Annotated in this window: 93 protein-coding genes, 1 tRNA gene and 2 pseudogenes (1 of these 96 cut by a window edge); 43 read left to right on the forward strand and 53 right to left on the reverse strand. The window is 60.0% G+C overall.

The features are described 5' to 3' along the window. Positions 1-487: the 3' portion of a LysR substrate-binding domain-containing protein gene (locus ACM6IO_RS02590; protein WP_414910856.1), read on the forward strand. It extends 401 nt beyond the left edge of the window; the window shows 487 of its 888 coding nt (coding positions 402-888); the start codon falls outside the window, past its left edge; the stop codon is at positions 485-487. A 97-nt stretch (positions 488-584) separates the two neighbouring features. On the opposite strand, the gene ACM6IO_RS02595 is transcribed toward ACM6IO_RS02590, so the two are convergent. The 3 genes from ACM6IO_RS02595 to ACM6IO_RS02605 all read right to left on the reverse strand — a co-directional run bounded on the left by ACM6IO_RS02595 (position 585) and on the right by ACM6IO_RS02605 (position 2,933). Further along, positions 585-1,454, reverse strand: coding sequence for a carboxylate/amino acid/amine transporter (locus ACM6IO_RS02595; RefSeq protein ID WP_223481451.1), 870 nt, complete (start codon positions 1,452-1,454; stop codon positions 585-587). A 335-nt stretch (positions 1,455-1,789) separates the two neighbouring features. Next, positions 1,790-2,389: an FMN-dependent NADH-azoreductase gene (locus ACM6IO_RS02600; protein ID WP_008034287.1), complete on the reverse strand. Its 600-nt coding sequence runs from the start codon at positions 2,387-2,389 to the stop codon at positions 1,790-1,792. 229 nt (positions 2,390-2,618) lie between these two features. Next, entirely contained in the window at positions 2,619-2,933 is a 315-nt protein-coding gene (locus ACM6IO_RS02605; RefSeq protein ID WP_008034289.1) for a hypothetical protein, read from the reverse strand. 49 nt (positions 2,934-2,982) lie between these two features. On the opposite strand from ACM6IO_RS02605, the gene ACM6IO_RS02610 reads away from it, so the two are divergent. The 5 genes and pseudogenes from ACM6IO_RS02610 (at position 2,983) to aqpZ (ending at position 9,124) form a co-directional block, all read left to right on the forward strand. Next, entirely contained in the window at positions 2,983-3,906 is a 924-nt protein-coding gene (locus tag ACM6IO_RS02610) for a LysR family transcriptional regulator (RefSeq protein ID WP_008034291.1), read from the forward strand. A gap of 14 nt (positions 3,907-3,920) precedes the next feature. Beyond that, positions 3,921-4,726, forward strand: a pseudogene (locus ACM6IO_RS02615) (alpha/beta fold hydrolase). Positions 4,727-4,729: 3 nt separating this feature from the next. Beyond that, positions 4,730-5,293, forward strand: a complete 564-nt coding sequence (locus ACM6IO_RS02620) for a peptidylprolyl isomerase A (protein WP_008034295.1) — start codon at positions 4,730-4,732, stop codon at positions 5,291-5,293. 90 nt (positions 5,294-5,383) lie between these two features. Next, complete coding sequence (locus ACM6IO_RS02625; RefSeq protein WP_414910857.1) at positions 5,384-7,216, forward strand: ABC transporter ATP-binding protein; 1,833 nt, start codon at positions 5,384-5,386, stop codon at positions 7,214-7,216. 1,212 nt (positions 7,217-8,428) lie between these two features. Continuing rightward, positions 8,429-9,124 carry an aquaporin Z gene (gene aqpZ, locus ACM6IO_RS02630; protein WP_008029032.1) on the forward strand — a complete coding sequence of 232 codons (696 nt, stop codon included), beginning with the start codon at positions 8,429-8,431 and terminating at the stop codon, positions 9,122-9,124. A gap of 15 nt (positions 9,125-9,139) precedes the next feature. Here aqpZ and ACM6IO_RS02635 read toward each other — a convergent pair whose 3' ends face one another. Then, the gene (locus ACM6IO_RS02635; RefSeq protein WP_192225936.1) at positions 9,140-10,264 is read right to left on the reverse strand and encodes a GNAT family N-acetyltransferase; all 1,125 of its coding nucleotides are present in this window, start codon (positions 10,262-10,264) and stop codon (positions 9,140-9,142) included. A 284-nt stretch (positions 10,265-10,548) separates the two neighbouring features. On the opposite strand from ACM6IO_RS02635, the gene ACM6IO_RS02640 reads away from it, so the two are divergent. After that, complete coding sequence (locus ACM6IO_RS02640; protein ID WP_008029035.1) at positions 10,549-11,865, forward strand: putative porin; 1,317 nt, start codon at positions 10,549-10,551, stop codon at positions 11,863-11,865. A gap of 162 nt (positions 11,866-12,027) precedes the next feature. On the opposite strand, the gene ACM6IO_RS02645 is transcribed toward ACM6IO_RS02640, so the two are convergent. From ACM6IO_RS02645 to aceK, 3 genes are all read right to left on the reverse strand, one after another. Further along, positions 12,028-13,149, reverse strand: coding sequence for a beta-ketoacyl-ACP synthase III (locus tag ACM6IO_RS02645; protein ID WP_008043468.1), 1,122 nt, complete (start codon positions 13,147-13,149; stop codon positions 12,028-12,030). 338 nt (positions 13,150-13,487) lie between these two features. Beyond that, the gene (gene hrpA / locus ACM6IO_RS02650; protein WP_414910858.1) at positions 13,488-17,399 is read right to left on the reverse strand and encodes an ATP-dependent RNA helicase HrpA; all 3,912 of its coding nucleotides are present in this window, start codon (positions 17,397-17,399) and stop codon (positions 13,488-13,490) included. A 187-nt stretch (positions 17,400-17,586) separates the two neighbouring features. Next, the gene (gene aceK / locus ACM6IO_RS02655; RefSeq protein WP_414910859.1) at positions 17,587-19,305 is read right to left on the reverse strand and encodes a bifunctional isocitrate dehydrogenase kinase/phosphatase; all 1,719 of its coding nucleotides are present in this window, start codon (positions 19,303-19,305) and stop codon (positions 17,587-17,589) included. A 426-nt stretch (positions 19,306-19,731) separates the two neighbouring features. On the opposite strand from aceK, the gene ACM6IO_RS02660 reads away from it, so the two are divergent. Further along, entirely contained in the window at positions 19,732-21,342 is a 1,611-nt protein-coding gene (locus ACM6IO_RS02660; protein ID WP_414910878.1) for a methyl-accepting chemotaxis protein, read from the forward strand. A gap of 71 nt (positions 21,343-21,413) precedes the next feature. Further along, positions 21,414-22,322: a DMT family transporter gene (locus ACM6IO_RS02665; RefSeq protein ID WP_008043472.1), complete on the forward strand. Its 909-nt coding sequence runs from the start codon at positions 21,414-21,416 to the stop codon at positions 22,320-22,322. Positions 22,323-22,428: 106 nt separating this feature from the next. Here the strand turns inward: ACM6IO_RS02665 and ACM6IO_RS02670 are convergent, their stop codons facing one another. The 7 genes from ACM6IO_RS02670 to ACM6IO_RS02700 all read right to left on the reverse strand — a co-directional run bounded on the left by ACM6IO_RS02670 (position 22,429) and on the right by ACM6IO_RS02700 (position 31,468). Then, positions 22,429-24,009: an aldehyde dehydrogenase (NADP(+)) gene (locus ACM6IO_RS02670; protein WP_414910860.1), complete on the reverse strand. Its 1,581-nt coding sequence runs from the start codon at positions 24,007-24,009 to the stop codon at positions 22,429-22,431. A 127-nt stretch (positions 24,010-24,136) separates the two neighbouring features. Further along, positions 24,137-25,132: an AraD1 family protein gene (gene araD1 / locus ACM6IO_RS02675; protein WP_414910861.1), complete on the reverse strand. Its 996-nt coding sequence runs from the start codon at positions 25,130-25,132 to the stop codon at positions 24,137-24,139. A gap of 53 nt (positions 25,133-25,185) precedes the next feature. Then, a complete protein-coding gene (locus ACM6IO_RS02680; protein ID WP_008043480.1) occupies positions 25,186-26,361 on the reverse strand; it encodes an L-rhamnonate dehydratase in 1,176 nt (391 codons plus the stop codon). Between the two features lie 33 nt (positions 26,362-26,394). Beyond that, complete coding sequence (locus ACM6IO_RS02685; RefSeq protein ID WP_008043481.1) at positions 26,395-27,720, reverse strand: MFS transporter; 1,326 nt, start codon at positions 27,718-27,720, stop codon at positions 26,395-26,397. A gap of 457 nt (positions 27,721-28,177) precedes the next feature. Then, positions 28,178-29,182, reverse strand: coding sequence for a 4-hydroxythreonine-4-phosphate dehydrogenase PdxA (locus tag ACM6IO_RS02690; RefSeq protein WP_008029054.1), 1,005 nt, complete (start codon positions 29,180-29,182; stop codon positions 28,178-28,180). Continuing rightward, entirely contained in the window at positions 29,179-30,135 is a 957-nt protein-coding gene (locus ACM6IO_RS02695) for an amidohydrolase family protein (RefSeq protein ID WP_223449577.1), read from the reverse strand. The genes ACM6IO_RS02690 and ACM6IO_RS02695 overlap by 4 nt, the downstream gene beginning before the upstream one ends. Then, positions 30,128-31,468, reverse strand: coding sequence for an MFS transporter (locus ACM6IO_RS02700; RefSeq protein ID WP_223556711.1), 1,341 nt, complete (start codon positions 31,466-31,468; stop codon positions 30,128-30,130). The genes ACM6IO_RS02695 and ACM6IO_RS02700 overlap by 8 nt, the downstream gene beginning before the upstream one ends. A 561-nt stretch (positions 31,469-32,029) precedes the next feature. Between ACM6IO_RS02700 and ACM6IO_RS02705 the strand changes: the two genes are divergently transcribed. The 4 genes from ACM6IO_RS02705 to ACM6IO_RS02720 all read left to right on the forward strand — a co-directional run bounded on the left by ACM6IO_RS02705 (position 32,030) and on the right by ACM6IO_RS02720 (position 36,169). Continuing rightward, positions 32,030-33,046, forward strand: coding sequence for a Bug family tripartite tricarboxylate transporter substrate binding protein (locus ACM6IO_RS02705; protein ID WP_192225920.1), 1,017 nt, complete (start codon positions 32,030-32,032; stop codon positions 33,044-33,046). Between the two features lie 52 nt (positions 33,047-33,098). Then, a complete protein-coding gene (locus ACM6IO_RS02710; protein WP_414910862.1) occupies positions 33,099-33,632 on the forward strand; it encodes a tripartite tricarboxylate transporter TctB family protein in 534 nt (177 codons plus the stop codon). Beyond that, the gene (locus tag ACM6IO_RS02715) at positions 33,629-35,158 is read left to right on the forward strand and encodes a tripartite tricarboxylate transporter permease (RefSeq protein WP_192225918.1); all 1,530 of its coding nucleotides are present in this window, start codon (positions 33,629-33,631) and stop codon (positions 35,156-35,158) included. The genes ACM6IO_RS02710 and ACM6IO_RS02715 overlap by 4 nt, the downstream gene beginning before the upstream one ends. Positions 35,159-35,227: 69 nt before the next feature. Further along, a complete protein-coding gene (locus tag ACM6IO_RS02720; RefSeq protein ID WP_008029067.1) occupies positions 35,228-36,169 on the forward strand; it encodes a LysR family transcriptional regulator in 942 nt (313 codons plus the stop codon). A 926-nt stretch (positions 36,170-37,095) separates the two neighbouring features. Here the strand turns inward: ACM6IO_RS02720 and ACM6IO_RS02725 are convergent. Next, positions 37,096-37,959, reverse strand: a complete 864-nt coding sequence (locus ACM6IO_RS02725) for a DMT family transporter (RefSeq protein WP_008044889.1) — start codon at positions 37,957-37,959, stop codon at positions 37,096-37,098. A 457-nt stretch (positions 37,960-38,416) separates the two neighbouring features. Between ACM6IO_RS02725 and ACM6IO_RS02730 the strand changes: the two genes are divergently transcribed. After that, positions 38,417-38,962: a hypothetical protein gene (locus ACM6IO_RS02730; protein ID WP_414910863.1), complete on the forward strand. Its 546-nt coding sequence runs from the start codon at positions 38,417-38,419 to the stop codon at positions 38,960-38,962. Positions 38,963-38,999: 37 nt separating this feature from the next. Further along, on the forward strand, positions 39,000-39,161 hold the full coding sequence (locus tag ACM6IO_RS02735) for a hypothetical protein (protein ID WP_192228715.1): 162 nt from the start codon (positions 39,000-39,002) through the stop codon (positions 39,159-39,161). A 52-nt stretch (positions 39,162-39,213) separates the two neighbouring features. On the opposite strand, the gene ACM6IO_RS02740 is transcribed toward ACM6IO_RS02735, so the two are convergent. Both ACM6IO_RS02740 and cysK read right to left on the reverse strand, forming a co-directional pair. After that, complete coding sequence (locus ACM6IO_RS02740; RefSeq protein WP_223553611.1) at positions 39,214-40,152, reverse strand: aspartyl/asparaginyl beta-hydroxylase domain-containing protein; 939 nt, start codon at positions 40,150-40,152, stop codon at positions 39,214-39,216. A gap of 230 nt (positions 40,153-40,382) precedes the next feature. Continuing rightward, entirely contained in the window at positions 40,383-41,357 is a 975-nt protein-coding gene (gene cysK / locus ACM6IO_RS02745) for a cysteine synthase A (RefSeq protein ID WP_008044885.1), read from the reverse strand. A gap of 126 nt (positions 41,358-41,483) precedes the next feature. Between cysK and ACM6IO_RS02750 the strand changes: the two genes are divergently transcribed. Further along, complete coding sequence (locus ACM6IO_RS02750) at positions 41,484-42,560, forward strand: DUF748 domain-containing protein (protein ID WP_223481893.1); 1,077 nt, start codon at positions 41,484-41,486, stop codon at positions 42,558-42,560. Here the strand turns inward: ACM6IO_RS02750 and ACM6IO_RS02755 are convergent. Continuing rightward, positions 42,557-43,057, reverse strand: a complete 501-nt coding sequence (locus ACM6IO_RS02755; RefSeq protein WP_414910864.1) for a DUF2442 domain-containing protein — start codon at positions 43,055-43,057, stop codon at positions 42,557-42,559. The two genes, ACM6IO_RS02750 and ACM6IO_RS02755, sit on opposite strands and share 4 nt — an antisense overlap. 220 nt (positions 43,058-43,277) lie before the next feature. Here ACM6IO_RS02755 and ACM6IO_RS02760 point away from each other — a divergent pair, with 220 nt between their 5' ends. Continuing rightward, positions 43,278-44,123 (forward strand): AAA family ATPase, encoded by an 846-nt coding sequence (locus ACM6IO_RS02760; protein ID WP_008035065.1) that lies wholly within the window; start codon positions 43,278-43,280, stop codon positions 44,121-44,123. 26 nt (positions 44,124-44,149) lie between these two features. Further along, positions 44,150-45,328, forward strand: coding sequence for a vWA domain-containing protein (locus ACM6IO_RS02765; protein WP_008035063.1), 1,179 nt, complete (start codon positions 44,150-44,152; stop codon positions 45,326-45,328). Positions 45,329-45,427: 99 nt separating this feature from the next. On the opposite strand, the gene ACM6IO_RS02770 is transcribed toward ACM6IO_RS02765, so the two are convergent. From ACM6IO_RS02770 to ACM6IO_RS02785, 4 genes are read right to left on the reverse strand one after another with little or no spacing between them, the layout of a single operon-like run. Next, the gene (locus ACM6IO_RS02770; protein ID WP_414910865.1) at positions 45,428-46,354 is read right to left on the reverse strand and encodes a biotin-dependent carboxyltransferase family protein; all 927 of its coding nucleotides are present in this window, start codon (positions 46,352-46,354) and stop codon (positions 45,428-45,430) included. Next, entirely contained in the window at positions 46,351-47,055 is a 705-nt protein-coding gene (gene pxpB / locus ACM6IO_RS02775) for a 5-oxoprolinase subunit PxpB (RefSeq protein WP_414910866.1), read from the reverse strand. Before pxpB ends, ACM6IO_RS02770 begins: the two co-directional genes overlap by 4 nt. Continuing rightward, positions 47,052-47,804 carry a 5-oxoprolinase subunit PxpA gene (locus ACM6IO_RS02780; RefSeq protein WP_008035059.1) on the reverse strand — a complete coding sequence of 251 codons (753 nt, stop codon included), beginning with the start codon at positions 47,802-47,804 and terminating at the stop codon, positions 47,052-47,054. Before ACM6IO_RS02780 ends, pxpB begins: the two co-directional genes overlap by 4 nt. Positions 47,805-47,848: 44 nt before the next feature. Then, complete coding sequence (locus ACM6IO_RS02785; RefSeq protein ID WP_008035057.1) at positions 47,849-49,135, reverse strand: MFS transporter; 1,287 nt, start codon at positions 49,133-49,135, stop codon at positions 47,849-47,851. A gap of 158 nt (positions 49,136-49,293) precedes the next feature. On the opposite strand from ACM6IO_RS02785, the gene ACM6IO_RS02790 reads away from it, so the two are divergent. Further along, positions 49,294-50,208: a LysR family transcriptional regulator gene (locus ACM6IO_RS02790; protein WP_008035056.1), complete on the forward strand. Its 915-nt coding sequence runs from the start codon at positions 49,294-49,296 to the stop codon at positions 50,206-50,208. 4 nt (positions 50,209-50,212) lie between these two features. On the opposite strand, the gene ACM6IO_RS02795 is transcribed toward ACM6IO_RS02790, so the two are convergent. From ACM6IO_RS02795 to ACM6IO_RS02805, 3 genes are read right to left on the reverse strand one after another with little or no spacing between them, the layout of a single operon-like run. After that, positions 50,213-50,755, reverse strand: coding sequence for a DUF2937 family protein (locus ACM6IO_RS02795; RefSeq protein ID WP_008035055.1), 543 nt, complete (start codon positions 50,753-50,755; stop codon positions 50,213-50,215). A gap of 12 nt (positions 50,756-50,767) precedes the next feature. After that, positions 50,768-51,544 (reverse strand): class II glutamine amidotransferase, encoded by a 777-nt coding sequence (locus ACM6IO_RS02800; RefSeq protein WP_008035054.1) that lies wholly within the window; start codon positions 51,542-51,544, stop codon positions 50,768-50,770. 30 nt (positions 51,545-51,574) lie between these two features. Beyond that, the gene (locus ACM6IO_RS02805; protein ID WP_192228710.1) at positions 51,575-52,072 is read right to left on the reverse strand and encodes an MFS transporter; all 498 of its coding nucleotides are present in this window, start codon (positions 52,070-52,072) and stop codon (positions 51,575-51,577) included. Positions 52,073-52,316: 244 nt separating this feature from the next. Between ACM6IO_RS02805 and ACM6IO_RS02810 the strand changes: the two genes are divergently transcribed. Next, complete coding sequence (locus ACM6IO_RS02810) at positions 52,317-54,371, forward strand: S9 family peptidase (RefSeq protein ID WP_414910867.1); 2,055 nt, start codon at positions 52,317-52,319, stop codon at positions 54,369-54,371. A 192-nt stretch (positions 54,372-54,563) separates the two neighbouring features. Next, on the forward strand, positions 54,564-55,037 hold the full coding sequence (locus ACM6IO_RS02815) for a cyclic nucleotide-binding domain-containing protein (protein WP_008035048.1): 474 nt from the start codon (positions 54,564-54,566) through the stop codon (positions 55,035-55,037). Here the strand turns inward: ACM6IO_RS02815 and ACM6IO_RS02820 are convergent. Further along, positions 55,034-55,324, reverse strand: coding sequence for a hypothetical protein (locus tag ACM6IO_RS02820; RefSeq protein WP_192228708.1), 291 nt, complete (start codon positions 55,322-55,324; stop codon positions 55,034-55,036). The genes ACM6IO_RS02815 and ACM6IO_RS02820 overlap by 4 nt on opposite strands. A 92-nt stretch (positions 55,325-55,416) precedes the next feature. Between ACM6IO_RS02820 and ACM6IO_RS02825 the strand changes: the two genes are divergently transcribed. The 4 genes from ACM6IO_RS02825 (at position 55,417) to ACM6IO_RS02840 (ending at position 57,675) form a co-directional block, all read left to right on the forward strand. Next, positions 55,417-56,103: a spermidine synthase gene (locus ACM6IO_RS02825; RefSeq protein WP_008034788.1), complete on the forward strand. Its 687-nt coding sequence runs from the start codon at positions 55,417-55,419 to the stop codon at positions 56,101-56,103. Positions 56,104-56,151: 48 nt separating this feature from the next. Next, positions 56,152-56,523, forward strand: a complete 372-nt coding sequence (locus tag ACM6IO_RS02830; protein WP_008034789.1) for a YajD family HNH nuclease — start codon at positions 56,152-56,154, stop codon at positions 56,521-56,523. 212 nt (positions 56,524-56,735) lie between these two features. After that, positions 56,736-57,206, forward strand: coding sequence for an RNA methyltransferase (locus ACM6IO_RS02835; RefSeq protein WP_008034973.1), 471 nt, complete (start codon positions 56,736-56,738; stop codon positions 57,204-57,206). Positions 57,207-57,297: 91 nt separating this feature from the next. Beyond that, positions 57,298-57,675: a DUF2892 domain-containing protein gene (locus tag ACM6IO_RS02840; protein WP_414910868.1), complete on the forward strand. Its 378-nt coding sequence runs from the start codon at positions 57,298-57,300 to the stop codon at positions 57,673-57,675. 104 nt (positions 57,676-57,779) lie between these two features. Here ACM6IO_RS02840 and ACM6IO_RS02845 read toward each other — a convergent pair whose 3' ends face one another. Together ACM6IO_RS02845 and ACM6IO_RS02850 are read right to left on the reverse strand one after the other, a co-directional pair. Beyond that, positions 57,780-59,009: a hypothetical protein gene (locus tag ACM6IO_RS02845; RefSeq protein ID WP_223415200.1), complete on the reverse strand. Its 1,230-nt coding sequence runs from the start codon at positions 59,007-59,009 to the stop codon at positions 57,780-57,782. Positions 59,010-59,027: 18 nt separating this feature from the next. Continuing rightward, positions 59,028-59,477 (reverse strand): YcgN family cysteine cluster protein, encoded by a 450-nt coding sequence (locus tag ACM6IO_RS02850; RefSeq protein ID WP_008034970.1) that lies wholly within the window; start codon positions 59,475-59,477, stop codon positions 59,028-59,030. A gap of 165 nt (positions 59,478-59,642) precedes the next feature. Here ACM6IO_RS02850 and ACM6IO_RS02855 point away from each other — a divergent pair, with 165 nt between their 5' ends. Then, the gene (locus ACM6IO_RS02855; protein WP_008034969.1) at positions 59,643-60,236 is read left to right on the forward strand and encodes a nitroreductase family protein; all 594 of its coding nucleotides are present in this window, start codon (positions 59,643-59,645) and stop codon (positions 60,234-60,236) included. Positions 60,237-60,362: 126 nt separating this feature from the next. On the opposite strand, the gene ACM6IO_RS02860 is transcribed toward ACM6IO_RS02855, so the two are convergent. The 6 genes from ACM6IO_RS02860 to ACM6IO_RS02885 form a co-directional block, all read right to left on the reverse strand. Continuing rightward, entirely contained in the window at positions 60,363-61,295 is a 933-nt protein-coding gene (locus ACM6IO_RS02860; RefSeq protein ID WP_414910869.1) for a D-2-hydroxyacid dehydrogenase, read from the reverse strand. Positions 61,296-61,415: 120 nt separating this feature from the next. After that, positions 61,416-61,709 carry a YcgL domain-containing protein gene (locus ACM6IO_RS02865; RefSeq protein ID WP_192419483.1) on the reverse strand — a complete coding sequence of 98 codons (294 nt, stop codon included), beginning with the start codon at positions 61,707-61,709 and terminating at the stop codon, positions 61,416-61,418. Further along, positions 61,706-62,839, reverse strand: coding sequence for a ribonuclease D (gene rnd, locus ACM6IO_RS02870; RefSeq protein WP_008034962.1), 1,134 nt, complete (start codon positions 62,837-62,839; stop codon positions 61,706-61,708). Before rnd ends, ACM6IO_RS02865 begins: the two co-directional genes overlap by 4 nt. A gap of 123 nt (positions 62,840-62,962) precedes the next feature. Continuing rightward, a complete protein-coding gene (locus tag ACM6IO_RS02875; protein ID WP_192228704.1) occupies positions 62,963-63,625 on the reverse strand; it encodes a class I SAM-dependent methyltransferase in 663 nt (220 codons plus the stop codon). Positions 63,626-63,698: 73 nt separating this feature from the next. Beyond that, positions 63,699-65,348, reverse strand: coding sequence for a phosphoethanolamine transferase (locus ACM6IO_RS02880; protein WP_207286120.1), 1,650 nt, complete (start codon positions 65,346-65,348; stop codon positions 63,699-63,701). Positions 65,349-65,516: 168 nt separating this feature from the next. Next, positions 65,517-66,899: a glutamine synthetase family protein gene (locus ACM6IO_RS02885; protein WP_008034959.1), complete on the reverse strand. Its 1,383-nt coding sequence runs from the start codon at positions 66,897-66,899 to the stop codon at positions 65,517-65,519. Positions 66,900-67,438: 539 nt separating this feature from the next. Here ACM6IO_RS02885 and ACM6IO_RS02890 point away from each other — a divergent pair. From ACM6IO_RS02890 to ACM6IO_RS02900, 3 genes are all read left to right on the forward strand, one after another. Then, entirely contained in the window at positions 67,439-68,623 is a 1,185-nt protein-coding gene (locus ACM6IO_RS02890) for a cyanate transporter (RefSeq protein ID WP_414910870.1), read from the forward strand. A gap of 15 nt (positions 68,624-68,638) precedes the next feature. Beyond that, entirely contained in the window at positions 68,639-69,559 is a 921-nt protein-coding gene (locus ACM6IO_RS02895; RefSeq protein ID WP_414910871.1) for a DMT family transporter, read from the forward strand. A gap of 105 nt (positions 69,560-69,664) precedes the next feature. Beyond that, positions 69,665-70,600: a LysR family transcriptional regulator gene (locus ACM6IO_RS02900; RefSeq protein ID WP_192228717.1), complete on the forward strand. Its 936-nt coding sequence runs from the start codon at positions 69,665-69,667 to the stop codon at positions 70,598-70,600. Positions 70,601-70,603: 3 nt separating this feature from the next. Here ACM6IO_RS02900 and ACM6IO_RS02905 read toward each other — a convergent pair whose 3' ends face one another. The 3 genes from ACM6IO_RS02905 to ACM6IO_RS02915 all read right to left on the reverse strand — a co-directional run bounded on the left by ACM6IO_RS02905 (position 70,604) and on the right by ACM6IO_RS02915 (position 72,291). Beyond that, entirely contained in the window at positions 70,604-70,969 is a 366-nt protein-coding gene (locus tag ACM6IO_RS02905; protein ID WP_192228700.1) for a 5-carboxymethyl-2-hydroxymuconate Delta-isomerase, read from the reverse strand. Between the two features lie 57 nt (positions 70,970-71,026). Then, positions 71,027-71,953, reverse strand: coding sequence for a LysR family transcriptional regulator (locus tag ACM6IO_RS02910; RefSeq protein ID WP_008034933.1), 927 nt, complete (start codon positions 71,951-71,953; stop codon positions 71,027-71,029). 146 nt (positions 71,954-72,099) lie between these two features. Beyond that, positions 72,100-72,291, reverse strand: a complete 192-nt coding sequence (locus ACM6IO_RS02915) for a YegP family protein (protein WP_008034931.1) — start codon at positions 72,289-72,291, stop codon at positions 72,100-72,102. Positions 72,292-72,547: 256 nt separating this feature from the next. On the opposite strand from ACM6IO_RS02915, the gene ACM6IO_RS02920 reads away from it, so the two are divergent. The 3 genes and pseudogenes from ACM6IO_RS02920 to ACM6IO_RS02930 all read left to right on the forward strand — a co-directional run. Further along, on the forward strand, positions 72,548-72,958 hold the full coding sequence (locus ACM6IO_RS02920; protein ID WP_192228699.1) for a hypothetical protein: 411 nt from the start codon (positions 72,548-72,550) through the stop codon (positions 72,956-72,958). A 278-nt stretch (positions 72,959-73,236) separates the two neighbouring features. After that, complete coding sequence (locus ACM6IO_RS02925; RefSeq protein ID WP_008036137.1) at positions 73,237-73,443, forward strand: hypothetical protein; 207 nt, start codon at positions 73,237-73,239, stop codon at positions 73,441-73,443. Positions 73,444-73,491: 48 nt separating this feature from the next. Then, a pseudogene (locus tag ACM6IO_RS02930) lies at positions 73,492-73,602 on the forward strand (DUF3077 domain-containing protein); the annotation flags it as partial. A 97-nt stretch (positions 73,603-73,699) separates the two neighbouring features. Here ACM6IO_RS02930 and ACM6IO_RS02935 read toward each other — a convergent pair. From ACM6IO_RS02935 to dapA, 5 genes are all read right to left on the reverse strand, one after another. Then, positions 73,700-73,789 (reverse strand) — tRNA-Ser (locus tag ACM6IO_RS02935). An 84-nt stretch (positions 73,790-73,873) separates the two neighbouring features. Beyond that, positions 73,874-74,587, reverse strand: coding sequence for a phosphoribosylaminoimidazolesuccinocarboxamide synthase (purC, locus tag ACM6IO_RS02940; RefSeq protein ID WP_008034929.1), 714 nt, complete (start codon positions 74,585-74,587; stop codon positions 73,874-73,876). 28 nt (positions 74,588-74,615) lie between these two features. Further along, a complete protein-coding gene (locus ACM6IO_RS02945) occupies positions 74,616-75,374 on the reverse strand; it encodes an MBL fold metallo-hydrolase (protein ID WP_008034928.1) in 759 nt (252 codons plus the stop codon). 4 nt (positions 75,375-75,378) lie between these two features. After that, positions 75,379-76,494 (reverse strand): outer membrane protein assembly factor BamC, encoded by a 1,116-nt coding sequence (gene bamC, locus ACM6IO_RS02950; protein WP_008034927.1) that lies wholly within the window; start codon positions 76,492-76,494, stop codon positions 75,379-75,381. Between the two features lie 17 nt (positions 76,495-76,511). After that, positions 76,512-77,390, reverse strand: a complete 879-nt coding sequence (dapA, locus tag ACM6IO_RS02955) for a 4-hydroxy-tetrahydrodipicolinate synthase (RefSeq protein WP_008034926.1) — start codon at positions 77,388-77,390, stop codon at positions 76,512-76,514. Between the two features lie 328 nt (positions 77,391-77,718). Here dapA and ACM6IO_RS02960 point away from each other — a divergent pair, with 328 nt between their 5' ends. Further along, entirely contained in the window at positions 77,719-78,279 is a 561-nt protein-coding gene (locus ACM6IO_RS02960) for a glycine cleavage system protein R (protein WP_008034925.1), read from the forward strand. A 10-nt stretch (positions 78,280-78,289) separates the two neighbouring features. Continuing rightward, on the forward strand, positions 78,290-78,763 hold the full coding sequence (locus ACM6IO_RS02965; protein WP_414910872.1) for a peroxiredoxin: 474 nt from the start codon (positions 78,290-78,292) through the stop codon (positions 78,761-78,763). 120 nt (positions 78,764-78,883) lie between these two features. Here the strand turns inward: ACM6IO_RS02965 and ACM6IO_RS02970 are convergent, their stop codons facing one another. Both ACM6IO_RS02970 and ACM6IO_RS02975 read right to left on the reverse strand, forming a co-directional pair. Next, complete coding sequence (locus ACM6IO_RS02970) at positions 78,884-79,954, reverse strand: AI-2E family transporter (protein WP_008034923.1); 1,071 nt, start codon at positions 79,952-79,954, stop codon at positions 78,884-78,886. A 31-nt stretch (positions 79,955-79,985) separates the two neighbouring features. Beyond that, on the reverse strand, positions 79,986-80,225 hold the full coding sequence (locus ACM6IO_RS02975) for a sulfurtransferase TusA family protein (protein ID WP_414910873.1): 240 nt from the start codon (positions 80,223-80,225) through the stop codon (positions 79,986-79,988). A 98-nt stretch (positions 80,226-80,323) separates the two neighbouring features. On the opposite strand from ACM6IO_RS02975, the gene ACM6IO_RS02980 reads away from it, so the two are divergent. Then, the gene (locus ACM6IO_RS02980) at positions 80,324-81,757 is read left to right on the forward strand and encodes a M48 family metalloprotease (protein ID WP_008034920.1); all 1,434 of its coding nucleotides are present in this window, start codon (positions 80,324-80,326) and stop codon (positions 81,755-81,757) included. A gap of 66 nt (positions 81,758-81,823) precedes the next feature. Here ACM6IO_RS02980 and ACM6IO_RS02985 read toward each other — a convergent pair whose 3' ends face one another. The 4 genes from ACM6IO_RS02985 to rpoE all read right to left on the reverse strand — a co-directional run bounded on the left by ACM6IO_RS02985 (position 81,824) and on the right by rpoE (position 85,600). Next, positions 81,824-83,254, reverse strand: coding sequence for a DegQ family serine endoprotease (locus ACM6IO_RS02985; protein WP_008034918.1), 1,431 nt, complete (start codon positions 83,252-83,254; stop codon positions 81,824-81,826). A 181-nt stretch (positions 83,255-83,435) separates the two neighbouring features. After that, complete coding sequence (locus ACM6IO_RS02990; RefSeq protein WP_008036016.1) at positions 83,436-84,392, reverse strand: MucB/RseB C-terminal domain-containing protein; 957 nt, start codon at positions 84,390-84,392, stop codon at positions 83,436-83,438. Positions 84,393-84,400: 8 nt separating this feature from the next. After that, positions 84,401-84,988: a sigma-E factor negative regulatory protein gene (locus ACM6IO_RS02995; RefSeq protein ID WP_008034916.1), complete on the reverse strand. Its 588-nt coding sequence runs from the start codon at positions 84,986-84,988 to the stop codon at positions 84,401-84,403. 30 nt (positions 84,989-85,018) lie between these two features. Further along, complete coding sequence (gene rpoE, locus ACM6IO_RS03000; protein WP_007944079.1) at positions 85,019-85,600, reverse strand: RNA polymerase sigma factor RpoE; 582 nt, start codon at positions 85,598-85,600, stop codon at positions 85,019-85,021. A gap of 558 nt (positions 85,601-86,158) precedes the next feature. Here rpoE and nadB point away from each other — a divergent pair. Beyond that, complete coding sequence (gene nadB, locus ACM6IO_RS03005; RefSeq protein WP_280163204.1) at positions 86,159-87,775, forward strand: L-aspartate oxidase; 1,617 nt, start codon at positions 86,159-86,161, stop codon at positions 87,773-87,775. Here nadB and ACM6IO_RS03010 read toward each other — a convergent pair. Further along, positions 87,744-88,196: a protein YgfX gene (locus ACM6IO_RS03010; RefSeq protein ID WP_414910874.1), complete on the reverse strand. Its 453-nt coding sequence runs from the start codon at positions 88,194-88,196 to the stop codon at positions 87,744-87,746. The two genes, nadB and ACM6IO_RS03010, sit on opposite strands and share 32 nt — an antisense overlap. Continuing rightward, positions 88,180-88,434, reverse strand: coding sequence for a succinate dehydrogenase assembly factor 2 (locus ACM6IO_RS03015; protein WP_007944081.1), 255 nt, complete (start codon positions 88,432-88,434; stop codon positions 88,180-88,182). The genes ACM6IO_RS03010 and ACM6IO_RS03015 overlap by 17 nt, the downstream gene beginning before the upstream one ends. Before the next feature lie 150 nt (positions 88,435-88,584). On the opposite strand from ACM6IO_RS03015, the gene ACM6IO_RS03020 reads away from it, so the two are divergent. After that, a complete protein-coding gene (locus tag ACM6IO_RS03020; protein WP_414910875.1) occupies positions 88,585-89,526 on the forward strand; it encodes a YgfZ/GcvT domain-containing protein in 942 nt (313 codons plus the stop codon). 35 nt (positions 89,527-89,561) lie between these two features. After that, positions 89,562-90,383 carry an HDOD domain-containing protein gene (locus ACM6IO_RS03025; RefSeq protein WP_008034910.1) on the forward strand — a complete coding sequence of 274 codons (822 nt, stop codon included), beginning with the start codon at positions 89,562-89,564 and terminating at the stop codon, positions 90,381-90,383. Between the two features lie 79 nt (positions 90,384-90,462). Here ACM6IO_RS03025 and ACM6IO_RS03030 read toward each other — a convergent pair whose 3' ends face one another. Together ACM6IO_RS03030 and ACM6IO_RS03035 are read right to left on the reverse strand one after the other, a co-directional pair. Continuing rightward, the gene (locus tag ACM6IO_RS03030) at positions 90,463-91,851 is read right to left on the reverse strand and encodes a sensor histidine kinase (protein WP_008036011.1); all 1,389 of its coding nucleotides are present in this window, start codon (positions 91,849-91,851) and stop codon (positions 90,463-90,465) included. Further along, entirely contained in the window at positions 91,844-92,515 is a 672-nt protein-coding gene (locus tag ACM6IO_RS03035) for a response regulator (protein ID WP_008034908.1), read from the reverse strand. Before ACM6IO_RS03035 ends, ACM6IO_RS03030 begins: the two co-directional genes overlap by 8 nt. A 390-nt stretch (positions 92,516-92,905) precedes the next feature. On the opposite strand from ACM6IO_RS03035, the gene ACM6IO_RS03040 reads away from it, so the two are divergent. From ACM6IO_RS03040 to ACM6IO_RS03055, 4 genes are read left to right on the forward strand one after another with little or no spacing between them, the layout of a single operon-like run. Next, on the forward strand, positions 92,906-93,883 hold the full coding sequence (locus tag ACM6IO_RS03040; protein ID WP_008036010.1) for a Bug family tripartite tricarboxylate transporter substrate binding protein: 978 nt from the start codon (positions 92,906-92,908) through the stop codon (positions 93,881-93,883). Between the two features lie 58 nt (positions 93,884-93,941). Then, positions 93,942-94,400, forward strand: coding sequence for a tripartite tricarboxylate transporter TctB family protein (locus tag ACM6IO_RS03045; protein WP_008034905.1), 459 nt, complete (start codon positions 93,942-93,944; stop codon positions 94,398-94,400). 1 nt (position 94,401) lies between these two features. Then, positions 94,402-95,916 carry a tripartite tricarboxylate transporter permease gene (locus ACM6IO_RS03050; protein ID WP_008034898.1) on the forward strand — a complete coding sequence of 505 codons (1,515 nt, stop codon included), beginning with the start codon at positions 94,402-94,404 and terminating at the stop codon, positions 95,914-95,916. Beyond that, positions 95,909-96,949 (forward strand): AbrB family transcriptional regulator, encoded by a 1,041-nt coding sequence (locus tag ACM6IO_RS03055; protein ID WP_414910876.1) that lies wholly within the window; start codon positions 95,909-95,911, stop codon positions 96,947-96,949. Before ACM6IO_RS03050 ends, ACM6IO_RS03055 begins: the two co-directional genes overlap by 8 nt. Before the next feature lie 113 nt (positions 96,950-97,062). On the opposite strand, the gene ung is transcribed toward ACM6IO_RS03055, so the two are convergent. Beyond that, positions 97,063-97,755 carry a uracil-DNA glycosylase gene (ung, locus tag ACM6IO_RS03060; protein WP_008025785.1) on the reverse strand — a complete coding sequence of 231 codons (693 nt, stop codon included), beginning with the start codon at positions 97,753-97,755 and terminating at the stop codon, positions 97,063-97,065. A gap of 132 nt (positions 97,756-97,887) precedes the next feature. Here ung and ACM6IO_RS03065 point away from each other — a divergent pair, with 132 nt between their 5' ends. Further along, the gene (locus ACM6IO_RS03065; protein WP_414910877.1) at positions 97,888-98,991 is read left to right on the forward strand and encodes an enoyl-CoA hydratase/isomerase family protein; all 1,104 of its coding nucleotides are present in this window, start codon (positions 97,888-97,890) and stop codon (positions 98,989-98,991) included. The last annotated feature ends 21 nt before the right edge of the window (positions 98,992-99,012 follow it).

Genomic DNA, 99,012 nt, shown 5'->3' on the forward strand with positions numbered 1-99,012 from the left:
GGTGCGCGGTGGTTTCGACGTGACCATCCGTATCGCCAGCATGCCGGACTCGACGATGATTGCCCGGCAACTGGCGCCGGCCCCGCGAATCATGGTCGCTTCACCTGCGTATCTCGAACGCGCAGGCACTCCGCAGACGCCGCAGGATCTGCGCACCCATCAATGTTTGAACTACGGGTATTTGCAAAGTGGCGTGAGTTTGCAGCTGTGCAACGGCAAGGAAACCCAACGGGTCAACGTCACAGGCCCGCTGCACGCCAACAATGGCGACTTGCTTGCCCAGGCAGCCGAGGCCGGCATGGGCATCGCGCTGTTGCCCAATTTCATTGTCGAGGATGCGCTGGCGGCTGGCCGGTTGGTGCCGGTGATGTGTGAATGGCAGGCGCCTGCGATCACGATTAACGCGGTCTATCCATCGGCACGCCGGGTGCCGCAGAAGACCCGGACGTTCATCGAATTTCTGGTGGCGCAACTGGCAGAGAAATAACACAAAACTTTGTAGGAGCGAGGCTTGCCCGCGAAGGCGATGCCTCAGCCGACATCAATGTTGCCTGGCAGGCCCCGTTCGCGGGCAAGCCTCGCTCCTACGAAGAGCGGATTGCGGTGGGTCTGATGCCCAACCGGCTGATCCACACCGCCATCAAAATCACCGACCCGCCAAAGAACAACCGCCCCAGCTCTTCATGCTGATTCCAGATCAGCAGATTGATCAGCAACCCCACCGGCACATGCAGATTGTTCATCACCGCCAGCGTCCCGCCATTCACCAGGCACGCGCCCTTGTTCCACCAGTACAACCCCAGCGCGGTCGAGACCAGGCCGAGGAACACCAGCACGCCCCATTGCAGCGGTGCTTCGGGCAGGAAGTTCTGTTTGCCGAACAACAGAAACGCCGGCAACGCCACCGCCAATGCGCCGAGATAGAAATAACCGAAGCGCCGGTAATGCGGCAGATCGCTTGGATGACGCGCCACCAGATGCTTATAAAGCACCTGCCCGGCGGCGTAGGTGAAGTTGGCCAGTTGCAGCAGCAGGAACCCCATGAAGAAATCCGGGTTGATCCGGTCGTAGCGAATCACCGCCGCGCCGAGCACCGCCACCAGCGCCGCGACCAGGGCCCATGGGTTGAAGCGTCGGTTCAGCGCGTCTTCGATCAGCGTCACATGCAGCGGTGTGAGGATGGTGAACAGCAACACTTCCGGCACCGTCAGCACCCGGAAGCTCAGGTACAGGCAGACGTAAGTCACGCCGAACTGCAACGCACCGATCAGCAGCATGCCGCGCATGAACGCAGGCTCCACCGAGCGCCAGCGCGTCAACGGTATAAACACCAGCCCCGCCAGCAGCACGCGCACCAGCACCGCGAAGTAACTGTCGACATGACCGGCCAGGTATTCGCCGATCAGACTGAAGGAAAACGCCTGGATCAGCGTGACAAAAAGTAGATAGCCCATGCTCGCCTCGTTTTGAATGGCGGCGACGATAGCGGGTTTTGCCGATGATCGCGAGAACACACAGATCCCTGTAGGAGCGAAGCTTGCTCGCGAAGACGGTGTGTCAGCCGCTATCTCTGTTGACTGTGACACCGTCTTCGCGAGCAAGCTTCGCTCCTACAGGTTTGTGGCAAACCACTAAATCGCAGGCAAAAAAAAGCCCGATCTCGCTAAAGCGTTCAATCGGGCTACAGCACTCAGGAGCAACAAGTGCAAAGGGAGGTCGATGCGCGTACAGGCTTGAAGGGTTGCGCCAGGTCACTAGACCATCCAGCGATTATCTGGCGATTAAAGCCTCAGGCCACTTGGGAAAGCTTGGCGTTGGCCTGGTTCAGGCCCTTCTCCTGGAAGTCACCGCCCAGGTTCATGCCTTCTGCGTGGATGAAGGTCACATCGTGGATTCCGATGAAACCCATGACCTGACGCAGGTACGGTTCCTGATGATCCGCGGTGCTACCGGCGTAGATCCCGCCGCGAGCGGTCAGCACGTAAGCGCGTTTGCCGCTGAGCAGGCCTTGCGGGCCGGTGTCGGTGTATTTGAAGGTCACACCGGCTCGCAGCACGTGGTCGAGCCAGGCTTTCAGCGTGCTGGGGATCGCGAAGTTGTACATCGGTGCGGCCATGACCAATACGTCGGCGGCCAGCAATTCATCAGTCAACTGGTTGGAGCGCTCCAGGGAAGCCTGTTCGATGTCGTTGCGCTGCTCGGCGGGTTTCATCCAGCCGCCCAGCAGGTTGATGTCCAGGTGCGGCACCGGATTGACAGCCAGGTCACGGACGGTGATCTGGTCGTTCGGGTGAGCGGTTTTCCACTGGCTGATGAAGGTCTGGGTCAGTTGACGCGAAACCGAGTCTTGCTGACGGGCGCTGCTTTCGATGATCAGAACGCGGGACATGGGATGTAGCCTCCATCTGAGAATGCTGTAAGTCGATGGAGTGAAGGTTAAACAGAGTCATATCGATGAAAAAGCGCAAATAACTGCTATAACCCATCAATAAATTCGTTTATAAGCTGAGCATGACCTGTGGGAGCGGGCTTGCTCGCGAAAGCGGTGTGTCATTCAACCAATATGTCGACTGATACACCGCTTTCGCGAGCAAGCCCGCTCCCACAGGATCTCGGTGTTATTTCGGGGTGCAGGTCAGGTTGATGCGCATCTTGATGATGGTCCGGTTGAACTTGGCAGTGGCATTTTTGTGCTTGCCGGCCGCCACTTCGATATTGCGGGTGCGCGGCGCTTCCGGACCGTTATTGAAAACCACCTTACAGACTGCATCGGTGCTGCCGAAGTTGTTGACCTGTATGGAGGCGATGTCGGTATCCGTGTCATACGCGTTGTAGTCGATGTCCATGCCGTTCAGCTGTTTTTGTACGTCGATCGGGTAGGCAAACGCAGTCAACGGCAACATCGCCAGCACCACACAACAGAATTTTTTCATTCGGCAGTCTCCAATAAGGACCGCCAGCTTAGGACAAGAGGAGCTCAAGATGAAAGCGCCCCGCGTGACCCTTGATCAATGGCGAACGTTACAGGCCGTGGTCGACCACGGCGGTTTCGCCCAGGCCGCCGAAGCGCTGCATCGCTCGCAATCGTCGGTCAGCTACACCGTGGCGCGCATGCAGGATCAACTCGGCGTGCCATTGCTGCGTATCGACGGCCGCAAGGCGGTACTGACCGAGGCCGGCGGCGTCTTGCTGCGTCGCTCGCGGCAACTGGTGAAACAGGCCAGCCAACTGGAAGACCTGGCGCATCACATGGAACAAGGCTGGGAAGCCGAAGTGCGTTTGGTGGTCGACGCCGCCTACCCCAGCGCCCGCCTTGTCCGCGCCTTGACCGCGTTCATGCCACAAAGCCGTGGCTGCCGCGTGCGTCTGCGCGAAGAAGTATTGTCGGGCGTGGAGGAAGTCCTGCTCGAAGGCGTGGCCGATCTGGCGATCACCGGCTTTAGTATTCCCGGCTATCTGGGCGCGGAGTTGAGCGACGTTGAATTCGTCGCCGTCGCCCACCCCGAGCACGCCCTGCATCGATTGAACCGTGAACTGAATTTCCAGGACCTGGAAAGCCAGATGCAGGTGGTGATCCGCGACTCCGGCCGTCAACAGCCACGCGACGTCGGCTGGCTCGGCGCCGAACAGCGCTGGACCGTCGGCAGCCTGGCCACCGCCGCGACGTTTGTCAGCAGCGGCCTGGGATTTGCCTGGTTGCCGCGGCACATGATCGAACGCGAACTGAAGGAAGGTACGCTCAAGCTGCTACCGTTGGATCAGGGCGGTAGCCGGAACCCGAGTTTCTACCTGTATTCAAACAAGGAAAAACCCTTGGGCCCGGCCACGCAAATCCTCATCGAACTGCTGCGCACCTTCGACACCGCGCCGCTGGATGCGCCCTTCGCTGCCCCAGAACAAGCCTGACACGGAGTGATCGCATGGCCTATTTCGAACACGAAGGTTGCAACCTGCACTATGAGGAATATGGCCACGGCACGCCGTTGCTGCTGGTTCACGGGCTCGGTTCCAGCACCCTGGACTGGGAAAAACAGATCCCGGCATTGGCGACCCGCTACCGGGTGATCGTCCCGGATGTGCGCGGCCACGGTCGCTCCGACAAACCCCGAGAGCGCTACAGCATCGCCGGGTTCAGCGCCGACCTGGTTGCCCTGATCGAACATCTGAACCTCGGCCCCGCACATTACGTGGGACTTTCGATGGGCGGCATGATCGGCTTCCAACTGGCGGTGGATCAGCCGCAATTGCTCAAGAGCCTGTGCATCGTCAACAGCGCGCCCGAGGTCAAATTGCGCAGCCGCGACGATTACTGGCAATGGTTCAAGCGCTGGAGCCTGATGCGTGCGCTTAGCCTGGGCACCATCGGCAAGGCCCTTGGTGGCAAACTGTTCCCCAAGCCGGAACAGGCTGAATTGCGTCAAAAGATGGCCGAACGCTGGGCAAAAAACGACAAACATGCTTATCTCGCCAGCTTCGACGCGATTGTTGGTTGGGGGGTTCAGGAACGACTTTCCAGGGTGTCCTGTCCAACCCTCATTGTCAGCGCCGACCGCGACTACACGCCGGTCGCGCTGAAAGAGAACTATGTAAAACTGCTGCCCGATGCGCGGCTGGTGGTGATCGCCGATTCGCGTCACGCCACCCCGCTGGATCAACCCGAACGCTTCAACCAAACCCTGCTCGAGTTTCTCACCGCAGTCGACACCACCACACTCAGGATCACTGACCCATGCTGAAAAAAATCGCCCTCGTCGCTGGCACCGTTCTGTTTGCCGCCAACCTGATGGCCGCTACGCCCGCCAAGGCGCCGCACGTTTTGCTGGAGACCACCAACGGCCAGATCGAAATCGAACTGGACCCGGTCAAGGCGCCGATCAGTACCAAGAACTTTCTTGAGTACGTCGACAGCGGCTTCTACAACAACACGATTTTCCACCGTGTGATCCCGGGCTTCATGGCCCAGGGCGGCGGTTTCACTGCGCAGATGGCGCAAAAAGACACCAAGGCACCGATCAAGAACGAAGCCAGCAACGGCCTGCATAACGTGCGCGGCACCTTGTCGATGGCACGTACGTCGAACCCGGATTCGGCCACCAGCCAGTTCTTCATCAACGTCGCCGACAATGCGTTCCTCGACCCGGGTCGCGACGCCGGTTACGCGGTGTTCGCCAAAGTGGTCAAGGGCATGGACGTGGTGGACATCATCGTCAACTCCCAGACCACCACCAAAAGCGGCATGCAGAACGTGCCTATCGACCCGGTGCTGATCAAGTCGGCCAAGCGCATCGACTAAGATCCACAGGCACAGGGATGTTGAGCGGCCGCCGGCATTCGGCGCCGCTCATAGTGTTTAAAGGAGAGCCCGCACGCGGGCGGAGAACTGATGCTTTATCGCCGTTTTGAACAATTGATTGACGTGTTCCGTGACGCCCCGACGGCGGCTCCGCCCGACCGTGTTTTCCCCTTCTATACCTATTACCTGAAGCAGGTCTGGCCGAGTTTCGCCGCCCTGCTGACCGTCGGCCTGTTCGGTGCATTGATCGAAGTGGCGCTGTTCAGTTACCTGAGCCGCATCATCGACCTTGCCCAAGGCACGCCGAACGCCAATTTCTTCAAGGAACACGGCATCGAACTGGCCTGGATGGCCGTCGTGGCGCTGATCCTGCGCCCGGTGTTCGTGGGCCTGCATGACTTGCTGGTGCACCAGACCCTGAGCCCCAGCATGACCAGCATGATCCGCTGGCAGAACCACAGTTACGTGCTCAAGCAGAGCCTGAATTTCTTCCAGAACGACTTCGCCGGGCGCATCGCCCAACGCATCATGCAGACTGGCAACTCGCTGCGCGATTCCGCCGTGCAAGCGGTGGACGCGCTGTGGCATGTGCTGATTTACGCGATCAGTTCGCTGGTGCTGTTCGCCGAGGCCGACTGGCGCCTGATGATCCCGTTGTTGACCTGGATCGCCGCCTACATCGGCGCCCTCTACTACTTCGTGCCACGGGTGAAAGAGCGCTCCGTGGTGTCTTCGGATGCGCGTTCCAAGCTCATGGGCCGGATCGTCGACGGCTACACCAACATCACCACGCTGAAGCTGTTCGCCCACACCAACTTCGAGCAGCAATACGCCAAGGAAGCCATCGAAGAACAGACGGTCAAAGCCCAACTGGCTGGCCGCGTGGTCACCAGCATGGACGTAGTCATCACCAGCATGAACGGCTTGCTGATCGTCAGCACCACGGGCCTGGCGCTGTGGCTGTGGTCGCAGTCGCTGATCACGGTGGGCGCCATTGCGCTGGCCACCGGCCTGGTGATCCGGATCGTCAACATGTCCGGCTGGATCATGTGGGTGGTTACCGGCATTTTCGAAAACATCGGCATGGTTCAGGACGGTTTGCAGACCATTTCACAACCGGTCAGCGTCACTGATCACGCAGAGGCCAAACCGCTGACCGTCGCCCGGGGCGAAGTGCGTTTCGAGCACGTGGATTTCCACTACGGCAAGAAGAGCGGGATCATTGGCGACCTCAACCTGACGATCAAACCCGGTGAAAAAATCGGCTTGATCGGCCCGTCCGGCGCCGGTAAATCGACTCTGGTCAACCTGCTGCTGCGCCTCTATGACGTGCAGGGTGGGCGGATCCTGATTGACGGCCAGAACATCGCCGAAGTCGGCCAGGAAAGCCTGCGCGAGCGCATCGGCATGATCACCCAGGACACGTCGCTGCTGCACCGCTCGATTCGCGACAATTTGCTCTATGGCAAACCGGACGCCACCGATGCCGAACTCTGGGAAGCGGTGCATAAGGCCCGGGCCGACGAGTTTATCCCGTTGCTCTCGGACGCCGAGGGGCGCACCGGTTTCGATGCGCATGTCGGTGAGCGTGGGGTGAAGCTCTCCGGTGGTCAGCGTCAGCGGATCGCCATCGCTCGCGTGCTGCTCAAGGACGCACCGATTCTGATCATGGACGAAGCGACTTCGGCGCTGGATTCGGAGGTCGAAGCGGCGATTCAGGAAAGCCTGGAAACCCTGATGCAGGGTAAAACCGTGATTGCCATTGCTCACCGGCTCTCGACCATCGCCCGGATGGACCGGCTGGTGGTGCTTGAGAAAGGCAAGATTGCCGAGACGGGGACCCATGCTGAGTTGCTGGCGCATGGCGGGTTGTATGCGCGGTTGTGGCAGCATCAGACTGGGGGGTTTGTTGGGATCGATTGATTGGGGGCATATCCGTTGCTGCGGTAACGGCTTCTATTGGTTTCGCCCTTACGGCGAGTCACTTTGGAAAAGCCCCAAAGTAACCAAAGCGCTCTTGCCCCTTTCGTTCGGTGCCTCGCTGTGGCTCGGCATGCCCTCGCTCCGGTCCTGCTCCGTGGGCCCGCCGCCATCGGCCATCCCTGGCCGGGGGCGGCTAACCCGGCATCCATGCCGGGTTGCCCACTGCGCAGAACCTCCACTCGGCCTCTCGAGGGGGCGTGTACCTCAAGATCAAAAGCGGAAGGCGAGCTAACGCTCGGCCTGATGAGTGGTGAAGATCAAAAGCGTACGTGCCCCCTGTAGGAGCCGGCTTGCCGGCGATAGCGGTGGGTCAGTCGACGTATTTATCGCCTGAAAGGACGCCATCGCCAGCAAGCTGGCTCCTACAAGGGAAATGCATAGGTGTCTGGAGAAATACGATCCCCTGTAGGAGCCGGCTTGCCGGCGATAGCGGTGGGTCAGTCGACGTATTTATCGCCTGAAAGGACGCCATCGCCAGCAAGCTGGCTCCTACAAGGGAAATGCATAGGTGTCTGGAGAAATACGATCCCCTGTAGGAGCCGGCTTGCTGGCGATCGCGGTGGGTCAGTCGACACATCTATCGCCTGAAAGGACGCCATCGCCAGCAAGCCGGCTCCTACACGGGATTGGTGTACATGTCCGGAATGGGTGAGCGCAGCAGAGAAGGACAACGCGTCCCCCCAAAGAGCCAGGTCGGCTTTCAGGCCGCCTCGGCGGCTGTGGCGGTGGTCGCCCCCTCGAGAGGCCGAGCGCAGGTTCTGCGCAGTGGGCAACCCGGCATGGATGCCGGGTTAGCCGCCCCCGGCCATGGATGGCCGATGGCGGCGGGCCCACGGAGCAGGACCGGAGCGAGGGCATGCCGAGCCACAGCGAGGCACCGAACGAAAGGGGCAAGAGCCTTTTGGTTACTTTGGGGCTTTTCCAAAGTGACTCGCTGTAAGAGCGAAACCAATAGCCGCCATTACCGCAGTAACGGATATGCCCCCAACCCACAAACCCCCATCAACCCCAGCCCCCAACAGCTCTAAGCCCACTGGAATTCCAGAAAAACCCTGCTGTACTCAGCCAAGGTTCTGGAGATGAGCCTGTCGTAAATCTGCAGGATGCATAACTCGATACAGTCTCGATAGGAAACCTATCAAGGACACTCTCATGTCTCTGTTCAAACGTTCAGTCACTGAGTTGTTAGGTACGTTCTGGCTGGTGTTGGGGGGTTGCGGCAGTGCGGTTCTGGCCGCGTCTTCTCCGCTTGGAATCGGAGTGCTCGGTGTGGCCATCGCGTTTGGTCTCACCGTACTGACCATGGCCTTCGCCATCGGCCACATCTCCGGTTGTCATCTCAACCCCGCCGTATCGGTCGGTTTGTCAGTCGGTGGCCGATTCCCCGCCAAGGAACTGCCCGCCTACATCATCGCCCAGGTCATCGGCGGGATCATCGCCGCCGCGTTGATCTACTACATCGCCAGCGGCAAGGAAGGCTTCGACCTCTCCGCCGGCCTGGCCTCCAACGGCTACGGCGAACACTCCCCCGGCAAATACTCGATGGCCGCAGGCTTTGTCTGTGAGCTGGTGATGACGGCGATGTTTGTGCTGATCATCCTCGGCGCCACCGACAAACGTGCGCCGGCCGGGCTGGCACCGATCGCCATCGGCCTGGCCCTGACACTGATCCACCTGATCTCCATTCCCATCACCAACACCTCGGTCAACCCGGCCCGCAGTACCGGCCCGGCCCTGATTGTCGGCGGCTGGGCGATCGCGCAACTGTGGATGTTCTGGGTCGCGCCGCTGCTGGGTGCGGTGGTTGGTGGTGTGACGTATCGGTGGCTGGGCAAGGAAGGCACTTGACCCCATGGAGGAGGATCAGTCCTGTCGGTAAGGCAAGGCGGTCCTCGCTTCCTCGGCATAGGCCAGGACGCCGAGACGCTCCTGATGAAGGAAGTCTTTGACGGCGGCTTTCAAGCCGGGATGGCGCAAGTAGTGCCAGGAATGGGTGATCACTGGTTCAAACCCGCGAATCAGTTTGTGCTCACCCTGAGCACCGGCATCGAAACGCTGAAAACCGTTGGCAATTGCGTAGTCCATCCCTTGATAGAAACACGTCTCGAAATGCAGACGATCGAACTCCGCCAGACAGCCCCAGTAACGCCCGTAAAAACTGTCGCCACCCACCAGGCTGAAGGCCATGGCCACCGGCCGTGAGCCCTGTTTGGCCAGGACCACGCGAATCGATTCCGGCATGCGCTCGGCCAACAGACTGAAAAATTCCCGCGTCAGATAGGGCCGTTGCCGGCGCACCGCGTAGGTGTTGGCGTAACAGGCGTAAACGAAATCCCACTGCGCCTGATCCAGTTGCTTGCCTTCCAGCCACTCGAAATCAAACCCCTGCCCCGCCACTTGCTCGCGCTCTTTGCGCATCTGCTTGCGCTTGCGCGAACTGAGGACGTCGAGGAAATCCTGAAAATCCCGATAGCCGCGATTTTGCCAGTGGTACTGACAGCCGATGCGCTGCAGCCAGCCAGGTTGTTCGGCCAGCGCCGCGTCGGTGAACGGATCGGTGAAATTGATGTGCGCACTGGAGAGTTCTTCGATCTCGAGGTAGCCCGGCAAACTCTTCAGCAGTTCGAAACCGTCCTCGACCGAGGCCGCCAGCAAGCGCGGTCCGCTGACCGGGCTGAACGGCACGGCGGTCAACAGTTTGGGGTAATAGTCGATGCCGGCACGCTCGCAGGCATCGGCCCAGGCGTGATCGAACACGTACTCGCCATAGGAATGCCACTTGCGGTAACTGGGCAGCGCGGCGATCAACCGGTCCCCGTCCATGTGCAACAAATGCTCGGGCTGCCAACCGGAATGCGCGCCGACGCTGCCACTGTCTTCCAGTGCACTGAGAAAGGCATGGCGCAGAAACGGCTGGGTTTGCGGCACCAGGGCATCCCAAGTGTGCGGGGCTATTTCGGACAGACGTTCCAGACGTTGCAGCGGCATCACTTCCCTCTCCACTTCTTGGCGTAAAAGCCTCGCGAGTATCGCCTATCGAGGCGCAATCCACACTCGTGATCCGCCGACAGGGCCCGGAATAGAAAGTTCCTTCGCACTTTGTATCGTCATCGAGCCGCCATCACTTTGCCACTGCCTTGTCATAAACCATCGCGATACTGGCGCCAGTTTTTAGAGCGTCGGGTTCTTAGCCCGATCACTGTTTTCCGTCCGACATCGGTCGGTTGTGCCCTGGATGGCTAAGTCATCCCCTCTCATCTTCGGAGATTGATATGCGTCTTGCTTCCACGAAAACTGCGGCGGCCCTGTGTGGCGGTCTGCTGCTGGCCATGAGTGTTCCGGCCAGCGCCGCAGTCGACGCCAAACTGCTCGACATGCTGAAGGCTAACGGTTCGATTACCAACGCGCAGTACAGCGAGTTGCAAGCCGAGCTGGCCAGGGATCAGAAGGATCAGCAAATCGCCCGTCAGGCTCAGCAAGAGACTAACGAGCAGATCGCGGCCACCGCGAAGAAAACCGAAGCACTGAGCACCTTCGACCAGAAACTGGCGTGGGCTGCCAAGACCCAGTTCAAGGGTGACGTGCGTTTCCGCCAGGAAACGGTCAAGAACGACGGTGTTTCCAACACCGGCGACCAGGATCGTCAACGTATTCGCGTCCGCCTGGGTGCCTACACTGCAATCAACCCGCAAGTGGACACCGGCATCCGTATTGCCACTGGCAGCGACAACGACTCTCGTTCCACCAACCAGAGCCTGGATGGCAACTTCACCAAGAAGGATATCTGGCTGGACCAGGGTTACGTCGACTACCACCCTGACGCCATCAAGAATCTGCACTTGATCGGCGGCAAGATGGCGCAACCATGGGTGAGCATGGGCGACATCATCTGGGATAGCGACATCAACCCGGAAGGTCTGGCAGTGACTTACAAATACCCGCTGGGCGGCAGCACCGAGCTGTTCGGTAGCGCCGGCCACTTCACCCTCAAGGACAACGTCGACGGCGAAGGCAAGCAGTTCCGCCACGACCTGCGTCTGTACTCAGGCCAGTTGGGCGCGCGTTTCGCGATCACTGACAACCTGAAAATGACCTTGGGTGGCAGTCTCTACGCTTACGACAACGACAACGACATCAACAATACCTGTGCGGCGAACACCTGCCGACTGGCCATTAACGGCAACACGGCGAACGAACAGTTCAAACTGTACGAAGGCTTTGGTCAACTCGACATCGGCGGCCTGCCAATGCCACTGTCGATCTACGGTCAAGTCGTCAACAACGACGATGCCAGCAACGATCAGGACATGGGCTGGTTGGCCGGTGTCAAGACCAACGTCTTCGGCTTCGGCGTGGACTACAACTATCGTGACGTACAGCGTAACGCCGTGGTCGGCGCCTTCACCGACTCTGACTTCGCCAACGGTTTCACCGGTTCGCGCGGCAGCAAGTTGAAAGTGAGCTACGAGATCGACAAGAACTTCGCCCTCGGCGCGACGTACTTCATGGCTGATTCCGACTACACCAACGCCACCCTGCGCGACTCGAAAATCAACACCCTGCAACTGGATGCCGAAGCCAAGTTCTGATCCCTGCTACACGGTTCGGGCAAGGACGCCCAAACTGCTTTTACAAACTCGCGCTGCTGTATCGGTCCCCATCATCCGTCCGATACCGCAGCGCGAGTTTTTTTATGCAAAAAAAAGATCGCAGCCTTCGCAGGCTGCGATCTTTTCATTTACCGCGACAACTCAACGCTTGCGCAGAATCACGCTACCAATCGAATAACCGGCGCCGAACGAGCTGAGCACCGCCAGCGAACCCGCCGCCAGATCATCCTGGTTCTTGTGAAACGCAATCACCGAGCCCGCAGAGCTGGTGTTGGCGTAGGTGTCGAGAATCACCGGGGCTTCTGCTTCGGTGGCTTCGCGGCCCAGCAGTTTCCTCACGATCAAGTGGTTCATGCTGAGGTTGGCCTGGTGCAGCCAGAAGCGCTTCACGTCGCCGACGTTGAGCTGGTTCTCTTCCAGGTGCGCACCGATCAGCTCGGCAACCATCGGGCAGACTTCCTTGAACACCTTGCGGCCTTCCTGCACGAACAGCTTGTCCTTGGCACCGATGCCCTCTTCCGCCGCGCGGTTGAGGAAGCCGAAGTTGTTGCGGATGTTGTTGGAGAACTTGGTCAGCAGCTTGGTGCTGACCACGTCGAACTGGTACTTGGACGTCGCCAGGTCCGCTCGCTCGATGATCACCGCAGTGGCCGCGTCGCCGAAGATGAAGTGGCTGTCACGGTCACGGAAGTTCAGGTGACCGGTGCAGACTTCCGGGTTGACCATCAGCACTGCCCGGGCCTGGCCCAGTTGCACGCTGTTGGCCGCCGCTTGAATGCCGAAGGTTGCCGAGGAGCAGGCCACGTTCATGTCGAAACCGAAACCCTGGATGCCCAGGGCTTCCTGGACTTCGATGGCGATGGCCGGGTAGGCGCGTTGCAGGTTGGAGCAGGCAACGATCACGCCGTCGATGTCGGCCGCGGTTTTGCCAGCACGCTGCAAGGCTTGCTCGGCGGCGCCGATGGCCATCTGGCAGAGGACCGACCACTCGTCGTTCGAGCGCTCCGGCAGACGTGGCGTCATGCGTTGCGGGTCGAGAATGCCGTCCTTGTCCATGACGAATCGGCTTTTGATACCGGAGGCTTTTTCGATAAACGCGGCGCTGGATTCGGTCAATGCCTCGACTTCGCCACGGGCGATGGCGTCGGCGTTGTCGGCGTTGAACTGCGCGACGTAAGCGTTGAAAGACTGCACCAGCTCTTCGTTGGAAATGCTGTTGGCCGGGGTGTACAGGCCGGTGCCGCTGATGACGACGTTATGCATGGTCGTTTCTCTAATCTGTTCAGGCAGAAAGCATTGGCACCGACGTACCAATACATAAAGGGTCTGTTCCCGTCACAGGAAGCAAACCTGGCATCGCTTTATTCCGAACCGCCCGAACCTGTGGAGGCTCAAAACCGCGGGGCCGGCGTTTATAGGCGCGAAGTTTGCCATAAACGTTGGGTTTTGGCCCCTTTTGCGAGTGCAACGGCACTACAGTTCAAGTAATGACAAACGGCAGATATCCAACCTGTAGGAGCACGGCTTGCCGGCGAAGGCGGCCTTGAACCTTGCATCGCACTCAAAGACGCCTTCGCCGGCAAGCCGTGCTCCTACAGGTTTTAGGGTTCGACCTGGGTCCATTGTTTGTTCAGACGTTTGTCGGAGATCGGCACCTTCGTCCCCAACTGTTGGGCGAACAGCGAAACCCGATACTCCTCCAGCCACCAGCGATACAGCTCAAGCTGCGGATCACGCTTGCCTTCCTGCGCGTGTTTGTTGGCGCGAGTCTGGTATTGAGCCCAGAGGCCGGACAACTCACCGCTCCAGACCCGATCCTTCTGCACCTGCGCAGCCAGCTTCTCGAAGCGCTGCTCGATGGCTTTCAGGTAACGCGGCAGTTCCTTGAGCCACTGCATCGGCGTTTCGCGGACGAAACCCGGATACACCAGATGACTGAGCTGCTGCTTGATGTCATTCAACGCCACGGCCTGCGCCAGATCGATCTTGCCCTTGAAGCGTTTTTGCAGGCCGTGCCAGAGCTTGAGAATTTCCAGGGTCAGCTTCGCCAGACGCTCGGCATGCTCGGTCCAGCCGCCGCGTTTGCGTTCGGCCAGCGCCGCCAATCCGGCGCCATCACGCGGCAACGGGTCTTCGCCGTCGAGGATGCAGCTGTCGAGACTGGCCAGCAGAATGTCTTCCACCAGACTGTCGACGCGGCCCATGTCGCGGTACATCAGGCCCAGCTCGGTCAGGCCCGGCAACTTGCCGCGCAGGAACTTCGCCGGTTCCGCCAGTTGTTGCATCAGCAGGCGCTGCAACGCGCGGCGATGCTGGAACTCGGCTTCGGCCGGCGTCGAGAACCGCCCTTCCTTGACCGTGCCGGCCTCTTCGACCAGCGCCGGATACACCGTCATCGACAACCCGGCGATCTTCTGTTGGGTCTTTTCCGCCACGGCGGCGAAGACTTTCGCCTCCACCGGTTGCTGACTTTTCGCCGTTTGCGGGACGGCCAATGCCGCCTGGCTGGCTTCAGCGAATCGCGCGGTGAGTTCCGCCAGATCTCGTCCTTCGCCGAGGAACTTGCCCTGGCCATCGACGATTTCCAGGTTCATCCGCAGGTGATTTTCGACCTGCTGCGCCGCTTCGGCCCACGCTTCATCGCTGACCCGCGCACCGGTCATGCGCAGCAACTCGCGACCCAATGCCTGAGGCAACGAACTCTCGGCAAAGGTCATGCGCTGCAACGCCGCTTTGACGAAGTCCGGCACCGGCACGAAATTCTTGCGCAACGCCTTGGGCAGGTTGCGCACCAAGGCAATGCACTTGGCCTCGATCACGCCGGGCACCAGCCACTCCAGACGTTCCGGCGGCAGCATCGGCAACAGCGGTGCCGGCACGCGCAGGGTCACGCCGTCACGCGGGTGGTTCGGTTCGAAATGGTAACTGAGTGCCAGTTCCAGATCGCCGATGTGCAAGGTGTCCGGGTAATGCAGCGCGGTGACTTCACTGGCCTCACGGGCCAACACGTCTTCTTCGCGCATGATCAGCAGCTGCGGATCTTTCTGGCTGTTAATCCGGTACCAGCTGTCGAAGGTCGCGGTCTGGTGAATCTCCGCCGGCAGTCGCGCATCGTAGAAGGCGAACAGGGTTTCTTCGTCGGCCAGAATGTCGCGACGGCGAGCCTTGGCTTCCAGCTCGTCGAGCTGTTCCAGCAGTTGCTGGTTGGCGGTCAGGCACTTGGCTTTGGATTGAATCTCGCCGCGCACCAGGCCTTCGCGAATGAAAAACTCACGGGACACCACCGGATCGATCGGCCCGTAATGCACCGGCCGGCGACCGACCACGATCAGCCCGAACAAGGTGATCTGCTCGAACGCCACGACCTGCCCGCGCTTCTTCTCCCAATGGGGTTCGAAGTGGTTTTTCTTGATCAGGTGCCCGGCGAGCGGCTCGATCCAGTCGGCGTCGATCTTGGCGACCATGCGCGCGTAGAGCTTGGTGGTTTCCACCAGTTCGGCGGTCATCAGCCATTGCGGGCGCTTTTTGCCAAGGCCCGATGACGGGTGAATCCAGAAGCGCCGCTGCCGGGCACCGAGGTAATCGCCTTCATCGGTTTTCTGCCCGATCTGGCTGAGCAGGCCCGAGAGCACGGCTTTGTGCAGCTTGGGGTAATCCGCCGGCTCTTTGTTCAGGCTCAACTGCATGTCGCGGCAGATCAAACTCAACTGACGGTGCGAGTCGCGCCACTCGCGCAACCGCAGGTAGTTGAGGAAATTCTTGCGGCACCAGTTACGCAGCGGACTGGCCGTCAGCGCCTGGCGTTGCTCTTCAAAACCACGCCACAGATTGACCAGCCCGGCGAAGTCCGAGTCCACGTCTTTCCATTGCGCATGCGCCTGATCCGCCGCTTGCTGACGTTCCGGCGGACGCTCGCGCGGGTCTTGAATCGACATCGCACTGGCGACGATCAGCACTTCCTGCAAGCTGCCGAGTTTCGCCGCTTCGAGCAGCATGCGGCCCATGCGCGGGTCCACCGGCAGGCGCGCCAATTGGCGCCCCAGCGGGGTCAGCTGGCTGTTGCGGTCCACCGCCGACAGCTCTTGCAGCAGGTTGAAACCGTCGCTGATGGCCTTGCCATCGGGTGGCTCGATAAACGGGAAATCGGTGATCTCGCCGAGGCGCAGATGCAGCATCTGCAAAATCACCGCCGCGAGGTTGGTCCGCAGGATTTCCGGGTCGGTAAATTCCGGGCGACCGATGAAGTCTTCTTCGCTGAACAACCGTACGCAAATGCCTGGCTCAACCCGACCGCATCGACCTTTACGCTGGTTGGCGCTGGCCTGGGAAATCGCTTCGATGGGCAGGCGCTGGACCTTGGCGCGGTAGCTGTAGCGGCTGATGCGCGCGGTGCCGCTGTCGATCACGTAACGAATGCCCGGCACGGTCAGCGACGTTTCGGCGACGTTGGTCGCCAGCACCACGCGACGCCCCGGGTGTGACTGGAAAATCCGCTGCTGTTCGGCCGGCGACAAGCGTGCGTACAACGGCAGGATTTCGGTGTGCTTGAGTTGCGCCTTGCGCAGCATGTCCGCGGCGTCGCGAATCTCGCGCTCGCCGGGCAAGAACACCAGCACATCGCCAGGGCTCTTGCGCTCGCTGCGCTCGAACGCGGCGATTTCATCGAGGGTGGCGAGGATCGCCTGATCCACGGTCAGGTCATCCTCGACGCGGTTGCCCTCTTCATCCTGTTCCAGGGTCAGCGGGCGATACCAGGTTTCCACCGGGAAGGTGCGACCGGAGACCTCAACGATGGGCGCATCGTCAAAGTGCTTGGAGAAACGCTCCAGGTCGATGGTCGCCGAGGTGATGATGACCTTCAGGTCCGGACGACGGGGCAGCAGGGTTTTCAGGTAACCGAGCAGGAAGTCGATGTTGAGGCTGCGTTCGTGGGCTTCGTCAACGATGATCGTGTCGTAGCGTTCGAGGTAGCGGTCGTTCTGGGTTTCCGCCAGCAGGATGCCGTCGGTCATCAGTTTGATCAGCGTATTGGAATCGCTCTGATCCTCGAACCGCACCTGATAGCCGACCAGCGCGCCCAATGGCGTCGCCAGTTCTTCGGCAACCCGGCTCGCCACGCTGCGCGCCGCGATTCGACGCGGCTGGGTGTGGCCGATCAGGCCATGCTGGCCGCGACCGATTTCCAGGCAGATCTTCGGCAACTGGGTGGTTTTGCCCGAGCCGGTTTCACCGGCGATGATCAGCACCTGATGCTTGAGCAGCGCTTCCTTGATTTCATCGCGCTTGGCGGCGATGGGCAGGCTGTCGTCGTAACGAATCACCGGCAGGCTGGCGCGTCGCGCCAACACCTGATCACAGGATGCCTGCATGCGCGCCACCCACTGGGCCAGCTTGGCTTCGTCGGGTTTCTTGCGCAGCTCAAGCAACTGCCGACGCAGCCGGTGGCGGTCGGCGAGCATGGCGTGATCGAGGTTTTTCAGCAGTTTGTCGAGTGAAGGCGATTCGTCAGTCATCAGGTACGCAATAAGTCGTCTAGTGGCGCAGGGGGCGGATTGTCGCAGATTTTACGGCCGCTGCGCGGCCGAATCGCGAGCAGGCTCGCTCCCACACTGGATCTGCAGCGACCACAAAATCGGGGCACCGCGGTCAAATGTGGGAGCGAGCCTGCTCGCGATTCGATTGCGCAGCAATCGCAGAGAACTACTCGGTATCCATACCCTTGCGCCGATACGGGAACACGTCGATCACCTTGCCCGCACGAATCGCCTCTTGCAGGCTTTTCCAGTAATCGGCGTTGTACAACTCGCCGTGCAACTGATCGAACAAGCGCCGCTGCGCGGAATCGGCAAACAGAAACGGCGGGAACTCCTCGGGGAACACATCCAGCGGCCCGATCGAATACCACGGCTCGGACGCCATTTCGTCTTCCGGCGTGCGCGGTTGCGGGATGTGGCGGAAGTTGGCTTCGGTCAGGAAGCAGATCTCGTCGTAGTCATAAAACACCACGCGACCGTGACGGGTGACGCCGAAGTTTTTCAGCAGCATGTCGCCGGGGAAAATGTTCGCCGCCGCCAGTTGCTTGATCGCCAGGCCGTAATCTTCCAGCGCGTCGTGCACCTGCGCCTCGTTGGCGTTTTCCAGGTACAGGTTCAACGGCGTCATCCGCCGCTCGGTCCAGCAGTGGCGGATCAATACGGTGTCGCCTTCCACCGACACGGTAGACGCCGCCACGTCCAGCAATTCTTCCAGACACGCCGGCTCGAACTTGCTCAACGGAAAACGGAAATCGGCGAATTCCTGGGTATCGGCCATGCGCCCAACGCGGTCGACGCTTTTCACCAGCCGGTACTTCTCGATCACCGTCGCACGGTCGACGTTTTTCGACGGCGAGAAACGGTCCTTGATGATTTTGAACACGGTGTTGAAACCCGGCAGCGTGAACACGCTCATCACCATGCCGCGCACGCCGGGGGCCATGATGAACTGGTCGTCGGTTCTGGCCAGGTGGTTGATCAGCGCCCGGTAGAACTCCGACTTGCCGTGTTTGTAGAAACCGATCGAGGTGTACAGCTCGGCGATGTGCTTGCCCGGCAGGATCCGCCGCAGAAAACCGATGAACTCCGCCGGCACCGGCACATCGACCATGAAGTAGGAACGGGTGAACGAGAAGATGATCGACACATCGGCTTCGTCGGTGATCAACGCATCGATCTGGATGCCGCGGCCCTCAAGGTGCAGCAGCGGAATCGCCAGCGGCCATTGCTCATCGGTGGTGTAGATGCGCCCGACCAGGTAAGCGCCCTTGTTACGGTACAGCACCGAGGAAAACAGCTCGACGCTCAGCTCGGGATCCTTGCACACCCAGTCCGGCAGGTTCTCGCGCAGCTGTGCTTCGAGGCGGCGCAGATCGCCCGCGAGGTCGGCGTAATCCTCGCTGAAACGGTAGTCGGCAAAAATGCTCGCCAACATGCCCGACAACTGGCCTTGAGGTTTGTAGGTGCGGGTTTGCGCGGCACGGGCCCGGCGCAGGCTTGGCCGGGTGGTGTGGATGAACATGCAGCCGTCGCTGATCAGGTCGTGGCTGAACAGCCCGCAGAAGATCGAGTTGTACCAGGTCTCGGACAGCTCATCGTCGAAGCGCAGGTCGATCAGGCTGATGTAGGCGCTTTTGACCAGTGGCCAGCAGCTGACATCCAGCGTATCGGCGTCAAACGCGATGCGCAGCCGGTCCACCGTTTCGCTGACTTTATCTTCGTAGAGGTTGATCCGCGCCGCCGAGGCGATTTGCGTTTCCTGCCATTGGGCTTGCTCGAAACGCGCCCGGGCACCGTCGGTGATCTGCCGGAAATGCTCGCGGTAATCGTCAAAGCCATCGAGGATCATTCGGGCGATGTCGGCGGCTGGCCATTGCTGCGGCATGGTGAGACCTCTACGGGAATTCGGAAGGCCTGAGCTTAGCCAGTGAACCGGGTGCAGGAGAAGCCTAATTTCGGTCCGAAAACGAATGAATCGCTCATGGGCGCAGTTTTTTCAGACTTTTTTTAATCGACCGTTCGGTCAGTAAACGACCTCAAAAGTCACTCTCCATCCACTTAATCGATTCATCTACAACCCTCTGATTATCAGGCGTACGGATCCAATCCACGGTCAGGCAAATGTCAGCCGCCAGGTTTTCTGCTTTTTCCTGAAAGCCTGCCCGCCTGAAAAGTGCTCTCGAACTGGTCTTACCAAGATAATGGCACTTTGATATACACCCCGCGTTCACCCGCCTAAAAACAAGATCCTCGGTCCACGAGGACTACCTCTCAAAATGCCCAAGGAGCACATAAGATGCCTATAAGGAACATGCGCATAGGTTTGCGCGCGAGCTTGAGTTTTGCTGTGCTGGCCAGCCTGCTGGTGCTGGTCGGGCTGTTCGGCCTGGGTCAGATGGCGACCCTGCGCGAGAGTGCATCGGTCATCGAGGAATCGTGGATGCCGAGCATCGAGAGCATCCATGACAGCGCGTCCAACATCGCCACCATCCGCCTGGAATCGTTGCGGTTGATCGCCAACAGCCAGAGCGCTGTGCGGGAAAGGAGCAAAGGCATCCTCAACGTGCAACGCCAGGAATTGCAAAAACGCCTCAACGACCACAAGACGCTGCTGTCCAGCGACCAGGAACGGGCCATGCTCGACAGCCTGAATGCCGCCGTCGCGAAGTACCTGGCCATCCTCGACCAGATCCTCGCGCAGATCGATGCCGGCCAGGATGAACAGGCCTACGCCCGCCTCAACAGTGAACTGGCCCCGCAGGGCATCGTGCTGGATAAATCCCTGGAATCGATGATCAGTTTCAATCAGCAAGGCGCCGATACCGCTGCGGACGCCGCCGCGTTGATGTACCAGCGTGCGCAATGGATCGTCGGCACGATCATCGTGATTGCGCTGCTTGCCACGCTGCTGTTGGCCTGGCTGTTGACGCGCAGCATCACCACGCCGATCAATCAGGCGCTGCAGGTCGCACGCCGGATTGCCGCGGGCGACCTCAGCGGACAGATTGCCAGCCACGGCAAGGACGAAGCCGCGCAATTGCTCAACGCCCTCGCCGACATGCAAGGCAACCTGCGCACGACCATTCGCGGCATCAGCGACTCGGCGCGCCAACTGGCATCGGCAGCCGAGGAAATGAGTTCGGTGATGGAGGAAAGCACTCGCGGCCTGCAGCAGCAGAACGACCAGATCGAGATGGCCGCCACCGCCGTCACCGAGATGAGCACTGCGGTGGACGAAGTCGCCGCGAATGCCGTGTCCAGCGCCGAAGCCTCTCAGGCGTCGAACGAGGACAGCAAGCACGGCCACGTGCAGGTCACTGAAACCATCACCGCGATTCAGGGGCTGGTCAGCGAAGTGCTCGGCGCCTCGGAACGGGCCGAGGGCCTGGCGGTTCAGGCGCAGGACATCAGCAAAGTGCTGGAAGTGATTCGCGGCATCGCCGGGCAGACCAACCTGTTGGCGCTCAATGCGGCCATCGAAGCCGCACGCGCCGGTGAGGCCGGGCGCGGGTTTGCCGTAGTGGCCGATGAAGTGCGTTCGCTGGCGCAACGCACCCAGAACTCCACCGAAGAAATCGAGCTGATGATCAACAACATTCAGCACGGCACCGGGGCCACGGTGAGCGCGCTGCAAAGCAGTGCCGAACACGCCAGCCAGACCTTGCGCCGGGCCAACAGTGCCGGCAGCGCCCTGGAGAAAATCACCGCATCGATCTCGCAGATCAACGAACGCAACCTGGTCATCGCCAGCGCCGCCGAACAGCAAGCGCTGGTGGCCCGGGAAGTCGATCAGAACCTGGTGACCATTCGCGATCTCTCGACCCAGACCGCCGCCGGCGCCACCCAGACTTCAGCCGCCAGTCAGGAACTGTCGCGGCTGGCAATCGACCTCAACGGTCTGGTGACACGTTTCATAATTTGATGCCGGTTTTTCGGTTGCCATAGGCAAGGCTCTCGGCAACACTCTCGTCCCCATCAAGGAAGGAGTGCACCGTGAGCCCTGTCGATATCGTTCGTTTACTGTCGCTGGCGGCCATCTGGGGCGCGAGTTTCCTGTTCATGCGCATCATCGCCCCAGTGATTGGCAGCATCCCCACGGCGTTTTTCCGCGTGTCGATTGCGGCAGTCGGGTTGCTGGTGATTGTCGGGTTGATGCGCATCAGCTGGGATTTCAAGGGCAAGCTCAAAACCGTGATGCTGCTCGGGGTGATCAACTCCGGGATTCCGGCGACCCTCTATTCAGTGGCTGCCCAGGTGCTGCCCGCCGGTTACTCGGCAATCTTCAACGCCACCACGCCACTGATGGGCGTGTTGATCGGCGGCCTGTTCTTCAGTGAGCGGCTCACTGCCGCCAAGCTCGGCGGGGTGTTTCTCGGTTTGTTCGGTGTTGGCGTGCTGACCCGTGCCGGCCCGGTGGCCTTCGACCTGCAACTGCTGATGGGCGCCCTCGCCTGCCTGCTCGCCACCACCTGTTACGGTTTTGCCGGGTTCCTCGCCCGCCGCTGGCTCGATCAGGCCGGCGGGCTCGACAGTCGTCTTTCGGCACTGGGCAGCATGCTCGGGGCGACCTTGTTCCTGCTGCCGCTGTTCGGCTACAGCGTGATCAGCCAGCCACCGGCGAGCTGGGGCGGCTGGAGCGTGTGGCTGTCGTTGCTGGGGCTGGGCCTGGGGTGCACGGCGTTTGCGTACATCATTTACTTCCGCCTGCTCAGCTCGATCGGGCCTTTGAAATCGATGACAACGACGTTCCTGATTCCGCCGTTCGGGGTGTTGTGGGGGGCGTTGCTGCTGGATGAGCCGTTGTCGATGGCGCATGTGTATGGCGGGGTGTTGATTGCGGCGGCGTTGTGGTTGGTGTTGAAGCCTTCGGTGATGAAGGTCGCCGAGGTGACCGCCAAATAGAGTTGTGGTGCTGCTGATGACGCCTTCGCGGGCAAGCCTCGCTCCTACGGGTTTTGTGCAGGACCTGTAGGAGCGAGGCTTGCCCGCGAAGGCGATCGCCAGTGCACTACAAGGCTAACTGACTCTCTTCGCCATCCACCAACCGCCGAATCCCCAGCGGATTCGCGTTCTGCAACGCCTCGGGCAACAACGCATCCGGGTAATTCTGGAAGCACACCGGCCGCAGGAATCGATCAATCGCCAGCGTCCCCACCGACGTCCCGCGAGAATCCGACGTCGCCGGATACGGCCCGCCATGCACCATCGCCTCGCAGACTTCGACCCCGGTCGGATAGCCGTTGAGCAAGATCCGCCCGACTTTTTCCTGTAGCAATTGCGCCAGCCAGCGGTATTCCAGCAGCTCTTCGGCCTCGCCGATCAGCGTCGCCGTCAATTGCCCGCGCAGGCCATGCAGCGCCGCCGCGAGCTGCGCCCGATCTTCGACTTCGATGACGATGGTAGTCGGCCCGAACACTTCTTCCTGAAGCAACTCATCGCCCTTGAGCAGCAGGCTGACATCGGCCTTGAACACCTGCGGTTGCGCCTGATTGCCCTGCTGCGGTTTGCCCGCCAGGTGCGTCAGCCCCGGATGTTCGTGCAATTCCCCAAGGCCTTGGCTGTAGCTGACCAGTGCGCCGGCGTTGAGCATGGTTTGTGCCGGCTGCTCGTTCATGTTGGCGCAGAACTGTTGAAGGAAAGCGCTGAACTGTGGCGAACGCAAACCGATGACCAAACCCGGATTGGTGCAGAACTGCCCGCAACCCAAGGTCACCGAACCGGCCAGTTGCGCCGCGATCTGCTCGCCCCGCACGGCGAGGGCTTCGGGCAACAGGAACACTGGGTTGATGCTCGACATTTCGGCGAACACCGGGATCGGTTGCGGCCGGGTCGCGGCCATGTGGCTCAGGGCATTGCCACCCTTGAGCGAACCGGTGAAGCCCACGGCCTGAATGGCCGGGTGCTTGACCAGCCACTCACCAACGCCACCGCCATAAATCATGTTGAACACACCGGCCGGCATGCCCGTGCGTTCGGCGGCGCGGATGATTGCATCTGCAACCCGTTCGGCGGTCGCCATGTGTCCGCTGTGCGCCTTGAATACCACCGGGCAACCGGCGGCCAGTGCCGAAGCGGTATCGCCACCCGCAGTGGAAAAAGCGAGCGGAAAGTTGCTGGCGCCAAACACCGCCACCGGACCGATGGCGATGCGGTACTGGCGCAGATCCGGGCGTGGCAACGGCTGACGATCCGGCAAGGCCCGATCGATCCGCGCACCGTAGAAATCACCGCGCCGCAGGACCTTGGCGAACAGACGCATCTGGCCGCTGGTGCGCCCACGCTCGCCCTGGATACGCCCGGCCGGCAGTGCCGTTTCCCGGCAGACCGTGGCGACGAAGTCATCGCCCAGCGCATCGATTTCATCGGCGATGGCGTCGAGGAACGCCGCGCGTTTTTCCGCGCTCAGGTTGCGGTAGATCGGGTACGCCGCAGCGGCGGCTTTGGCGGCGGCATCCACTTCGGCTTCAGTCGCCTGGAAGAAGGTGCCGGGCAGCGGCTCGCCGGTTGTGGCGTCGAGGCTTTGCAGTTGCAACGTGCCGTTGGCGCTGCGCTGTCCGCCGATGTAGTTGTGTCCAAGTAACGTGGTCATGAGGTAATTCCTGATCAATTAGCACGGACCTGTAGGAGCCGGCTTGCTGGCGATAGCGTCTGTCCGGCCAAAACATACGTTGAATGACACACCGCCATCGCCAGCAAGCCGGCTCCTACACTGGCTTTTAGAGCGCGCGAATCTGGCCGATGGCCAACGGCTGGGCGCTTTCGCCGATGCCGTTTTCCAACGGTGCGCCAAACGCGTCGAGGCTGATCTGGAAGCGATCCCCCGGCCGGGTTTTCACGCCGTCGGCAAACGACAGCGTCGCAGTGCCGAAGTAATGCACGTGGACATCGCCCGGACGCAAAAACTGCGCGTATTTGAAGTGATGGAATTCGAGGTTGGCGAGGCTGTGGCACATGTTGTCTTCGCCGCTGAGAAACTCTTTTTCCCAGAGGGTTTCGCCGTTGCGGATGATGCGGCTGGTGCCCGCCAGGTGTTTAGGCAATTCACCGACGCGCAGCTCCGGACCATAGGCGCAGAAACGCAGTTTCGAGTGCGCGAGGTACAGGTAATTGCGGCGTTCCATGACATGGTCGGAGAACTCGTTACCCAGCGCATAACCGACGCGATACGGCAGGCCGTCATCGCCAATCACATACAGACCGGTCAGCTCCGGCTCTTCACCGGCATCTTCGGCAAACGGCGGCACCGGGAAATCCGCGCCGGGGCGCACAACGATGCTGCCGTCGCCCTTGTAGAACCATTCCGGCTGCGCGCCAACCTGTCCGGCGGCGGGTTTGCCACCTTCCAGGCCCCACTTGAAAATGCGCATGGTGTCGGTCATGCCGGCTTCAACGGCGCCATCCTGCTGGTGCATTTTGTCCCGCGCCGAGGCGCTGCCGAGGTGAGTCAGGCCGGTGCCGCTGATCAGGCAGTGCGCCGGGTCTTCGTGATCCAGCGGCGGCAGGACGTTGCCCTGCTGCAACAGTTGCGCGTAATCCGGGCCCGCCTCGGTGCCGCGTTGGGCCACTTCTTCTTGCAGGCTGCGTTGGGCGCGGATCGCCGCGAGAGCCAGTTCACGGGTGCTGCGGGTGCCTTTGAGCACCTGGACCTGCGAACCTTCGACGACGCCGACCTGACGCTCACCGGCAGTGTTTTCAAATTGAATCAGGCGCATGTCGGCCCTCCAGAAAGTCGTGAATGGCGCCGCTCACGAGCGGCGCCTCAAGGTCACTCGATGATGTTGAAGTCGCTCAGGTACTCATCGGAGATTTCCAGGCCCAGGCCCGGCTTGTTGTCGTCGAGCTGGATGTAGCCGTTGACCGGTTGCGGCTCGCCCTTGAACACGTAGTAGAAGAGTTCGTTGCCGACCTCGACATCGAAGACCGGGAAGAACTCGGCCATCGGTGAGGCGGTGGTGGACATGGTCAGGTGATAGTTGTGCATCTGCCCCGCGTGCGGAATCACCGGCACCGACCAGGCTTCGGCCATGGCGTTGATCTTGCGCGCGGCGGTGATGCCGCCCACACGGTTGGTGTCGTACTGGATCACGTCGACGGCGCGGCGTTCCAGCAGGTCTTTGAAGCCGTAGGAGGTGAATTCGTGCTCGCCGCCGGAGATCGGCATGATCCCCATTTTTTTCAGCTCGATGTAGCCTTCGATGTCGTCGGCGATCACCGGCTCTTCGAGCCAGCGCGGTTCGAATTCGGCGAGTTTCGGCAACATGCGGCGTGCGTATTCCAGGGTCCAGCCCATGTAGCATTCGAGCATGATGTCGATGTCCGGGCCGGCCAGTTCACGCAGTGCGCGCACTTGTTCGATGTTTTTGCGCATGCCCGCCGGGCCATCTTTCGGGCCGTAGCCGAAACGCATTTTCAGCGCGGTGAACCCCTGGTTCAGATAGCCCTGGGCCTCTTCGAGGAACAGGTCGAGGTTGTCGTTGGCGTAGAGCTTGGAGGCGTAGGTCCAGATCTTTTCCTTGGTGCGGCCACCGAGCAACTTGAACACCGGTTTGTTGACCGCTTTGCCCATGATGTCCCAGATCGCGATGTCGATTGCCGAGATCGCCGCCATGCCGATGCCTTTACGGCCCCAGGCGTGGCTCTGGCGGTACATCTTCTGCCAGATGTATTCGTTGTCGAACGGGTCTTCACCAATCGCAATCGGCGCCAGGTAGGTGTCGATGATTTCCTTGGCAACGCGTGGCGCCAGGGCGCAGTTACCGATGCCGACGAGACCGGTGTCGGTCTCGACTTCCACCACCAGCCAGCCGTGGAAACGGAACGAACCCATGGCGTCGCCACGTTCGAACAGGATGTCGCTGGCGTTGGTGCAGAAGTGCGCTTGTGGTGGGACGACTTTGCCTTTCCACTCGAAAACGCGGGTACGGATTGCTTTGATTTTCATGAATTCAATTCCTTGCTAACGCTTGGGTAGTGATCAGCCAACCTGAGCCGGTGTGAGCTGCGAGGGGGATTTAGGGGTGTGGGTGCTGCGAAGTCGGGACAACAGGACGGCGCCGACAATGCCGACCAGGGCCAGGGCGAACATGCCGGCGCGGGGGTCGGCGAAGCTGGTTTCCATCACGGTTTTCAGGTTCGGTGCGACGAAGCCGCCGAGGTTGCCGATGGAGTTGATCAGGGCAATCCCGCCGGCTGCGGCGGCACCGCTGAGGTAGCTGGTGGGAATGGTCCAGAACAGTGGCTGCACCGAGACGAAACCGGCAGCGGCGAAACAGAAGGCGATGACCACCGGTACCATGCTGGTGCCCAGCGCCGAGGCGGCGATGCCGAGCGCGGCCATGGTCAGCATGCACACAGCGAGGCGACGATGTTGCCCGGTGCGGTCGGCGTAGCGAGTGACGAGACGGGTCACGACCAGGGCGCAGATCCACGGTATCGCGGTGATCAGGCCGACGTTGAGGCCGACGTGGCCGTCGAGCAGCCCGGCGATGCGCGTCGGCAGGTAAAACACCACGCCGTACACGCTCATCTGAATGGTGAAATACGCCAGGCAGAATTGCAGCACCCGAGGGTTGCGCAGCGCACTGAGAAAACCATGGGGGCTGCTGTCTTTTTTCTTCGCGTCTTCTTCGCTGAGCGCGGTTTGCAGCGCCTGCTTTTCATCGACGCTCAACCACGTGGCATCGGCCGGACGGTTGACCAGATAGAAGTACGCAGCGATGCCAACCACCGACGCCATCAGCCCTTCGACGACGAACAACCATTGCCAGTTGGTCAGGCCGAACACGCCGTGGAAGTCCAGCAACCAGCCCGACAGCGGGCTGCCCAGCACCAGCGCCAGGGGCAAGCCGAAATAGAACAGACCGAGCGCCTGGCCACGGCTTTGTGCCGGGAACCAGTAGGTGAGGTAAAGGATGATCCCAGGGAAGAAGCCGGCTTCGGCGACACCCAGCAGGAAGCGCAGGACGTAAAAGGTTTCGGCGTTGTGGGCGAACATCATTGCCGCCGACACCAGGCCCCAGGTGACCATGATCCGGCACAGCCAGACCTTCGCGCCGAGGCGGTGCAGCATGTAGTTGCTCGGCACTTCGAAGAACGCGTAGCCGATGAAGAAGATGCTCGCGCCGAACGCGAACGCGGCATCGCCCAAACCGGTGTCGGCCTGCAGCGCGGCCTTGGCGAAGCCGACGTTGGAGCGATCTATGAAGGCGAGGATGTACATCAGGATCAGAAACGGCAGCAGACGCAGCCGGCTTTTGGAGATGGCACTGGACAGAGCCAGGGCGAAATCTGGACGAGTCATGTGAAGGTTCCTTTGCTGCCGGTATGTGCCTTGCGGAAGTGACAAGGCGGGCTTTTTGTAGTTGTTGAATCGTGCGATCGAGGCGGCTCGGGTGGCCGGCTCTGGTCATTCGATGGAGCGACTTTAGCCAGCGCACAGGGCGGCGGATAATCACTTATGCACATCCATCGATAACCTGGGGTGATAGGTAAGTGCGGTTATTGCCTAGATCGAGTTATCAGGCGCCCCCCCAAAAACAACTGTGGGAGCGAGCCTGCTCGCGAAGGCGATCTGGCAGGCACATTGCGGTGACTGATAGAGCGCTATCGCGAGCAGGCTCGCTCCCACATGGGTTTTGAATGGATCACAACATCGCGCAACACCACCGGGCTTGCCCGCGATAGCGGTCTCACAGTCACTGCCAGCGTGTCTGTACTCCCGTCATCGCGGGGAATCCCCCACAGGAAAATGCGGCGGGTCAGTAGTGGTTGGTGCCCATGCGGCAGGCGATTTCGAACGCCTGGCGGATCGCGCCGGGGTTGGCTTTGCCTTGACCGGCGATATCAAACGCGGTGCCATGGGCCGGTGTGGTGATGGGGATCGGCAAGCCGCCCTGCACCGTCACCCCACGGGAGAAGCCCATCAACTTGATCGCGATCTGTCCCTGGTCGTGGTACATCGTCACCACCGCGTCAAAGGCGCTCGCATCGCCCTGCACCTTGAGGAAAATCGTGTCGCCCGGGTACGGACCTTCGGCCGCAATCCCCAACGCCTGCGCCGAACGTACGGCCGGGCCGATGATGTCCAGTTCTTCGCGACCGAACGAGCCGTTGTCGCCGTTGTGCGGGTTCAGACCGCACACGCCGATGCGCGGTTTCGCCAGGCCGTTGCGCTTGAGCGCGGTGTCGATCAGCTGGATCGCTTCCACCACCCGCGCTTGCGTCAGCATGCCCGGCACCTCGGCCAAGGCCACATGCGAGGTCACCCGCGACGTCCAGAGGTTGTCGAGCACGTTGAATTCGCAGAACGGCCCGTGGAAATCCAGCAGCTCGGCGAACCAGTGCAACTCGTCGTTGTGGGCCATGCCGGCCATGTGCAGCGAGGTCTTGTTCAGCGGCCCGAACAGCACCGCACCCGTGGTGCCGGCCTCGGTGAGGCGCAGGGCTTTTTCCAGAGTGTCGAGGCTGTAGCGGCCACCAATGACGCTGGCTTCACTGCGCGGGAATTCGCCGATGGTGTCGCCGCGAAAGTCATAGAACAACGGCGTGTCATCGACAAATGACAGCTGATCCAGCGACTCGACGCGACGGTACGGAAATTCCACCCCGGCGATGCGCATGCCGCGCCGCATTTCCGCCTCGTCGGCAATCAGGATCACGTTGGCCTGGCTGCGAACCTGAGGCTCCGCGAGCAGGCGTGCGATCAGTTCCGGGCCGATGCCCGCCGGGTCGCCCAGGACCATGGCGATGGTTGTCTTGCTCATGCTTCACTCCTCAATGGTTCGGGCCATGTACGGTCAATGGCGCTAGGCTCGCAGCGATAAACCCGCTGCGCGTTGCTGTAGAACAGGCGCTCCTGATCCGCCCATGGCAGGTCAGCAACGATGGATTTGAAACCGCTGTAGATGTCGTCGAACGAGCCGCACAGGCTGTCCACCGGAAAGTTGCTGGCGAACATCACGCGGTCGGTGCCGAACATGGCGATCACTTCGCGCACGATCCAGGCATTGTCTTTGGCGCGCCACGCCTGCCCTTTCAGGCCCAGGCCGGAAACCTTCACCTGTACGTTCGGCCATTCGGCCAGTCGTGCCATCGCCAGACGCCACCCCGCCAGGCCTTCGGCGCTGCGGTCATTGGGCAACCCGGCGTGGTTGAGAATCAGCGTGGTGCCGGGAAAGTCCCGGGCCAGCCGTTCGGCTTCGTAGAGGTTCCACCAGGGTGTCTGCAAATCGAAATGCAGCCCCAGCCCTTGCAGCGCGGCGTAACTGCGACGCCAGTGTTCATCGCTCATCAGGCTGCGCAGATGGCCCACCTGCGCCGTCGAAGTCGGGCCACCGGGTTTGTGGCGCACGCTGCGTACGCACTTGAAACTCGCCTGCTCGGTGAGCACCGCGATGGCGTCCGGATGATCGAGCCAGGCCTGCGCGACGATTGCATTCGGTACGCCGTAACGCGCCGCCAAACCTTCAATGAATCGGGTTTCGCCAATCGGATCTTGCGGGTCCCATTCGGTCTCGATGTACACCGTTTGCACGACGTTATGCGGCCCGGCATCGGCGAAGTAATCGTCGGGAAAATAGCGCCGCTTGATCGCGCTGTAGTCGCCGTAGCGAAACGGGATCCTGGCTTCAGGCGCGAGCCACGGATGGTGATTGATCGTCGGGTCCCAGAAGTGGTGATGGGCGTCGATGATCGGCCCCGTATACAACTCAGTCATGGCGCACCTCGTCGAGGCTGATGAACAGCGTGGCAAAAACGAAGACCGCCGAACACGCCGCAAAGAACCCCAGCACCGGCGCGAATCCACCGGCCATTTGCAGGATCACGCCGACCAGGATCGGCACCGCAATCCCGCCCGTGCTGCCGGCCATGTTCATCACGCCGCCGATCAGGCCGACCCGCGCCGGCGCCGCCAGCAATGCCGGGAAGCTCCAGTAGAGGCTGCCCCACATCAGGAAAAACGCAGTCATGGCCAACAACGCCACGGCGGCAAAAGGGTTAGTCAGGGTCGGCAACAACAGAAACGCGCCGAGGGCCACCAGACCGGAAAACGCCAGCAGGCTCTTGACCGCCACACCGCGACTGACGCCTTTGCGGATCAGCCCGTCGCAGAGGAAACCACCGGTCAACGAGCCAAGCGCACCGCAGACGAAAATCACGAACGTCGCCGCGCCAATGCCCTTGATATCGAAACCGCGAGCCTGCGCCAGATAACTCGGGCCCCAGGTCAGCAAGCCGAAATACACCATCGCCCAACTGGCGCGACCGATCAGCAAACCGCTCAGGGAACGCGCCGCGATGCCCAGGCCCTTGACCGGCACTCGCGCCGCTTCGGCTGCTGGCGTGGCGCGTCCGGCGTTGATCTTCTCGAGCTCTTCGGCATTCACTTGCGGGTGGCTGGCCGGGTCATCACGCAGATACCGCCGCGCCAGCCACGCCAGTACCAGCGTCGCGATACCGGCGATCACGAACGCCAGGCGCCATGAGTCCAGCGACGCGATCAGATAAGCAATGATTAGCCCGCCCAACGCCACGCCCAACGGACTGCCGCTGTCCATCAGCACCGCGCCGCGACTGCGCTCGCTTGGCGCCAGCCACAACGAAATCAGCTTGCCACCCGACGGGAACAACGGCGCCTCGGCGGCACCGAGTGCAACGCGGGCGAACAACAATGACAAGCCGCCCGTGGCAAATGCCGCCAACACTTGAAACGTCCCCCACAACCCGGTGGACCAACTGATGACCCGGTGCGGGCCGAAGCGGTCGATCATCCAGCCGCCGGGTATCTGCAACAGCGCATAGGCCCAGAAGAAGCTGCTGAGGATCAGGCCTTGCATGCTCGGCGACAGGGAAAACTCATGGGCGATGGTCGGCATCGCAATGGACAGCGACACCCGGTCGATGAGGTTGACCATGGTCAACGCGAAGATGATCGCGAAGATCCGCCAGCGCACATTGCTGGCCTTGGTGGTGCCGGTCAGCGGTGTGGCCGCTGCGGCGGGTTGGGCAACTGCGCCGGGCAATTGCAGGGAAGCACTGGGACGAGCCATGGTGCGTACCTCGAATTTATTATTTTTGTGAAGTTGCAAACACCGACCTTGTAGGAGCCGGCTTGCTGGCGATTGCGGTGTATCAGTCAACATTGATAGCGCCTGACCCACCGCAATCGCCAGCAAGCCGGCTCCTACAGTGATGGAGGTGCATCAATCGATATTGATGGCGCCTGACATTCCGCTATCGCCGGCAAGCCGGCTCCTACAGGGTTCGCGTTTTGCCGCGTTTTCACGGCATTGGTGAGCACTATCGAAGGCTCACTGATAACCGTCTAATCAAAACTTGAAATAAGGCGATAGCCTCGGGTTATGTCATGCCCTGCTTTCAGGGGGCTTTCAATGAATAAGGCCTGCACACACTTTCCACTCAAACTGCTCTGGCGCAAGGCCTGCGGCGATCATCACGATTTTTCCCCTCCCGAGCTATAACCCCAGGCTATCGGTGTATGTATTGTTTTGACTAGACGCGACGCCTGCGGCTTCCCACACTCGGGCCAGGCTTGCAGCTTTACCGCTCAGACAAGTCACTCATAACAACTACAAAAACGAGGCCCTTCCATGCGAAATGCATTCGTCCGTCGCACATCCCGTCTGTTTCTTGGCTGCACGCTGGTCGCCACCGGCGCCCTTCCCGCTCTCGCTCATGCAGCCTGGCAACCAGACAAGAACGTCGAAATCGTCGTCGCTGGCGGTCCCGGTGGCGGCACTGACCAGCTCGGCCGTTTGATCCAGTCGATCATCACCACCCACAAGCTGCTCGACGTGAATACCATCGTCCTCAACAAGGGCGGCGGCAATGGCGCCGAAGCTTTCCTCGACCTGAAAATGAACAAGGGCGATCCAGAAAAACTGGTGATCGGCACCAACAACATCTACCTCTTGCCGCTGGTGTCCAAGCTCGGCTACCAATGGCAGGAACTGACCCCCATCGCCGCCGTGGCCGAGGACGACTTCATTCTCTGGAGCTACAAAGACGCACCGTGGAAGGACGCCAAGGGCTTCTACGAAGCGGTCAAGGCTGACCCGTCGAACCTGCGCATGGGCGGCAGCCAATCCAAGGACGTGGACCAGACCCTCACCCTGCTGTTGAACCAGACCACAAACAGCAAACTGGTGTACATCCCGTTCAAGAGCGGCAGCGAAGCCGCGACCCAACTGGCCGGCAAACACATCGCCGCCAACGTCAACAACCCCAGCGAAAGCATCAGCCAATGGCGCGGTGATCAGGTCGAGCCGCTGTGCGTGTTCAGTAAAGAACGCATGAGCTACACCGAGAAAGTCGCCGGCGACAAATCCTGGGCCGACGTGCCGACCTGTCACGAGCAGGGCTTGGGCATCGATCAGTACCGCTTCCCGCGCACCGTGTTCATGCCCGGCGAAGTCACCGCCGAGCAACGGGCGTTCTATGTCGAGCTGATGCGCAAAGTCACCGAAACCCCGGAGTTCAAGGCCTACGTCAAACAGAACGCACTGGTGCCCACCTTCCTCGAAGGCGAGCCGCTGACCGCCTACATTGAGAAAGACACCGCCCGCGTCACCCCGGTGTTCAAAGAAGCCGGCTGGCTGAAAAACTGAGTTGCCGACGGCCGTCCGCCTGCGCACGGCCGTCACCTCTGGAGGTGTCTTCATGTCCCATTCTTCGGATTCACCGGCACTGGTCGGTACCCGCTGGGTCGAACTCGGCCTGACCGTCTTCACCGCGCTGATCGGCGTGGTGGTGATGTTCGGCAGTGTCGAACAAGGTATCGGCTGGGGCGATTCCGGCCCCGAGCCGGGTTACTTCCCCTTCTACATCGGCCTGATGCTCAGCGCCGCCAGTGTGGCCAACGGCGTGTTGACCCTGGTGCGCTGGCACGCCCTGAGCATTGCATTCGTCAGCCGCAGTGCGTTCAGGCAAGTGTTGTCGGTGTTCATCCCGATTGCGCTGTTCGTGGGCGCCATGCCGTTCACCGGCATCTACGTGGCGTCGGCCTGCTTCATCGCCTGGTTCATGTGGCGTGACAAGGTCCGCGCCAAGCCTTACGGCAAACTGATGATCGGCAGCGTGTCCCTTGGCGCGGTGCTGGCCAGCTACCTGATTTTCGCGCTGTGGTTCAAGGTCCCGCTGGATGCCGGCCCGATGGGCGACTGGATTGCCCTGGCCGGGAGAAATTTCAAATGAGCGAGTTCGATTCCCTGCTGCAAGGCATGAACCTGATCCTGACCCCGGGCCACATCGGCCTGATGGTGATCGGCGTGCTGCTGGGCATTCTGGTCGGCGTACTGCCCGGCCTCGGTGCCCCCAACGGCGTGGCATTGTTGCTGCCGCTGACGTTCACCATGTCGCCGGTGTCGGCGATCATTCTGCTGTCGTGCATGTATTGGGGTGCGCTGTTCGGCGGCTCGATCACCTCGATCCTGTTCAACATCCCCGGCGAGCCCTCATCGGTGGCGACGACCTTCGACGGCTACCCGATGGCCCGCGAAGGTCGCGCCGCCGAAGCCCTCACCGCCGCCTTCAGTTCGGCACTGATCGGTGCACTGGCCGGCGTGTTGTTGCTGACCTTCCTGTCGACCAAGATCGCTGCCTTCGCCATGTCGTTCAGTTCACCGGAGTTCTTCGCGGTGTACCTGTTGGCGTTCTGCACCTTCATCGGCATGAGCAAGAACCCGCCGCTGAAAACCGTGGTGGCGATGATGATCGGTTTCGCCATGGCGGCGGTCGGCATGGACACCGTATCCGGCAACCTGCGCCTGACCTTCGACCAGCCGATCCTGATGACGGGCATCAGCTTCGAAGTGGCGGTGATCGGCCTGTTCGGCATCGGTGAAATCCTTTGCACGGTCGAGGAAGGCCTGGTGTTTCGCGGCGAGCATGCGCGCATTACACCGATGGTGATTCTGCGTACCTGGGCCAAGTTGCCGCGTTACTGGTGGACGATTGTGCGCAGCACGCTGGTTGGTTGCTGGATGGGCATCACGCCCGGCGGCCCTACGGCGGCTTCGTTCATGAGCTACAGCCTGGCGCGGCGCTTCTCGAAGAATCGCGAGAACTTCGGCAAGGGTGAACTCGAAGGCGTGATCGCTCCGGAAACCGCTGACCACGCCGCCGGCACCAGCGCCCTGCTGCCGATGCTGACCTTGGGCATTCCCGGTTCCGCTACGGCAGCGGTGATGCTCGGTGGCTTGATGATCTGGGGCTTGCACCCTGGCCCGACGTTGTTCGTCGAGCAGCACGATTTTGTCTGGGGGCTTATCGCGAGCATGTACCTGGGCAACGTGGTGAGCCTGATCGTGGTGCTGGCTACCGTGCCGCTGTTCGCTTCGATCCTGCGCATTCCGTTCTCGATCATTGCGCCGATCATCATCATGGTCTGCGCCATCGGTGCCTACTCGGTGCACAACTCGTTCTTCGACGTGGTGCTGATGCTGGGCTTCGGCGCGCTGGGTTACTTGTTCAAGAAACTCGGTTACCCGATTGCGCCGCTGGTGTTGGCGGCAGTGCTGGGCGACAAGGCTGAGGACGCGTTCCGTCAATCGATGCTGTTTTCTGACGGCCACTTGGGGATTTTCTGGTCCAACCCGCTGGTGGGCAGCCTGACCACGGCGGCGCTGCTGATGCTGTTCTGGCCGCTGATTTCCAAAGGGTTGAGCAGCCTGATGGGCCTGCGCAAACCCCACGTCGCCAAGACCAAATCGGTGCTGTGACACAGCAATGCTGGCAACGCCTGACATTTGTTGTCAGGCTTGCCGCAGTCTTTTTCGCGAGCGCGGCCCATGACCCGAATTCCTGATGCCAATGTGATCCACAGTCGACTGCGTCTGCGCCAATTGCGGTTGATGCTGGCGTTGCAGGAACTCGGCTCGCTACGCCGCGCCGCCGACCACATCGGCATGACCCAACCGGCGGCGACCAAGATGTTGCACGAGGCTGAGGACTTGCTCGGCGTAGAACTCTTCGAACGTCTGCCTCGGGGCATGCGTTCCACCCCGTTCGGGGAGACCGTCATCTACTACGCGCGCATGGTGTTTGCCGAACTCAGCGGCATGCGTGAAGAACTGGTTGCGCTTGAATCCGGCAACCTCGGGCGAGTCGCCGTCGGGGCGATTCCGGCGTTGGCCTCGGGGTTGCTGACCCGCACCATCGCCACCTTGAAGAAAAGCCATCCTCGGTTGTCGATGAGCATTCAGGTCGACACCAGTGATGTACTGGTGCAGGCACTGTTGCAGGATCAGCTCGACATTGTGCTGGGGCGGATTCCGGCGGGTGCGCGGGCCGAAGAATTGCTGTTCGATAGTTTGGGTGAAGAGGAGCTGTGCGTGATTGCCGGTGCGCAGAATCCATTGGCTCGGGAGAAGAACCTGAGCTGGGCGGAATTGCAGAACATGACGTGGGTGTTGCAACAGCAACCGAGCCCGATGCGCGCGATCATCAATCAGGTGTTTCACAATGCGCGGGTCGACATTCCCAGCAGCATCGTCGAGACCACGTCGATCATGACCTTGCTGTCGTTGATCCAGCAGACCGACATGCTCGGCGTCACGCCGGTGTCGGTGGTCGAGGATTATCCGGGGCGTGATTTGCTGGCGGTGTTGCCGATCAAGTTTGAAGCGCGGTTGCCGCCGTATGGGTTGATTACCCGGCGTCATCGTATTCAGTCTTCGGCGATGCAGGCGTTTATGAATTCGGTGCGGGCTGAGCATGCGTTGAGTAAGTAGGCCTTTGGGTATGCGTATATATCCGTTGCTTCGGTAACGGCGGCTATTGGTTTCGCCCTTACGGCGAGTCACTTGGAAGAGCCCCAAGTAACCAAGGGCTCTTGCCCCTTTCGTTCGGTGCCTCGCCTAGGCTCGGCATGCCCTCGCTCCGGTCCTGCTCCGTGGGCCCGCCGCCATCGGCCATCCCTGGCCGGGGGCGGCTAACCCGGCATCCATGCCGGGTTGCCCACTGCGCAGAACCTCCACTCGGCCTCTCGAGGGGGCGACTACCGCCACAGCCGCCGAGGCGGCCTGAAAGCCGGCCTGGCTCTTTTGATGTCCGCGTTGTCCTTCTCTGATGCGTTCACTCATTCCGGACATTGGCACCGCTCCCCTGTAGGAGCCGGCTTGCTAGCGATAGCGTCTGTCCAGCCAATACATACGTGACTGATCCACCGCTATCGCCGGCAAGCCAGCTCCTACAGTTGATCGTATTTATCCAAACACATACGCATTTCCCTTGTAGGAGCCAGCTTGCTGGCGATAGCGTCCGTCCAGCCAATAAATAGGTTGACCGACCCACCGCCATCGCCAGCAAGCCGGCTCCTACAGGGAATCCCGTACGCTTTTGATTTCCACCACTCATCAGGCCGAGCGTTAGCTCGCCTTCCGCTTTTGATCTGAACGCCCCCTCGAGAGGCCGAGCGCAGGTTCTGCGCAGTGGGCAACCCGGCATGGATGCCGGGTTAGCCGCCCCCGGCCATGGATGGCCGATGGCGGCGGGCCCACGGAGCAGGACCGGAGCGAGGGCATGCCGAGCCTAGGCGAGGCACCGAACGAAAGGGGCAAGAGCCCTTGGTTACTTGGGGCTCTTCCAAGTGACTCGCTGTAAAAGCGAAACCGCCAGCCGCCATCACAAAAAAAACGGATATGCCCCCCCAACCGCTCTACCGCGCCTGACGAAACACCACCCCCAGACCAACAATAATCAGCACCATCCCCACCATGCTCAACACCGCAAGTTGGTTGCCGAAAAACAGATAATCCATCACCGCCGTCACCGCCGGCACCAGATAGAACAGACTGGTGACATTCACCAGATTGCCCCGGGCGATCAGCCGATACAGCAACAACGTCGCCAACACCGACACCACCAGCCCCATCCACAACACCGGCACGATAAAACCGCTGCTGCGTTCAAAGTGAAAGGGCTGGAACGGCACGAAAATCCCGCACAACAACAGCCCCGCCAGATACTGCACCGGCAGCGTACCGAGGGGATTATCGGTAATGCGTTTCTGCATGATCGAACCGAACGTCATACTCGCCAACGCCAGCAAACCGAAAAACATCCCGGCCAGCGACATGCCGGCCAGACCAATGCCCTGATACACCACCATGATCAATCCGGCCAAACCCAGCATCAAACCGAACACCCGGTTCGCTGAGCGCTGGCGCTCCATGATCACCACCGTGAGGATGGGCTGCACACCCATGATCGTGGCCATCACGCCCGGCGTGACCTTCAGGTCCAGGGCCAGCAGATAGAAAATCTGATAAGCGCCCAGCAACACCACGCCGGTGGCCATCGCATACAGCATCGGCTTGCCACCCTTGGGCAGTTTCAGCTTGAGCAATGGCACCAGCAGCACCAATCCACAAAGCGCGATGGCGAAACGAATCAGCAAAAAAGCGAAGGGCGACGCGTGGGCCAGGCCCCATTTGGAGAAGATCGCCCCGCTGCTCCACAGCAAAACGAACAGGCTCGTGGACGCCGCCGCGAGCGCGGATTTTTTCGAAAGGACAAACATGAATACCACCTGTAGTCAGGCATAAAAAGCCAACTCAGCCGAAGCTGAAATCCAGTAGTTTTTCAGGCGAACGCTTTTAGAAGGGCAAGGGAACAGCAGGGAAAGCTGATCAGCCCGAAACGCCAACGCCCGGCGGTGATACGACTGCGTACACCGGCGTGCTACGGACAGGTGGGGGGTAATGACTGATCTGCGCAGGCTGCTGATCCCCGCACGGCACGACGCCAGCGTGGACCGCTGAATCGACTACCGCGTTGATGAGGGATGCAGGCATGGGCTGATCTTTTTTGATGGGATGGACGGTGAACGGAAATCACCGAGCGCCGACTATAACCAGCGCTCGACATGGATTGCAATGACTTGGACAAAGGGCCAGTAGATACAGCGTTAGACCTGCTGCTTACTCTGAGGGAAAGGAAATCGCCCACTGAGGGGGACAGGGAATGCAAGAGATCAAATGCCAAGGGAACGGACGCATCTTCGGTATCAATTGTATAAATCGAGAGCTAGAAAACTGGCCACCGCCAGCACCGCCGAGCTGCAAGAGAACAAGGAACGGTTTGGCCCTACCGTACTTGATTTATCGAAGGTGCGATTTGAACCTATCGACGCACAAGCATTGAGTGCCTGGGAGCGCTGGGATGATTTTCATTTTTCATGGCATGACGTTGTTGGATGGAAAGCGAAGGAGCCTTTGGCGCTGGATTTATCCATCTGGTTCGATAAACAACTGTGTGGACTCTGCTTCGCAAATCCAAACAAAAGTCGGCAACGAATTCGCATCGTCCGACTGGAGGGACGGCCAAGAGAGGCTCATCCCCTTAAAAAACGCATTGCTACATTGTCCATAATGGTCATTCAGCACTACGCCACAATTATAGGAAGCAGGTTCATCGAAGTTCAGGAGCCCATGAAAGGGGCGATTCCTATTTATCAACAACATGGCTTCTATTTCGATACTGAACGGCGGCTTGTCAAAGCGGTGGAAAGCCAAGTATCGTAAAAAACTGCTTAATAAATGATCAATAGTGGAGGACAAAATGGGTAAATCCAGTAAGAAATCCCCTACAAAAAATCGCTTACCCGCACTGGAAAGGAAAAAGATTGCTCTAGTGCTCACGGATAGTCAGCGACGCCTTCTGGAAATACTTGCGACAGGCATCGAAGGCGAAGAACCTGACGTGCTCGCCGGGCGCCGGTGAAATCCTGGGCAAAAAAAACCGCTCTAAGCGAGCGGTCTTTCTGTAATCGACATCAACCAAACAACCAATACCCCAACAACGTCAACACCACCACCGCGAGCACCGGTCGCAGCACACGGTAGGCTTTAGGATTGCGCCGCTTCCACTGCTTGACCACTCCGCTGACTTTGTCGCTGGAGTTCTTGCTCCAGGCGTAGGCCCGGTTTATCCCGCCGACACGCTCGTCATCGAGGTTCTGCGGCGCAGTGGCGCGACCGAGCAGGCTGCTGATCCAGCGGTTGATGCGGGTCATGATACGGTTGCTCAACGGACGTTCGATGTCGCAGAACAGAATGACCCGGGTCTTCTCGGTTTCGTTCTTGACCCAGTGCACATAGGTTTCGTCGAACATCACGTCTTCGCCATCACGCCAGGCGTAAACCTGACCGTCGACGAAGATGCGGCAATCATCGGAATTCGGCGTCGACAACCCCAGGTGATAACGCAGGGAACCGGCAAACGGATCGCGGTGCGGGTTGAGATGGCTGCCACCCGGCAGCAAGGCGAACATGGCGCCTTTGACGTTGGGAATGCTGCTGACCAGGGCCACTGTTTTCGGGCACAGTGTTTCGGCCGATGGCAGGGGTTTGTCGTACCACTTGAGGTAGAAACGCTTCCAGCCTTTCTTGAAGAACGAGCCAAAACCGGCGTCGTTGTTTTTCTCGGCGGCGCGAATGTAACCCTCATCGAACAGGTGCATGGCTTCGTCGCGGATCACTTCCCAATTGTCCTTGAGCACATCAAGTTCCGGGAACTTGCTGCGATCCAGATAGGGTTTGGATGGCACGCTGGAGAACAGGTACATCAAGGCGTTGTAAGGTGCGAACAAAGCGGAGTGGTTGACGAACTGACGCAAGACCGGCAATCGCGCCTTGCCGCGCAAGTGCACATAGAGGGTGCTGCCGAGGAACAGCAGCAACAGCGATGCCTTCGCGGCAATGGTAAAGGTCATCTACAACTCCTTGAGAATTAGCAACTCTGCACTACGCCATTTACCCGACGTGGCAGTCGGCCATGATAAACACTACCGGCCTCGGGAAAAACCCGCTTTCCTCAACATTCACTGTTAAAGATTGTGCAACAACGCACTTCTTAACATATGTCTCCTGAACGGGGGCTGACCTGGATCAGCCCACTTGTCGGGATCAAAATCGAAACATCACTGCTTTGATTTGTTCACGATTACTGCTGATTCTCCTGCTCGGTAAACAGATCGCTGAACAGCATGCTCGACAGGTAACGCTCACCGGAGTCCGGCAGAATCACCACGATGGTCTTGCCCTGCATTTCCGGCGTTTCAGCCAAGCGCACGGCCACTGCCATGGCCGCACCGCAAGAGATGCCGCACAAAATCCCCTCCTCCTGCATCAAGCGCAAAGCCATCGCCTTGGATTCGTCATCGGTGACCAACTCGACCCGGTCCACCATCGACAGATCGAGGTTCTTCGGCACAAAGCCGGCACCGATGCCCTGGATCTTGTGAGGGCTAGGCTTGATCTCTTCACCGGCCAGCGCTTGCGTGATCACCGGAGACACCACGGGCTCCACCGCCACCGAGAGAATCGGTTTGCCCTGGGTATTCTTGATATACCGCGAAACCCCCGTAATGGTTCCGCCCGTTCCGACGCCGGCCACCAGCACATCAACGGCACCGTCGGTGTCGTTCCAGATTTCCGGACCAGTGGTTTTCTCGTGAATGGCCGGGTTGGCCGGGTTTTCGAATTGCGCCGGCATGAAGTAGAGGGACGGGTCGCTGGCAACCATTTCAGTGGCCTTTTCGATCGCACCTTTCATGCCTTTGGCCGGCTCGGTCAGCACCAGTTCGGCGCCCAACGCCTTGAGCACTTTGCGCCGTTCGATGCTCATGGACGCCGGCATGGTCAGCACCAACTTGTAGCCCCGTGCGGCGGCGACAAACGCCAGGCCAATGCCGGTGTTGCCGGAGGTCGGTTCGACGATGGTCATGCCAGGCTTTAGTTTGCCGGTGCTTTCGGCGTCCCAGATCATGTTCGCGCCAATCCGGCACTTCACCGAGTAACCAGGGTTGCGCCCCTCGATCTTGGCCAGGATGGTCACGCCACGCGGCGCAATGCGGTTGATCTGCACCAGCGGCGTATTGCCGATGGAATGGGCGTTGTCAGCAAAGATACGGCTCATGGCTGGGTCCTTATGCAGCGTTGAATTAGCCCTCCACGGTATGCCTGTTGCCCGTGGTCGTCCAGTCAGTCGAACGTCCGGCCCGCACAGCAGTCAATCGCATTACACCGCCAGAGATTTGCCGCCATGAAGCGTCGATACAGTTGGCCTCTGTGGACCCTCGCCGGCCTCCTCATGTTGCTGTTTGCCCTGCACATCGCCCTGCCCTATCTGGTGCGTGACTACCTGAACGAACGATTGGCGAATATGGGTGACTATCGCGGGCAGATCACCGACGTGGACCTGGCCCTGTGGCGCGGCGCCTACAAAATCAACGGGCTGAAAGTCGTCAAGATCGAAGGCAAGGTCCCGGTGCCTTTCGTCAATGCGCCGCTGATCGATCTTTCCGTCAGTTGGCACTCGCTCTGGTACGACCACGCGGTCGTGGCCAAGGCGCAGTTCGTCAAACCCGAAGTGAACTTCGTCGACGGCGGCGCCAACAAGAAAAACTCCCAGACCGGTGAAGGCACCGATTGGCGGGCACAATTGGAGAAATTGCTACCGATCACCCTGAACGAAGTGCGGATCAGCGACGGCAAGATCAGCTTCCGGAACTTCAATTCCAGGCCCCCCGTGAACATGAACGCCACCCAGGTCAACGCCAGCATTTACAACCTGACCAACGTCGTCGACAAGGAAGGCAAGCGCGACGCACGGTTCGATGGCAAAGCGCTGCTGCTGGGGCACGCGCCACTGGAAACCAGCGCGACCTTCGATCCGCTGAGCGACTTCGAGGATTTCCAGTTCCGCCTACGCGCCACGGGCATCGAACTCAAACGCATGAACGACTTCGCCTCGGCCTACGGCAAGTTCGATTTCAATGCCGGGCATGGTGATGTAGTGATTGAAGCGCAAGCGAAAAAAGCCCAATTGACTGGCTACATCAAGCCACTGCTCAAAGACGTCGATGTGTTCAACTGGCAACAGGACGTCGAGAACAAGGACAAAGGGCTGTTCCGCTCCATTTGGGAGGCCATTGTCGGTGGCTCCGAAACCGTGCTGAAAAATCAGGGCAAGAACCAGTTTGCAACGCGCGTTGAATTGAGTGGCAGCGTTCACCGGCAAGATATCAGCGCGTTCCACGCGTTTTTGCAGATTTTACGTAACGGTTTTGTCCAGGCCTTCAATGCCCAGTATGAACGGCCGAAGCCGGAGGCCGGTTAGGGTTTGCGTGTAACGGTGTAACGGCCGGTTTCTTCAGCCGCCCGCGCCGGATCTCGCAGCTGCAGAAAATCCCACCCCAGACAGGCCAGCGCCAATGACCGGGACACGGCTTCACGGCCACTGCTGTAGCGCGTGATGCTGCGGGCACTCACCCCCAAAGCCTCGGCGGCCTGATTGAGCGGCAACCCGGTACGCGCACGCCAGTCGATGAAGATCCGGGTGTTTTCATCCGCTGCGTTTTGCGCGAGTGCATCCAGATAAACAGTGTCTGCGCCGATCTGGATATCCTGCTCAGGCCATTCGACGCACCAGCCATCATCGCCCAGGGTTGCACTGGCGAAAGCTCCCGCCTCCAGCAACGGTTGCAACCCAGGATAGGTACGCAGGTCACGGCTCAAATCGAGCGTCAATTGCTGACCATCGATAAATGTCAGCGCCAAACGGTAATCCGGCAACGCCTGCACGGCAGACAACCGTGGTCGTTTCATGGGTAACATCGTTTCAACTCTTGAAAAACCTCCGCAAGCTATCGCCAAAATGGCGATAGCTCAATACTGGCCAGCCGCCGAGACTGAGTCAAGATGTGACGCCCCATTCAGAGACTGAATAAGCCGTCTGCGTTCACAGTCGACCGGGCAGCGCGTTATAGTCGGGCACTACAATTATTGCGCCCCGCCCTGCCCTGTCAGGTCGGCGTTACCGTTCGAGGATTAGCAGATGAAGTTCGAAGGCACCCAGGCCTACGTCGCCACCGATGACTTGAAGCTGGCGGTCAACGCCGCCATCACCCTGGAGCGTCCGCTGCTGGTCAAGGGCGAGCCGGGCACCGGCAAGACCATGCTGGCCGAGCAACTGGCCGAGTCTTTCGGCGCCAAGCTGATCACCTGGCACATCAAATCCACGACCAAGGCGCATCAGGGCCTGTACGAGTACGACGCGGTCAGCCGCCTGCGCGATTCGCAGCTGGGCACGGAAAAGGTCCACGACGTTCGCAACTACCTGAAAAAGGGCAAGCTCTGGGAGGCTTTCGAGTCCGAAGAGCGGGTGATTCTGCTGATCGACGAAATCGACAAGGCCGACATCGAGTTCCCGAACGACCTGCTGCAAGAACTCGACAAGATGGAGTTCTACGTTTACGAGATCGACGAGACCATCAAGGCCAAGAAGCGTCCGATCATCATCATTACCTCCAACAACGAGAAAGAGCTGCCGGACGCGTTCCTGCGCCGCTGCTTCTTCCACTACATCGCGTTCCCGGATCGCGTCACGCTGCAGAAAATCGTCGACGTGCACTACCCGGACATCAAGAAGGATCTGGTCAGCGAAGCGCTGGACGTGTTCTTCGACGTGCGCAAGGTGCCGGGCCTGAAGAAGAAGCCATCGACCTCCGAACTGGTGGACTGGCTGAAGCTGCTGATGGCCGACAACATCGGCGAAGCGGTGCTGCGCGAACGCGATCCGACCAAGGCCATTCCGCCGCTGGCCGGTGCCTTGGTGAAGAACGAACAGGACGTGCAATTGCTTGAGCGCCTGGCGTTCATGAGTCGTCGCGGTACTCGCTAAGCTCTGATTAAGTAGGGGCAAACGCCATGCTGCTCAACCTGTTCAATGAAATGCGCGCAGCCAAGGTGCCCGTCTCGGTGCGCGAGCTGCTGGACCTGATCAACGCGCTGAAACAGCGCGTGACCTTCGCCGACATGGACGAGTTCTACTACTTGTCCCGGGCGATTCTGGTGAAGGACGAAAAGCATTTCGACAAGTTCGACCGAGCGTTCGGTGCTTACTTCAATGGCCTGGAAAAACTCGACGATCACCTTCAGGCCCTGATTCCTGAAGACTGGTTGCGCAAGGAATTCGAGCGTTCGCTGACCGACGAAGAGCGGGCGGCGATCCAGTCCCTTGGTGGCCTGGACAAGCTGATCGAAGAATTCAAGAAACGCCTGGAAGAACAGAAAGAACGCCACGCCGGTGGCAACAAGTGGATCGGCACCGGTGGCACCAGCCCGTTCGGTTCCGGCGGCTTCAACCCGGAAGGCATTCGGGTCGGCGATGCCGGCAAGCGCCAGGGCAAGGCGGTCAAGGTCTGGGATCAGCGCGAGTACAAGAACCTCGACGATTCGGTGGAACTGGGCACGCGCAACATCAAGGTCGCCCTGCGCCGGCTGCGCAAATTCGCCCGTCAGGGTGCGGCCGAAGAACTGGACATCGATGGCACCATCGACCACACCGCCAAAGATGCCGGGCTGCTGAGTATCCAGATGCGGCCGGAGCGGCGTAACACCGTCAAGCTGTTGCTGCTGTTCGACATCGGCGGTTCGATGGATGCGCACGTGAAGATCTGCGAGGAGTTGTTTTCGGCCTGCAAGACCGAGTTCAAACACCTGGAGTACTTCTACTTCCACAACTTCATTTATGAATCGGTGTGGAAGAACAACATGCGCCGCACCTCCGAGCGCACGTCGACCCAGGACCTGCTGCACAAGTACGGCGCCGACTACAAAGTGATCTTCATCGGTGACGCGGCGATGGCGCCTTATGAGATCACCCAGGCCGGCGGCAGCGTCGAGCACTGGAACGAAGAAGCCGGTTACGTGTGGATGCAGCGGTTCAAGGAGAAGTACAAGAAGCTCATCTGGATCAACCCGTATCCGAAAGATACGTGGGGCTATACGTCGTCGACCAATATCGTTCGGGATTTGATTGATGACCAGATGTACCCGCTGACGTTGCGGGGGCTTGAGGAAGGGATGCGGTTTCTTTCCAAGTAGAAATTCATCGCTTGTAAGGGCCTCTTCGCGGGCAAGCCTCGCTCCTACAGGATTGGTGCATGCCGAAACCTGTAGGAGCGAGGCTTGCCCGCGAAGCTTTTAGCTGTTCAAAAACCGCCGCAAATACTCAACCTGCTCCCGATGCGCGACATCCTGCACCACCGGCCGCAACCGTACCGTCGCCCCCGGCAGACACTGCGCCAGCCGCGCCAGGGCCAACGGCGTCAACGCCCCCAGTCGCGGATAACCACCAATGGTCTGCCGATCATTGAGCAGCACAATCGGCTGCCCGTCCGGCGGCACCTGTACCGCGCCGAGCGGAATACCTTCGGAGATCATCGGTTTGCCCTGGTACTGCAACGCTGTTCCCAGCAAGCGAATACCCATGCGGTCGGCACGACTGTCGAGGGTCCAGGTGCTGTTGAACGCATCGAACAAGCTCTGGCCGCTGAACTCGCCGATCTGCGCGCCGAGTACCACGTCCAGTGGCAAATCGGATTTGAAGTCCGGTACTTGTTCGCGAGGTAACTCGCGCATCAGCAATGGCGCTTCAGCCGAATAGCTCAGCGACGCACCTTTGGCCAACGCCCGCCCCATGCCGTCCAGCCCACCCAGCTCCTCACGCACCACCGTCGCGCTGCTGCCCAACACCTTCGGCGCATCAAAACCACCCGGCGCCGCGAGATAAGCCCGCGCCCCCAGGAATGGCTGAGTGAACTGCAAACGCTGACCTTTGCGCAGCTTGAAACTGCGCCACGGCGCCAGCGCCTGACCGTCCAGCTGTGCGCCAAGGTCCGCCCCGGCCAGCGCGAGCAAGCAATCCTCTTCAGCAACAACGCTGAACCCGCCGAGGGTGATTTCGATCACCGGTGCATCCAGCGCATTGCCCAGCAGCCAGTTGGCCCAGGACATCGAGCGCCAATCCAGCCCGCCGCCCTGGGTCACGCCCAGATGCCGCACGCCAAAACGGCCGGCGTCCTGCAACAGGCACAACGGTGTGCTCGCTTCAATCGATAGCCGGCTCATGCCTGCGCCTCCAGTGGCGTGTCGTCACCGCCCAGGTTGATGAACTCGGCGTGGCTGACCGCTTGAAAACGCACGGTGTCGCCCGGTTGCATCAGGCTGTAGCCATCGCGTTCGCGGTCGAACAGTTTGGCCGGGGTGCGGCCGATCAGGTTCCAGCCGCCGGGGGACACCACCGGGTAGGCAGCGGTTTGCCGTTCGGCGATCCCGACACTGCCGGCCGCGACTTTTTTGCGCGGCGTATTCAGGCGCGGTGCGGCGAGGACCTCTTCCACCAACCCCATAAAGGCAAAACCCGGCGCGAAGCCCAAGGCGAACACCTGGTACTCACGGTCACTGTGGCGGCGGATCACCTCCTCCACGGCCAGCCCGCTGCGCTGAGACAACAGACGCAATTCCGGACCGACGCTCACGTCATACCAGACCGGCAGCACATGACATTTGCCCCCGGTGCGGGTGTTGGGCGACAAATCGATCAGTGCTTCGGCGATCAATTCCCGCGCCTGCGCCGGACTCAATTCGGTCAGATCGTAATGCACCATCAACGTCGTATACGACGGCACCAGATCGATCAGATGCGCACCAAACGCCGCACGCAGGTTTTCGCTGGCAGCGAGCATCCACGGCATGTTGGCTTCGGCGATCTCATCGAACAGCCGCACCATCAGGCAATCCAGCGCTACCACTTCCACCCGAAGTTTCATGGCGCACTCTGCTGATCGAGGGCTTCGCGAATGCGCCGCACGGCCGCCACGGAACTGGCATTGTCACCGTGTACGCACAGGGTGTTGGCCTGCAAATGCAAGGCACTGCCGTCGCTGGCGGTCAGGTTGTCGCCACGGGCGATGGTCAGTGCCTGTTCGATGATTTTTTCCGGATCGTGATGCACCGCACCCGGCAGTTGCCGCGAAACCAGCATGCCGGCGCTGTCGTAGGCACGATCGGCGAACGCTTCGAACCACAGCGTCACGCCGTACTCATCACCCAATCGCTGTGCGGCGCTGTTGTCGCGGGTGGCCATCAGCATCAGCGGCAACGTCTTGTCATAAGACGCCACGGCCTGCAGGACTGCGCGCAATTGCGCCGGGTTGGCCATCATGTCGTTGTACATCGCGCCGTGGGGTTTGACGTAGCTGACGCGCCCGCCCTGCGCCCGGCAGAGGCCGTCGAGGGCGCCGATCTGGTAGTGCAGAATGTCCTGAAGTTCCTGGGCGGTATACGCCATGGAGCGACGGCCGAACCCGACCAGATCCTGATAGGCCGGATGGGCGCCGATCTGCACGCCGTTGCTCAGGGCCAGGCTGACGGTCTTGCGCATGATGCTCGGGTCGCCGGCATGGAAACCGCAGGCGATGTTGGCGCAATCAATGAAGGGCATGACCTCGGCGTCCAGACCCATGGTCCAGTTGCCGAAGCTCTCGCCGATGTCGCAGTTCAATAGCAGGCGGCTCACGGTGAACACTCCTGTAGGTTTTGTTCTTTTCAGATGAGGGCAGATTACTGCGCATCCAGTTGTTTGCCACGGGTTTCCGGCAGGCTCAACGCCGCAAGGATCACCACCCCGTAGGAAACCGCCGCGAACGCCCCGATGCCTACGCTCAATGGCACCTTCTGGCTGAGCAAGCCGATCAACAGCGGAAACAACGCCGCCAGCGCCCGGCCTATGTTGTAGCAAAAGCCCTGGCCCGAACCGCGAATCCGCGTCGGAAACAACTCGGTCAGGAAGGCACCCATGCCGCTGAAAATCCCGGAGGCAAAGAAGCCCAACGGAAAGCCCAGCCACAGCATCACGCCGTTACTGACCGGCAATTGGGTGTAAAGCAACACGATGGTGAACGAGCCCACCGCGAACAGAATGAAGTTTTTCTTACGGCCAAGGATGTCAGTCAAATACGCGCTGATGACGTAACCGACGTAGGAACCGACGATCACCATCGCCAGATAACCGCCCGTGCCGAGTACGCTCAAACCACGTTCGTTCTTCAGGAACGTCGGCAGCCAGGAAGTGATTGCGTAGTAACCGCCCAGTGCGCCGGTGGTCAGTATCGAAGCGCGAAGCGTGGTGAAGAGGATGCCGGGGGCGAAAATCTCGTAGAACTTCGCCGGGTTGCTCGGTTCCTGTTTGGCCTTGGCTTCGCGGTAGATTTCCGGGTCCTTGACCAGGCGGCGGACGAAGATCACGAAAACCGCCGGGACGATGCCGAGGATAAACAGTGCGCGCCACGCGTCTTCCGGTGGCAACACCGAGAACAGCAGCGCATACAGGATCGCCGTCAGCCCCCAACCCAGCGCCCAGCCCGATTGCACCATGCCCACCGCTTTGCCACGGTCCTTGGCGCGAATCACTTCACCCATCAGCACCGCGCCGGCGGTCCACTCGCCGCCAAAACCGAAGCCCATCAAGGTGCGGCTGATCAGCAGTTGTTCGTAGTTTTGCGCGAAGCCGCAGAGGAAGGTGAAGAAGGCGAACCACAGCACCGTCAGTTGCAAGGTGCGCACGCGGCCGATGCGGTCGGAGAGAATCCCCGCCACCCAGCCGCCGATGGCCGAGGCAATCAGCGTACTGGTGTGAATCAGCCCGGCCTCGCCGGTGGTGATGCCCCACATCGCGATGAGGGTCGGCACCACGAAGCTGAGCATCTGGGTGTCCATGCCGTCCAGGCCGTAGCCGATCTTGCAGCTCCAGAATGTGCGGCGTTCTTGCTGATTGATGTTGCGGTACCAGTCGAAAGGTCCCGGGCGAGCCGTGGCTTTCGGGATGACGGTGGTGTCGGGCGCACTCATGGCAACTCTCCGTGCAAATTTTATTGGTATTGTTCTGAGCCCCGACGACGCCTATCGTGGGAACCGGATGGCCTGATTTTTGGGCGCTGGGCCCTGTTGCGTCCAACTAATAAAAACCCGCCTTAGACATAAGAAAACTTTATCCACGAGCTGACCCCATGAACCTGAAGTTTCTCGAGACCTTCGTCTGGGTCGCCCGACTCAAAAGTTTTCGCCTGACCGCCGACAAGCTCTTCACCACCCAGGCGTCGATTTCCAGCCGCATCGCCGTGCTCGAAGGCGAACTCGGGGTGAAGCTGTTCCTGCGCGATTCACGCGGCGTGAGCCTGACGCCCGAAGGCTTGAAAGTGCTCGAACATGCCGAGCAGATGATGGACACCATGCAAGCGCTCAAGCAGTCGATCGAGACCCGCTCCAGCAAGGTCGGACGGGTGCGCATCGGCGTGATGGACACGGTGATTCATACCTGGCTGAGCCCGTTGGTGGCACAGATGACGGATCACTATCCGCTGGTGGAAATCGAGCTGGTGGCCGATACCTCGCTCAACCTCTGCGATCAGCTGCAAAAAGGCTTCCTCGACTTGATCCTGCAAACCGATCTGCTGCGTCAGGAAAGCGTGCGCAGCCTGGAGCTGGCCAGTCACCCGATGGGCTGGATCGCTGCCAGCAACTCCATCTACAACCGCGAGTATTCCAGCGTGGCCGATCTGGCGCGGGAGCGGATCATTACCTACTCGAAAAACTCACACCCGCATCAAGAGGTGCTCGCGTTGATGCAGGCCAATGGCGTCATGACGCCACGGCTGAACTGCGTGAATTCGGTGTCGGCGATTACCCGGCTGCTGCGGGACGGTTTCGGCATTGGCGCGTTGCCACCGGTGCTGGTGGCCGAGGAGCTGGCGCGCGGCGAATTGACCTTGCTGGCCATCGATCAACGGCCACCGGATTTACAAGTGGTGGTGTCCTGGCGGACCGGGGCGGAATGGGTCGAGGAGATTGTCGCGTTGTGTCAGCAGGTGCTGGCGGGGTATGCGCGCAAGGTCGGCGAAAACTACATCGTCCTTGCGCGCTGATCACTTACAACCCGCGTAAATCCCGCTCTTCAATCGGCCGGCTCTGGCGCAGGCGCTTGCCGCCCAGCACCACCCAGTCGATCAGCCGGAACAGGCATTCAATCCCGAACGACAGCAGCAACGCGCCGCTCATGCCCCAGATCATCGCTTCCGGCGTCAGCAGGATCTGGTAGCTGTAGCCGTTCCAGGTTTCCTTGCGGATATCCGGGTCGGCGGCCAGTACAACCTGCAGGAAGCGGATGTACCACGGGCCTTGCATGGCCTGGAATTGTTTATCGAGGGCCAGTTGACGGGTCAGCAGGTTGCTCAGGCTGTCGGCATCGCTGCGGAAAACCGGGTCTTCGCTGGCGCGGTAGTGGGCGACCAGGGCCTGCATGTCACCCTTGAAAAATTGAATGGCGGTGCCCTGAAAACCGCTCAAGCCGGTCTGCGCCTCAATCAGGTGCGCTTCGACCCGCTTGGCGTAGTCGTTGATGAACCCCGGCACCTGGACGCCGATCAACAGGCCCGCCGCGAACAACACCAGCCGTAGATAACTGAGCAACATGGGGGAGAATCCTTATTCGGTCTTGCCCTGGCTGACGCATTCACCGCGTCGCCAGAGGCTCCATTGGCCCGGTTCGTAGCGGGTCCAGGTTTCGTTTTCGGTCAGGGGTTCGGTGGCGATGACCGTGACCACGTCGTTGGGCGTGGTTTCGGCCTGGAAATCGACGATCACGTCGACATCCTTCAAGCGCGCCGGGCCGAACGGTGCACGGCGGGTAATCTGCGCCAATTTGGTCGAGCAATAGCAGAACAGCCAGTCGCCGTCGCTGAGCAGGCAGTTGAACACGCCTTTGCTACGGTATTCGGCGCACGCGGCTACCAAATCCGGCAGCAGTGTTTCGATCTCTACCGGTTCCGGGAACGCCGCGCGTACGCGGTTGAGCAGATCGCAGAACGCCGCTTCACTGTCGGTATCGCCGACCGGGCGATAAAAGCTGGTGATCGGCTGAAAGTCCGCCAGTTGGCCGTTGTGGGCGAAACACCAGTTGCGCCCCCACAGTTCGCGCACGAACGGATGGGTGTTGGACAGGCAGACTTTGCCGACGTTGGCCTGGCGGATATGGCCGATGACCACTTCGCTCTTGATCGGATAACGTTGCACCAGGTTGGCGACTTCAGACTCGCTGCTCGCCGCCGGGTCCTGGAACAGGCGCAGGCCGCGGCCTTCATAAAAGGCGATGCCCCAACCGTCACGGTGCGGGCCGGTGCGGCCGCCGCGCTGCATCAGCCCGGTAAAGCTGAACACGATATCGGTCGGCACATTGGCGCTCATGCCCAATAACTCACACATGCTCGGACTCTCTGTAAGGCAGGGGCAAGGTTACAAACGCGGTTCGACGCGCATACGCTGAGGGTTGCTCGGGACCGGCGGACGACCGTAACGGTCATCACCGGCACCGCCGAAAGGATGATCGTCGTCAGGGTCGTCGGCCCGGGCCGCAGCCTTGGCGGCTGCCGTGCGTTCCTTGCGAGCATTGGAAGCGCGTTCGATCGGGAAACGGATCGCCACGAACACCAGGTAAATGCCGAAGGCGATCATGCCGTACATGAACAGGTCGGAGACCGCTCGCCAGGCATTGTTGCCAACCTTGAACGCGAGATCGAGGGCGGTAATGGCGATGGCCGGTGCGACTTTTTCCTTCACCGGATCGATGATCGTCGGGCTGAACAGCAACACAGCGACCAGCAGTCGCAGAGGCTCGCGCAACCAGCGCCACATCCAGCGGGTCATGCGCATCCACACCAACAGGCAGCCTAAAGCGGCGAAGGCGTAAAGGCCCCAAGCGATCAGATAGTCGTTCTCGGTCATGGTGTCCATGGCAAGGCAGGCAAAGAGGCGCTTATAGTAACGACTTTTCGCACATCAGGCTTGCCCCAATGCCGGCCGGCTATGCACAAACACTGTGGGAGCGAGACCGGCTTGCCGGCGAAGGCGTCCTGTCAGCAACATTGATGGCGACTGACACACCGCTTTCGCGAGCAGGCTCGCTCCCACAGGGATTTGCGTCATTTGCCTATAGCCTGCGAACCCCTCTATTCCGTACATCGCCCGAGAGCCCTTCATGCCCCAATCCGCCAACATCACCAGCGCCCCGATTGCCCACAAGGCTGAAGGTTCTGACCCGTATGCCTGGCTGCAGGAACGCGACACCGAGGTGGTGCTCGATTACCTCAAGGCTGAAAACCGCTATCTAGAGGCGCAAACCGCCGATCAGGCCGGCCTGCGCGAAACCCTCTTCGAAGAGATCAAGGGCCGGATTCTCGAAACCGACCTGTCGCTGCCCTCCCCGTGGGGCCCGTATCTGTATTACACGCGCACCACCGCCGGCGACGAATACGCCCGTCACTACCGCTGCCCGCGCCCGGCAGATGACAGCCTGCAACTCGACGAAAGCCAGGAACAGCTGCTGCTGGACCCGAACGAACTGGCCAACGGCGGCTTCTTTTCCCTCGGCGCGTTCAGCATCAGCCCGGACCACCAGCGCCTGGCCTACAGCCTCGACACCACGGGCGATGAGATTTACACGCTGTTCGTGAAGGAATTATCCAGTGGCCGCGTCAGCGAACTGGAATTCGCCGACTGCGACGGCAGTATGACCTGGGCCAACGACAGCCTGACGCTGTTCTTCGGCGAACTGGACGACACCCATCGCCCACACAAACTGTTCCGCTATCGACTGGACGGCACGGCGGCCGAAGAAGTGTTCCATGAGCCGGACGGCCGCTTCTTCATGCATTGCTACCGCTCAAGCTCGGAGCAGCAATTGCTGCTGGCGCTGGGCAGCAAGACCACCAGCGAAGTCTGGGTGCTCGACGCGTTCCAGCCGCAACAGGCGTTTACCTGCGTGGCGCCACGGGTCGAAGACCATGAGTACGACGTCGATCACGGCGCTCTCGATGGCCAGTGGACCTGGTTCATTCGCACCAACCGCGACGGCATCAACTTTGCCCTGTACACGGCCGTCGATACCGGCGTCGCGCCGACCGAAGCCGACTGGCAGAACCTGATCCCCCACAGCGACACCACGATGATCGACGGCATGAGCCTCAACGCCGGCGCCCTGACGCTGAGCCTGCGGGTCGGCGGCTTGCCGATCATCGAGGTTCACCCGCAAGACCTGCCGAGCTACCGCGTGCAATTGCCGGATGCGGCCTACAGCCTGCACGTGCAAAACAGCCTGGAGTTCGTCAGCGAGCGGATCCGCTTGCGCTACGAAGCATTGAACCGTCCGGCGCAAATCCGCCAACTGGACCTGGTCAGCGGCGAACAGAAAGTGCTCAAGGAAACCCCGGTGCTCGGCCCGTTCGACGCCGACGCCTATGTCAGCCAGCGTCTTTGGGCGACTGCGCCGGACGGTACGCAAGTGCCGATCAGCCTGGTGGTCAAGCGCGAAGCCCTCGGCAAGCCGACACCCCTTTATCTGTACGGCTACGGCGCCTACGGCGAAAGCCTCGACCCGTGGTTCTCCCACGCGCGCCTGAGCCTGCTGGACCGCGGCGTGGCGTTTGCCATTGCGCACGTGCGCGGCGGAGGCGAGTTGGGTGAAGCCTGGTATCGCGCCGGCAAACAGGAACACAAGCACAACACCTTCAGCGACTTCATCGCCTGCGCCGAGCACCTGATCGCCAACGGCTTCACCACCTCACAGCAATTGGCGATCAGCGGTGGCAGTGCCGGCGGGTTGTTGATCGGTGCGGTGCTTAACATGCGGCCGGAGCTGTTCGGCGCGGCGATTGCCGAAGTGCCGTTCGTCGATGTGTTGAACACGATGCTCGACCCGGATCTGCCGCTGACCGTCACGGAATACGACGAGTGGGGCAATCCTGAAGAGCCGGACGTTTATGATCGGATCAAGGCCTACGCCCCGTACGAAAACGTCACCGCGCAGGCGTATCCGGCGACGCTGGTGATCGCCGGCTACAACGACAGTCGCGTGCAGTACTGGGAAGCGGCGAAGTGGGTAGCGAAATTGCGCGCGACCAAAACCGATACCCATCAACTGCTGCTCAAGACCGAATTGGGCGCCGGGCATGGCGGAATGAGTGGCCGTTATCAGGGATTGCGTGACGTAGCACTCGAATACGCATTTGTTTTCGGGGTTTTGGGCATTGCCTGAGGAACTTGGCTCGGTGATTCGGTCTTAACACCAGAACGCCGAGCCTGCCCTTGTAGGAGCGAGGCTTGCCCGCGAAGGCGGCGTGTCAGCCAAGAGGGATGTTGAATGATAAGGCCTCTTCGCGGGCAAGCCTCGCTCCTACAGAGAGCGCTCCATAATCCCGTAAAGACACAAGAAAAAGACCGTGACGACATGTCAGAACCGACCTTACTGAACAACGAAATCCGCGACTGGCTGATGGACTGTGGCCTGTTCGATCAACTGCTGCCCGCCGACTTCGCAGCCGCCTCGGGCTACTTCAGCATCAGCACGGTGGCCGAGGGCGAAGAGATCTTCCGCGAAGGCGATGCCGGCAGTTTCATGTGCATCATCCATACCGGCCAGGTCGCGGTACAAAAAACCAACAGCGACGGACAACGGGTGACCATGGCCACGCTGCGCAGCGGTCGGGCGTTCGGCGAAATGGCCGTGCTCGATGGCGAACGGCGCTCCGCCAGTTGCGTAGCCGCGAGCAATTGCCAGCTGCTGAACCTGGGCAAGGATTCCCTGGAAAAGATGCTCAACGACGCGCCGAAAATCGCCGCGAAGATCATCCGCGCCCTCGCCGTCTCCCTGTCAAAACGCCTGCGCATGGCCGACGGCCAGCTACTCTCGCAGCAGGTTTAACCACCGGGCGACTTGATCTTCGTGCGGTTCTGCTCAAGCCCCGGCAAGGGCTGATCCTTGGGCGGGCTGGGCACGATGATCGGCGGCAACAGCGGCGGCCCGCCACTGCCAGGCCCGACTTTGGGCACACTGTTGGGGGTGATCTGCGGGTACGGCGTCGGCGTTGCCGTGCCGGGCGAACCGGGCAGCGGCGACGGGCTGGTCGGAATGGTTTGCAGCTCTTGGGCCTGCACTGCAGTTATCGAGAGCGCGGCCAAGGCAATGACCGTTAGAATGGTGCGCTTCATCAATGGCTCCGTTAGCCTTGTTGTCTGTTTGCAGGCTACTCCCAACTGCGTTCGTTTGCCTCCCCCATGCCCTTCCTCCTCAAGAGAACCCCATGAAACGTTTCGTTCTGCTCGACACCGCGCCTATCCCTGAAAACGGCGGTGCCCTGTGCCTGTTCGAATACGGTGAGGATTTCGTCATCAAGATCCAGGGCGGCGACGGCGGACAATTGATGAATACGCGCATGCACGGTTCCGAAGATGCCCTGGCCGAGATCCCCTGCCGCAAGGTTGCCGGACGGCCGAATTCACGGGTATTGATCGGTGGCCTGGGCATGGGCTTTACCCTCGCCTCGGCCCTCAAGCATCTGGGCAAGAGCGCTGAAGTGGTGGTCGCCGAACTGGTGCCGGGCGTGGTCGAGTGGAATCGCGGGCCGCTGGGCGAGAAAGCCGGCAACCCGCTGCTGGATAAACGCACGGTGATTCGCATGGAAGACGTGGCGAACGTGCTGCAGGCCGAACCGCAAGGTTTCGATGCGATCATGCTCGACGTCGACAACGGTCCCGAAGGCCTGACCCAGCGGGCCAACAGCTGGCTCTATTCCGCGGGCGGCCTGAGCGCCTGCGCCAAAGCCCTGCGCCCAAAAGGGGTGCTGGCCGTCTGGTCGGCCAGCGCCGACAAGCAGTTTTCCGACAAACTGAAGAAGGCGGGCTTCAAGGCCGAGGAAGTCCAGGTCTTCGCCCACGGCAACAAGGGCACCCGCCACACCATCTGGATTGCCGAGAAGCTCAAGGGCTAGGCTAAACTTACGTCATAACCGTCATTAGTCTTTTACAAAGGTGAACCCATGAGTTCGTCAACACCGACCAACACCTCGAAGCTGGACCGCATCCTCGCCGACAACCAGCGCGACAAGGAAATGGGTTACCGCGACAAAGCCCTGAAGATGTACCCGCACGTGTGCGGCCGCTGCGCCCGTGAGTTTTCCGGCAAGCGCCTGAGCGAACTGACCGTGCACCACCGCGACCACAACCACGACAACAACCCGCAGGATGGTTCGAACTGGGAATTGTTGTGCCTGTATTGCCACGACAACGAACACTCGCGGTATACCGACCAGCAATATTTCGGTGAGGGCTCGTTGAGCACGCCGAAGATTGCCAAGGCGACGCATAACCCGTTTGCGGCGTTGGCCGGGTTGATGAAGAAAGACGACTGAATATCTTCATTGCCTGACCCGGCCCCATCGCTAGCAGGCTAGCTCCCACAGGGGATCTTCTGTGCACATAAGTGTTTGTGAACACCCAAGATCCAATGTGGGAGCTAGCCTGCTAGCGATAGCAATTGTTCAGGCACCACCAATCTCAAACCAGACACCCCCTCCCCCAATCCCCGTATAATCGCCGTTTTTTCCCCGAAGGCACCCCGCTCGTGGCAGACAAACGGTACAGCTGCATTGGTTTGTTCAACCCAAAATCACCGGAAAACGTCGGCTCGGTCATGCGCGCCGCCGGCTGCTACAACGTGGCGTCCGTGTTCTACACCGGCAAGCGCTATGACCGCGCCGCCGACTTCGTCACCGACACCAAACGCGTTCACTACGACATTCCGCTGATCGGCATCGACGACCTGAAAAAAATCCTGCCCCTGGGCTGCGTGCCGGTGGCCGTGGAACTGGTCGACGGCGCCCGTTCGCTGCCGGAATACACCCACCCGGATCGCGCGCTGTACATCTTCGGCCCGGAAGACGGCTCGCTGGATAAAGAGATTCGCGACTGGTGCGAAGACGTGGTCTACATCCCGACCACCGGTTGCATGAATCTTGCGGCCACCGTCAACGTCGTGCTGTACGACCGCATGGCCAAGGGCCTCAACACTCGCTCCGGGCCGAAATTCCGCTGAACCGACGCACATCCGATGGAACAAGCCGCCCGCCTCGGCAGTCAGCTTAATTATGTATTCTTGAAGCAGTCCTTCCAGCAGGAGACAGATCATGAGCGAACTCAAACGCGTGGAGCGCATCGAATCCACCCCGTTCCAGAGTCCTTCCGAGCATAACGTCCACGGTTGGGAACGCGCAGGCTCCGTCGCCGGCGGCCTGGTGATGGTGGGCAAAGGCCTGCGTCGCGGCGGTATTTTCGGATTGATCCAGGTGGCGATCGGTGGCGTGGCGCTGGCCCGTGGCATCACTGGCCACAGTTCGGCCAAGAGCCTGTTGGAGAAGAGCCGTCAGGACATGAACAACGTGCGGGCGAAGATCGAGCGTGCCGGGGAAGACCTGGCTCGGTTGAAGGCGAATGCCGAGGCGGCGACCAAAACTGCCAGCGTGCCCGGGAATGATTCGTTGAAGTCGCCGAAAGCCGGGGTTTGATCCGGGATTTTGTGTCGCGGTTAAGGGCCTCTTCGCGGGCAAGCCTCGCTCCTACAAGGGATCACGCGGTCCTGTAGGAGCGAGGCTTGCCCGCGAAGGCGGTGTTACTGAAGCAACCCGGTATCAAGCACCTTGGAAGACTCGCCAATCACGCTCTCGGCCAGTTGAACGAATTCCTTGGTATCCACACTCTCCAGGTGCATCGCCCCGCGCAACACATCATCAAGCGAGCGTTTGTTGCGGGTTTTAATGCGAATTTCCTGATCCAGTTCACTCAGCAATAGAACCGCTTTGCCAATCTGTGCCGGGCTGATCTGCTCGCCCCGCAACGTCGTGACCTTCTGGCTATCCTTGGCCAACTTCTTGTGCAAACTCTCATACCGCTCATCACTCATGCCACCGGCGCGGCGCACCAGTTCGATGGCGTAATACTCGGCAAAGCCTTCGCTGATCCAGTCGCTGCGCTGCTTGTCGTTGATGCGCCCGAACACCTGGGCCAGCTCACGCACCAGCGCGCTGCTGCCACTTTCGCTGACCAGTGGCAGACGCGAATTCAGATAGATCGATTCTCGCGCCGCCAGACTGCCGCGCCACATCGGGTCGTTGGCGCCGACGATCAGCAATTTGGCGGGATGACGCGGAAACACGGCCTGCACTTGCGGCCAGACGAACGTCAGCAGCGTCAGCACGTCCATGCGGCGCATGCCCTGGCCCTGAGGCGAGGCGACGGTGACTTCGGTTTCCCCAAGCCGGGTGCGACGGCTGCCGAGGTGACCGGCGAGCATCCAGCCGGTTGGCCGGTCGAACAAGCGCGAGACGTTGTCGATGCGGAATTTGTTCTTGCCGATCCGCGGCCAGGCGGTTTCGACGCTTTTCCATCCGGTGGGCAATTCGAATTCAAGGCGTGACACCAATTCGATGCCGTCCTGCTGATCGAGTCTGGCGGCCGGTACCAGGTCGTCGCCGCGCATCAGCGCCCAGGTCGGGGTCATGCGCGTGTCGAAGCTGCCGCTCTTGCGACCGTGGCTGATGCGCACGCGGTAGGTCAGGCTGGCCTTGTCGGCCGCCGGGCGCCAGACACCCCGGGCCTCTTTGCCCGGCGTGAGTTGCCATTGGCCGTCGGCCTTGAAGTCGCTGTAATGGCTGCCGTCGCCAAGGTCGAAATCCAGACTGCGCACCGCAGAACCCTGGGCCAGCGTCAGGCGCACTTCAGCCTGATCGCTTTGCGGCAACAGGCGCACGTGGTAATCCAGATCGACTTTTTTCGCCGCCCACACCGACGAACTCAGGGCCAGCAGCCCAACGGCCAACGCCAGCCGCAATCCCACAGCCATACACACTCCCTTGTAAAACTAACCTGCGCGGAAAATCAGATGGTCTTCCCAATCGTCCTCGGGCACGCTGCCTTCGGCGAGCATGCGCCCGGACTGGGAAATACGTTCGTGATGCACGGCATCGCGATCACCGCACACCAGATGGTGCCAGAGTGGCAAATCCTTGCCCTCGCTGACCAGGCGATAACCGCAGGTCGGCGGCAGCCATTTGAACTCATCGGCCTTGCCCGGTGTGAGCTGAATGCAGTCCGGCACGAACTCACGACGGTTGGGGTAATCGCTGCACTGGCAGGTTTTCAGGTCCAGCAGTTTGCAGGCGATGCGCGTGTAATAAACGCTGTTGTCGTCTTCATCCTCAAGCTTTTGCAGGCAGCACAGGCCACAACCGTCGCACAGCGATTCCCATTCCTCTTGATCGAGTTGATCGAGGGTTTTGCGTATCCAGAACGGTTCGACTTTGGCGGCCATGGCTCAAGCATCAACATCAGGTGGTGAAAAGGCCGCCAGTCTAGTGCCAAGGCCGTTGCGGGCCAAGCATTGGCGACTGCCGGTAGAACGCGCTTGTCAGTTTTTGCGCTGCCCAGTAGGGTTTCGCGTCGCCCCTCACTTTCAAACGTAGCAAGGAATCTATTGATGAGTGCCAATCCACGCGTTGCCGATTATGCCATCCACCCTCAATTCACCGATCGCTGGTCGCCCCGCGCCTTCACCGGCGAGGCTATCTCCGAGGAAACCCTGCTGAGCTTCTTTGAAGCCGCACGCTGGGCGCCATCGGCCTACAACTCGCAGCCTTGGCGGTTTCTCTACGCGCGCCGCGATACGCCGAACTGGGAGCGTTACCTGGGCCTGCTGAACGAGTTCAACCGCAGCTGGGCGCAACACGCCTCGGCGCTGGTGATCGTGATCTCGAAAACCACCTTCACAGCGCCCGGCGCCACCGAAGAAACCCCGGCGCTATGGCACACCTTCGACACCGGTTCTGCCTGGGGCCACCTGGCGCTGCAAGCGAGCATCAGCGGCTGGCACACTCACGGCATGGCCGGTTTCGATCAGGAACTGACCCGCAAGGAGCTGAACATTCCTGAAGGTTACGCACTGCACGCGGCAGTGGCGGTGGGCAAGCTGGGGGACAAGGCGACGCTGGCGGATTACCTGCAAGCCCGCGAAGAGCCAAGCCCGCGTCGTCCGTTGAGCGAGTTGGCGGCTGAAGGCGACTTCACCCTCTAAGCCACACCGCAAAACCAATGTGGGAGCGGGCTTGCTCGCGAAAGCGGTGTACCTGACAGAGTTAATGTCGACTGACACACCGCTCTCGCGAGCAAGCCCGCTCCCACATTTTTTATTGCAGTGGGCTCAATACCCGCGATTGAAATCCACTTCGCCGCGCAACGCTTTGCCCGCCTGATACGCCCGCAAATTCTCGACAAACAACTTCACCATCATCGACGGCGAAGTTGGTGCGGAGCTGTGGCCGGTCAGCAGCAGGCCCCAGGCCGTCCAGAACGGATGACGTTGCGGCAGCGGCTCCTGACGGCAGACGTCGATCACCGCGCCCGCCAGATGCCCTTCCTTCAAGGCTTCCACCAGATCCGCATCGACCACCGCCACGCCGCGCCCGACATTGATGAACAACCCGGTCGGCTTGAATTGCTTGAACAGCGCCGCGTTGTACAGGTCGTGAGTGCTCGGGGTGTTCGGCAGCAGATTGATCACGTAATCCACTTCACCGACCAGGCGCGGCAAGTCCGCCAGCGCCCCCACTTCGACAAACGGAGCCTGCTCGCGGGCTTCGCTGGCGATGCCATACAACTCGACGCCAAACGGCAGCAGGAACTGCGCGACGGTCTGGCCGATATCGCCGGTGCCGACGATCAAGACCTTGCGCCCCGCCAGGCTTTGGCCCTGACGGCTGTCCCATTTGCGCTCGACCTGACTGACCAGCCGCGGCAGCACTTCGCGTTCGTGGCCGAGCATGTAGGTCAGCACGTATTCAGCCATGACCTGACCGAAAATCCCGACAGCGCGAGTCAGGCGATAGTGGCGCGGCAAACCGTCGGCCAGCAGCGGCGTGATCCCGGCCCACGTCGACTGCAACCATTGTGGCTGGTGGCCCTGACGCAACAGAGTGGCCAGGAGGTCCGGCTGACCCAGCCAGATCGGGCAATCGGCAGCCTGACTGGCCAGTTCGGCGGAGTCACCGCTGGTCAGCACTTCCAGATCAGGTGCTGCCTGACGCAACAGTTGGGCATACACAGGGTGGTCGTGTTCAGCAATCAGAACGCGCATGGTTCAAACCTTTCAAAAGCAGTGCAGACGGCCGCCGAGGGAGTATCGCTCCCTCGTTGCGGCCATCGCCAAAATCATTCCAGTTTTTCATAAAGGCTCTGAACAGAGCCTGTCTGCCGACTACATCGGGTCGTTGCGTCGCAACAACTCTTCCGGCAAGTGTTCGATGTATTCGTCTTCGGCCGGTGGCATTTGCAGGTGATAGCCCTGCTTGTCGAGGTTTTCCAGGACCACGGCGATGTCCTCGCGCGACAGCTTGCGCTCGGGGGTCAGCACCAGATCGAAGGCGTGGATGGCTTTGCCGAAGGCCGCCATCAGTGTTTCGGGCACGCGCTCCAGTGCATCGCTCTTGAGCACATAGAGGTACATTTCGTTTCTTTTCGAGCTGCGGTAGATGGAGCAAATACGTTTCAAGGCTGTTCTCCGGCGGTGGCCAGGCTGTCGAGCAGCGCCTGGCCCATCAATTCGCGGCGCCAGCCACGCAGCGAATCAGGCAATTGGTAAGGACCATTGGGGAAGCCGCTCTTGAGCAGCGCTTCCAGGGTTTTCTTGCGCAGCATCAGTTCCGGCGCAACGTTCAGTCGCTCGGCTTCGGCCTGGCCGAGCGCACGCAACTGTTTGATCAGTGCGGCAGCATCCACCGGCAACGGTTCCGGCACGGCAGGCGGCCATTGATCTGGCGACACACTGCCAGAGCGCTTGATCAGATCAAGCAGAAATTCGCCGTCCTGACGCACGGTACGCGGGTGCATGTCTTCGATTTTCGCCAACGCCCCGAGGTTGTCCGGTTGCGTGCGCGCCAGCGGCCACAGGGAATGTTCACGGATGATGCGATTGCGCGGCAGATCACGGGCGCGGGCCTCGCGCTCACGCCAGGCACAGAGTTCACGCAAAACGGCGAGCTGAGCGCGAGACAACTTCCAGGCCAGTTTCGCTTCGCGGTAAACCTCGTACGGGTCGACTTCACGACGCAGGTTGGCCACCAGCTCGGCGCCGTCTTCCAGGACCCAGGCGTATTTGTCGTCAGACAGCTTCGGACGAAGCTGTACGAAAACTTCTGCCAGGTGCAAGGCGTCTTCGGCGGCGTAGCTGATCTGGGTGTCGGACAGCGGGCGTTGCAGCCAATCGGAACGGGTCTCGCCCTTGGGCAGGTCGATGCCGAGCACTTCCTGCACCAACCGCGAATACCCCATGGAGAAACCGAGGTTCAGGTAGGCGGCGGCCAATTGCGTGTCGAACAGCGGCGCCGGCAGGCTGCCGGTCAGGCGCAGCAACACTTCGAGGTCTTCGCTGCACGCGTGGACGACTTTGACCACGGCCGGGTTTTCCAGCAACGCGGCCAGGGGTTGCCAGTTGTCGATGGTCAACGGGTCAATCAGGTAAGCGCGTACGCCATCGCCGATCTGCAGCAAACCCGCGATCGGATAAAAGGTGTCGACCCGCATGAATTCGGTGTCGAGGGCAACGTAGGGCAGCTGCTGCCACTCGGCGCAAAACCGGCCGAGGCTATCGTTGTCGCGAATCCAGTGAATATCGATGGCCACACGGCTCTCCCTTGAAGAATGGCGCGCAGTATATATCGCCCCCGGCGATTTCCGCGCCTCCACTGAACAAGAGCTTTAGCGAAAACACCTGCTTGTTAGCAAGAATAGTCTGACGGAGGGAGGTTATCTGGCCTTACGCAGCACGTAGACGCGCATCCGCGTGCAACCGGGCAGGAAATCCTGATGGCTGAGTAAACGGAACCCGGCCTGTTTGAACTCGGCTTCCACCTCGGCCTTACTGGCCAGATGCCGGGCATGAGTGCCTTGTGCATCGGGTTGCCGGCGTTTGAAATGAGCTTCGACCCGCACCGCGACAATCACGGTGTCGCGGCTGACCCGGTGGAACTCACCGAGCATGGCTGACCGATGCTCGGCGCAGGCGATGTGCTGAAACAGTTGCATGCAAAAAATGCAGTCCACCGCATTCGCCGACAAGCCGATGGCGAACGCCGAACTCTGAAAGGTCTTGACCCGTTTCAGCAGCTCTTGCGGATGATGGATCGGGGCGTGATCGAGCATGTCCTGCGACGGATCGGACGCCAGGATCACCCGGTTAGCATGTTCGGCCAGCACCGGCCAGAAACGTCCGGCCCCGCAAGCAACGTCAAGAATCAACCCCGGCTCGCCGGCCACCTTGAGCGCGTTGCGCACCAACTGCTCGTCCCGCCAGAACGCCAGGCGCCCGGCCAGGCCACGCGGACGCGGCTGCATGCAGACGCGGGCGTGTTCCTGGTCATAGCGCCGGGCGAACTCAAGCTCGAAGGCGGATGGGGGTTGAGGGGACATGTGTGATTGCTCTTGTAGGAAAATCTACCGGCCGCAGGTTAGCGGCCGATACGTGAAAAAAAGGTCGTTACCCTCACTCTTTGGCCAAGACGCCGTCGATCACCGCACCACGGCAGCCGGCAAACAGGTCCAGATCCTGGTTGTAGACCTTACTGTTGACCTCCAGCAGACCGAGCATCGAATGGAACAGGTTGTCCTGGCTCAGCGGCTTCTCACGGCTCAATTGCAGGCAGTGTGTGTCCACCGAGAACGACTTTTGATAGCTGTCAGAGAACCAGGCCAGCATCGCAACATGCTTCTGTTGCTCCGGTGCCAGCATGTAAGGCGTACCGTGGAGGAACAGATTGTATTCGCCCAGGGATTCGCCGTGGTCCGACAGGTAGAGCATCGCGGTATCAACTTTGTCCTGGTTGCTGCGCAACAGATCAATCAGGGTCGACAGCACGTGGTCGGTGTAAACGAGGGTGTTGTCGTAACCATTGACGATACTTTCGCGACTGCAATTATTCAGGGCATTACTTTCACACACCGGCGTAAAGCGTTCGTACTCTTTCGGGTAGCGCTTGAAATACTCCGGGCCATGACTGCCCATCTGGTGCAACACCAATACCGTGTCTTTATCCAGGGTGTCGATGAAGTGCTGCAAACCTTGCAGGAGAATTTCATCGCGGCATTCACTATTGGCGCAGAGCACCGGGTCTTTCAGGTTACTGACATCGTCGAGGGTGACGCGGTCGCACGTGCCTTTGCAGCCTGACTGGTTATCGCGCCATATCACCTCCAGGCCTGCACGCTTGAGCACATCCAGCAGGCCTTCTTCATTCTTGGCCTTGCTCGCGTTGTAGTCCTTGCGGCCCATGTTGGAAAACATGCAGGGCACCGACACGGCCGTTTCAGTACCGCAGGAATGCACATCGGTGAACGCAATCAGGCCGGCTTCTTTATCCAGTTTTGGCGTGGTGTCACGGTTATAACCCAGCACACCGAAGTTCTCGGCCCGGGCACTTTCACCGACCACCAGCACGGTCAGGGATTTGCGGCTGTGCGCTTGCCAGGTCGGATTTCTCTCGGCGTCCTCACCGATTTTAACGAAAGGCTGATGGGCCGAAGCGACTTGCTCACGCAGGTAGCTGAACGAGGCGCCGATGTAGTTACTCGGGACCACCATCAAACGCAATTCATGGTGATTGCGAAACAGTGAGGACAGGCCCTGATAGTTGACCAGTGCGACGCCACCGATCACCGCCACCGACGCCACACTTACCAGTACTTTACTGAGCAACTCACGGTGCCAGCGGCGGTAATTAATTGGCGTCTTCCACAACAACCACGAAGGTAAAACCCCGAGCAGAACAATATAAACAAGTAACTTTATAGAGAGTAAGTCACGCACTTCCGTGGCATTGGTTTGCGCAAAGTTACGCAACATGCCGGTGTCGATAAGTGCACCGTATTGCCCCATGAAATACGCCACCCCGGCGCTGATCATGAAGAGTAGGGTCAAGACCGGTTTTAACAGCGGGCGGAACGCCAACAGGGTCAATACGATGTTGAAAGCAGCCAGAATCATCAAGCCAAAAGCCACACGCATGACGATGCCTTGACCGTCGAACGCGGTGATTTCAAACAAATGTTGCCAGAGCACCAAATTAAAGCCTGTCAATAAAAAGGCACTGGCAATCAACGTCACCCACTCGGGGCGAACGGCTTTGAGTTTCCACATGATAATCGGCTGTTCCTGAAAAGAAGTGCCGTCGGCCAATGTGAAAATTTCATTGACCGCGACAGCACTAATGTTAAGTAGCCAACCATCAATTTTTTGTGAAAAAGAAGCCAACGATTAGTTGGCTTAAGGCGTTTAACTAAATCTTCAGTTGTATTTGAGAATGGTTCAGGCCTGGTTCAGGTACCAACGCCAATCCTGCTCACCGACCTCGCCCATGAATTGACGATACTCGGCACGCTTCACCGCGAGGTAAACACCCAGAAATTCTCTGCCAAAGGCCTCTCGCGCCCAGCCCGAACCTTCCAGTGCGCGCAAGGTGGTCAGCCAGTCGGTGGGCAGCAGTTCCGTGGCCTGGGCGTAACCATTGCCTTCCACGGGCGCACCTGGGTCCAGTTGTTCGCGAATGCCGCGATGGATACCCGCCAGAATCGCCGCAGCCGCCAGGTACGGGTTGGCGTCGGCGCCGCAAATGCGATGTTCGATGTGCCGCGAGAATGCCGGCCCGCCTGGCACGCGTAGACTCACGGTGCGATTGTCCACGCCCCAGGTGGCCGCCAGCGGCGCGTAGCTGTTGGTCTGGAAGCGACGGTAGGAGTTGGCGTTCGGACAGAACAGCAACAACGAATCGAGCAAGGTACTGAGCATCCCGCCAACCGCCTGTTTAAGCAGCGGCGTACCGTCTGCGGCTTCGCTGGCGAACAGGTTGTTGCCGTCCTTGTCCGCGAGGCTGACGTGCATATGCATGCCCGTGCCGGCCAGGTCATCGAACGGTTTGGCCATGAAGCACGCGGTCATCCCGTGCTTGTGCGCCACGCCCTTGACCAGGCGCTTGTAGCGCACGGCTTCGTCCATCGCCTGCAAGGCGTCGGTGCGATGCTCAAGGGTGATTTCCACTTGCCCCGGCGCGTATTCGGAAATCGCCGTGCGCGCCGGGATGCCCTGGAGTTTGCAGGCGTTGTAGAGATCCGCCAGAAACGGCTCGATCTGCTCCAGTTCACGCAAACCATAGACTTGAGTTGCGCGCGGGCGCCCGCCATCGACATCCCGCGCCGGTTGCGGCCGACCGTTGCTGTCGCGCTGCTGATCCAGCAGATAAAACTCCAGCTCCGCGGCCATCACCGGGTAATAACCGTCCGCCTGCAAGCCTTCGATCACCTTCGCCAACAGGTGCCGCGGGTCGGCGATGGTCGCCGGCATGCCCTCCTTCGGGTGCATGCTGACCTGCACCGCCGCCGTCGGAATCAATCGCCATGGCATGCGCGTCAAGCTGCCGCTGATCGGGTAGGCCCGGCAATCGATATCCCCCACGTCCCAGACCAGACCCGAGTTTTCCACGTCATCGCCGTTGATGGTCAGGCCCAGGATAGTGCTTGGCAGGGGGCGACCGCTTTCGTAGACCGCCAGCAGTTCATCGCGATGCAACAACTTGCCCCGTGGCACACCGTTGTTGTCGAGGATGAACAACTCGAACATCTCGATATCCGGATTCTGTTCCAGAAAAGTCAGGGCTTCTTGTTTCGTGGCGAAGGAGGTCGTGGCACAACTCATAAGAATTCTCTTGTTTCCGCGTCAGGCAAACGCGCAGGCGCTGCCGGTTTGATCCCGGCGCACAGCGCAGGACCTGTAGGAACAATCAACGGGAAAGGCAGGAATCCGGTGGGCGCGCGTGACGGCAATGCCACAACGCCCAGAAGGCGAGTTCGGAAGGAAGTGCGACTGGACAATCGTCCATAAAGAAGACCGCAGTAGACAGATGAGCAGCAGCGTCACATGGCTGGTTAAGTCGTTAAATCGGGATTTGAAGAACTTTGGTTGTGGGTTGGCTAAACAATCAACCAGCCACCCTATACCCAATGTGGCTGCCGCCACACAAACCATTGTAGGAGTGAGCCTGCTCGCGATGACGGAGAGTCAGGCAACATAAATATTGAATGAAAAATTGCTATCACCGGCAAGCCGGTCTCGCTCCTACAGGGTTCTGTGTTGCGCCAGAGGTATTTGATTTTTAAATACTGCGACGGACTTTCTGATTTGCGGCTTCCAGGCCTCTCGCGCCTAATCGGGCCCTGTCATTCAAGGTCCAATCGATGGAAAACGTCCGCGCCACTTCTCGCCTTGCCTTCTGGTTGATGGTCAGCATCATGCTCGTCGCCCTGAACCTGCGCCCGTCCATGGCCGCGGTCGGCCCTTTGCTCTCGGCGATTCGCGGCGACATCCCGCTGAGTTTCAGCCTGGCGTCGCTGCTGACCATGCTGCCGGTGATGGCCATGGGATTGGCGATGTTCTTCGGCCTCAGCGTCAGCCAATGGCTTGGCGAACAGCGCACGGTGGTGGTGTCGTTGCTGATCATCAGCCTGGCGACGGTGTCGCGCCTGTTCCTCGACTCCGCGGCCGAACTGATCCTCAGCGCCGTTCTCGCAGGTGTCGGTATCGCGCTGATTCAGGCGTTGATGCCGACGCTGATCAAGTCGCGTTTCAGCGACAACGTTTCCGTGTGCATGGGCCTCTACGTCACATCGATCATGGGTGGCGCCGCCCTCGCCGCGTCCTTCGCGCCGCTGGTGATGATGCGCACCGACAGTTGGCGGGGAGGCCTGGCGATCTGGTCGATCCTGGCATTGGTGGCGCTACTCTTCTGGCTTGGCCAACGTGCGGCGATGCCGGCACTACCCGCTCAAACGCAACGAAACAGGTCGTTCTTCGCCAATTCCCGCGCCTGGTTACTCGCCATCTTCTTTGGTCTGGGCACAGCGTCCTACACCTGCGTGCTGGCCTGGCTGGCGCCGTACTACATGGAAAAAGGCTGGAGCGAACAAAACGCCGGTTTGTTGTTAGGTTTCCTCACGGCCATGGAAGTACTGTCCGGCCTGGTGACGCCTGCGATCGCCAACCGCAGCCGCGACCGTCGCCTGGTGCTGGTGGTGTTGCTGGCGCTGATCATGGCCGGTTTCTGTGGGCTGATAGTGTGCCCGCAACACCTGAGTCTGTTGTGGCCGTGCCTGCTGGGGCTGGGCATCGGCGGACTGTTCCCGATGAGCCTGATCGTGTCGCTGGATCATCTGGACAACCCGCAACGTGCGGGCGGGCTGACGGCTTTCGTCCAAGGCATCGGCTACCTGATCGCCGGCCTCTCGCCGCTGATTGCCGGGATCATCCGCGATCAACTCGGCAGTTTCGAATGGGCCTGGTGGTCGCTCACCGGCGTCATGGCGCTGATGATGTTGATGGTCCTGCGCTTCAACCCGCGGCACTACGCCCGCCACATTCACTGACTCGGAAGCGCCCTCATGAAACACACCGGTTTCGCCGCCGCCCACTTCGGCATGCTGCTCTGGGCACTGTTGATCGCTGCTTCGTTTTCCGCAGCGGCGCAGGTCAGTCAGGCCATTGATCCGGTCCTGCTGACCGGCTTGCGCCTGCTGTTTTGCGCCCTGGTGTTTTTGCCGCTGTTGCTGATCAAGGGCGACACCGCCATGACCCGACGCGGGCTATTCGGCCATGCCGTCCTCGGCCTGCTGCTGGCGGTTTATTTTGGCTCGTTGTTCGAAGCGTTGCGCTACACCAGCGCGGTCAACACCGGCACGATGTTCACGCTGGTGCCATTGCTGACCCTGCTTTTCGAAGCCGTATTGATGCCGGACAGCAGCCTGAAACAAAGGGTATTGCCGATGTTGATCGCGGCCGCCGGGGCCGTGATGCTGGTGCTGAAAGGCGCGGGGCCGGGGGAGTTGCCGTCGCTCTATGCGATGTCGGTGTATGGGCTCGGGTGCCTGGCGATGGCGCTCTATTCGCCCCTGAGTCAGCGGCTGAAAACCAGCAGCCTCAAGGGTCGTGGCCCGGTGGGCATGACCTTCTGGAACATGCTGTTCGGTGCGTTGTTCCTGCTGGTGTTTTGTGGGGTCAGTGGAGGCTGGCGATCGGCATCGTTGCTGACCCTGAACGATTTTTACTGGCTGATTTACCTGGCGTTGTTCGCCACCCTGGCGACCTTCTGGTTGCTGCACCGGGCCATCGGTGTCATCGCCCCCTCCTCGGTCATTTCGTACATTTACCTGAGCACGTTGTTCATCACGCTGTTTCATTGGTTCTGGTGGCGTCAATCGCCGATGCCGCTGGAAATCGTCGGTGCGGTACTCGTAGGCATCGGCATGCTGGCGTTATTGATGTCCAGTCGTCGCACCGTGCATTTGGCACTGCCTCACAACTAAAAGGGAAACTTCCCACAAGGCATTCTCCTGGGACCATCGTTCCGCTAGGATCATTCGCACGAGTTTGCGCTCAGTCAGCGCAAGGATCACAGCGAGATGGAATGGATGCTGAACAGTAACTTGCTTAGAAAACTCGACATGCAGGACCTCATGGTGTTTATCGCCGTGTATGAACAAAGCAGCGTCACCGGAGTGTCCGAAACACTCTGCGTCAGCCAGTCCACCGTCAGTTACTGCCTGAAAAAGCTACGCAGCGGATTCGAAGACGAATTGTTCATCAACACCCGCGCGGGGATGCGCCCTACTTACAAAGCCAGCACCATGTACACCCACGTGCTGAAAATCCTCGACAGCATCAACCTTTGTCACGCCGGGGCACAGGCGTTCGACCCTACCCTGCAACCGGTCACCTTCAACATCTGCGCACCGGAATACTTCGAGCAGTTAATCCTTCCGCGTTTATTGAAAAGCTTTGATTTCGCCGACTTACCGGTGATGGTCAACATGCACAAGTTCGAAACCGACATCCCCGCCGAAGAACTGCGCGACGGCAGTCTCGACCTGGTGATTTGCTTCGGCCCGAATTTTCATCGCAGTCATACCGACTTCAAATCCCGCATGCTGCTGGAGGACGATCTGGTCTGCGTCTTCGATAAACGCGCCACGCCGCTGGAGCCGCGTTTAAGTCTACAAGCCTTCACCGAACGCCGACACGTGTTTCCTACACCCTGGACATCGACCACCAACATGGTCGACGGCTGGCTGGCGCAGCAAGCGCAAAAACGGCAAATCGTCGCACGCTCCAACAGCTACAGCGCAGCGCTGAAAATGATCACAGGCACCGACTTCATCGTTACCCTGCCCCGACGCATCCAGCACTTACTGGCCAGCGAGGCGATTTTCAATCACTGCGAAGCGCCCAACGGCTTGCCGGGTTTCACCCTCGACATGCAATGGAGTCAAGGCGCCGATCAGGACAGCGCCAATACCTGGCTGCGTGAACAAGTGGTCAAGGCCTGCACTGAACAGGCCACTGCCTGAGACTCAGTTGTTGATGGCGACTTTGCTGTAGGACTCCCGATCGATGTCGAGGATTTCTACAGCCAACTGCACTTCAACCCCCGCCGGCCATTCACACAAGTCCTGCACCACCGCCAGCAGGCTTTCGGATAACTGCTTTTTGATCTGCGGCGAGCGGCCACTCAACAACGCCAGTTTCACGTGCACAAATGCTCGCTCAGCCAATGCAGTACCGACCTTGAAGGTTTCGACCTTCACGGCTCGGCTTTTGATGTCGTATTCGGCAGCAAACTGACCGGAAGCCACCAGCGTATTGTTGAGCCGGATCAACGCCACGTCGGCGTTCAAATCAGGCAGGTTGGCGGTGTATTCCATGTGCAGGTGGGGCATGACGTGGCTCCTGAAAGTAGGCGGAAAGGTCGTACATATAACACAGAGTGGTCCTGCTCACCGGGACGGCGGCGACGCTAAGCGCTCACTCATGAACGCCTCCAGTCGCGAGCGCAACCAGCGCTCGGCGGGGTCGGTGTCGACGTGGCTGAGCCAGACCATCGACAGGTCAAGCGTCGGTGTCTTGAACGGAAAAGGCTCCATGAACAACTGACCGGATGCCGCCATCGCCTCGGCGGTGTAATCCGGCAGGCTGGCGATCAGATCGGTTCCGGCGAGCAAGGCTGGCAAGGAACTGTATTGCGGCACGGATAACACTACGTGGCGTGTACGCCCGATCTCCGCCAGCCACTCGTCAGCGTAACCACTGATGTTGGCGGTGTGAGACACCAGCACGTGCGGGCGCGAGCAATATTCATCGAGGGTCAGTGGCGTGTCGGACGCATCGGCGCGCAGGATCCTGGGCTGGATGTGTCGCAACAATTTGCGCTTGGCATTGGCCGGCAGACCCCGGGTCTGGCTGATACCCACGGTGATGTCGCCGGATGCCAGCAAATCGGGAATTCGCCAGTAATCGACATGCTGCACCACAAACACCACCTTCGGCGCTTCCTGACGCAAGGCACGCAGCAACGGCGGCAACAGGCCGAACTCGACATCGTCCGACAGCCCGATACGAAACGTCATGGTGCTGACGGTCGGGTCGAAATCATGGGTCAGGCTTAACGCCACCGACAACGAGTCCAGCGCCGGCGACAAATACTGAATCAGCTCCTCAGCCCGGGCGGTCGGCTCCATTCGATGGCCAACCCGAATGAACAGCGGGTCGTTGAACATCGTGCGCAGGCGGTTGAGCGCCGAACTGATGGTTGGCTGCCCGAGAAACAACTTCTCCGCCACACGGGTAACGTTGCGTTCGAGCATCAAGGTTTCGAACACCACCATCAGGTTGATATCCGCCTTGCGTAGTTCGTTGCGATTCATCCACTGCCCCCAATCCCCAAATCTGCTGACAGTTTAGGTAGCTGTCGCAACGGGCGTCTATGCGACTCAAGCAGTTTGCATTTGATCGGGCTGCAAGGCTGCTTGAAACGAAGCTGCCCTGATTGAGCAGCTTCACCGCTCGAGGCCTAGATTTCCTTCACCGGAGTCTGATCCTGAGTGCCCTTGATCAGGCTGATGGCATGCACGCAATCCGCCTTGTTGACGTAAGCCTCCCCGCTGGCAATCGTTTCATTATTCCCCGCCCGTAAACGCCACCGCCATTGACCTTTGCCGGTGTGCGGGGTGCCACGGGTTTGCCTGTAAATCTCAAAGTACATTGATCGCTCCTTGCGATGACTGATAACGGCAGGTCAGTGACCTGCGAAACCAGAGTAGATGAGGATTTTGGGCGGCGAGGTTTTGCAATGTCAGGGGATATTTCGGGGAAGAAGCCTTGGTTCACGGGGCAACCAATGGATAGGGCGCAGGTTAAATAGACTGACTCGGGGGAGTCACTTTTCTCAAGAAGGGGTTTATCTTTCTTACGCCGATTGGCTGCTGGATCCTACACAAACACATCAAATGGAGTTGTACATGCAACGGGGCATCACTTTTTCTCTAATCCTTCTGACCACAGCGCTAAGTGCTTGTACGTCGAAGAGTCCAGCCACTGACCAATCCCTCGTCGGCTCATGGCAAGGAATGCGCGAAGAAAGCGGGAAATGTCAGTTCCTGTCGTGGAATACCCATTTCGAACCCAATGGTCGCTTCTCGATTACGTTCTTCAAAGATGCGCAACAAACCAGGCCCATTCAAACCGAGCGCGGGTCATGGTCTGCGGCCAATGGCAAGAATGAGCTTAAAACAGACGGCGTTCGTACTCCGGAAATCTATAACTACAAAATGCTGGACGGAAACACTGTTCACTACGTGAACACCGTCAAAGATCCTACTGCCGACTGCCAAGAGGACTACGAGTTCACGGAGCATCGGGTTCGGGGCTAGACCTTGAGCCTTTCAATTCCCCGAAAACGAAAAAGCCCCGTAGCTGAATAAGCTACGGGGCTGAATGAGATGGCCAGTCGGACCAAGAAGCCCTGCAGGTTTACGCCTGCAGGGCTTTTTTGTTTAACGTAAAGGCAGACTCCGGCATCGTCTGACAGCCCCTTCCTGATTTGTCCAAACCCCTGGCGACATCAGGCTTGGCCCCTAAGCTCTGCGACGTGCGGGGCGAAAAGGCCCTGACCACCGACAATCATGCGAACTCAAAAGGAGCCTCTGCAATGGCTAGAGATAAAGCAAAAGACGACAAGCACTTCAACTGTACCCAAGCCCATGAAGCCGACTACGTCGCAGGCCTTTACCCTCATGCGAAGGAAGAGGTCAAAACATTACTGGCATCCGCCTGCAAGGACAAAACCTTGCACAACTCCACACACAGGGATGTCTACGAGCTGATCAAGAGGAAACTGGGTTACTCGCAGCCGTAAGATTGGCGGGCTAATACGAGCTTGGCGCACGTCTCCAGATAATCCGTGACGGCCTCTCATGCCTGGGTAACGCATTACTTGACTGCCATGAGCAAGGCAGTTGTGGATGATGTACACAAGGTGTTGACGAGGTGGCCACCGGTGAAGACCGACGCCTAGTACTTGCTTGTTGGTGCCTCTAAAAATGCCCTGAAAAAAATCTACAGAAACAAAAAAGCCCCGTAGCTTATTCAGCTACGGGGCTTTTTCTATGTAATGGCGGAGAGATAGGGATTCGAACCCTAGGTACCGGTGAAGGTACAACGGATTTCGAATCCGTCCCATTCGGCCACTCTGGCATCTCTCCAACGGCGCGCATCATAACAACACTTTTGCCGGAAGCGAACCCCCAAAGCGAAATTTTTTCCGTGCTATCAGATGCTTGCGTCGATTAAAGCGGTACGCCCAGACGATTGGCGACTTCTTCGTAGGCTTCGATGACGTCACCGAGGCCCTGACGGAAGCGGTCCTTGTCCATTTTCTTGCCGGTGGCCTTGTCCCACAGACGGCAGCCGTCCGGGCTGAATTCGTCGCCCAGGACGATGGAGCCGTCGGAGAACACACCGAATTCAAGTTTGAAGTCGACCAGCAGCAGGCCGGCGTCGTCGAACAGTTTGCTCAGGACTTCGTTGACCTTGAGCGACAGTTCTTTCATGCGAACCAGTTGCTCGGCGGTGCCCCAACCGAACGCCACGACGTGGGATTCGTTGATGAACGGGTCGCCCTTGGCGTCGTCCTTCAGGAACAGTTCGAAGGTGTAAGGGTTGAGCTTCATGCCCTCTTCGACACCCAGGCGCTTGACCAGGCTGCCGGCGGCGTAGTTACGCACGACGCACTCGACCGGGATCATGTCGAGTTTTTTCACCAGGCATTCGTTGTCGCCCAGCAGTTTGTCGAATTGAGTCGGCACGCCGGCTGCTTCGAGTTTCTGCATGATGAAGGCGTTGAACTTGTTGTTCACCATGCCTTTGCGGTCGAGCTGCTCGATGCGCTTGCCGTCGAACGCCGAGGTGTCGTTGCGAAACAGCAGGATCAAGCGGTCAGCGTCATCGGTCTTGAAAACCGATTTGGCTTTGCCGCGGTAGAGTTCTTCACGTTTTTCCATGATGGGCTCCGCTTGCTAAGTAGGTGGGCTAGGCGATGTGTCGCCAGTCGAGCCCTGAATCTTGATCGGCCAGTTGCAGCCAGTCCGGGTCGCACCCGAGGGTGTCGACAAAACATTGCCGGGCCAGCTGCGGCAGGTTGTTCTTGCTGCTCAGATGGGCCAGGACCAGGTGTTGCAGGCCTTGCCAGCCCAACTCGGACACCAGGAATGCCGCCTGGTGGTTGTTCAAATGTCCCAGTTCACCACCCACCCGCTGCTTGAGAAAGTACGGGTAGTGACCGCGAGCCAGCATGTCACGGCAATGGTTGGCCTCGATCATCAACGCATCGAGGTCACGATAGCCGTCCAGCACCTTGTTGCAGTACGAGCCCAGGTCGGTCAACAGGCCGAAGCGCCGCTCACCGTCACTGAACACATATTGCGTCGGCTCCTGTGCATCGTGGGCCACGGCAATGACGCCGATGCTCAGTGCGCCGATCTGCAGTTGCTCGCCGCCAGCCAGAAGGCCAGCCGGTTCAATCGGTTTGCGCATCCCGCGCAGGGTGCCGCGACTGAGGTAGACAGGCAGATTGTAGCGCCGAGACAGCAAACCCACGCCATGCACGTGGTCGGCATGTTCGTGGGTTACGAGTATCGCGCTCAACTGCGCCGGGTTCACACCCAGGCGCAGCAAGCGTTTTTCGGTTTCCCGCAAGGAGAAACCACAATCCACCAGCACATACGTATCAGCGCTGGCTATCAGCGTGCCGTTCCCTTGGCTACCGCTGCCGAGAACGGCAAAACGCATGTGATCAGCCCAGGTTGTCCTGAATCACGCTCAACACTTTGCGCGCCACGTCAGCCGGCGCCACGGTGTTGATGTTTTTCTCGACGGTGACCTGAACGGTATCGCCTACCTTGCTCAGGCGAACCTGATAACGCTCGGCACGGGCTTCAACCTCTTCCTTGTCCGGCTTGCTGCCGAACAAACCGCTGAGGAAACCAGGCTTCTCGTCTTTCTTCTCGGCTTTTTCGGCCAGGTTGATGTAGTACAGGCCCAGGCTGCGGTTGATGTCTTCAACGCGCCATTCGCCCTGCTCCAGCGCACGACCGACGCTCGACCAGGCACGATCCAGGTCGGTGCCGACGTTCAGAACCGGGTTGCCGCTGCCGTCTTCGCTCAGGCTGACACGGCTTGGCGCATCAAAATCACGCGAGGCCAGCATGGAGACCGAACCGCCCTTCTCCGACGTGCGGCTCATGCTTGCCAGCATGTCGTCGACCAGCGCTGCGTCCAGGCCAGTGTTGACCGAACGGTTGGTGAAGGCCACATCGGCGGTGCTGCCGGCAGGACGCTCGGCGCTGACCACATAAACTTCACTGGTGTTGCGCTGCACGCCTGGCTCGATACGGACCCGCACGCGGGTTTCGCTGTCGGCGCCGACACCGGCTGCGCTCAGGCGCTTGGCCATCGCTGCGGACAGTTCGTCGGAATGCTGCCAGGTGGTGGTGAATTCGCCGGTTTGCGGGCGCTGTTCATCCAGACGGAAACCGTTGTCCTGGAAGAACTGCACAGCCACTGGCCAGACTTCGGCTGGCGGGTTTTGGGCCAGGATCGATCTCGAATCACCGCTCTTCTGCAGCGAGTAGGCACTGGCATCGGCAGCAGCGGACAGCGGCTGCGGACGCGGCACGATGTATTCGCCCTTGACGGTGTCATCGGCCACGTTGCGCGGGATCGGCAGCAGCGGATCCAGACGCTTGGCGGTGCTGACGTCCGTTGGCAATTGCATAGGTGCAGTCTGTTGCGCTTCCAGGTAATCGCTACCACGGTCACGGAAATAACCTTCCGGGCCCCAGACCCATCCACAGCCACTGGTGCTGGAGATAATCAAGGCAAGTGCGGAAAGTCCGGCCAATCGCTTCATGCGTAGTGCTTCCTCAATTAAACCAGTACGCCGGACTGGCGCATGGCCTGCCGCAGCGGTTCGTGACAGGCAGCGCTGAGCCAGGTGAGCGGCAGACGGATACCGTCCGGCATCAAGCCCATTTCATGCAGCGCCCATTTCACGGGGATAGGGTTGGATTCGATAAACAGGGTTTTATTGAGCGGCATCAGCTTTTCGTGAATCGCGCGGGCCGTGACGGCATCGCCTTTCAGAGCAGCGTTGCACAGGTCGGCCATGTCGCGCGGGGCAACGTTGGCGGTCACCGAAATGTTGCCTTTACCGCCGAGCAGGATCAGCTCGACCGCTGTCGCGTCGTCGCCGGAAAGCACCACGAAGTCTTCGCTGACGCCGTCGATGATCGCTTTGGCACGGGCCAGGTCGCCGGTGGCTTCCTTGATACCGATGATGTTTTTCACGGTCGACAGGCGGATCACGGTTTCGGTCAGCATGTCACACGCCGTACGGCCCGGTACGTTGTACAGGATTTGCGGAATGTCGACGGCTTCGGCGATGGCCTTGAAGTGCTGGTACAAACCTTCCTGGGTCGGCTTGTTGTAGTACGGCGTCACCAGCAGGCAAGCATCGGCGCCGGCGGTCTTTGCATTGGTGGTCAGCTCGATGGCTTCGCGGGTCGAGTTGGCGCCGGTACCGGCGATCACCGGAATGCGCCCTGCAACCTGCTTGACCACGTAACGAATCACTTCGATGTGTTCGTTCACGTCTAGCGTGGCCGATTCACCTGTCGTGCCGACCGCCACGATGGCGTGGGTGCCGTTTTGCAGGTGAAAGTCCACCAGTTTGCTCAGGCTGTCCCAGTCGAGACGACCCTGTGCATCCATGGGTGTGACCAGTGCCACCATACTGCCCGCAATCATGCAACCGCTCCTGCCGGAAAAAGAGAGCCGTAATGGTACTGGCGCCAAGATGCTTGTACAAGCGAAGTACTGCGCTGCTGCCATTCCCCTTGGCGCTGCTTTTCGCTACCCTTCAGACTTTGATCGGTACTGACAAGCTCGTACGCCGGGTTTCAGCCTCCATTTTCGGCATCACAAGCCCCGATCCAGCGTTGCCACCCTTCGCTCTTGCCTTAATGGAGCACGTTGCAACCTCCGGCTCGGGTTTTCTGAATTCGCATCCGCAGGCTCGCCCCCGGCAATAAAAGCCCGTAGAAGTATCGACCGCTCATCGCTTTAGGAATGCTGCATGTCCACCCCCACAGTTCGCGAACAATTCCTTGTCATCAGTGCCCTCGGCGCCAACCCCATGGAGCTGACTAACGTCCTGTGCCGCGCCAGCCATGAAAATCGCTGCGCCGTGGTCACCTCTCGCCTGACCCGTCATGGCGAGTGCAGTGCGTTGATCCTCGAGATCTCCGGCAGCTGGGACGCCCTGGCGCGCCTGGAAGGCAGCCTGCCGAGCCTCGCCAAGAAGCACGCCTTCACGGTCAACGTGGTGCGCAGCGCGGCACTGGAGAACCGTCCCCAGGCCCTGCCGTACGTTGCCTATGTCAGCTCGGCTTACCGCTCGGACATCATCAACGAACTGTGCCAGTTCTTCATGGACCACAACGTCGAGCTGGAAAACCTGACCTGCGACACCTATCAGGCACCGCAAACCGGCGGGACCATGCTCAACGCCACGTTCACCGTGACCTTGCCGGCTGGCGTACAGATCAGCTGGTTGCGCGACCAGTTCCTGGATTTCGCCGACGCGCTGAACCTGGATGCCCTGATCGAACCGTGGCGCCCACAAAACCCAATGTAAGGAAGCTTTCATGGCCGTTGCCATCGACCAACCGGTTGCCGACTTCGAAGCACCCGCCACCAGCGGACAGACCGTCAGCCTCGCGAGCCTTAAAGGCAAGCAAGTGGTGATCTACTTCTATCCGAAGGACAGCACGCCGGGCTGCACGACCCAGGGCCAGGGCTTTCGCGATCAGCTCGACGCCTTTAAAGCGGCGAACACCGAAGTCTTCGGCGCGTCCCGCGACAGCCTGAAATCTCACGAGAACTTCAAGGCCAAGCAAGCGTTCACCTTCGAGCTGATCAGCGACAAGGAAGAGGCGCTGTGCCAGCTGTTTGATGTGATCAAGCTGAAGAAGCTTTATGGCAAGGAATACATGGGTGTTGATCGCAGCACGTTTTTGATCGACAAGAACGGTGTACTGCGTCAGGAATGGCGCGGCGTGAAAGTGCCGGGACATGTGGATGCTGTTTTGGCTGCTGCGCAGGCATTGAACAAAGCCTGATTTTGATGGCGCCTTTTCTGACGCCTTCGCGGGCAAGCCTCGCTCCTACAGGTTTTGAGTCGCACCCAAGAACCCTGTAGGAGCGAGGCTTGCCCGCGAAGGGGCCATTAAGCCTGAACGTTAAAGCAGAGGTGCCACAACAGGCTCTTTGCGTGGCCAAGCGTCGAGCACCGCCTTGAACAGCGTCGCCAGCGGAATCGCAAAAAACACCCCCCAGAATCCCCATAACCCGCCAAACAACAACACCGCGCAGATGATCGCCACCGGATGCAGGTTGACCGCTTCCGAGAACAGCAGCGGCACCAGCACATTGCCATCCAGCGTCTGAATAATTCCGTAGACCGCCATCAAATAGATGAACTGATCGCTCCAGCCCCACTGGAACAACGCAATCAGCAGCACCGGCACGGTCACCACCACGGCCCCGACATAGGGCACCACCACCGACACGCCTACCAGCAACGCCAACAGTGCCGCGTAGTTGAGCCCCAGCACGACAAACGCGATGTAGGTCACGCCACCGCAGATGAAAATCTCAATGACCTTGCCGCGAATGTAGTTGGCGATCTGCCGGTTCATTTCGTGGGCAACACGGGTGATCAGCGCGCGCTCACGAGGCAGATAACCGCGAACCCACTGGCCGATCATTTCCCGGTCCTTGAGAAAGAAGAACACCAGGATTGGCACCAACACCAGGTAAATCATGATGTTGACCAACAGCGGCAGGCTGGACAGCGAGAACGTCAGCGCCCATTGGCCGAACTTGCCGATCTCACCGCGTGCCGCCTCGATGGCCTGCAACACCTGCTCGTCGGACACCAGATGCGGATATCGCTCGGGCAGCAGCAACAACAGTGATTGCCACTTGGCGAGCATGCCGGGCAACTCGTTGAACAAGGTGATCAACTGGTGCCAGAGCAACGGCACCACGACAATAATGAACACCAGCAAAACGCCCATGAACAAGGCAAAGACCGCTCCGACGGCCACCCCGCCCGGCACCCGCAGGCGCTCAAGTGTCACCACCAATCCTTGCATCAGATACGCCAGCACCATCCCGGCGAGCACCGGCGCAAGCATGCCGCCCAAGGTGAGCACGGCGGTAAACGCCAGAAACAGCAGGACCGCCAGCACCACCGCTTCTTCATCGGAGAAATAGCGCTGAATCCAGTCGCGTAACACTTTGAACATCAATAATCCTTAGAAACGAACGCAGCAATTTTCAGGCTTTTTTCAGCCAATAGCGGTAAACACCCGCTTCATCTTCTTCGCGAAGCAGCGTATGACCGGCCAAACGGGCAAAGGTGCGGAAGTCGCGCTGCGAACCCGCATCGGTGGCGATCACCTTGAGTACCTCGCCGCTGGCCATCTTGTTGAGTTCCATCTTGGCCTTGAGCAGCGGCAACGGACAATTCAGGCCGCTGGCGTCCAGTTCGGCGTCATGGGCTACAGCGTCGGTCATTGCGTTACTCCGGTTCAGGTGGTCGAGCGGCTTAGAATATCTGGTCCGAAGCGTACTGTCCGGCTACAGTAAGGTCTTTGTCGACTAAGGCTTTGTGCATGACTTTTTTGCGCCCTACCCTGCTGACGCTCGCTTGCCTGCTCGCCTCACCGGGCTTCGCCGACGACCTGCCGTCACTCGGTGACGCCAGTTCTGCAATCGTCTCGCCACAACAGGAGTATCAGCTGGGCCGCGCCTGGCTGGCGCTGCTGCGCAGTCAGGTTGACCAGCTCAATGACCCGCAGCTCAAGGACTATGTCGAGTCCAGCGTCTACCGGTTGGTTGAGACCAGCCAGGTCAATGACCGGCGTCTGGAGTTCATCCTGATCAACAGCCCGCAGCTCAACGCCTTTGCGGCGCCGGGCGGGATTGTCGGGGTCAACGGTGGTTTGTTCCTTAATGCCCAGACCGAAGGCGAATATGCCTCGGTACTCGCTCACGAATTGGCTCACTTGTCGCAGCGCCACTTTGCCCGTGGCGTCGAAGCGCAACAACGCATGCAGGTGCCGATGATGGCCGCACTGCTGGCCGGGATCGTGATTGCCGCTGCCGGTGCCGGCGATGCCGGGATCGCGGCCATTGCGGGCACGCAGGCGGCAGCGATTCAGGAACAACGACGCTTCTCGCGCCAGAACGAGCAAGAGGCCGACCGCATCGGCATCCTCAACCTGGAAAAAGCCGGTTACGACCCACGCTCGATGCCAACCATGTTCGAGCGGTTGGCGCGCCAATACCGCTTCGACGCCAAGCCACCGGAGTTCTTGCTGACTCACCCGGTGACCGAATCGCGTATCGCCGACACCCGCAACCGCGCCGAGCAGGCAAAACCCGGCGGCATTGAAGACAGCATGCGTTATCAACTGATTCGTGCGCGAGTCCAGCTGATCTACGAAGAAACCCCAGGCCTGGGCGCCAAGCGCTTCCGCGCACAACTGGATGAAAACCCGAAAAACGATGTTGCGCGTTATGGCCTGGCGATCGCCCAGATAAAGGGCGGCCAACTGAACGAAGCACGGGAAAATCTCAAGTTGCTGCTGGCCAAGTCGCCGAACGAGATCATCTACAACCTGGCGCAGATCGATCTGGACATCACCAACAATCGCCTGCCGGACGCCCAAACCCGGGTGGACCGGATGCTGACTCAGTATCCGGGCAACTATCCACTGAACCAGGTGCGTGTCGATTTGCTGCTCAAGCAAAACCGGGCGCCCGAAGCGGAAAAAGCGCTGGAGAACCTGCTCAAAAGCCGTCCCGATGATCCGGATGTCTGGTACATGGTGGCGGAAACCCGTGGCCTTTCAGGCAACATCATCGGCTTGCATCAGGCGCGCGCCGAGTACTTTGCGCTGGTTGGCGACTACCGCCAGGCCATTCAGCAACTGGACTTCGCCAAGCGCAAGGCCGGGACCAACTTCCCGCTGTCATCGCGTATCGACGCCCGCCAACGGGAACTGATGGAGCAGGAGCGCATGATCAAGGACATGATGGGCTGACACTTTTCACCAGGCATAAAAAAACCGCCTCTTTCGAGGCGGTTTTTTATTCAGCCGACAACCGGTTTATTCAGCCAGTTTGAAGGTGATGAAGCTGGCGCGATTCTGACGCAGAACCCGCATCGACACCGAGCGGTTCTTCGGCAGCGCCTTGGCGATATCGGTGAACTCCTTGGCGGAACCAATCGCCTGATTGTTCAGGTGAGTGATGACGTCGCCTGGCTGCAAGCCGATCAGGGATGCAGGACCGTCCTGAACTTCCTTGATCACCACGCCACCTTTGAGGTCGTAGGTTTTCTTCTGTTCGTCGGTCAGCTCGACCACGGAAACACCCAGGCGATTGCTGCTGCGCTCGGTGGCCGATTTCGGCAAGGCATCCAGCTCTTTGCCCTCTTCAGGGATAGCGCCGACGGTCAGCTCGACATTCTGGCGCTTACCTTCACGAATCACTTCAAGGTTTGCCTTGGCGCCAGCCTTCAGCGCGCCGACCAGATGCGGCAGATCGGCAGACATGACGATCGGTTGACCGTTCATGCTCAGGATCACGTCACCCACTTGCAGGCCACCCTTGGCCGCCGGACCGTCATCCTGGATCTGCGCCACCAGTGCACCGGCCGGTTTATCAAGACCGAACGACTCGGCCAGATCCTTGCTCACTTCCTGAATCACGACGCCCAACCATCCACGGCTGACCTTGCCGCCGCTTTTCAGCTGGTTGGAAACGTCCATGGCCACATCGATCGGGATTGCGAACGACACGCCCATGAAACCACCGGAACGGGTGTAGATCTGAGAGTTGATCCCCACCACTTCGCCCGCCAGGTTGAACAGCGGACCACCAGAGTTACCCGGGTTGATCGGCACGTCGGTCTGGATGAACGGCACATAGTTTTCGTTCGGCAGGCTGCGACCGATGGCACTGACGATGCCTTGGGTCACAGTGTGGTCGAAACCGAATGGCGAGCCGATGGCCACGACCCACTGGCCAGCCTTCAGATCCTGGGATTTACCCAGTTTCAGGACCGGCAGATCCTTGCCTTCGATTTTCAGCAGCGCCACGTCGGAGCGTGGATCGGTGCCGACCAGTTTGGCTTTCAACTCACTACGGTCAGCGAGACGGACGAGAATTTCGTCGGCATCGGCGATCACGTGGTTGTTGGTCAGGATGTAGCCGTCAGACGAGATGATGAAACCCGACCCCAACGACTGGGCTTCGCGCTGACGATCACCGCGCGGCGTACGCGGTTGTGGCGGCATGCCGCGCTCGAAGAACTCGCGCAACATCGGCGGCAAGCCTTCAAGGTCTGGCATCTGCTGGCTCGACACTTTGCGGTCCGGCAGTTTCTGCGTGGTACTGATGTTTACCACCGCGGGCGAGGCCTGCTCGACCAGCTGCGTGAAGTCAGGCAACTCGGCCGCTTGTACAGCGACCGCCTGACCGAGCACCAGCACGGTGGCAAATATGGAGAGGTAAGACTTCAAGCGTGGTATCGACATACGGCTCCCGTTACGACGAGCATGGTTAAGCGATATGGAGCAAGGAACACCGGGAACGATACGCCGGTATTTTTGTTCCGGGAACAACAAACAAGGCCAGAGCCGAGGGGCTCTGACCTATAAAAAATTTCGGGGATATTTGCAAATTGAAATGCTCACCAAACATTTCGGTTTCAGCTCACTACTGGGTTGCAGTGGCATCGGAGCGCATGGACAGCGCAATCCGTTCAGCGGTGCCTACCGGGATTTCACCGACGACGGTGACCATCATCTCGCCTTGAGGGGTGGTCAAGCGCCGGGATACAGCGACGGTCGGGCCCAACTGAGTGCGGGTATCGGTGACGGGGGCACCATTGAGCGGTTCAAGGAACACCGAAAAACGTGCGAGACCATCGTCATACATCAGGCTGCTGACCTGGGTTTTGGTCGCGGGATCCTTGCGTGAAGTGCTGCTGGTCAGCTCAAAGCCGGCAGGCAACCAGTCCGAATGCCAGGTCTGGGCAGCCTTGACGGCTGAAGCCTTGTCGCTGTCGAGGGTGATGGCTTTGCAATCCGGGCCTGCCTGCAAATCGTCGTCGGAGGGCAAATCGGAGGTATCCAGCTGCGTGAACTGGAACCGCTCCAGCAACTGCCCTTTTTCATTCAGAAGCAATGATTTGAGCGGCAGGCCGGTTTCTTTATCCAGATGCAATTCAAAACCGTAGCGATGTTGATCGCGAGGCGTCAGGGTAACGATGACTGCCGCACGTCCGGCCACACGCGACTTGCCGATGACGGCAAGGTCGTACCAATTCTTGAGCTTCTGTGGATCGAGTGTACGAGCAGCGGAGTTGGGGGAGTCCCCAAGCCCTGCAATCAGAAGACCGCTGACGCATTGAGTATGCCCATCAATGCGTACAACTTCCTGAGCCTGGCCGTCGAGCTGGAGTAAACGCTCATGGACCTTGCCATCCTGGACGCGGTGCCAGATGTTGTGGGTAGAAAAACTACCGTTTCGCTCGTAGACAAAAGTACCGTGAAAGCTTTGCTGCTGCTCGGCCTGGCCAAGACGGGTCAACCAGTCTTGTGCCTCATCGGCATGGGCTGGAACAATGAACCAGCCACTAAGCAGAAGCGAAAGTAGAGGTATGGCGCGCATGATCCTCCTTAACGGTTTTCCAGGCTCGCTGCACGAGCGTAAGGCAGAGCGCTCTCAGTACCTTTCAGTGCAGCCTGTTGAGCATGTTGGCGCAAGTAGCCTGGCAAACGCTGATCGTGCCAGCCCGGCTGAGCCTGCAATACGCCGTTGGCCATAGGACCAGTGGCTTCCGAGCTCTCATTATAGCCTGCCAAAACAGCTGGACCCTTGACCTGAGGAACGGCCAGACCCGGTTGAGTGGAGTGCTGAGCCAACTCGACACCCGCGATCTCGTCCTGATTGTACAGACGAACACCTGCCAACACGGCGACGGTAACCGAAGCGGCTACAGCGAGGCGACCCAGGCTGCGCCATGGACCACGGGAGACTTTCGCCGGTACGGCTTCATCAGCCAGCGCAGCAGAAACGGCCGCTGCAATGTCCAGACGTGGAAGCAGCAGATCCTTGTGCATCACTGCCCGAGCGATTTGATAACGAGCCCATGTTTCACGGGTTTCAACATCGTCAAAGGCATTCAATACCCGACGCAATTCCAGTTCGTCCGCTTCGTTATCCATCACTGCGGACAGCGATTCCTGCAGGGCTTCACGACTCATGGCGTTCCTCTCTTGGCTGTCGCCGCTGTCTCAGTTTTCCTGCAACAACGGCTGCAGGGCTTTATCGATGGCCTCCCGAGCGCGGAAAATCCGGGAGCGCACGGTACCCACCGGACACTGCATGACTGCCGCAATGTCCTCGTAACTCAGACCATCAAACTCACGTAAAGTTAAAGCCGTACGCAAATCTTCCGGCAGTTGCTGAATGGTTCGATGGACGGTGCCTTCGATCTCATCCCGCAGCAATGCGCGCTCAGGCGACTCGAGATCCTTGAGGCCATGATCGCCATCGTAGAACTCTGCATCTTCGGAACTGACATCGCTATCCGGCGGCCGACGGCCGCGTGAAACCAGATAGTTTTTCGCCGTGTTGATGGCGATGCGGTAAAGCCACGTGTAAAACGCGCTGTCCCCGCGAAAATTTCCAAGCGCACGGTACGCCTTGATAAAGGCTTCTTGTGCCACATCCTGGGCTTCATGGGTGTCGTGCACGAAACGCACGATCAACCCGAGAATTTTGTGCTGATATTTCAGCACTAGCAGATCGAAAGCTCGCTTGTCGCCGCGCTGAACGCGTTCGACCAGCTGCTGATCCTCTTCCTGGGTTAGCATGAACTCTCCTCGATAAGCTCGGAGGAAGCTTGCATAACTAAACGACCAGACTTGCAAACATAGACTCGGGCTTTTCGCAAAAGTTCTCCCCCTCCAAGCAAGTTTCCTGCGGGCTCTGATTTGGCACGCACGAAAAGCGCAGCTCGGCATAACCCGGCTGCGCGAATAATCTTGTCATCGGATTCGCCGGCAAGGATCAAACCGCAATCCTGCATTGAAGCCGACACTGTCCCTTGATTCAGGCAACGGTCTATTGATCTTGGGCCTTTGGCAAAAGTTCCAAATATTTATAGCTGCGCAAGACCGACATTGTGCAACCGTGAATGGAAAAAGACTGTTAAATCGACGATACAGTCTTCTTGTCGCCGAACCGGCCGAAAAATCATCCGACGAAGCGTCAAGTCTTTTCCGTCACAGTAGTTTCACAATGCCATGTGACCTCGGCTATTGTGCCGCTCCCCCCCTCTATATACTAGTGCGCTGTGTGGCCGTCTTGACTCGTCGTTCCGGGAGTCATGCGCCAACCCCGACCCGGGTCGCTTTGAGCGGAATCCTGAAATGAGCCAACAGTTTCAACACGATGTTCTGGTGATTGGCAGCGGTGCTGCCGGTTTGAGCCTTGCGCTGACCTTGCCCGATCATTTGCGCATTGCCGTACTGAGCAAAGGCGACCTCGCCAATGGCTCGACCTTCTGGGCCCAGGGCGGTGTCGCTGCCGTGCTGGATGACACCGATACCGTTGAATCCCACGTCGATGACACCCTGAATGCCGGCGGTGGCCTGTGCCACGAAGACGCCGTGCGCTTCACCGTCGAGCACAGCAAAGAGGCCATTCAATGGCTGATCGATCAAGGCGTGCCGTTCACCCGCGATGAACAATCCGGCACCGAAGATGGCGGTTTCGAGTTTCACCTGACCCGCGAAGGCGGTCACAGCCATCGGCGCATCATTCACGCCGCCGATGCCACCGGCGCAGCGATTTTCAGAACCCTGCTCGACAAAGCCAGACAGCGGCCCAACATCGAGTTGCTGGAACAGCGGGTCGCCGTCGATCTGATCACCGAGAAGCGCCTGGGCCTTGAAGGCGACCGCTGCCTCGGCGCCTACGTGCTCAACCGCGGCACCGGGGAAGTCGACACCTACGGCGCACGCTTCGTGATCCTCGCGTCCGGCGGCGCCGCCAAGGTCTACCTCTATACCAGCAACCCCGACGGCGCCTGCGGTGATGGCATCGCCATGGCCTGGCGTTCGGGCTGCCGGGTGGCGAACCTGGAGTTCAACCAGTTTCACCCGACGTGCCTGTATCACCCGCAAGCCAAGAGCTTCCTGATCACCGAAGCCCTGCGCGGCGAAGGTGCGCACCTGAAGCTGCCCAATGGCGAACGCTTCATGCAGCGTTTCGACCCGCGCGCCGAACTGGCGCCACGGGACATCGTCGCCCGGGCCATCGACCATGAGATGAAGCGCCTGGGTGTCGATTGCGTTTATCTGGACATCAGTCACAAGCCGGAAGCGTTCATCAAGACGCACTTCCCGACGGTGTACGAGCGCTGCCTGGAGTTTTCCATCGACATCACCAAGCAACCGATTCCGGTGGTTCCCGCAGCGCACTACACCTGCGGCGGCGTGATGGTCGACCAGCAGGGCCGCACCGACGTGCCGGGGCTGTATGCAATTGGCGAAACCAGTTTCACCGGCCTGCACGGCGCCAACCGCATGGCCAGCAACTCGCTGCTGGAATGTTTCGTTTACGCACGCTCGGCAGCGCAAGACATTCTCGAGCAACTGCCGCAGGTTTCGATTCCGGTCGCCCTGCCCGTCTGGGATGCCAGCCAGGTCACCGACTCGGATGAAGACGTGATCATTGCGCACAACTGGGATGAACTGCGGCGATTCATGTGGGACTACGTCGGCATCGTGCGCACCAACAAGCGCCTGCAACGTGCGCAGCACCGCGTGCGGCTGTTGCTGGACGAAATCGACGAGTTCTACAGTAACTACAAGGTCAGCCGGGATTTGATCGAGCTGCGTAACCTGGCCCAAGTGGCGGAACTGATGATTCAGTCAGCCATGGAGCGCAAGGAAAGTCGCGGCCTGCATTACACCCTCGACTACCCGAACCTGCTGCCGGAGGCGCTGGACACTATTCTGGTGCCGCCCACCTACGCCGACTGAACGTGAGCCGAACCCGCAGGCGTCGGTGCACATCCGCCGCCTGCGAATCCCTGGGCACACAGATCGCCCGGACCCGCCGCTCGCCCTGCAGGCGAAAACGCAGGACGACGACCAGCGGCAGCGCGAGGCTGTCCGGCCGTAGCTGAACCGCCTGCCAACCGGCCGCCTGATTCCACAACTGCCAGCCATCCGCATCGCGACGCAAGCCGCGAAACGCCTGTGGGTGTGTCAGTAAAATCTGGCGTGGCAATGCCCAAACGCCATGAGCCAGGCAGCAAGCAGCGCCGAGCAGACTGGCCCAGACCGGCATGGCAAGCAGAAACAACGCACCCAGCGCGAACAGCTGGGCCAACAGATACGCCGCCAGCAACTGCCGTGAGGCATGCCAGCGGCATTCGAACGCATTACTTGGGCTGGACACGATCCAGGATCATGCGAACCATGCGCTGCAGCTCCGGATCTTCCGACTCGGCGCGTTCCATGAACCAGCCGAACATGTCCTGATCTTCGCATTCGAGCAGCTTGCGGTAGCAATCGCGGTCGACATCATTGAGGTGCGGGTAGACCTCTTTCACGAACGGCACCAGCAACACGTCAAGTTCAAGCATGCCGCGGCGGCTGTGCCAGTAGAGGCGATTCAGTTCAACATCTTCGACCATGGAGCGCTCCTCAAATAGGCGGCAAGTATACAGCCCCGGACACCATCGAACAGTCGGCTTTGGTCGGGCACTGTCGACCTTTTGTGAACTACCCATTTCATGGGCGCCCCCTTATGATGTCCCCCAGACTCTTTTACCCTGCGATCTCCCATGGCCGATTCTGCTTTTTTCTGCACCCTGTCTCACGAAGGCGTTCTCGCGGTCCGCGGCGCGGATGCCAGCAAATTTCTGCAAGGCCAACTGACCTGCAACCTCAATTACCTGAGCGACACCCAGGCCAGCCTCGGCGCGCGTTGCACCCAGAAAGGCCGGATGCAATCGAGCTTCCGCATTCTGCTGCAAGGTGATGGCGTGCTCATGGCCATGGCCACCGAGCTGCTGGAGCCGCAACTGGCGGACCTGAAGAAGTACGCGGTGTTCTCCAAATCGAAATTGACCGATGAAAGCGCTGCCTGGGTCCGCTTCGGCGTTGACCATGGCGATGCCGCCCTGATCGCCCTGGGCCTCGAACTGCCGGCGGACACCGACAGCGTGGCGCGCAATGACGGATTGATCGCCATCCGCGTTTCACCGGACCGCGCCGAACTCTGGGCTGCCGCCGATCAGGCCGACGTCATCAAGGGCCGGTTATCTGCTGTGCTGACCGAGGGCGATCTCAATCAATGGCTGCTGGGCCAGGTCCGCGCTGGGATCGGCCAGGTCATGCCGGGCACACGCGAATTGTTCATTCCGCAGATGCTCAATCTGCAGGCCGTCGGCGGCGTGAGCTTCAAGAAAGGTTGCTACACCGGCCAGGAAATCGTTGCGCGGATGCAGTACCTGGGCAAACTCAAGCGCCGCTTGTATCGTCTGAAGCTGGACGCCAGTGCATTGCCTGAACCCGGCACCCCCTTGTTTTCCCCGACACACGGCAGTTCCATCGGCGAAGTGGTGATTGCCGCGCACGCCGGACAAAACATTGAACTCCTGGCCGTCTTGCAAGCCGAAGCGGCGGAAGGTGGCGACGTCCATCTCGGCGCGATCGAAGGGCCGGCCCTGCATCTGCTTGACTTGCCTTATGAACTGGATCGCGATCGCGAGATCCAGCGTTAACAGCAGTATTTGTTGCAACACCCTAGAGAAAAGAAATGAGCGATTTGGCGGATAAGGTCCAACAGGATTTGGTTGAGGCCATCGATAACGATGACCTGGTTCTGCCAACGTTGCCGGAAGTGGCCCTGCAGATTCGCAAGGCCGCTGAAGACCCGGAAATAAGTGTCAGCACCCTGAGTAAAGTGATTGGCCGTGATACGGCGCTGTCGGCGCGCCTGATCAAAGTGGTCAATAGCCCGCTGCTGCGCGCGACCCAGGAAGTCACTGACTTGCACACGGCAATCACGCGCCTGGGCGTCAATTACAGCAGCAACCTGGCCATCGGTCTGGTCATGGAGCAGATTTTCCATGCGCGCTCTGACGTGGTGGAGAAAAAGATGCGCGATGTCTGGCGCAAAAGCCTGGAAATCGCCGGGGTCAGCTACGCGCTGTGCCGCAGTTACACGCAGCTCAAGCCCGATCAGGCGGCGCTGGGCGGACTGGTGCATCAGATTGGTGTACTGCCGATCCTGACCTACGCCGAAGACCACTACGAGCTGCTGTCGGACCCGGTCAGCCTGAACCATGTGATCGACCACATTCACCCGCTGCTCGGCGACAAACTGCTCAGGGTCTGGGAGTTTCCGGAAATGCTGGTACAGGTGCCGGGGCTGTATCTGGACTTCAAGCGCGAGTCCGAGCGCGTCGACTATGTGGATCTGGTGCAAGTGGCCAGTTTGTATTGCCACAAGGACACCGACCACCCCATCGCCCGTATCGACCCGCTCGGCGTGCCGGCCTTCAAGAAGCTGGGAATCGACCCGGAGAATGAGTCGATGTGCAGGGATCTGGAAGAATCGCGGTCGATGTTCTATTAAAAGCTTCGCGGGCAAGCCTCGCTCCTACAAGTTCGATGACGACCTGTAGGAGCGAGGCTTGCCCGCGAAGATGCCACCATTATTCTCCCGCGATAAAACTCACCCGCACCTTCAACCCCGCCTGCTCGCCATCGTGCAGGCTGATCTGTGCCAGATGCGCGCGGCAGATCTCGCCGACAATCGCCAACCCCAACCCCGACCCGGCCACCTGCTGGTTGCGCCGATAGAAGCGCTCGAACACCCGATCACGCTCTTCCAGCGGAATCCCCGGCCCATCGTCCTCGACCTCCAGCACCGCCGGCGCCGAGACCCGCAGGATCACATTGCCGCCAGGCGGCGTATGGGCCAGCGCGTTGTCCACCAGATTGCTCAACAGCTCGTTCAGCAGCGTCGGCTCACCGCGCAGCCACACCGGTTCGTCTGCCTCCAGCGCCAGCGCCACGCCGCGGGCATGGGCCAGCGGCGCCATCGCCATGCCCAGCTCCCGGGCCAGCTGACTCAGATCGAGTAATTGTGCACCGCCCTCGGCAATCGCCCGGGCACCGTTTTCGACACGCGCCAGCGACAGCAATTGGTTGGCCAGATGGGTCAAACGATCCGTGCCTTGCGCTGCCGTTTCCAGCGTATTGCGCCAGGTTTCGGGTTCGCCCGAACGCAGGCCGAGTTCAAGTCGCGCCTTGAGCGCCGCCAGCGGCGTGCGCAGTTCATGCGCAGCATCGGCAATGAACTGCGCCTGACGTTCGAACTGCCCGCGCAGGCGCTCGGTAAAGTGATTGAGCGCACGCACCAACGGCCACAACTCTCGCTGCACCTCCACCAGCGGCAGCGGCCGCAAGTCATCGGACTGGCGCTCTTCCACCGCCGTGCGCAAGCGTTCCAATGGGCGCAACGCCGCACTCACCGCAAACCACACCATCAGCAACGCGCCGACCGCCAGCATGCCCAGCCGCAACAACGTGTCTGCCGCCAGGCTACGGGCCATGCTGACGCGTGCCTCGTCGGTTTCCGCCACGCGAATTTCCGCCATGCCGTTCATGTTCGGTTCGCTCACGGGCTTGAGCAGGCTGACCACCCGCACGTTCTGCCCCCGATACGTCGCGTTGTAGAAACGGGCAAGCGCCGGATAGTCATCGGTGCGCGGCGTTCCCGGTGGTGGAGCGGGAAGGTTTTCGTAGCCGGAAATCAGGTTCTGGTGAATGTCGTTGACCAGGTAAAAAATTCGCCCGGCACTGTCGTAGGCAAACGTATCCAGCGCCACGTAAGGCACATCGGCACTGAGCGTTCCGTCACGCTGGGATACCCCGGCGGCGATGGTTCGCGCCGAGGCCAGCAAGGTCCGGTCATACGCGGTGTCGGCAGCTTCGCGACCATTCCAGTACGCGCTCAATCCACTGGCCAGCATCAACACCACCAGCAACAGCGCGAGGTTCCACAGCAACCGCCAGCGCAGGCTGCTGGGCTTATGCATCACGGCTTTCCAGCAAATAGCCAAGACCGCGGAACGTCACGATGGCGACCGGTTGGCCGTCGAGTTTCTTGCGCAAACGGTGGACGTAGATTTCGATGGCGTCGGGGCTGGCTTCTTCGTCGAGACCAAACACCTGGGCGGCCAGTTGTTCCTTGCTCATCACCCGACCGGGACGCGCAATCAGCGCTTCGAGCACCGCTTGTTCGCGGGAGGTCAGGGTCAGCAATTCGTCGCCGAGGGTGAAGCGTCGGGTGTCCAGATCGTAAGCCAGCACGCCGCAGGTCTGCTGCCGTTCGCCGCCGAGCACACTGCGACGCAGCAAGGCTTTGACCCGGGCTTCGAGCTCGGTCAGTTCGAACGGCTTGGCCAGGTAATCGTCAGCGCCGAGGTTCAAGCCATGCACGCGATCCTTGACGTCGCTGCGGGCGGTCAGCATCAGCACCGGCAGATTCTTGCCCCGGGCCCGCAAGCGCGCCAGCACCTCGAAGCCATCCATGCGCGGCAGGCCGACATCGAGGATCGCCATGGCGTATTCCTCGCTGCTCAGCGCCAGGTCGGCGGCCACGCCGTCGTGCAGCACATCCACGGTCAACCCGGTGCTCTTGAGCGCCTGGGCGACACTGTCGGCGAGTTGCAGATGGTCTTCGACGAGCAGAACACGCATGGATCTTTACCTCATTCAGGGATGTTCGACGCCATTCTTTGGCGCGGAGTTTACAGCCGCATCCGCCGCTGTGAAGCCCGAAAACCGTGAAAGTCCGCTGAAAGGTTAGTGAAAGGTTCGACCGTTAGAGTCGGCCCACGGATGGTTTCGACTGAAAGCCATCGATCGTGCTTTGAAATGTAGCTCCCGAAAAACGCCTCGATGCGTTTTCGCCAATAAGAACAATAACGAGGTACTTCGCCATGCTGTCCACACAGCTCCAGGTTTGCCCGCCTCATCTCTTTTTTCAATTCCCGTCGTTTACGTTTGTCAGCGCCATCACCGGCTGCGCGACGCGAAACTGCCGCACCTGAAACATCCCCAAAAACAACAACTCCCGTGGAGACAACAATGAATCGATCACTGCGCCGTTTCGCCCTCGCCGCCAGCTGCATGCTGTTTGCCGGCCAACTGATGGCCGAGCCCAAGCGCCCGGAATGCATCGCCCCGGCCTCGCCCGGCGGCGGTTTCGACCTGACCTGCAAACTGGCGCAAAGCGCGCTGATGAACGAGAAACTGCTGAGCAAACCGATGCGCGTGACCTACATGCCCGGCGGTGTCGGCGCAGTGGCGTACAACGCGGTGGTCGCTCAACGTCCGGCCGACGCCGGCACGCTCGTGGCGTGGTCCAGCGGTTCGTTGCTGAACCTGGCCCAGGGCAAGTTCGGTCGCTTCGATGAAACCAACGTGCGCTGGCTGGCAGCGGTCGGCACCAGCTACGGCGCCATCGCGGTGAAAAGCGATTCGCCTTACAAGACCCTCGACGATCTCGTTCAGGCGCTGAAGAAAGATCCAAGCAAAGTGGTGATCGGTTCCGGCGGCACCGTCGGCAGCCAGGACTGGATGCAAACCGCGCTGATCGCCAAGGCCGCCGGGATCAACCCGCGCGATCTGCGTTACGTCGCCCTCGAAGGTGGCGGCGAAATCGCCACCGCCCTGCTAGGCGGCCACATCCAGGTCGGCAGCACCGACATCTCCGACTCCATGCCGCACATCCAGAGCGGTGACATGCGCCTGCTGGCGGTGTTCTCCGATAAGCGCCTGGACGAGCCGGAAATGAAAGACATTCCGACCGCCAAAGAGCAAGGCTACGACATCGTCTGGCCAGTGGTTCGCGGTTTCTACCTCGGGCCAAAAGTCAGCGATGAAGACTACGCCTGGTGGAAAGACTCCTTCGACAAACTGCTGGCTTCCGATGATTTCGCCAAGCTGCGCGATCAGCGTGAACTCTTTCCGTTCGCCATGACCGGCCCGGAACTGGACACCTACGTGAAGAAGCAGGTCGCGGACTACAAAGTGCTGGCCAAAGAGTTCGGCCTGATTCAGTGATCGCCTCTGTCTAGCGGCTGCGGCCCCGCACTGCGGGGTCGCGGCACAGGAGTTCCCCATGCTCGTACAACGCATTTTCGCATCGGTGCTGCTGCTGGCCTGCGCCAGCCTGGTGCTGATGGCCTGGCCCTACCAGGCGCCTTTTTCCTACGAACCGATCGGCCCTCGCGCCTTCCCCTTGCTGATGCTGGGGCTGATGGGAATGGGCTTGATCTACATGGTGTTTCGCCCGTCCCCGATCAAACACTCCGAAGAAGACCCGCCGCTGGATCGTGAAACCCTCCACAAGATCGGCCGCTGCGTGGTGCTGCTGCTGGTGTTCGCCGGCCTGTTCGAGCCGTTGGGCTTCATCCTCAGCAGCATTTTGATCGGCATTCCGATGGCGCGCCTGTACGGCGGACGCTGGTTGCCAAGCGCAGTGATCATCAGCCTGATGAGCATCGGTCTGTACCTGCTGTTCGACAAAGTGATGGACGTGCCGCTGCCTCTGGGTCTGCTCGACGTTCTGGAGAACTGAAATGGATACGCTTGGTTATTTGAGTCACGGCTTCGGCGTCGCACTGACCCCTTACAACCTGGTCACCGCACTCAGCGGCACGCTGATCGGCACCGTCGTCGGCCTGCTGCCCGGCCTCGGTCCGATCAACGGCGTGGCGTTGCTGATCCCGATTGCATTCGCCCTCGGGCTGCCACCAGAGTCGGCGCTGATCCTGCTGGCTGCGGTTTACCTGGGTTGCGAGTACGGCGGCCGGATCAGTTCGATCCTGCTGAACATTCCGGGCGAAGCGTCCACCGTCATGACCACCCTCGACGGTTACCCGATGGCCCGCCAAGGCATGGCCGGTGTCGCGCTGTCGCTGTCGGCGTGGAGTTCGTTCATCGGCGCCTTTATTGCCACGTGCGGGATGGTGGTGTTCGCACCGATCCTGGCGAAATGGGCGATTGCCTTCGGTCCGGCGGAATATTTCGTCCTGATGGTGTTCGCGATTGTCTGCCTCGGCGGCATGGCCGGTGATCGACCGCTGAAGACTTTTATTGCGGCGCTGATCGGCCTGTTCCTGTCGACCGTCGGCATCGACGCCAACAGCGGTGTCTACCGTTTCACCGGCGACAACATCCACCTCACCGACGGCATTCAGTTCGTGGTGTTGGTGCTGGGCCTGTTCTCCATCAGCGAGATTCTGTTGCTGCTGGAAAAAACCCATCGCGGCCAGGAAGCGTTCAAAGCCACCGGCCGCATGATGTTCAACTTCAAGGAAGCTGCGTCGGTGTTCTGGGTGAACATGCGGTGCGGTGTGCTGGGTTTCATCATGGGCGTTTTGCCTGGCGCCGGTGCAACACTTGCCAGCGCCGTGGCCTACATGACCGAGAAACGTATCGCTGGCCCAAGCGGCAAATTCGGACAGGGCGACAAGCGCGGTCTGGCCGCTCCGGAAACCGCCATCGGTGCTGAAGCCTGCGGCGCGCTGGTGCCGATGCTGACCCTGGGCGTTCCCGGTTCGGGCACGACGGCGGTGATGATCGGTGCGTTGTCGCTGTACAACATCACGCCGGGCCCACTGTTGTTCCAACAGCAACCGGACATCGTCTGGGGCCTGATCGCGTCGTTGTTCATTGCCAACATCATGCTGGTGATCCTCAACATTCCAATGATCCGCATCTTCACCCGCATCCTCGCCGTACCGAACTGGGCGCTGGTGCCGATGATCGCAATCATCACCGCCATCGGCGTGTTCGCGGTGCATGCCACCACCTTCGACCTGTTCCTGATGATCGGCATCGGCATCTTCGGCTACATTCTGCGCAAGCTGGATTTCCCGTTGTCGCCGGTTTTGCTGGGCTTCATTCTCGGAGGTTTGATGGAACAGAATCTGCGCCGCGCACTGTCGATTTCCAACGGTTCGCTGGAGATTCTCTGGTCGAGCGGGATCACGCTGGGTGTCTGGGCGCTGATCGTGGTGATGTTGCTGGTGCCGATCCTGCGGATCTGGCGCAAACGTTCGGTCGCTCGTCGCGCGGTCGCCGATGTCTGATCGAACACCCTTCAAGGCCTGGTGGGGTACGCCGCTGGTCGGCGCGCTGGGCGGTTACCTGGCCAGCCAGATCGGCTGGCCACTGCCGTGGATGGTCGGCTCGTTGCTGGCGATCATCCTTGTACGTTGCCTGACACCCTGGCAATTGGCCGAAATCCCTGGCGGCCGCAAGGTCGGCCAGTGGGTCGTCGGCATCGGCATCGGCCTGCACTTCACCCCGGTGGTGATGGAGCAGGTGTTGAGCCACTTTGGCCTGATCTTCTTCGGTGCGTTGATCACCAGCCTGTCCGCCGTGGTCGGGGTCTGGTTGATGCGCCGTACCGGTGAGGATCGCGCCACCGCATTCTTTTCCAGCATGCCCGGCGGCTCCGGGGAGATGGTCAACCTCGGCGCACGCAATGGCGCGGTGCTCAGTCGCGTAGCGGCCGGGCAAAGCCTGCGGGTGCTGGTGGTGGTGCTTTGTGTACCGGCGGCGTTCAAGTATTTGCTGGGCGACGGTGTGCCGGTCTTTCATCCGACGGCCGTCAACTGGTGGTGGCTAGCCCTTCTATTTCCGGCGGGCGCCTTGGCGGCGTGGATTTGGGAACGTTTGCGTCAACCCAACCCTTGGCTGTTCGGGCCGTTGCTGGTGAGTGCGGCGGTGAGCATTGGTTGGGATCTGCACATTGGTTTGCCCAACGGCGCTAGCCAGATTGGCCAATGGCTGATCGGCAGTGGCTTGGGCTGCCACTTCAATCGGCAGTTTTTCCGGCGTGCGCCCTCGTTTATGGGGCGGACGTTGATTGGCACGGTGTTGACCATGTTGATCGCCACGGCGGCAGCCTTGGGATTGAGTGCGCTGACACATCTGGATTTGCGTTCGCTGACCCTGGGCATGATGCCCGGCGGGATTGCGGAGATGAGCCTGACGGCGGAGACCCTGCAATTGTCGGTGCCGCTGGTGACGGCGATGCAGGTGATGCGGTTGTTGTTTGTGTTGTTTTTGGCGGAGCCGTTGTTCAAGTATTGGAATCGGAATCCGGATTCGGTCTGAGAGACCGAGTCGCTCCCTTCGCGGGCAAGCCTCGCTCCTACAGGGTTTGTGTCGTATGTGAATTATATGCTCGACACAAATCCTGTAGGAGCGAGGCTTGCCCGCGAAGCTTTTTAGACTGGCGGCAACCGCCAATCAATCGGCGTCTCGCCATTCTGCTCAAGAAACTTGTTGGTCCGGCTGAAGTGCCCGCACCCGAGAAACCCGCGATAAGCGGACAGCGGTGACGGGTGCACCGACGTCAGCACCAGATGCTTGGTCGCGTCGATCAGCTTCTGTTTGCTCTGGGCATGGGCGCCCCACAGCATGAACACCAGATGCGGTTGCTGTTGGCTGACCACTTCAATAATCCGGTCGGTAAAAAACTGCCAGCCCTTGTCCTTGTGCGCATTGGCGTTGGCCCGCTCAACGGTCATGGTGGTATTGAGCATCAACACGCCCTGATCGGCCCAGCTCTGCAGATAACCGTGATTGGGAATGTCGATGTTCAGGTCGCGTTTCAACTCTTTATAGATGTTCACCAGCGACGGCGGCGCCGGCACGCCCGGTTGCACCGAGAAGCACAAGCCATGGGCCTGGCCTGGCCCGTGATACGGATCCTGACCGAGAATGACGACCTTGACCTTGTCCAGCGGCGTCGAATTGAGCGCGTTGAAAATCATCGGGCCCGGTGGATAAATCTCCTTGCCGGCCGCACGCTCCTGTTGCAGGAAATCGCGCAACTCTGCCATGTAGGGCTGGTCGAATTCGGCACGCAGTGCCTCCTTCCAGCTCGGTTCGAGTTTGATACGGTCGTCAGCAGTCATGGTTACATCCGGCAAAAACAATGGGGCGAACCCTAGGAAAGCCCATCACGCTTGTCAATTGATCTGACGCAGATCCGGCACTTTCCTGCATTGCGATCATACTGAACGCTCAAATTCCCGATCGAGGTCACGATGAATCTGCACTTCGAAGAACTCACCGGCACCGACGGCGCCCGCATCGGCGTTGCCAGCCTGGATGCCGAAAAATCCCTGAACGCCCTGTCCTTGCCGATGATCAACGCCCTGCGCGATCAACTGGACGCTTGGGCCAAGGATCCGCAAATCGTCTGCGTGCTATTGCGCGGTCATGGCGCCAAGGCCTTTTGCGCCGGTGGCGAAGTGCGCAGCCTGGTGGAAGCCTGTCGCGCGCACCCCGGCGTAGTGCCCCCGCTGGCCGCAACTTTCTTCGCGGCGGAATACCGGCTGGACTTCAGCCTGCACACCTACCCGAAACCGCTGATCTGCTGGGGTCACGGTTATGTCCTCGGCGGCGGCATGGGCCTGCTGCAGGGCGCGAACATCCGTATTGTCACGCCGAGCAGCCGTTTGGCGATGCCGGAAATCAGCATTGGTTTGTATCCGGATGTCGGTGCCAGTTGGTTTCTGTCGCGCCTGCCCGGCAAGCTCGGTTTGTTCCTCGGCCTGACTGGCGCGCACATGAACGGTCGCGATGCGATCGATCTGGGCCTGGCCGACCGCTTCCTGCTCGATGAACAGCAAGAAGAGCTGATCGAAGGCCTGCTGCAATTGAACTGGCAGGAACAGACGCCGATGCAGCTCAACAGCCTGCTCAAGGCCTTGCAGCAGGAAGCGCTGGCGCGAATGCCCGAAGCCCAGTGGCTGCCGCGCCGCCAGCAGATCGACGAATTGCTGGATGTCAGTGATGTACGTTGCGCCTGGAAAGCAATCAGCCAACAGCGTGATAGCACGGACTTGGTACTTAGCCGCGCGGCGCGGACCCTGAGTGAAGGTTCGCCGCTGACTGCTCATCTGATCTGGCAACAGATCGCCCGCGCCCGGCATATGTCGCTGGCTCAGGTTTTCCAGATGGAATACACCTTGAGCCTCAACTGCTGCCGGCATCCGGAGTTCAGCGAAGGCGTGCGTGCGCGGTTGATCGACAAAGACCAGAAACCGCACTGGCATTGGCCTGATATCAATCACGTGCCGGATACGGTGGTGGAGGCGCATTTTCGCAAGGTCTGGGAAGGCCGGCATCCGCTGGCGGATTTGTAAGGTCACAAAACGAAATGTGGG

It is taken from the genome of Pseudomonas sp. IT-P44 (assembly GCF_949768225.1).
Lineage (GTDB): Bacteria > Pseudomonadota > Gammaproteobacteria > Pseudomonadales > Pseudomonadaceae > Aquipseudomonas > Aquipseudomonas migulae.

Bases quoted from the DNA above. Each gene is read 5' to 3' on its own strand.
- rpoE (WP_007944079.1), bottom strand. From the start codon at position 85,600: ATGCTAACCCAGGAAGAGGATCAGCAGCTGGTCGAACGCGTTCAGCGC.
- ACM6IO_RS02790 (WP_008035056.1), top strand. From the start codon at position 49,294: ATGAACCTGAAGTTTCTCGAGACCTTCGTCTGGGTCGCCCGACTCAAA.
- ACM6IO_RS02725 (WP_008044889.1), bottom strand. From the start codon at position 37,959: ATGTTTGTCCTTTCGAAAAAATCCGCGCTCGCGGCGGCGTCCACGAGC.
- ACM6IO_RS02645 (WP_008043468.1), bottom strand. From the start codon at position 13,149: ATGCATAACGTCGTCATCAGCGGCACCGGCCTGTACACCCCGGCCAAC.
- hrpA (WP_414910858.1), bottom strand. From the start codon at position 17,399: ATGACTGACGAATCGCCTTCACTCGACAAACTGCTGAAAAACCTCGAT.
- purC (WP_008034929.1), bottom strand. From the start codon at position 74,587: ATGGAAAAACGTGAAGAACTCTACCGCGGCAAAGCCAAATCGGTTTTC.
- ACM6IO_RS02610 (WP_008034291.1), top strand. From the start codon at position 2,983: ATGAAAGCGCCCCGCGTGACCCTTGATCAATGGCGAACGTTACAGGCC.
- aqpZ (WP_008029032.1), top strand. From the start codon at position 8,429: ATGTCTCTGTTCAAACGTTCAGTCACTGAGTTGTTAGGTACGTTCTGG.
- ACM6IO_RS02905 (WP_192228700.1), bottom strand. From the start codon at position 70,969: ATGCCCCACCTGCACATGGAATACACCGCCAACCTGCCTGATTTGAAC.
- ACM6IO_RS02860 (WP_414910869.1), bottom strand. From the start codon at position 61,295: ATGCGCGTTCTGATTGCTGAACACGACCACCCTGTGTATGCCCAACTG.
- ACM6IO_RS02715 (WP_192225918.1), top strand. From the start codon at position 33,629: ATGAGCGAGTTCGATTCCCTGCTGCAAGGCATGAACCTGATCCTGACC.
- ACM6IO_RS03050 (WP_008034898.1), top strand. From the start codon at position 94,402: ATGGATACGCTTGGTTATTTGAGTCACGGCTTCGGCGTCGCACTGACC.
- ACM6IO_RS03015 (WP_007944081.1), bottom strand. From the start codon at position 88,434: ATGGTCGAAGATGTTGAACTGAATCGCCTCTACTGGCACAGCCGCCGC.
- ACM6IO_RS02765 (WP_008035063.1), top strand. From the start codon at position 44,150: ATGCTGCTCAACCTGTTCAATGAAATGCGCGCAGCCAAGGTGCCCGTC.
- ACM6IO_RS03055 (WP_414910876.1), top strand. From the start codon at position 95,909: ATGTCTGATCGAACACCCTTCAAGGCCTGGTGGGGTACGCCGCTGGTC.
- ACM6IO_RS02970 (WP_008034923.1), bottom strand. From the start codon at position 79,954: ATGTTCAAAGTGTTACGCGACTGGATTCAGCGCTATTTCTCCGATGAA.
- ACM6IO_RS02990 (WP_008036016.1), bottom strand. From the start codon at position 84,392: ATGCGCGCCATACCTCTACTTTCGCTTCTGCTTAGTGGCTGGTTCATT.
- ACM6IO_RS02755 (WP_414910864.1), bottom strand. From the start codon at position 43,057: ATGTTACCCATGAAACGACCACGGTTGTCTGCCGTGCAGGCGTTGCCG.
- ACM6IO_RS02980 (WP_008034920.1), top strand. From the start codon at position 80,324: ATGACTTTTTTGCGCCCTACCCTGCTGACGCTCGCTTGCCTGCTCGCC.
- ACM6IO_RS02625 (WP_414910857.1), top strand. From the start codon at position 5,384: ATGCTTTATCGCCGTTTTGAACAATTGATTGACGTGTTCCGTGACGCC.
- ACM6IO_RS02920 (WP_192228699.1), top strand. From the start codon at position 72,548: ATGCAACGGGGCATCACTTTTTCTCTAATCCTTCTGACCACAGCGCTA.
- ACM6IO_RS02945 (WP_008034928.1), bottom strand. From the start codon at position 75,374: ATGCGTTTTGCCGTTCTCGGCAGCGGTAGCCAAGGGAACGGCACGCTG.
- ACM6IO_RS03030 (WP_008036011.1), bottom strand. From the start codon at position 91,851: ATGCATAAGCCCAGCAGCCTGCGCTGGCGGTTGCTGTGGAACCTCGCG.
- ACM6IO_RS02660 (WP_414910878.1), top strand. From the start codon at position 19,732: ATGCGCATAGGTTTGCGCGCGAGCTTGAGTTTTGCTGTGCTGGCCAGC.
- ACM6IO_RS03025 (WP_008034910.1), top strand. From the start codon at position 89,562: ATGAGCGATTTGGCGGATAAGGTCCAACAGGATTTGGTTGAGGCCATC.
- ACM6IO_RS02985 (WP_008034918.1), bottom strand. From the start codon at position 83,254: ATGTCGATACCACGCTTGAAGTCTTACCTCTCCATATTTGCCACCGTG.
- cysK (WP_008044885.1), bottom strand. From the start codon at position 41,357: ATGAGCCGTATCTTTGCTGACAACGCCCATTCCATCGGCAATACGCCG.
- ACM6IO_RS02995 (WP_008034916.1), bottom strand. From the start codon at position 84,988: ATGAGTCGTGAAGCCCTGCAGGAATCGCTGTCCGCAGTGATGGATAAC.
- ACM6IO_RS02740 (WP_223553611.1), bottom strand. From the start codon at position 40,152: ATGACCTTTACCATTGCCGCGAAGGCATCGCTGTTGCTGCTGTTCCTC.
- ACM6IO_RS02600 (WP_008034287.1), bottom strand. From the start codon at position 2,389: ATGTCCCGCGTTCTGATCATCGAAAGCAGCGCCCGTCAGCAAGACTCG.
- ACM6IO_RS02910 (WP_008034933.1), bottom strand. From the start codon at position 71,953: ATGAATCGCAACGAACTACGCAAGGCGGATATCAACCTGATGGTGGTG.
- ACM6IO_RS02640 (WP_008029035.1), top strand. From the start codon at position 10,549: ATGCGTCTTGCTTCCACGAAAACTGCGGCGGCCCTGTGTGGCGGTCTG.
- ACM6IO_RS02850 (WP_008034970.1), bottom strand. From the start codon at position 59,477: ATGGCCGCCAAAGTCGAACCGTTCTGGATACGCAAAACCCTCGATCAA.
- ACM6IO_RS02820 (WP_192228708.1), bottom strand. From the start codon at position 55,324: ATGAAGCGCACCATTCTAACGGTCATTGCCTTGGCCGCGCTCTCGATA.
- ACM6IO_RS03035 (WP_008034908.1), bottom strand. From the start codon at position 92,515: ATGCGTGTTCTGCTCGTCGAAGACCATCTGCAACTCGCCGACAGTGTC.
- ACM6IO_RS02925 (WP_008036137.1), top strand. From the start codon at position 73,237: ATGGCTAGAGATAAAGCAAAAGACGACAAGCACTTCAACTGTACCCAA.
- ACM6IO_RS02885 (WP_008034959.1), bottom strand. From the start codon at position 66,899: ATGAGTTGTGCCACGACCTCCTTCGCCACGAAACAAGAAGCCCTGACT.
- ACM6IO_RS02785 (WP_008035057.1), bottom strand. From the start codon at position 49,135: ATGAGTGCGCCCGACACCACCGTCATCCCGAAAGCCACGGCTCGCCCG.
- ACM6IO_RS02895 (WP_414910871.1), top strand. From the start codon at position 68,639: ATGAAACACACCGGTTTCGCCGCCGCCCACTTCGGCATGCTGCTCTGG.
- ACM6IO_RS03040 (WP_008036010.1), top strand. From the start codon at position 92,906: ATGAATCGATCACTGCGCCGTTTCGCCCTCGCCGCCAGCTGCATGCTG.
- ACM6IO_RS02805 (WP_192228710.1), bottom strand. From the start codon at position 52,072: ATGGACACCATGACCGAGAACGACTATCTGATCGCTTGGGGCCTTTAC.
- ACM6IO_RS02690 (WP_008029054.1), bottom strand. From the start codon at position 29,182: ATGAGCAAGACAACCATCGCCATGGTCCTGGGCGACCCGGCGGGCATC.
- ACM6IO_RS02795 (WP_008035055.1), bottom strand. From the start codon at position 50,755: ATGTTGCTCAGTTATCTACGGCTGGTGTTGTTCGCGGCGGGCCTGTTG.
- ACM6IO_RS02735 (WP_192228715.1), top strand. From the start codon at position 39,000: ATGGGTAAATCCAGTAAGAAATCCCCTACAAAAAATCGCTTACCCGCA.
- bamC (WP_008034927.1), bottom strand. From the start codon at position 76,494: ATGAAGCGATTGGCCGGACTTTCCGCACTTGCCTTGATTATCTCCAGC.
- ACM6IO_RS02620 (WP_008034295.1), top strand. From the start codon at position 4,730: ATGCTGAAAAAAATCGCCCTCGTCGCTGGCACCGTTCTGTTTGCCGCC.
- ACM6IO_RS02730 (WP_414910863.1), top strand. From the start codon at position 38,417: ATGCCAAGGGAACGGACGCATCTTCGGTATCAATTGTATAAATCGAGA.
- ACM6IO_RS03020 (WP_414910875.1), top strand. From the start codon at position 88,585: ATGGCCGATTCTGCTTTTTTCTGCACCCTGTCTCACGAAGGCGTTCTC.
- ACM6IO_RS02965 (WP_414910872.1), top strand. From the start codon at position 78,290: ATGGCCGTTGCCATCGACCAACCGGTTGCCGACTTCGAAGCACCCGCC.
- ACM6IO_RS02815 (WP_008035048.1), top strand. From the start codon at position 54,564: ATGTCAGAACCGACCTTACTGAACAACGAAATCCGCGACTGGCTGATG.
- ACM6IO_RS02800 (WP_008035054.1), bottom strand. From the start codon at position 51,544: ATGTGTGAGTTATTGGGCATGAGCGCCAATGTGCCGACCGATATCGTG.
- ACM6IO_RS02670 (WP_414910860.1), bottom strand. From the start codon at position 24,009: ATGACCACGTTACTTGGACACAACTACATCGGCGGACAGCGCAGCGCC.
- ACM6IO_RS02840 (WP_414910868.1), top strand. From the start codon at position 57,298: ATGAGCGAACTCAAACGCGTGGAGCGCATCGAATCCACCCCGTTCCAG.
- ACM6IO_RS02750 (WP_223481893.1), top strand. From the start codon at position 41,484: ATGAAGCGTCGATACAGTTGGCCTCTGTGGACCCTCGCCGGCCTCCTC.
- ACM6IO_RS03065 (WP_414910877.1), top strand. From the start codon at position 97,888: ATGAATCTGCACTTCGAAGAACTCACCGGCACCGACGGCGCCCGCATC.
- ACM6IO_RS02845 (WP_223415200.1), bottom strand. From the start codon at position 59,009: ATGGCTGTGGGATTGCGGCTGGCGTTGGCCGTTGGGCTGCTGGCCCTG.
- ACM6IO_RS02975 (WP_414910873.1), bottom strand. From the start codon at position 80,225: ATGACCGACGCTGTAGCCCATGACGCCGAACTGGACGCCAGCGGCCTG.
- nadB (WP_280163204.1), top strand. From the start codon at position 86,159: ATGAGCCAACAGTTTCAACACGATGTTCTGGTGATTGGCAGCGGTGCT.
- ung (WP_008025785.1), bottom strand. From the start codon at position 97,755: ATGACTGCTGACGACCGTATCAAACTCGAACCGAGCTGGAAGGAGGCA.
- ACM6IO_RS02720 (WP_008029067.1), top strand. From the start codon at position 35,228: ATGACCCGAATTCCTGATGCCAATGTGATCCACAGTCGACTGCGTCTG.
- ACM6IO_RS03045 (WP_008034905.1), top strand. From the start codon at position 93,942: ATGCTCGTACAACGCATTTTCGCATCGGTGCTGCTGCTGGCCTGCGCC.
- ACM6IO_RS02700 (WP_223556711.1), bottom strand. From the start codon at position 31,468: ATGGCTCGTCCCAGTGCTTCCCTGCAATTGCCCGGCGCAGTTGCCCAA.
- ACM6IO_RS02915 (WP_008034931.1), bottom strand. From the start codon at position 72,291: ATGTACTTTGAGATTTACAGGCAAACCCGTGGCACCCCGCACACCGGC.
- ACM6IO_RS02705 (WP_192225920.1), top strand. From the start codon at position 32,030: ATGCGAAATGCATTCGTCCGTCGCACATCCCGTCTGTTTCTTGGCTGC.
- ACM6IO_RS02830 (WP_008034789.1), top strand. From the start codon at position 56,152: ATGAGTTCGTCAACACCGACCAACACCTCGAAGCTGGACCGCATCCTC.
- ACM6IO_RS02685 (WP_008043481.1), bottom strand. From the start codon at position 27,720: ATGACTCGTCCAGATTTCGCCCTGGCTCTGTCCAGTGCCATCTCCAAA.
- ACM6IO_RS02695 (WP_223449577.1), bottom strand. From the start codon at position 30,135: ATGACTGAGTTGTATACGGGGCCGATCATCGACGCCCATCACCACTTC.
- ACM6IO_RS02900 (WP_192228717.1), top strand. From the start codon at position 69,665: ATGCTGAACAGTAACTTGCTTAGAAAACTCGACATGCAGGACCTCATG.
- aceK (WP_414910859.1), bottom strand. From the start codon at position 19,305: ATGCCGCAGCAATGGCCAGCCGCCGACATCGCCCGAATGATCCTCGAT.
- ACM6IO_RS02960 (WP_008034925.1), top strand. From the start codon at position 77,719: ATGTCCACCCCCACAGTTCGCGAACAATTCCTTGTCATCAGTGCCCTC.
- ACM6IO_RS02770 (WP_414910865.1), bottom strand. From the start codon at position 46,354: ATGAGCCGGCTATCGATTGAAGCGAGCACACCGTTGTGCCTGTTGCAG.
- ACM6IO_RS02890 (WP_414910870.1), top strand. From the start codon at position 67,439: ATGGAAAACGTCCGCGCCACTTCTCGCCTTGCCTTCTGGTTGATGGTC.
- ACM6IO_RS02605 (WP_008034289.1), bottom strand. From the start codon at position 2,933: ATGAAAAAATTCTGTTGTGTGGTGCTGGCGATGTTGCCGTTGACTGCG.
- ACM6IO_RS02825 (WP_008034788.1), top strand. From the start codon at position 55,417: ATGAAACGTTTCGTTCTGCTCGACACCGCGCCTATCCCTGAAAACGGC.
- dapA (WP_008034926.1), bottom strand. From the start codon at position 77,390: ATGATTGCGGGCAGTATGGTGGCACTGGTCACACCCATGGATGCACAG.
- ACM6IO_RS02760 (WP_008035065.1), top strand. From the start codon at position 43,278: ATGAAGTTCGAAGGCACCCAGGCCTACGTCGCCACCGATGACTTGAAG.
- ACM6IO_RS02875 (WP_192228704.1), bottom strand. From the start codon at position 63,625: ATGTCCCCTCAACCCCCATCCGCCTTCGAGCTTGAGTTCGCCCGGCGC.
- ACM6IO_RS02680 (WP_008043480.1), bottom strand. From the start codon at position 26,361: ATGAAAATCAAAGCAATCCGTACCCGCGTTTTCGAGTGGAAAGGCAAA.
- ACM6IO_RS02710 (WP_414910862.1), top strand. From the start codon at position 33,099: ATGTCCCATTCTTCGGATTCACCGGCACTGGTCGGTACCCGCTGGGTC.
- pxpB (WP_414910866.1), bottom strand. From the start codon at position 47,055: ATGAAACTTCGGGTGGAAGTGGTAGCGCTGGATTGCCTGATGGTGCGG.
- ACM6IO_RS02595 (WP_223481451.1), bottom strand. From the start codon at position 1,454: ATGGGCTATCTACTTTTTGTCACGCTGATCCAGGCGTTTTCCTTCAGT.
- araD1 (WP_414910861.1), bottom strand. From the start codon at position 25,132: ATGCGCCTGATTCAATTTGAAAACACTGCCGGTGAGCGTCAGGTCGGC.
- ACM6IO_RS02810 (WP_414910867.1), top strand. From the start codon at position 52,317: ATGCCCCAATCCGCCAACATCACCAGCGCCCCGATTGCCCACAAGGCT.
- ACM6IO_RS02880 (WP_207286120.1), bottom strand. From the start codon at position 65,348: ATGTGGAAACTCAAAGCCGTTCGCCCCGAGTGGGTGACGTTGATTGCC.
- ACM6IO_RS02855 (WP_008034969.1), top strand. From the start codon at position 59,643: ATGAGTGCCAATCCACGCGTTGCCGATTATGCCATCCACCCTCAATTC.
- ACM6IO_RS02635 (WP_192225936.1), bottom strand. From the start codon at position 10,264: ATGCCGCTGCAACGTCTGGAACGTCTGTCCGAAATAGCCCCGCACACT.